105 protein-coding genes and 2 tRNA genes (1 of these 107 cut by a window edge) are annotated in these 112,864 nt (G+C 65.6%); 69 read left to right on the top strand and 38 right to left on the bottom strand.

Going from position 1 to position 112,864, the window contains the following annotated elements; genetic code table 11:
• Positions 1-293 carry the 3' portion of a hypothetical protein gene (locus tag V3B25_RS08510; RefSeq protein WP_329810489.1) on the top strand. It extends 187 nt beyond the left edge of the window, so 293 of the gene's 480 nt are visible here — the last part of the coding sequence; its start codon lies beyond the left edge, outside the window; it ends in the stop codon at positions 291-293.
• 126 nt (positions 294-419) lie between these two features.
• Here V3B25_RS08510 and V3B25_RS08505 read toward each other — a convergent pair whose 3' ends face one another.
• Positions 420-1,796 carry a hypothetical protein gene (locus V3B25_RS08505; RefSeq protein WP_329810488.1) on the bottom strand — a complete coding sequence of 459 codons (1,377 nt, stop codon included), beginning with the start codon at positions 1,794-1,796 and terminating at the stop codon, positions 420-422.
• A gap of 153 nt (positions 1,797-1,949) precedes the next feature.
• Between V3B25_RS08505 and V3B25_RS08500 the strand changes: the two genes are divergently transcribed.
• The gene (locus V3B25_RS08500; RefSeq protein WP_180847272.1) at positions 1,950-2,732 is read left to right on the top strand and encodes a 3-hydroxybutyrate dehydrogenase; all 783 of its coding nucleotides are present in this window, start codon (positions 1,950-1,952) and stop codon (positions 2,730-2,732) included.
• A 71-nt stretch (positions 2,733-2,803) separates the two neighbouring features.
• On the opposite strand, the gene V3B25_RS08495 is transcribed toward V3B25_RS08500, so the two are convergent.
• Genes V3B25_RS08495 through V3B25_RS08485 form a run of 3 tightly spaced genes read right to left on the bottom strand, consistent with a single transcriptional unit; the run spans position 2,804 to position 4,046 of the window.
• The gene (locus V3B25_RS08495; RefSeq protein WP_329810487.1) at positions 2,804-3,262 is read right to left on the bottom strand and encodes an SRPBCC family protein; all 459 of its coding nucleotides are present in this window, start codon (positions 3,260-3,262) and stop codon (positions 2,804-2,806) included.
• Between the two features lie 2 nt (positions 3,263-3,264).
• Positions 3,265-3,579 (bottom strand): metalloregulator ArsR/SmtB family transcription factor, encoded by a 315-nt coding sequence (locus V3B25_RS08490; protein WP_049421295.1) that lies wholly within the window; start codon positions 3,577-3,579, stop codon positions 3,265-3,267.
• Positions 3,580-3,590: 11 nt separating this feature from the next.
• A complete protein-coding gene (locus tag V3B25_RS08485) occupies positions 3,591-4,046 on the bottom strand; it encodes an SRPBCC domain-containing protein (protein WP_329810486.1) in 456 nt (151 codons plus the stop codon).
• A gap of 163 nt (positions 4,047-4,209) precedes the next feature.
• Here V3B25_RS08485 and V3B25_RS08480 point away from each other — a divergent pair, with 163 nt between their 5' ends.
• Positions 4,210-4,734 (top strand): GNAT family N-acetyltransferase, encoded by a 525-nt coding sequence (locus tag V3B25_RS08480; protein WP_329810485.1) that lies wholly within the window; start codon positions 4,210-4,212, stop codon positions 4,732-4,734.
• A 141-nt stretch (positions 4,735-4,875) separates the two neighbouring features.
• Complete coding sequence (locus V3B25_RS08475) at positions 4,876-6,645, top strand: oleate hydratase (RefSeq protein WP_329810484.1); 1,770 nt, start codon at positions 4,876-4,878, stop codon at positions 6,643-6,645.
• A gap of 43 nt (positions 6,646-6,688) precedes the next feature.
• On the opposite strand, the gene V3B25_RS08470 is transcribed toward V3B25_RS08475, so the two are convergent.
• Positions 6,689-7,960, bottom strand: coding sequence for a hypothetical protein (locus V3B25_RS08470; RefSeq protein ID WP_329810483.1), 1,272 nt, complete (start codon positions 7,958-7,960; stop codon positions 6,689-6,691).
• A 69-nt stretch (positions 7,961-8,029) separates the two neighbouring features.
• Positions 8,030-9,031, bottom strand: coding sequence for a transcriptional regulator FtrA (ftrA, locus tag V3B25_RS08465; RefSeq protein WP_329810482.1), 1,002 nt, complete (start codon positions 9,029-9,031; stop codon positions 8,030-8,032).
• A 312-nt stretch (positions 9,032-9,343) separates the two neighbouring features.
• Between ftrA and V3B25_RS08460 the strand changes: the two genes are divergently transcribed.
• The 9 genes from V3B25_RS08460 (at position 9,344) to V3B25_RS08420 (ending at position 19,969) form a co-directional block, all read left to right on the top strand.
• Complete coding sequence (locus V3B25_RS08460) at positions 9,344-11,920, top strand: TonB-dependent receptor (RefSeq protein WP_329810481.1); 2,577 nt, start codon at positions 9,344-9,346, stop codon at positions 11,918-11,920.
• Positions 11,921-12,002: 82 nt separating this feature from the next.
• Entirely contained in the window at positions 12,003-12,590 is a 588-nt protein-coding gene (msuE, locus tag V3B25_RS08455) for an FMN reductase (protein WP_329810480.1), read from the top strand.
• Between the two features lie 156 nt (positions 12,591-12,746).
• On the top strand, positions 12,747-13,109 hold the full coding sequence (locus tag V3B25_RS08450; RefSeq protein WP_032129754.1) for a DUF3088 family protein: 363 nt from the start codon (positions 12,747-12,749) through the stop codon (positions 13,107-13,109).
• 14 nt (positions 13,110-13,123) lie between these two features.
• Positions 13,124-14,101 (top strand): MsnO8 family LLM class oxidoreductase, encoded by a 978-nt coding sequence (locus tag V3B25_RS08445; protein ID WP_329810479.1) that lies wholly within the window; start codon positions 13,124-13,126, stop codon positions 14,099-14,101.
• An 18-nt stretch (positions 14,102-14,119) separates the two neighbouring features.
• Positions 14,120-15,463 (top strand): LLM class flavin-dependent oxidoreductase, encoded by a 1,344-nt coding sequence (locus V3B25_RS08440; RefSeq protein ID WP_329810478.1) that lies wholly within the window; start codon positions 14,120-14,122, stop codon positions 15,461-15,463.
• A gap of 4 nt (positions 15,464-15,467) precedes the next feature.
• Positions 15,468-16,688, top strand: coding sequence for a M20 aminoacylase family protein (locus V3B25_RS08435; RefSeq protein WP_329810477.1), 1,221 nt, complete (start codon positions 15,468-15,470; stop codon positions 16,686-16,688).
• Complete coding sequence (locus V3B25_RS08430) at positions 16,685-17,236, top strand: GNAT family N-acetyltransferase (RefSeq protein ID WP_279912632.1); 552 nt, start codon at positions 16,685-16,687, stop codon at positions 17,234-17,236. Before V3B25_RS08435 ends, V3B25_RS08430 begins: the two co-directional genes overlap by 4 nt.
• Complete coding sequence (locus V3B25_RS08425; protein WP_164079682.1) at positions 17,233-18,978, top strand: amino acid ABC transporter permease/ATP-binding protein; 1,746 nt, start codon at positions 17,233-17,235, stop codon at positions 18,976-18,978. Before V3B25_RS08430 ends, V3B25_RS08425 begins: the two co-directional genes overlap by 4 nt.
• Before the next feature lie 16 nt (positions 18,979-18,994).
• Positions 18,995-19,969 carry an ABC transporter substrate-binding protein gene (locus V3B25_RS08420; RefSeq protein WP_329810476.1) on the top strand — a complete coding sequence of 325 codons (975 nt, stop codon included), beginning with the start codon at positions 18,995-18,997 and terminating at the stop codon, positions 19,967-19,969.
• A gap of 175 nt (positions 19,970-20,144) precedes the next feature.
• On the opposite strand, the gene V3B25_RS08415 is transcribed toward V3B25_RS08420, so the two are convergent.
• A complete protein-coding gene (locus V3B25_RS08415; RefSeq protein ID WP_329810475.1) occupies positions 20,145-23,264 on the bottom strand; it encodes a discoidin domain-containing protein in 3,120 nt (1,039 codons plus the stop codon).
• 198 nt (positions 23,265-23,462) lie between these two features.
• Entirely contained in the window at positions 23,463-24,539 is a 1,077-nt protein-coding gene (locus V3B25_RS08410; protein ID WP_049462056.1) for an MBL fold metallo-hydrolase, read from the bottom strand.
• A gap of 104 nt (positions 24,540-24,643) precedes the next feature.
• Here V3B25_RS08410 and V3B25_RS08405 point away from each other — a divergent pair, with 104 nt between their 5' ends.
• On the top strand, positions 24,644-25,255 hold the full coding sequence (locus V3B25_RS08405; protein ID WP_049398557.1) for a TetR/AcrR family transcriptional regulator: 612 nt from the start codon (positions 24,644-24,646) through the stop codon (positions 25,253-25,255).
• Here V3B25_RS08405 and V3B25_RS08400 read toward each other — a convergent pair.
• Together V3B25_RS08400 and V3B25_RS08395 are read right to left on the bottom strand one after the other, a co-directional pair.
• Positions 25,252-27,198, bottom strand: a complete 1,947-nt coding sequence (locus V3B25_RS08400) for an EAL domain-containing protein (RefSeq protein ID WP_329810474.1) — start codon at positions 27,196-27,198, stop codon at positions 25,252-25,254. The two genes, V3B25_RS08405 and V3B25_RS08400, sit on opposite strands and share 4 nt — an antisense overlap.
• 63 nt (positions 27,199-27,261) lie before the next feature.
• Complete coding sequence (locus V3B25_RS08395; RefSeq protein ID WP_329810510.1) at positions 27,262-28,164, bottom strand: LysR substrate-binding domain-containing protein; 903 nt, start codon at positions 28,162-28,164, stop codon at positions 27,262-27,264.
• 120 nt (positions 28,165-28,284) lie between these two features.
• Between V3B25_RS08395 and V3B25_RS08390 the strand changes: the two genes are divergently transcribed.
• Positions 28,285-29,796 carry an MFS transporter gene (locus V3B25_RS08390; RefSeq protein WP_329810473.1) on the top strand — a complete coding sequence of 504 codons (1,512 nt, stop codon included), beginning with the start codon at positions 28,285-28,287 and terminating at the stop codon, positions 29,794-29,796.
• Here the strand turns inward: V3B25_RS08390 and V3B25_RS08385 are convergent.
• Genes V3B25_RS08385 through V3B25_RS08375 form a run of 3 tightly spaced genes read right to left on the bottom strand, consistent with a single transcriptional unit; the run spans position 29,790 to position 31,943 of the window.
• Positions 29,790-30,506, bottom strand: a complete 717-nt coding sequence (locus V3B25_RS08385; RefSeq protein WP_197655578.1) for an SDR family oxidoreductase — start codon at positions 30,504-30,506, stop codon at positions 29,790-29,792. The genes V3B25_RS08390 and V3B25_RS08385 overlap by 7 nt on opposite strands.
• Positions 30,507-30,534: 28 nt before the next feature.
• Positions 30,535-31,263, bottom strand: coding sequence for a GNAT family N-acetyltransferase (locus V3B25_RS08380; RefSeq protein ID WP_329810472.1), 729 nt, complete (start codon positions 31,261-31,263; stop codon positions 30,535-30,537).
• Between the two features lie 14 nt (positions 31,264-31,277).
• On the bottom strand, positions 31,278-31,943 hold the full coding sequence (locus V3B25_RS08375; RefSeq protein WP_329810471.1) for a metalloregulator ArsR/SmtB family transcription factor: 666 nt from the start codon (positions 31,941-31,943) through the stop codon (positions 31,278-31,280).
• Between the two features lie 55 nt (positions 31,944-31,998).
• On the opposite strand from V3B25_RS08375, the gene V3B25_RS08370 reads away from it, so the two are divergent.
• The gene (locus tag V3B25_RS08370) at positions 31,999-32,502 is read left to right on the top strand and encodes a DUF2938 domain-containing protein (RefSeq protein ID WP_329810470.1); all 504 of its coding nucleotides are present in this window, start codon (positions 31,999-32,001) and stop codon (positions 32,500-32,502) included.
• A 41-nt stretch (positions 32,503-32,543) separates the two neighbouring features.
• Positions 32,544-33,347, top strand: coding sequence for an APH(3')-II family aminoglycoside O-phosphotransferase (locus tag V3B25_RS08365; protein WP_049421316.1), 804 nt, complete (start codon positions 32,544-32,546; stop codon positions 33,345-33,347).
• Here the strand turns inward: V3B25_RS08365 and V3B25_RS08360 are convergent.
• A complete protein-coding gene (locus V3B25_RS08360) occupies positions 33,320-33,745 on the bottom strand; it encodes a DoxX family protein (protein ID WP_201118881.1) in 426 nt (141 codons plus the stop codon). The two genes, V3B25_RS08365 and V3B25_RS08360, sit on opposite strands and share 28 nt — an antisense overlap.
• 143 nt (positions 33,746-33,888) lie before the next feature.
• On the opposite strand from V3B25_RS08360, the gene V3B25_RS08355 reads away from it, so the two are divergent.
• The 3 genes from V3B25_RS08355 to V3B25_RS08345 all read left to right on the top strand — a co-directional run bounded on the left by V3B25_RS08355 (position 33,889) and on the right by V3B25_RS08345 (position 36,614).
• Complete coding sequence (locus V3B25_RS08355; RefSeq protein ID WP_049421318.1) at positions 33,889-34,479, top strand: TetR/AcrR family transcriptional regulator; 591 nt, start codon at positions 33,889-33,891, stop codon at positions 34,477-34,479.
• Entirely contained in the window at positions 34,476-35,510 is a 1,035-nt protein-coding gene (locus V3B25_RS08350) for a heparan-alpha-glucosaminide N-acetyltransferase domain-containing protein (protein WP_329810469.1), read from the top strand. The genes V3B25_RS08355 and V3B25_RS08350 overlap by 4 nt, the downstream gene beginning before the upstream one ends.
• A 99-nt stretch (positions 35,511-35,609) precedes the next feature.
• Positions 35,610-36,614, top strand: a complete 1,005-nt coding sequence (locus V3B25_RS08345; RefSeq protein ID WP_329810468.1) for an aminoglycoside phosphotransferase family protein — start codon at positions 35,610-35,612, stop codon at positions 36,612-36,614.
• Positions 36,615-36,753: 139 nt separating this feature from the next.
• Here the strand turns inward: V3B25_RS08345 and V3B25_RS08340 are convergent, their stop codons facing one another.
• From V3B25_RS08340 to V3B25_RS08310, 7 genes are all read right to left on the bottom strand, one after another.
• Positions 36,754-37,641, bottom strand: a complete 888-nt coding sequence (locus V3B25_RS08340) for a DMT family transporter (protein ID WP_049421321.1) — start codon at positions 37,639-37,641, stop codon at positions 36,754-36,756.
• A 32-nt stretch (positions 37,642-37,673) separates the two neighbouring features.
• Positions 37,674-38,735 carry a UDP-N-acetylmuramate dehydrogenase gene (murB, locus tag V3B25_RS08335; protein ID WP_107431775.1) on the bottom strand — a complete coding sequence of 354 codons (1,062 nt, stop codon included), beginning with the start codon at positions 38,733-38,735 and terminating at the stop codon, positions 37,674-37,676.
• Positions 38,736-38,743: 8 nt separating this feature from the next.
• Complete coding sequence (locus V3B25_RS08330; protein ID WP_329810467.1) at positions 38,744-39,799, bottom strand: quinone-dependent dihydroorotate dehydrogenase; 1,056 nt, start codon at positions 39,797-39,799, stop codon at positions 38,744-38,746.
• An 8-nt stretch (positions 39,800-39,807) separates the two neighbouring features.
• Positions 39,808-40,578, bottom strand: coding sequence for a class I SAM-dependent methyltransferase (locus V3B25_RS08325; protein ID WP_329810466.1), 771 nt, complete (start codon positions 40,576-40,578; stop codon positions 39,808-39,810).
• Between the two features lie 5 nt (positions 40,579-40,583).
• Positions 40,584-40,868, bottom strand: coding sequence for a DUF4190 domain-containing protein (locus V3B25_RS08320; protein ID WP_010484694.1), 285 nt, complete (start codon positions 40,866-40,868; stop codon positions 40,584-40,586).
• Between the two features lie 178 nt (positions 40,869-41,046).
• Positions 41,047-41,856, bottom strand: coding sequence for an SDR family oxidoreductase (locus V3B25_RS08315; protein ID WP_329810465.1), 810 nt, complete (start codon positions 41,854-41,856; stop codon positions 41,047-41,049).
• Positions 41,857-41,896: 40 nt separating this feature from the next.
• Complete coding sequence (locus tag V3B25_RS08310; RefSeq protein WP_329810464.1) at positions 41,897-43,429, bottom strand: aldehyde dehydrogenase family protein; 1,533 nt, start codon at positions 43,427-43,429, stop codon at positions 41,897-41,899.
• 420 nt (positions 43,430-43,849) lie between these two features.
• Here V3B25_RS08310 and V3B25_RS08305 point away from each other — a divergent pair, with 420 nt between their 5' ends.
• The 12 genes from V3B25_RS08305 (at position 43,850) to V3B25_RS08250 (ending at position 57,334) form a co-directional block, all read left to right on the top strand.
• Complete coding sequence (locus V3B25_RS08305) at positions 43,850-45,307, top strand: undecaprenyl-phosphate glucose phosphotransferase (protein ID WP_329810463.1); 1,458 nt, start codon at positions 43,850-43,852, stop codon at positions 45,305-45,307.
• A gap of 153 nt (positions 45,308-45,460) precedes the next feature.
• Positions 45,461-45,895: a low molecular weight protein-tyrosine-phosphatase gene (locus tag V3B25_RS08300; RefSeq protein WP_329810462.1), complete on the top strand. Its 435-nt coding sequence runs from the start codon at positions 45,461-45,463 to the stop codon at positions 45,893-45,895.
• 58 nt (positions 45,896-45,953) lie between these two features.
• Positions 45,954-48,164, top strand: coding sequence for a polysaccharide biosynthesis tyrosine autokinase (locus tag V3B25_RS08295; RefSeq protein WP_329810461.1), 2,211 nt, complete (start codon positions 45,954-45,956; stop codon positions 48,162-48,164).
• 106 nt (positions 48,165-48,270) lie between these two features.
• Positions 48,271-49,404, top strand: coding sequence for an NAD-dependent epimerase/dehydratase family protein (locus V3B25_RS08290; RefSeq protein WP_329810460.1), 1,134 nt, complete (start codon positions 48,271-48,273; stop codon positions 49,402-49,404).
• Positions 49,405-49,433: 29 nt separating this feature from the next.
• Complete coding sequence (locus tag V3B25_RS08285; RefSeq protein WP_329810459.1) at positions 49,434-50,435, top strand: hypothetical protein; 1,002 nt, start codon at positions 49,434-49,436, stop codon at positions 50,433-50,435.
• Between the two features lie 69 nt (positions 50,436-50,504).
• Positions 50,505-51,842, top strand: coding sequence for a hypothetical protein (locus V3B25_RS08280; RefSeq protein ID WP_329810458.1), 1,338 nt, complete (start codon positions 50,505-50,507; stop codon positions 51,840-51,842).
• On the top strand, positions 51,839-53,248 hold the full coding sequence (locus V3B25_RS08275; protein ID WP_329810457.1) for an oligosaccharide flippase family protein: 1,410 nt from the start codon (positions 51,839-51,841) through the stop codon (positions 53,246-53,248). Before V3B25_RS08280 ends, V3B25_RS08275 begins: the two co-directional genes overlap by 4 nt.
• 79 nt (positions 53,249-53,327) lie before the next feature.
• Positions 53,328-54,248: an EpsG family protein gene (locus V3B25_RS08270; RefSeq protein WP_329810456.1), complete on the top strand. Its 921-nt coding sequence runs from the start codon at positions 53,328-53,330 to the stop codon at positions 54,246-54,248.
• Between the two features lie 85 nt (positions 54,249-54,333).
• A complete protein-coding gene (locus V3B25_RS08265; RefSeq protein ID WP_180864587.1) occupies positions 54,334-54,918 on the top strand; it encodes an acyltransferase in 585 nt (194 codons plus the stop codon).
• Positions 54,915-55,760 (top strand): 3-deoxy-8-phosphooctulonate synthase, encoded by an 846-nt coding sequence (kdsA, locus tag V3B25_RS08260; RefSeq protein WP_329810455.1) that lies wholly within the window; start codon positions 54,915-54,917, stop codon positions 55,758-55,760. Before V3B25_RS08265 ends, kdsA begins: the two co-directional genes overlap by 4 nt.
• A 1-nt stretch (position 55,761) precedes the next feature.
• Positions 55,762-56,313: an HAD family hydrolase gene (locus tag V3B25_RS08255; RefSeq protein WP_329810454.1), complete on the top strand. Its 552-nt coding sequence runs from the start codon at positions 55,762-55,764 to the stop codon at positions 56,311-56,313.
• A gap of 73 nt (positions 56,314-56,386) precedes the next feature.
• A complete protein-coding gene (locus V3B25_RS08250; RefSeq protein WP_329810453.1) occupies positions 56,387-57,334 on the top strand; it encodes a KpsF/GutQ family sugar-phosphate isomerase in 948 nt (315 codons plus the stop codon).
• A 45-nt stretch (positions 57,335-57,379) separates the two neighbouring features.
• On the opposite strand, the gene V3B25_RS08245 is transcribed toward V3B25_RS08250, so the two are convergent.
• From V3B25_RS08245 to V3B25_RS08220, 6 genes are all read right to left on the bottom strand, one after another.
• Entirely contained in the window at positions 57,380-59,476 is a 2,097-nt protein-coding gene (locus V3B25_RS08245) for a YjbH domain-containing protein (protein ID WP_329810452.1), read from the bottom strand.
• 44 nt (positions 59,477-59,520) lie between these two features.
• On the bottom strand, positions 59,521-60,294 hold the full coding sequence (locus tag V3B25_RS08240; RefSeq protein ID WP_329810451.1) for a capsule biosynthesis GfcC family protein: 774 nt from the start codon (positions 60,292-60,294) through the stop codon (positions 59,521-59,523).
• The gene (locus V3B25_RS08235; RefSeq protein ID WP_329810450.1) at positions 60,291-60,980 is read right to left on the bottom strand and encodes a YjbF family lipoprotein; all 690 of its coding nucleotides are present in this window, start codon (positions 60,978-60,980) and stop codon (positions 60,291-60,293) included. Before V3B25_RS08235 ends, V3B25_RS08240 begins: the two co-directional genes overlap by 4 nt.
• Before the next feature lie 11 nt (positions 60,981-60,991).
• Positions 60,992-62,098 carry a polysaccharide biosynthesis/export family protein gene (locus V3B25_RS08230; protein ID WP_329810449.1) on the bottom strand — a complete coding sequence of 369 codons (1,107 nt, stop codon included), beginning with the start codon at positions 62,096-62,098 and terminating at the stop codon, positions 60,992-60,994.
• Between the two features lie 89 nt (positions 62,099-62,187).
• Positions 62,188-62,484, bottom strand: a complete 297-nt coding sequence (locus V3B25_RS08225; protein ID WP_329810448.1) for a hypothetical protein — start codon at positions 62,482-62,484, stop codon at positions 62,188-62,190.
• A 110-nt stretch (positions 62,485-62,594) separates the two neighbouring features.
• A complete protein-coding gene (locus V3B25_RS08220) occupies positions 62,595-63,185 on the bottom strand; it encodes a phosphatase PAP2 family protein (protein WP_329810447.1) in 591 nt (196 codons plus the stop codon).
• Positions 63,186-63,296: 111 nt separating this feature from the next.
• Between V3B25_RS08220 and V3B25_RS08215 the strand changes: the two genes are divergently transcribed.
• Positions 63,297-63,373: transfer RNA gene (locus tag V3B25_RS08215), tRNA-Arg, on the top strand.
• A 737-nt stretch (positions 63,374-64,110) separates the two neighbouring features.
• A tRNA-OTHER gene (locus V3B25_RS08210) sits at positions 64,111-64,204 on the top strand.
• A gap of 35 nt (positions 64,205-64,239) precedes the next feature.
• Here V3B25_RS08210 and V3B25_RS08205 read toward each other — a convergent pair.
• Positions 64,240-65,130 carry a dihydrodipicolinate synthase family protein gene (locus tag V3B25_RS08205; protein WP_329810446.1) on the bottom strand — a complete coding sequence of 297 codons (891 nt, stop codon included), beginning with the start codon at positions 65,128-65,130 and terminating at the stop codon, positions 64,240-64,242.
• 117 nt (positions 65,131-65,247) lie between these two features.
• Here V3B25_RS08205 and V3B25_RS08200 point away from each other — a divergent pair, with 117 nt between their 5' ends.
• Positions 65,248-65,712 carry a GNAT family N-acetyltransferase gene (locus V3B25_RS08200; RefSeq protein WP_204303171.1) on the top strand — a complete coding sequence of 155 codons (465 nt, stop codon included), beginning with the start codon at positions 65,248-65,250 and terminating at the stop codon, positions 65,710-65,712.
• A gap of 7 nt (positions 65,713-65,719) precedes the next feature.
• Here the strand turns inward: V3B25_RS08200 and V3B25_RS08195 are convergent, their stop codons facing one another.
• Entirely contained in the window at positions 65,720-66,277 is a 558-nt protein-coding gene (locus tag V3B25_RS08195) for a GNAT family N-acetyltransferase (protein WP_329810445.1), read from the bottom strand.
• 144 nt (positions 66,278-66,421) lie between these two features.
• On the opposite strand from V3B25_RS08195, the gene V3B25_RS08190 reads away from it, so the two are divergent.
• Complete coding sequence (locus V3B25_RS08190) at positions 66,422-67,315, top strand: helix-turn-helix domain-containing protein (protein WP_329810444.1); 894 nt, start codon at positions 66,422-66,424, stop codon at positions 67,313-67,315.
• Here V3B25_RS08190 and V3B25_RS08185 read toward each other — a convergent pair.
• Positions 67,263-68,093: a universal stress protein gene (locus tag V3B25_RS08185; protein ID WP_329810443.1), complete on the bottom strand. Its 831-nt coding sequence runs from the start codon at positions 68,091-68,093 to the stop codon at positions 67,263-67,265. The two genes, V3B25_RS08190 and V3B25_RS08185, sit on opposite strands and share 53 nt — an antisense overlap.
• A gap of 171 nt (positions 68,094-68,264) precedes the next feature.
• Between V3B25_RS08185 and V3B25_RS08180 the strand changes: the two genes are divergently transcribed.
• Positions 68,265-68,831, top strand: a complete 567-nt coding sequence (locus tag V3B25_RS08180; RefSeq protein ID WP_071228897.1) for a transcriptional regulator — start codon at positions 68,265-68,267, stop codon at positions 68,829-68,831.
• A 31-nt stretch (positions 68,832-68,862) separates the two neighbouring features.
• On the opposite strand, the gene V3B25_RS08175 is transcribed toward V3B25_RS08180, so the two are convergent.
• Both V3B25_RS08175 and V3B25_RS08170 read right to left on the bottom strand, forming a co-directional pair.
• Entirely contained in the window at positions 68,863-69,222 is a 360-nt protein-coding gene (locus tag V3B25_RS08175) for a response regulator (RefSeq protein WP_010482617.1), read from the bottom strand.
• A complete protein-coding gene (locus V3B25_RS08170) occupies positions 69,212-70,375 on the bottom strand; it encodes a PAS domain S-box protein (RefSeq protein WP_049421339.1) in 1,164 nt (387 codons plus the stop codon). Before V3B25_RS08170 ends, V3B25_RS08175 begins: the two co-directional genes overlap by 11 nt.
• A gap of 151 nt (positions 70,376-70,526) precedes the next feature.
• On the opposite strand from V3B25_RS08170, the gene V3B25_RS08165 reads away from it, so the two are divergent.
• The 5 genes from V3B25_RS08165 to V3B25_RS08145 all read left to right on the top strand — a co-directional run bounded on the left by V3B25_RS08165 (position 70,527) and on the right by V3B25_RS08145 (position 76,666).
• Positions 70,527-73,628: a response regulator gene (locus V3B25_RS08165; protein WP_329810442.1), complete on the top strand. Its 3,102-nt coding sequence runs from the start codon at positions 70,527-70,529 to the stop codon at positions 73,626-73,628.
• Positions 73,625-74,449 carry a CheR family methyltransferase gene (locus V3B25_RS08160; RefSeq protein WP_032127427.1) on the top strand — a complete coding sequence of 275 codons (825 nt, stop codon included), beginning with the start codon at positions 73,625-73,627 and terminating at the stop codon, positions 74,447-74,449. Before V3B25_RS08165 ends, V3B25_RS08160 begins: the two co-directional genes overlap by 4 nt.
• A complete protein-coding gene (locus tag V3B25_RS08155; protein WP_049421341.1) occupies positions 74,449-75,024 on the top strand; it encodes a chemotaxis protein CheB in 576 nt (191 codons plus the stop codon). The genes V3B25_RS08160 and V3B25_RS08155 overlap by 1 nt, the downstream gene beginning before the upstream one ends.
• The gene (locus V3B25_RS08150; protein WP_032127426.1) at positions 75,021-76,154 is read left to right on the top strand and encodes a hybrid sensor histidine kinase/response regulator; all 1,134 of its coding nucleotides are present in this window, start codon (positions 75,021-75,023) and stop codon (positions 76,152-76,154) included. Before V3B25_RS08155 ends, V3B25_RS08150 begins: the two co-directional genes overlap by 4 nt.
• Before the next feature lie 83 nt (positions 76,155-76,237).
• On the top strand, positions 76,238-76,666 hold the full coding sequence (locus tag V3B25_RS08145; protein WP_032127425.1) for a BLUF domain-containing protein: 429 nt from the start codon (positions 76,238-76,240) through the stop codon (positions 76,664-76,666).
• Positions 76,667-76,669: 3 nt separating this feature from the next.
• On the opposite strand, the gene V3B25_RS08140 is transcribed toward V3B25_RS08145, so the two are convergent.
• Positions 76,670-76,990, bottom strand: coding sequence for a metalloregulator ArsR/SmtB family transcription factor (locus tag V3B25_RS08140; RefSeq protein WP_049421343.1), 321 nt, complete (start codon positions 76,988-76,990; stop codon positions 76,670-76,672).
• An 86-nt stretch (positions 76,991-77,076) separates the two neighbouring features.
• Here V3B25_RS08140 and V3B25_RS08135 point away from each other — a divergent pair, with 86 nt between their 5' ends.
• The 3 genes from V3B25_RS08135 to V3B25_RS08125 all read left to right on the top strand — a co-directional run bounded on the left by V3B25_RS08135 (position 77,077) and on the right by V3B25_RS08125 (position 79,044).
• Positions 77,077-77,514: a YeeE/YedE thiosulfate transporter family protein gene (locus tag V3B25_RS08135; protein WP_329810441.1), complete on the top strand. Its 438-nt coding sequence runs from the start codon at positions 77,077-77,079 to the stop codon at positions 77,512-77,514.
• A complete protein-coding gene (locus V3B25_RS08130) occupies positions 77,511-77,924 on the top strand; it encodes a DUF6691 family protein (protein ID WP_329810440.1) in 414 nt (137 codons plus the stop codon). Before V3B25_RS08135 ends, V3B25_RS08130 begins: the two co-directional genes overlap by 4 nt.
• Before the next feature lie 67 nt (positions 77,925-77,991).
• On the top strand, positions 77,992-79,044 hold the full coding sequence (locus tag V3B25_RS08125) for a linear amide C-N hydrolase (protein ID WP_197615333.1): 1,053 nt from the start codon (positions 77,992-77,994) through the stop codon (positions 79,042-79,044).
• Here V3B25_RS08125 and V3B25_RS08120 read toward each other — a convergent pair.
• Positions 79,041-79,820 carry a DUF6491 family protein gene (locus V3B25_RS08120; RefSeq protein WP_329810439.1) on the bottom strand — a complete coding sequence of 260 codons (780 nt, stop codon included), beginning with the start codon at positions 79,818-79,820 and terminating at the stop codon, positions 79,041-79,043. The genes V3B25_RS08125 and V3B25_RS08120 overlap by 4 nt on opposite strands.
• Before the next feature lie 81 nt (positions 79,821-79,901).
• On the opposite strand from V3B25_RS08120, the gene V3B25_RS08115 reads away from it, so the two are divergent.
• Both V3B25_RS08115 and V3B25_RS08110 read left to right on the top strand, forming a co-directional pair.
• Complete coding sequence (locus tag V3B25_RS08115) at positions 79,902-80,600, top strand: AraC family transcriptional regulator (protein ID WP_180836979.1); 699 nt, start codon at positions 79,902-79,904, stop codon at positions 80,598-80,600.
• 160 nt (positions 80,601-80,760) lie between these two features.
• Positions 80,761-81,711, top strand: coding sequence for a DMT family transporter (locus V3B25_RS08110; protein WP_180836981.1), 951 nt, complete (start codon positions 80,761-80,763; stop codon positions 81,709-81,711).
• Between the two features lie 9 nt (positions 81,712-81,720).
• Here the strand turns inward: V3B25_RS08110 and V3B25_RS08105 are convergent, their stop codons facing one another.
• On the bottom strand, positions 81,721-82,044 hold the full coding sequence (locus V3B25_RS08105) for a hypothetical protein (protein WP_329810438.1): 324 nt from the start codon (positions 82,042-82,044) through the stop codon (positions 81,721-81,723).
• A 27-nt stretch (positions 82,045-82,071) separates the two neighbouring features.
• On the opposite strand from V3B25_RS08105, the gene thrA reads away from it, so the two are divergent.
• From thrA to thrC, 3 genes are read left to right on the top strand one after another with little or no spacing between them, the layout of a single operon-like run.
• Positions 82,072-84,576 carry a bifunctional aspartate kinase/homoserine dehydrogenase I gene (gene thrA / locus V3B25_RS08100; protein WP_201118980.1) on the top strand — a complete coding sequence of 835 codons (2,505 nt, stop codon included), beginning with the start codon at positions 82,072-82,074 and terminating at the stop codon, positions 84,574-84,576.
• Positions 84,573-85,487, top strand: coding sequence for a homoserine kinase (locus tag V3B25_RS08095; RefSeq protein WP_201118982.1), 915 nt, complete (start codon positions 84,573-84,575; stop codon positions 85,485-85,487). Before thrA ends, V3B25_RS08095 begins: the two co-directional genes overlap by 4 nt.
• Positions 85,488-85,516: 29 nt before the next feature.
• Positions 85,517-86,803, top strand: coding sequence for a threonine synthase (thrC, locus tag V3B25_RS08090; RefSeq protein WP_329810437.1), 1,287 nt, complete (start codon positions 85,517-85,519; stop codon positions 86,801-86,803).
• A gap of 101 nt (positions 86,804-86,904) precedes the next feature.
• On the opposite strand, the gene V3B25_RS08085 is transcribed toward thrC, so the two are convergent.
• Complete coding sequence (locus V3B25_RS08085) at positions 86,905-87,657, bottom strand: helix-turn-helix domain-containing protein (RefSeq protein ID WP_049424744.1); 753 nt, start codon at positions 87,655-87,657, stop codon at positions 86,905-86,907.
• Positions 87,658-87,784: 127 nt separating this feature from the next.
• On the opposite strand from V3B25_RS08085, the gene hisS reads away from it, so the two are divergent.
• The 19 genes from hisS (at position 87,785) to cueR (ending at position 108,702) form a co-directional block, all read left to right on the top strand.
• Positions 87,785-89,182, top strand: a complete 1,398-nt coding sequence (hisS, locus tag V3B25_RS08080; RefSeq protein ID WP_014037003.1) for a histidine--tRNA ligase — start codon at positions 87,785-87,787, stop codon at positions 89,180-89,182.
• A gap of 26 nt (positions 89,183-89,208) precedes the next feature.
• On the top strand, positions 89,209-89,478 hold the full coding sequence (locus V3B25_RS08075; RefSeq protein WP_329810436.1) for a hypothetical protein: 270 nt from the start codon (positions 89,209-89,211) through the stop codon (positions 89,476-89,478).
• A gap of 409 nt (positions 89,479-89,887) precedes the next feature.
• A complete protein-coding gene (locus V3B25_RS08070) occupies positions 89,888-90,196 on the top strand; it encodes a YerC/YecD family TrpR-related protein (protein WP_088025802.1) in 309 nt (102 codons plus the stop codon).
• A gap of 34 nt (positions 90,197-90,230) precedes the next feature.
• Positions 90,231-91,142: an ATP phosphoribosyltransferase gene (hisG, locus tag V3B25_RS08065; RefSeq protein WP_329810435.1), complete on the top strand. Its 912-nt coding sequence runs from the start codon at positions 90,231-90,233 to the stop codon at positions 91,140-91,142.
• Positions 91,139-92,434: a histidinol dehydrogenase gene (hisD, locus tag V3B25_RS08060; RefSeq protein ID WP_329810434.1), complete on the top strand. Its 1,296-nt coding sequence runs from the start codon at positions 91,139-91,141 to the stop codon at positions 92,432-92,434. The genes hisG and hisD overlap by 4 nt, the downstream gene beginning before the upstream one ends.
• A complete protein-coding gene (gene hisC, locus V3B25_RS08055) occupies positions 92,431-93,525 on the top strand; it encodes a histidinol-phosphate transaminase (RefSeq protein ID WP_329810433.1) in 1,095 nt (364 codons plus the stop codon). The genes hisD and hisC overlap by 4 nt, the downstream gene beginning before the upstream one ends.
• On the top strand, positions 93,522-94,595 hold the full coding sequence (hisB, locus tag V3B25_RS08050; RefSeq protein WP_329810432.1) for a bifunctional histidinol-phosphatase/imidazoleglycerol-phosphate dehydratase HisB: 1,074 nt from the start codon (positions 93,522-93,524) through the stop codon (positions 94,593-94,595). Before hisC ends, hisB begins: the two co-directional genes overlap by 4 nt.
• The gene (hisH, locus tag V3B25_RS08045; protein WP_008268504.1) at positions 94,592-95,194 is read left to right on the top strand and encodes an imidazole glycerol phosphate synthase subunit HisH; all 603 of its coding nucleotides are present in this window, start codon (positions 94,592-94,594) and stop codon (positions 95,192-95,194) included. The genes hisB and hisH overlap by 4 nt, the downstream gene beginning before the upstream one ends.
• Complete coding sequence (gene hisA, locus V3B25_RS08040) at positions 95,191-95,925, top strand: 1-(5-phosphoribosyl)-5-[(5-phosphoribosylamino)methylideneamino]imidazole-4-carboxamide isomerase (protein WP_329810431.1); 735 nt, start codon at positions 95,191-95,193, stop codon at positions 95,923-95,925. Before hisH ends, hisA begins: the two co-directional genes overlap by 4 nt.
• Positions 95,919-96,695, top strand: a complete 777-nt coding sequence (gene hisF / locus V3B25_RS08035) for an imidazole glycerol phosphate synthase subunit HisF (RefSeq protein ID WP_005409431.1) — start codon at positions 95,919-95,921, stop codon at positions 96,693-96,695. The genes hisA and hisF overlap by 7 nt, the downstream gene beginning before the upstream one ends.
• On the top strand, positions 96,685-97,305 hold the full coding sequence (gene hisIE, locus V3B25_RS08030) for a bifunctional phosphoribosyl-AMP cyclohydrolase/phosphoribosyl-ATP diphosphatase HisIE (protein ID WP_032129950.1): 621 nt from the start codon (positions 96,685-96,687) through the stop codon (positions 97,303-97,305). The genes hisF and hisIE overlap by 11 nt, the downstream gene beginning before the upstream one ends.
• Positions 97,306-97,403: 98 nt before the next feature.
• Entirely contained in the window at positions 97,404-98,993 is a 1,590-nt protein-coding gene (locus tag V3B25_RS08025) for a calcineurin-like phosphoesterase family protein (RefSeq protein WP_329810430.1), read from the top strand.
• A 37-nt stretch (positions 98,994-99,030) separates the two neighbouring features.
• Positions 99,031-99,315, top strand: coding sequence for a hypothetical protein (locus tag V3B25_RS08020; protein WP_005409434.1), 285 nt, complete (start codon positions 99,031-99,033; stop codon positions 99,313-99,315).
• 84 nt (positions 99,316-99,399) lie between these two features.
• Entirely contained in the window at positions 99,400-100,422 is a 1,023-nt protein-coding gene (locus V3B25_RS08015) for a glucokinase family protein (RefSeq protein WP_329810429.1), read from the top strand.
• Between the two features lie 51 nt (positions 100,423-100,473).
• A complete protein-coding gene (locus V3B25_RS08010; RefSeq protein ID WP_329810428.1) occupies positions 100,474-101,472 on the top strand; it encodes a N(4)-(beta-N-acetylglucosaminyl)-L-asparaginase in 999 nt (332 codons plus the stop codon).
• Entirely contained in the window at positions 101,469-102,200 is a 732-nt protein-coding gene (locus tag V3B25_RS08005; RefSeq protein WP_032129954.1) for a copper homeostasis protein CutC, read from the top strand. Before V3B25_RS08010 ends, V3B25_RS08005 begins: the two co-directional genes overlap by 4 nt.
• 403 nt (positions 102,201-102,603) lie before the next feature.
• Positions 102,604-105,561, top strand: a complete 2,958-nt coding sequence (locus V3B25_RS08000) for a TonB-dependent receptor (protein WP_329810427.1) — start codon at positions 102,604-102,606, stop codon at positions 105,559-105,561.
• A 172-nt stretch (positions 105,562-105,733) separates the two neighbouring features.
• The gene (locus V3B25_RS07995) at positions 105,734-108,235 is read left to right on the top strand and encodes a heavy metal translocating P-type ATPase (RefSeq protein ID WP_329810426.1); all 2,502 of its coding nucleotides are present in this window, start codon (positions 105,734-105,736) and stop codon (positions 108,233-108,235) included.
• Positions 108,236-108,246: 11 nt separating this feature from the next.
• The gene (gene cueR, locus V3B25_RS07990) at positions 108,247-108,702 is read left to right on the top strand and encodes a Cu(I)-responsive transcriptional regulator (RefSeq protein WP_032129957.1); all 456 of its coding nucleotides are present in this window, start codon (positions 108,247-108,249) and stop codon (positions 108,700-108,702) included.
• A 78-nt stretch (positions 108,703-108,780) separates the two neighbouring features.
• Here the strand turns inward: cueR and V3B25_RS07985 are convergent, their stop codons facing one another.
• Positions 108,781-108,975, bottom strand: a complete 195-nt coding sequence (locus V3B25_RS07985; protein ID WP_021204511.1) for a heavy-metal-associated domain-containing protein — start codon at positions 108,973-108,975, stop codon at positions 108,781-108,783.
• 200 nt (positions 108,976-109,175) lie between these two features.
• Entirely contained in the window at positions 109,176-112,253 is a 3,078-nt protein-coding gene (locus V3B25_RS07980; protein ID WP_329810425.1) for a TonB-dependent receptor, read from the bottom strand.
• Between the last annotated feature and the right edge of the window lie 611 nt (positions 112,254-112,864).

Raw genomic sequence — 112,864 nt, 5'->3', positions numbered from 1 at the left:
ATGGCAAAGAGGATCGCGAGCACTATTTCTTTGATACAGAATCCTTCTACCTGCGACGTGGGCCGGTGCCCACGGCGGTTCCGCTTTCGCAGATCACCTCAGTCACACGAACGTCCGACAGGATCTACGGGCGCTATGTCTGGAAGGTGTGCTTCAGCAGAGCATCGGGCAGAAAGGGTGTGACGTTCACCAACAACCTGACGCTGTTCAATCGGGATTTCCTGCTCTTCCTGGAGGCGGTGCGGAAGGCCAATCCACTGGCGACTGTGGATCAGGCGGGTCTGTTCTTCTGATTGCGCGGGGACATCAGCGGCGCTGATTGGCAAATGGAGGGGCCAGGGGGCGGGTTGCCTTGGACACGGAGCTGGGCGATTCAGTTGTGCGGGCGTTGAGGGAGTGAATCCACGCGTGGCGTGGATCTACCGGCACCTCGGTGTGCCACCTGCCACACAGCTGGCCCGCCAACGCTCCCAGGCCTTGGCGTCGATGCCGGCCTTCAGTGCGATTGCCTGCAGCTCCGCCCAGTTCCTCGGCGAAGGCGCGGCCAGCAGCCCACGCATGAAGGTCTGCATCTTCACTTCGCCCACCTGCTTCTCCAGCGAGAGCAACAGCAAGGGCGCATAGACGTAGCGATACATCTCGCCCAGATCCGAGGTGCCATCGATGGCATCGAACGCCGGCAGCGGGGGGGCCTGCTTATCGATGGCTGACTGCAATCGCGCGATATAGCGATCAGCCGCGGCATCGCCACTGATCTCGCGCAGCGCCTTGATCGACAGGAATTCCGCGCTGGATTCCAGCAGCACCCAGAAGTAGGGGCCCTGCGGGCGGTTCAGTGTGCCGAAGTAGTAATGGCCCATTTCGTGCGCGATGTACTGCACGCGTCGCTCGGCGTTCTCGCCCCCGGTCAGCAGTGAATCGGCCACGTTGCCGATGCTGCCGCTCATGGCGATGGTCGGCCAGGTGGCAAAGCCCCATTCGCTGCCCTCACGGTCGCGCTCGATCTGGTTGAGGGTGACCATGCGCAGGAAGGTGGGGCGGTCGGCCAGCGGCACGCCCATATAGCGGCTGTGCACGTCGGCTACCTTCTGCACGGTGCCGGAAAGAGCATCGACCTTGGCCGCGGGCAGCGTCTCGTTGAGGATCGTGACCTGCGCGGTGCGGGTGATCGGGCCGCTGCCGCCGAACAGCAGGATCGGTCGTGCGTTGTCGCTGCGGAAGCGGCCCTGCGCGCCTTCGATGGCCTGGCTGCCGTTGAGATACAGGAAGCGGCAGCCACGGCAGTCCACCTGCAGGTCGTAGCGGCTTTCGCTGCTGCGCACGCGGGCCTTGGGATCGAACGCCTGCGGCAGCCATGCGGACTGTTCGGTGAAGCGGGCGCTGTCGCCGTTGAAGGCGATCAGGCCCTTGAAGTCGGTCGGGGCATCGTGCCGGGCGTAGACCGGGAAGGCGCCCACGTACTGCACGCAGAGCGTGGCGGGTGGCTTGGCCACGGTGTACACGCGTGCTTCGCCATCCACGCCGGGGTCGTACCAGCCTTCGAAGTCCAGCGGCGCGCCATTGCCATCGGTGACCCGTGCGACATTCAGGCCGGCGTTGAGCACGAACGAGCCCATCGATTCGGCAGGTCGGCTGGATACGCAGACGTTGCCTTCCACGCGGCCGGTCGCTATATCCACCCGCACGCTGCCGGTGGTGAGCGGTGTGGCGTCTTGAGCAGGCGGCGCGGCCTGGCTGATGGCAGGGGCGAGCAGTGCGACAACAACGGCGGGCAGCAGGGCCTTGCAGGGGTTCATCGGGCCATCCATGGGTGGATTGGGGTGACTATAGGGGCAATGTGAATTTCTGCCGAGAGGGGAGCATCCACGCTTGGCGTGGATCTACTGATCCAAGCGTGCGGTGGATCCAGAGGGCTATACTGCCTACCTACGCCCCTTGGAAGCTCACCCATGTTCTCTGGAAAGGTTGCGGTGGTTACCGGCTCCACCAGCGGTATCGGACTTGGTATCGCCACGGCGCTGGCGCGACAAGGCGCGGACATCGTGCTGAATGGCTTCGGCGATGCAGCGGAGATTGAACGCATCCGTACCAACCTGGAAACCGAGTTCGGTGTTCGCGTGGCGCATGACGGTGCCGACCTGTCCCGTGGCGAGGCGGTGCGCGGACTGATCGATCGCGCCGTCGCGACGATGGGCCGCATCGACATCCTGGTGAACAATGCCGGCATCCAGCACACCGCGTCGATCGAGGAGTTTCCGGTCGAGAAGTGGGATGCGATCCTGGCGCTGAATCTCTCGGCGGTGTTTCATGCCACGGCGGCGGCCTTGCCCCACATGAAGCAGCAGGGCGCCGGCCGCATCATCAACATCGCATCCGTGCACGGGTTGGTGGGCTCGGTGAACAAGTCGGCCTACGTGGCGGCCAAGCACGGCGTGGTGGGATTCACCAAGGTGACCGCGCTGGAGAATGCGGGCACTGGCATTACCGCCAACGCGATCTGCCCAGGTTGGGTGCGAACCGCACTGGTTGAGCAACAGATCACTGCGTTGGCGGAGCGCGAAGGCACGGATCAAGAGTCCGCCGCGCGCGCGCTGTTGGCCGAGAAGCAGCCTTCGTTGCAGTTCGTGACGCCCGAGCAGCTGGGCGAGGTGGTGGTGTTCCTGGCCTCGGACGCTGCGGCGCAGATCACTGGCACGGCGTTGCCGGTGGATGGGGGTTGGACGGCCCGCTAGCGGACCCGCATCGGCCGCATTGCCGACGCCGCAGCAGCCAAGGCCCTGCGGCGTCGTCCCGACGCAGCCGTCTACTGCGGCTTCGCAAACACATCCAGCCCCTTGCCGGTTTCCAGCAGCGACTTCAGGCTCGACAGCACGATCGGCCAGCCCTGGCGGATGCCGGTATCCATGCCGCTGCCGGGTTCCAGTTCGTCGTGGGTGACGGTCAGCCGCACCATGTCCTGGTAGGGCACGATGTCGAAGGTCACCCGGCTGTAGGCAGCGGGGTTGTCGGCCTGCGAGGCGGCGGCCCAGGTGATGACCAGCCGTGAGGGCGGGGTGCTTTCCACCACTTCGCCGACCAGTTCGACCGAGCGCGTTTCGTTGGCACGTACATGCTGCCAGCGCGAGCCGGGTTTCCAGTCCGAGACGTTCTCGTGGCCCCAGTAGCGGCTGGCGATCTCGGGGCGGGTGATGGCCTCGAACACCTTCTGCGGCGTGGAGGCGATGTAGATCACGTGGATGAAGCGGGTGGACTCTGCGGACATCGTCATTCTCCTTCCAGTTCTCGTTTCAGGTCATGCAGCAGGCCCAGGCGCTGCTGCTCGAACTTGCGTACCCAGCGCTCGTAGACTTCGTGCAGGGGCACCGGGTTGATGAAGTGCAGCTTCTCGCGGCCGCGGCGCACGGTGCTGATCAGGTTGGCGTCTTCCAGCAGGCCCAGGTGCTGGGTGACCGATTGCCGGGCCATGTCCAGGTGCTCGCACAGCTGGCCGAGCGTCTGCCCGTTGTCTTCGCAGAGCAGATCCAGCAGCGTTCTGCGCGTGGGATCGGCCAATGCCTTGAACACCTTGTCTGCATTCATGCGGGGCGTCTTCAATTCCAGTTGTCGATCCTGATGTCGTGTGGGTTGGGCTGGCCCTTGCCGGATTCCACCAGCGCTTTGAGGCTGAGCAGGAACACCGCCCACTTGGTGCTGCAGTGGAAGGTGAACTCGACGCGTTCCTTCCAGCCTTCATGGGTGAACAGCACGATGCAGTAGTCGCCCTCCTGCTTCAGCACGAAGCGCGCGTGGGTGCCGATCCATTCGGCAGGGCCGGCGACGAACTGCCAGAGCACGAGCTCGCCTGGAACAAGCTGCTCAAGTTTCATTTCCATGGCACCAATTTCCTGGCCATTGGCGGTGAAGCACACCTTGACCGAGCCGCCGGCTTCGCGGTCGCCATGGGTGTCTTCAGCCCACCAGGCGGCGACGCCTTCGGGGGTTGCCAGAGCCTGGTACACCTGGCTTGCAGGGGCCTTGATGCCGACCCTGTGTGCGATATCGACCATTGCAGGTTCCTCGCTTGGGCGGACAGGCGCCGTCCTTGGGTGGACTATAGGCAGGTAAATGCCTGCATGTCAAATCCGGCTCACGGACTTCCAGCCCTGGTAGTGCCGGCCGCTGGCCGGCATCCTCGTCGCAATTGATTGAAGCATTGAAAGGAATGCGCACATGACTGAAGCAGGAAAGGAAATCTTGAACATCCGCCGCGCCAACGTAGACGATGCCCCTGCGGTGCTGACGCTCTTCGACGAAGTCATCGAATGGTTCGTATCGATCGGCAACCTGCAGCAATGGGGCAGTGAGCCATGGTCCACGATGCCGCGCCGGATCACCCAGGTGACTGATGCCTGCGCACTGCCCGGTGCATGGGTGGCGCAGAACGAGCAGGGTGACGTGCGCGCGTTCCTGGCGCTGGGCGAGTCGATGCCCTATGTGCCTGCGCCCACCGGCCCGGAACTGTATGTACGGGTACTGTTGGCATCGCGTGATGCGCCCGTGCGTGGCATCGGCCGGCGCCTGATGGCCTTTGCCGATGAGCAGGCGCGCGCTGCCGGGCTCGACCATCTGCGTGTGGACTGCTATGGCGGCGGCAACGGTGATCTGGTGCGCTTCTATGAGACCTGCGGCTACACGCGCATCGCGCCGTTCAGTGTGGATGGCTGGCCGGGCATGCTGCTGGGGCGACGGCTCTGACGTGGCTGCGTCTTTCGGTCGCAGCCTGCGTGCAGGAATTGGTACATCGGTTCGGCGCTAGAGTAGGGGCATGACCTGCATGGAATGGCTGTGTCATTCCACTGTGGGTTCCTGATGACCCCCTCCAGGAAGGAGCAACGCATGTACTACAGCAGTGGCAACTACGAAGCCTTTGCGCGCCCGCGCAAGCCCGCCGGTGTCGACGGCAAGCGCGCATGGTTCGTCGGTTCGGGCCTGGCCTCGCTGGCCGGCGCCGCGTTCCTGGTGCGCGACGGCCGCATGGCCGGTGAGCGCATCACCATTCTCGAGCAGCAGCAGATTCCCGGCGGCGCGCTGGATGGCCTGAAGGTGCCGGAGAAGGGCTTCGTGATCCGCGGCGGCCGCGAGATGGAAGACCACTTCGAGTGCCTGTGGGATCTGTTCCGCTCGATTCCGTCGCTGGAGATTGAAGATGCCAGTGTGCTGGACGAGTTCTACTGGTTGAACAAGGACGACCCGAACTACTCGCTACAGCGTGCCACGATCAATCGCGGTGAAGATGCGCACACCGACGGCCTGTTCACGCTGAGCGAGCAGGCGCAGAAGGACATCATCGCGCTGTTCCTGGCCACCCGGCAGGAGATGGAGAACAAGCGCATCGACGAGGTGCTGGGCCGCGATTTCCTGGACAGCAACTTCTGGCTGTACTGGCGCACCATGTTCGCCTTCGAGGAATGGCATTCGGCGCTGGAGATGAAGCTGTACCTGCACCGCTTCATCCACCACATTGGCGGCCTGCCGGATTTCTCGGCGCTGAAGTTCACCAAGTACAACCAGTACGAATCGCTGGTGCTGCCGCTGGTGAAGTGGCTGCAGGACCACGGCGTGGTGTTCCAGTACGGCACCGAGGTGACCGACGTCGACTTCGATCTGGCGGCCGGCCGCAAGCAGGCCACGCGCATCCACTGGACGCGCGAGGGCGTGGCCGGTGGCGTGGATCTGAGCGCGGATGACCTTGTGTTCATGACGATCGGTTCGTTGACCGAGAACTCGGACAATGGCGATCACCACACGGCTGCGCGATTGAACGAGGGGCCGGCGCCTGCCTGGGACCTGTGGCGACGCATTGCCGCCAGGGATCCAGCGTTCGGCCGCCCGGATGTATTCGGCGCGCACATTCCGCAGACCAAATGGGAGTCGGCGACGGTGACCACGCTGGATGCACGCGTTCCAGCCTACATCCAGAAGATTGCCAAGCGTGACCCGTTCAGTGGCAAGGTGGTGACCGGCGGCATCGTCAGCGTGCGCGATTCGCGCTGGCTGATGAGCTGGACGGTGAACCGCCAGCCGCATTTCAAGAACCAGCCCAAGGATCAGATCGTGGTCTGGGTGTATTCGCTGTTCGTGGATACGCCTGGCGACTACGTGAAGAAGCCGATGCAGGATTGCACCGGTGAGGAGATCACCCGCGAGTGGCTGTATCACCTGGGCGTGCCGGTGGAGGAGATCGACGAACTGGCTGCCACGGGCGCAAAGACGGTGCCGGTGATGATGCCGTACATCACCGCGTTCTTCATGCCGCGTCAGGCCGGTGATCGCCCGGACGTGGTGCCGGAGGGTGCGGTGAACTTCGCCTTCATCGGTCAGTTTGCCGAATCGAAGCAGCGCGACTGCATCTTCACCACCGAGTATTCGGTGCGCACACCGATGGAAGCGGTGTATACCCTGCTGGGCATCGAGCGCGGCGTGCCGGAGGTGTTCAATTCCACCTATGACGTGCGCTCGTTGCTGGCGGCGACCGGTCGCCTGCGCGATGGCAAGGCGCTGGATATTCCCGGGCCTGCGTTCCTGCGCAACCTGCTGATGAACAAGCTGGACAAGACCCAGATTGGTGGCCTGCTGCGCGAGTTCAAGCTGGTGCAGGAGGACTGAGCGTGCGTCAGCGTGGAGGGGAACGCGCCGGCAACACCGCGGATCAGTCTGCCAGCACGGTACCCGCTCGTTCGCCATAGGTCGCCCTCGCGCTGCCACACACCGCGTAGGTGGCAGCGCTGGCTGGCAGGCCAGTGGCCTTGATGCCGCGCTGCGAATCGCCGTCAAACACCTCGGCGTAGCGCTCTGCGGCCAGCGCATCATCGGGCAGCATATACAGCAGGACGCGCTGCAACGTGGATTGTCCCTGCAGTGGCTGCGGCTGCCGGAATGCCGGCACCTGCACGCGCGCGCTGTGCCACCGCGTCGGCGCGTCTGCAGTCTGCCAGCGCACTTGCAGGGGCAGGTTGAGTGGCAACAGCGCGGCGCTGACAGGGTAGCCGTAGGCCGTGCAATCCTGGGGCGCTTCCGGGATGTTCGCGATGGCCCCGTTGCCGATGTCCAGTGTGAGGCCATTGATTTCCATCCGCAGGATGGGCGCATTGCCGTAGTTGTGGATCTTGAACAGCGCCAGGCCTTCGAAGCGGCTGCGCTCCAGATCATCGGTGGTGAAGCCACTGAGGCGTGCGAGTGCGGGCGCGACCTCTACGTGATCGCTGTAGTGGTAGTAGATATGCACGAGCTCGGGTGTACCCGCGCGTCGCCAGGCCGCGTTGAATGGCGCAAGGTCGGGATACGGCCGACGGGCCAGTGGCACATCGGTGACGGCGCGATCTCCGGACGGAGTGGCGTAGCGGTAGTGGTCGACGGAGCGCTTCAGGCGCGCATCTTCATACGGGAACCCCCTGTCTGCATCGGACTGTGCGTTGGGGTAGCGGTGGAAGGCCAGGAAGCGCTCGGGGGTGTCGCCCTGCATGGGCAGATCCGGGCCAGCGCCAGAGCCGGTGGATGCATGCGGTGAGGTGTCCAGCCACAGGGGTTGCCCGCTGAGGTTGACGTGCAGCTCGGCGATGGATGCACGTGAGCCGCCGGCCAGGCTGTCCACACTGCCTTGCAGGGCGTGCCACAGTGGGATGATGAGCATGGAGGCGGCGGTTGGCACGAACATCAGCACGTGTATGCGGCCCGGCACCTGCCCGCGCTGGCGCACCATGTAGCGCAGCCAGGCCAGCAGGAGCACCAGCAGCAACGGGACGCCGACCCAGATCGCAATGGTGGCCAGCGCCACGACGCCCCAACCCAGATTGGGGGTAGCCACCGCGATCAGCGAGAGCGTGGCGATCAGCGCAGCCAACACCAGCGATACGCCGATTCCAACGCGGTAGGTCCTGTAGGGGCTGTCGGTCATCACCGTTCCGTCGGCAGTGCGGGGCATGCCCCTATCTTGCAGCGCAGGTGCCTGCGTGGAAAGGCCGGGAGCGGGGGACAGGGGGGGGGGCGGAAGTCAGCAGCCGATCAGGCGGTCCGCACCGATGCCGCTGCGGTGCTGGCTGCGGTACTCGTTGGGGCTGGCATCGACCTGGCCACGGAAGTGGCGGCGGAACGATTCCTGCGAACCAAAGCCCGCCTGCTCGGCGATCCATTGCAGCGGCCGGTCGGTGGTTTCCAGCAGCTCACGGGCGAGGGCTACGCGCTCGCGGATCAGCCAGTCGATCGGTGACAGGCCCGTTGCTTCCAGGAACTGTCGCTGCAGGGTGCGCTGGCTGAGTGCGGCCTGCTCGGCGAGGCTGCCTAGCGAATGCGGCTCGCGCAGGTTGCGGCGCATCCATTCCATCAGTTTCGCCAACCGCGTGGGCTCGCCGTTGGGGATGGCCCGGCTGACGCGCTGGCTGCGCCCGGCATCACGCCAAGGTGCCAGCACCAATCGCTCGGCCACCAGATTAGCCACGCGCGCGCCGTAATCCTTGCGCACCATGTGCAGCATCATGTCCATGCCGGTGGCCGAGCCGGCCGAGGTGATGATGCTGCCGGTGTCCACGTACAGCACATCCTCGCGCACATCGATGCGTGGGAACTCGCGTGCCAGCGCTTCGGTGAGGCGCCAGTGGGTGGTGGCCTCGCGGCCATCGAGCAGCCCGGCCCAGGCCAGCACGAACGCACCGGAGCAGATCGACGCGATGCGTGCGCCGCGTGCATGGGCGCGGATCAGTGCATCGAGCAGTGCCTGCGGCGGACGCTCGCTGGGCTCGCGCCAGCCGGGGATGACGATGATGTCGGCGTCATCGACGCTGCTGAGATCGTAGGGCAGCTGCACCTGGGTGCTGCCGAGCATGCGCAGTGCGCCGGGTTCGCCGGCGCACAGCTGGGTGCGGTACCAGGCCACGCCCAGTTCAGGCCGTATCGGTGCGAACAGGCCGACCGCACAGCCGAACTCGAACAGCCCCTGGCCGTGGCAGGCGACGATGGCGACGAGTGGTGCGGTGGGATCGGCGGAAGGGCTGTGCATGGCCTGATGCTACGGGTGGTGGTGCGTGGCGCAGAGTGGTTCGCGGGCATGAGGTGATGCCGGTGGAGCATGTAGAGCCGAGCCATGCTCGGCTGCTCTTTGTGGCTCAATTGAATGGGCTTCGTCTGGCATTGAGCCAAGCATGGGCTTGGCTCTACAGAGAGCAGCGCACCGGCGCTGCTGCCTAACGTCATTACCAGCGGTCATGTGGGTGGCCGGATGTTACGGCTGGGTGACGCGATCCCGCCTGTCGCGGTGGGTGAACAGGCCCTTGAATGGAAGCGTGTTTCCGGCCCACCCCCACGAGCCCCCATGCCTGCCGCCTACGCCCCAGTCCTGAGCACTCTTGCCGTCCTGATCGCGGTCGCCCTCGCCGCATCGCCCAGCCACGCAGCGGAAGCCGATGCGGACCCTGCCACCACTGCAGCCACCGCCAATGTGGCGGCCTCCACGCTGGATGCGGTGGTGGTCACCGGTTCACGTACCAGCACGCGCACGGTGAAGAACAGCTCCACACCCATCGATGTGATTTCCGCCGAAGACCTCGCCGCGACCGGCCAGGGCAACCTGCTGGAAGCGCTGCAGCGCAGCCTGCCGTCGCTGAGCCAGATCGGCGGCTACCAGAGCGACCAGGAAAGCCTGATCCGCGGCTACCAGCTGCGCAATCTGTCGCCGGGCTACACGCTGGTGCTGGTCAACGGCAAGCGCCGCAATGCCAGTGCCTATGTGAGCGGTGCCAATGGGGGCGGCTTCCCCGGACATGCGTGGGCGGACCTGGCGTTGATTCCGGTCTCGGCCATCGACCATGTGGAAGTGCTGCGTGATGGTGCCTCCGCCATCTACGGCTCGGACGCGATCACCGGCGTGGTCAACGTGATCCTGAAGTCGCAGGCGCACGGTGGTGATGTGTCGGTGGAGAGCGGGCAGAGCACCGATGGTGATGGTTCGCGAACCAGCGTGCGCGCCAACGTCGGCCTGCCTTGGGGCCAGGATGGCTTCATCAACCTGTCCGGCGAGACCACCCGCCAGCATCATGCGATCCGTACCCGTCGCTACATCGACGGCTACCTGAGCTACCCCGCCGTGGATGGCAGCGGCAATCTGGTGGCGCTGCGGCCGAACAATCGTTTGCCAGCGGGTGCTGCGCCGAACCCGGTCGAGGCCAACCGCGATGCCGAGGCCAACACCATCCTCAGCTCGCCGTCGTATGCGTTGAAGGCCTTCGCGGTGAACGTGGGCCATGGCCTGGGTGAGAGCGCGCAGTTTTATGCCAATGCTACGGCCAGTGACCGCACCGCACAGGCGATCCAGAATTTCCGTCTGCCGGCGACCATCTTCACCACTTACAGGGCTCCCGGCGTGCTGAGCGTGTTTCCTGACGGCTTCCTGCCGGTGCTGGAAACCAAGGAAAAGCAGTACACCGGTACGGCCGGGGTAAAAGGCCAGATCGCGGGTTGGGACTATGACGCCAGCCTGACCGGCAACCGCAGCACCGTGCGCACCTATACGCGCAACTCGGTGAACTACTCGCTGCCATATCCCGGTTCACCCACCGACTTCTATGACGGCAAGCTGGACTACCAGCAGGGCATCGCCAACCTGGACCTGCGTCGTGGCTTCGAGGTGGCGGCATTCGCTTCGCCGCTGGAAGTCAGCGCCGGCGCCGAGTACCAGCACGAGCAGTACGAGCGCGGGGCAGGACAGTGGGAGTCCTACACCGGCTTCGGTGCGGCGGCCTTCGTCGGCTATTCCACTGCGGACGCGGTGAAGGCGACCCGCAACAGCAAGGCGGTGTACGCGGGTGCAGCCACCAACATCACCTCGCGCTGGTATCTGGATGCAGCCGCGCGTTGGGAAGATCACTCCGACTTCGGCAGTGTCTCCACCGGCCGCCTGACCACGCGCTTCGACTTCACCGACGCGCTGGGTGTGCGGGCAACGGTGAGCAACGGTTTCCATGCGCCCAGCCTGGGCGCGCAGTTCTACCAGGCCACCGGCAGCTGCCCGTGCGGGACCACGCTGGTGGCGCAGGTGTCTTCGCCGGCGGCGATTGCGTTGGGTGCCACACCGCTGAAGCCGGAAAAGGCCACCAACTACAGCCTGGGCCTGACCTGGGACCCGAGCCCGGCCTTCCACCTGGCAGTGGATGCCTATCAGATCGACATCCGCGGCCAGCTGGGGCAGTCCAGCCAGATCGGCTACAACGCGCAGGATCCGGCGCGCGTCACCGACAACAGCGGCACGGTGCTGAGTGCGGCGCAGAAGAACACCATCGATGCACTGCTGGGTTCGGCCGGCATCAGCATCCTGCCGGGTGATGCGTTCTACGCCAGCTACTTCACCAACGTGGGTAATACCCGTACACGCGGTGTGGAGCTGACCCTGGAAGCGAACCAGGAAACGGCGTGGGGCAAGCTGCGCTGGAGCTACGCGGCCAACGTCGGCCGCACCACCATCCAGAAGGTCAGCGACATTCCGGCGGCGCTGCAGGGCCTGCCGAACATCAACCTGCTGACCAGATCCAGCGAGTATGCGCTGCGCTTCCGCACGCCCAGCTATACGCAGGTGGCGGGGCTGGGCTGGCAGAACGGGCGCTGGCGCTCGAATCTGGACTTCACCTACTACGGCCCCATCAAGCGCCTGAACAACGGCGTGGAGTACAAGCAGCCGCCGGTGCTGGTGACCAATCTTTCCGGTGGCGTGGAGCTGGGCGCGGGCTGGAGTGCGGCGCTGGGCATCAACAACGTGTTCGACAAGCGCACCCGCAAGGTGCCGGAGTACGCGCGTAGTGCCACCGATGTGGCGAGTATCGAGACCACGTGGGATAGCGGCGATGTGCTGAGCAATGTGGGTGCGTACTGGTACGGGCGGGTCAGTTACCGGTTCTGAGGTGGGAAGCAGTCGAGCATGGCTCGACTCTACAAAAGCGAAGGGCAGCCGAGCATGGCTCGGCTCTACACGGGAGCAGTTCATGTCTTCTGCATTGAGGGTGGTTGCATTGGTGGGGTCGCCGACCAGCTCGGCGACGTCGCGCACGTTGTTGCTGGTACGGCATCTGCTGGACTCGCTGCAGCAGCGGGTGCACGCCAGCGTGGAGCTGGTGGAGCTGGCGCCGATCGCGCGTTCGCTGGGCCAGTCGCTGTCGCGCGGCGAGGCGGAGCCGGCGGTGGAACGGGCACTGCAGACCATCGAAGCGGCGGAGCTGCTGGTGGTGGCCGCGCCGGTGTATCGCGGCTCGTATCCCGGCTTGTTCAAGCACCTGGTCGACTTCATCGAGCTGGAGGCGCTGGTGGATACGCCGGTACTGCTGGCAGCCACCGGCGGCAGCGAGCGACATGCGCTGGTGATCGATCACCAGCTGCGGCCGTTGTTCAGTTTCCTGCAGGCGCACACGCTGCCGATCGGGGTATATGCCACCCCGGCCGACTTCGAAGGCGAGCACATCAGCAGCGCGGCCCTGCAGGCGCGCATCGAACTGGCGACCGAGCGTGCGGCCGGGCACTTGGCCACGCAGGCGCAGGCGCTGACGGTAGCGGCGCCGCTGCGACGTATTGCCTGACGCCATAACCGGCGGCGCTTTGCTTATGGCTACGCCGCATCTGCGTGGCCGGATCTGACCGCCGATTGTCGCCAGCCGTCGCTGCTGCGGCTGCTGGCATATCTAGCATCGATATCGAAGCGGCATCGCATTGCCGGCCCTGATGAGGACACTCCCGTGGCGTTGGACGAAGCAAGCAAACCCATCCTGTTCCTGCTCGACCGTGAATTCGAGGACGGCCAGATTCCCGGCCAGCGCTTTTTCTGCCGGCACAGCCTGTTGCTGGAGGGCGCGCTGTCGAGCATCGATGGCCTGGACGCGCAGCTGGACGTGCGCCGCATCGGTTTCGCGCGGCCGCGCCGCGAGGTGATTGCCGAGATCGGTGAGCAGGACCAGTCACTACCCAAGCTGGTGTTGCCGCAGGGCGTGCGCAGCGAACTGGCCAGTGGCGCGCACCAGGACCGCCAGTACATCTCCGGTGCAGAGCCGATCCTGGCCGCGTTGAACGGCTTGCTCGGCATTCCCGTGGCCCACCCCTGAGCGAGGACGTGACCATGAGCTATCAGATCAGCGTGCTGGACAAGAGCCCGGTTGCCGAAGGTGCCTCGCCGGAGCAGGCGCTGCGCAACAGCCTGCAGCTGGCGCAGCGCGCCGAGCAGCTGGGCTACCACCGCTACTGGTTTGCCGAACACCACGCTGCACCAACGCTGGCCAGCCCTGCACCGGAAGTGCTGGCTGCGTGGGTGCTGGCGCAGACCCGGCGTATCCGCATCGGCAGTGGCGGGGTGATGCTGCGCCACTACGCGCCGTACAAGGTGGCGGAGAACTTCAACCTGCTGTCGGCGCTGGCGCCGGGGCGTGTCGATCTGGGCGTGGGTAAGGCCCCCGGTGGCCTGCCGGCCTCGACCGCGGCGCTGGCAGCCGGGCGTCCGGCGTTCGCCGACTTCGACCAGCAACTGCGCGACCTGGAAGGTTATCTGTCCGGCGCCGAAACCGAGGCACAGGCTCGGCCGGTTCCGCAGCAGGCACCGGAGCGCTTCCTGCTCGGGGCCAGCCCGCAGAGCGCGCAGCAGGCGGCCGAGCTGGGCTGGCGCTTCGTCTACGCCGCGCACTTCGATGGTGACCCGAAGCATATCGAGGCCGCGTTCGATGCCTACCGCACCGTTTCTACGCAGCCGCCACTGCTGGCCACGGTGGCGTTCGCCGCACCAACTGCCGAAGCCGCAGCACGTCATATCGGTGCGCTGCGCGTCTACAAGCTGCACCTCGGCCCCGGCCAGACGGTGAATCTGCCCAGTCCCGATGCGGCTGCCGAGTACGCGCGCCAGGTGGGCGTGGCCGATTTCCGCATCGAGGAGACACGCCCCAGCGTGTTGTCCGGTGATGCGCAGCACGTGCGTGACGAACTGGATGCGCTGCACCGGCGCTTCGGCGTGGGCGAGTTCATCCTCGATGCGCCGGTGGCCGACCTTGATGCACGCCTGACATCCCTTGAACTGCTGTCGCCCGCGCCGCGCGCGGCGGTGGCCTGACCTGCAGGAGCGATTCCCATGAGCACGACCCCGCGCCACATTCCGTTCGGCATCATGCTGCAGGGTCCTGGCAGCCACATGCATGCCTGGAAGCATCCCTCCAATCCGGCCGATGCCAGCGTCAACCTGCAGTTCTACATCGACATCGCGCGTACCGCCGAGGAAAACGGCATCGCCTTCGGCTTCGTAGCCGACGGCCTGTACATCAACGAGAAGTCGATCCCGCACTTCCTTAACCGCTTCGAGCCGATCTCGCTGCTGTCGGCGCTGGCCACGGCGACGAAGAAGATCGGCCTGGCGGGCACGCTGTCGACCTCCTACAGCGACCCGTTTACCGTGGCCCGGCAGTTCGCTTCGCTGGACCTGCTCAGCGGCGGTCGTGCGGGGTGGAACGTGGTGACGTCGCCGCTGGAGGGTTCGGGGCGCAACTACGGTCGCCCGCACCCGGAGCACGCGCTGCGCTACCAGATCGCCGACGAGTACCTGGATGTAGTGCAAGGGCTGTGGGATTCCTGGGACGACGATGCCTTCGTGCGTGAGCGCGACAGCGGCACGTTCTTCGCGCCGGACAAGTTCCGCCGCCTCGACCACAAGGGCCGCTTTTTCCAGGTGGAAGGGCCGCTCAACATCCAGCGTTCGCCACAGGGGCAGCCGGTGATCTTCCAGGCCGGGTCGTCCGACGATGGCATCGCGCTGGCCGGCAAGTACGCCGATGCGGTGTTCACCCATTCGCCATCGCTGGAGGAGACCCGCGCGTTCACCCAGAAAGTGAAGAACTCGGCGATCGCCCACGGCCGCAGCGGCAATGACGTGAAGATCTTCCCGGGCATCGGCCCCATCGTCGGTCGCACCGCGGAGGAGGCTGAAGCCAAGTACCAGGCGATCGCCGCACTGGCCACGCTGGAGGATGCACTGGCGTACCTGGGGCGCTTCTTCGACCACCACGATTTCAGCCAGTACGATCCGGACGCGCCGTTCCCGGAGCTGGGTGACATCGGCAGCAACTCGTTCCGTTCCACCACCGACCGCATCAAGCAGGACGCGCGCGAGAAGGGCCTGAGCCTGCGCCAGGTGGCACTGGAGGCGGTCAGCCCACGACCGAACTTCATCGGCACGCCGGAGCATGTGGCCGATGAGCTGATCCGCTGGTTCGATGCCGGCGCCAGCGATGGCTTCATCCTTGGTTTCGCTGCACAGCGCGAAGGCCTGGACGATTTCGTGACCCAGGTGCTGCCAATCCTGCAGGCGCGCGGCTACCACCAGCGTGAGCTGGAAGGGCAGACGCTGCGCGCGCATCTGGGCTTGCCGTACAAGGCCAGCCGCCATGCGACCGATGCCGAGCCGGCGCGGAAGGCAGGGTAAGGCGATGAGCGGAGAATACGCGGCAGCGCCGGGCCATGCCCGGCGGAATTCCCCAACGACTGGCGTGCTGCCGGAAATCGCGGCACGCGCCGAGGCGGCCATCGCGATCCGCCATGACCTGCATCGGCACCCGGAGCTGGCCTTCGAGGAACACCGCACCAGCGCACGCGTGGCCGAGCTGCTGCAGCAGTGGGGCTATGAGGTCACCACCGGCCTCGGCGGCACCGGCGTGGTCGGTACGCTGCAGCGCGGGCAGGGCAGCCGTCGACTTGGGCTGCGTGCCGACATCGATGCACTGCCGATCCACGAGGACTCCGGGCTGGCGTACGCCAGCCAGAACGAAGGGTTGATGCATGCCTGCGGCCACGATGGGCATACCGCCATCCTGCTGTCTGCGGCGCACTACCTGGCCCATCACGGCCGCATCGACGGCACCCTGCAGCTGGTGTTCCAGCCGGCCGAGGAAACCGGTTCGGGGGCCTCGAAGATGATCGCCGACGGCCTGTTCGAACGCTTCCCGGTGGATGCGATCTATGGCCTGCACAACTGGCCGGGTGTGCCGGTGGGGCACTTCGGCTTCGTCGACGGTCCGGCGATGGCATCGGTGGACTGGGCGCGGCTGAAGGTGATCGGCAAGGGCGGTCACGGTGCCGAGCCTCAGGGTAGCGTCGACCCGATCCTGGCGGCAGCGCATATCGTCACGGCGCTGCAAAGCGTTGTCTCGCGCAATGTGGATCCACGGCAGATGGGCGTGGTCACCGTCGGTTCGATCCACGGCGGGCAGGCCGCCAATGTGATCCCGGACGTAGTGGAGCTGAAGCTGACCGTGCGCGCCTACCTGCCCGAGGTACGTGACACCCTGCGGCGCCGTGTTACCGAGGTCGCCGAGCAGACCTCCGCCGCGTTCGGCGCGCGCGCGGAGATCGAGTTCCCGCGCGGCTTCCCGAGCGTGATCAACCATCCTCAGCAGACTGCCTATATCCGCGACGTAGCCGTGCAGGGCTTCGGCAGCGAACACGTGGTGCCCGAATTCGCGCCACGCACGGCCAGCGAGGATTTCGCCTTCCTGCTGCAGGCGCGGCCGGGCAGTTTCGTGTTCGTCGGCAACGGCGACAGCGCACCGCTGCACAGCCCGCGCTATGTGTTCAACGACGCCGCCATCGCGCCCGCTGCCAGCCTGTGGGCGCGGCTGGCCGAGGACTATCTGGTGAAGGACGTGGCATGAGCAGCAACGAACGCTTCCTCTACACCTCGGTGGACGATCCACTGGCCCGTCCACTGTTCGATGGACTGGAACAGGAGTACGACAGCCGCTATGCCGACGTGCGCCGCCGTATCGGTGGCAGCGCCCGCGAGGAGCTGCAGCGCTACCCGGCACAGGCGTTCGCGGCACCGGTTGGTGCGTTCGTGCTGCTGCTGCGCGATGGTGTGGCGATCTCCGGCGGTGCCTTCATGCCGCACCGCGATCCGGACACCGCCGAGTTCAAGCGCATCTGGACGCTGCCCGGCCTGCGCCGCCAGGGCATCGCGCGGCGTGTACTGCAGGAACTGGAGGACCAGGCGGCGCGCCAGGGTTACCGACGGGTGTTCCTGACCACCGGCTTCCGCCAGCCTGAAGCCGTCGGCCTGTACCTCAGCCACGGCTACACCGCGCTGTTCGATCTGGAGGCCGATCCGGAATCCATCGCCCACTTGCCGTTCGAGAAGCACCTGGGCGTATCGGCGCCAGCCGCCGTGCCATCACAGGCCGTGCTGCACGGAGCCCACGCATGAGCACGCCTTCGACCGCGCTGGATGGCATTGCCACACGCCCGGCGCCAACCCCGGCGTTGAAGATCGTGCCGGCCCGGCATCCGCTGCAGGTGGTCGGAACCCTCCTCGCGTTGGCGCTGATCCTGATCGGGCTGCAATCAGTGTTGGGCAATCCGCGCTGGGGCTGGGGCACCTTCGCTGAGTGGTTCTTTGCACGCCCGGTGCTGGAAGGCCTGGGCCGCACGCTGCTGCTGACCGCGCTCGGTACCGGCCTCGGTTTCGCGCTGGGCACCCTGCTGGCGTTGGCCCGCGTGTCCGGCTCGCCGCTGCTGTCGGCGGTGTCGTGGGGCTATGTGTGGCTGTTCCGTTCGATCCCGCTGCTGGTCCTGTTGCTGCTGCTGAACAACCTGGGCTACCTATACAGCACCATCGAGCTGGGCGTGCCGTTTACCGGCATCAGCCTGTTCTCGTACCCGACCACGCAGCTGATCGGTGTGTTCACCGCCGCAGTGCTGGGTCTCACCTTGAACCAGGCCGCGTTCTCGGCCGAGGTGATCCGTGGCGGCATTCTGTCGGTCGACCACGGCCAGTACGAGGCTGCGGCCGCGCTTGGCCTGCCGCGTGGTCGCCAGGTGCGCCGCATCATCCTGCCGCAGGCGATGCGTTCGATCCTGCCGGCCGCGTTCAACGATGTGATCGGCCTGGCAAAGAGCACCTCGGTGGTCTACGTGCTGGCGCTGCCGGAGCTGTTCTACACCGTGCAGGTGATTTACCGGCGCAACCTGGAAGTAGTGCCGCTGCTGATGGTGGCCACCGTCTGGTACCTGGTGATCCTGACCGTGTTGTCGCTGCTGCAGCGGCGCGTGGAGCAGCGCTTTGCGCGCGGCCAACTGCAGCGCGAGCGTTCGGTATCGCGTGTCTCGTCACCGACGCGCGCCACAGGTGAGGCTGCACCGCGCGTGGTCAATCGCCCGCGCATCGCCGCGCAGGTTGAAGCGGGCGAGGGGGCATCGGTGTCGCTGCATGGCGTAGGCAAGGTGTTCGGTGACCAGCCGGTGCTGGAAGACGTGAACCTGGACCTGCGCGCTGGCAGCGTGACCGTGCTGATCGGCCCGTCCGGCGCTGGCAAGTCCACGTTGCTGCGGCTGATCAACCACCTGGAACGTGCCGACAGCGGTTACGTGACCGTCGGCGGGCAGCTGATCGGCTACCGCCGCGATGGCGACACCCTGTACGAGCTGCCCGAACGCGAGATCCGCCGCCGTCGTGCGGAAGTGGGCATGGTGTTCCAGGGCTTCAACCTGTTCCCGCACCTGACCGCACTGGAGAACATCATCGAGGCGCCGATCGCGGTGCGCGGCGTGCCGCGTGCGCAGGCCGAGCAGCAGGCGCGCACGCTGCTGGAACGGGTCGGCCTGGCCGACAAGGCCGATGCCTTCCCGCGCCAGCTGTCCGGCGGCCAGCAGCAGCGCATCGCGATTGCTCGTGCGCTGGCCCTGCAACCGAAGGTGCTGCTGTTCGACGAACCGACCTCGGCACTGGACCCGGAGCTGGTGGCCGAAGTGCTCAGCGTGATCGAGGAGCTGGCAAGCTCCGGCACCACGCTGGTGATTGTCACCCACGAACTGAGCTTCGCCCGCCGCGTGGCTGACCACGTGGTGATGATGGACCAGGGCCGGGTGATCGAGCAGGGCACGCCCGAGGCCCTGTTCGAGCGTCCGCGCCAGCAACGCACCGCCGATTTCCTGGCCAAGACCCTGTAACCCCGGAAGGAAGACCATGAGCCCTGCAGCACCGCGTCGCCCCTCACGCAGCACCCTGTTGGTCGTGGGTGTGCTGGTCATCGGCATCGCCGGCATCGTCTACTCGCGCGTGCGTCAGGCGCCGGATACCGGCACCGTGGCCGCAACCAGCCTGGCGGGTGCGAACACCGCCATCCTGAAGGGCACGCTTGATCCGAAGGCGCAGGCGTTGATCCCGGCCGACTATCGCTTTGTCACGCCTGGTACGTTCACCGTGGCCACCCATCCGGGGCAGCTGCCGCTGGCCGACTACGGCGCCGACAGCAAGGACGTCGTGGGCATCGAGCCGGACATCGCACGGCTGATTGCCGATGGGCTGGGCCTGAAGCTGGTGATCGTGCCGGTGGCGTGGGCCGACTGGCCGCTGGGTCTGGAATCAGGCAAGTACGATGCGGTGCTGTCGAACGTGACGGTGACCGAAGAGCGCAAGAAGAAGTTCGATTTCTCCAGCTACCGTTACGATCTGCTGGGAATTTACACGCGCACTGATGGGCCGATCCAGAAGATCGAAAAGCCGGCCGACGTTGCCGGGCTGAAGGTGGTGGTCGGTGCCAGCACCAACCAGGACCAGATCCTGCGGCAGTGGGACCAGCAGAACATCGCCGCTGGCTTGAAGCCGGTGGAGTACCAGTACTTCGATGACGCCGTGGTTGGGCGGCTGGCAGTGATCACCGGGCGCGCCGATGTCTCGTTCGAGCCCAACGCCACCGGCGCCTATTCGGCGCGCGATGGCAAGGTGCGGCGTGTGGGCCTGTTCCCGGGGGGCTGGCCGAACGCCGCAGCGATTTCGGTCACCACACGCAAGGGCAGCGGCCTGGCTGATGCGGTGACGCAGGCGCTGAACACCCAGATCGGCAGCGGCACCTACGCGCAGGCGCTGAAGCGATGGAATGTGGCTGAGGAGGCCGTGCCGCAGTCGCAGACCAACCCGCCGGGATTGCCGACGCTCTGACGCCGGGCATGGCCCGGCAGCTACCGCTGCTTTTGTAGAGCCGAGCCATGCTCGGCTGCAGTTCGCGTGGTGTGCGATGCGTCGAGCATGGCTCGACTCTACAAGAGCATCCACGCATGGCGTGGATCTACTCGCAGAGTCTGATTTCTGTAGAGCCGAGCCATGCTCGGCTGCATTACCAGACCGCTTCCAACGTCCGGAACGGTTTCGCGAGGCGCACGCCCTCGGCATCGAAGTCGGAAACGCTGCGTCCATCCACGCGCACAGACTTCGGCGCGGTCCGGTTCGGCCACCACATGCGCACGGCGGTGTCCTTGCGCAGCCCCTCGCCAATCACCACCGTCAGCAGCCCGTCGCGCTGCCGCGCCTGCATCTGCAGCGTGCCATACGCGGTCGGCAGGCGTTCCACCGCCAACCCATCCCCGGCCACCCAAGACGGCGGCGTGCCCGGCAGCAATGACAACGCGTCATCGTCCTCGCGCATCAACATGCCGAACAGCGTGCGGCCGTATTCGGCACCGATCCAGGTATGCGGCATGTCGCCGAGGTAGCGCGGGAAGCGCAACCGCGAATGCACCACTTCGGCCAGCACCTGCCACTCAAGCGGGCGCCGATCATGCAGCAGCCCCTGTAGCAGCTCGTCGGCCGCCTGCGGCTGGCCCAGGTGCACATAGCTCAGCACGTTGCGGATCTCGTACGGGGTGTAGGCATACAGCGCCCCGGGCTGGCTGCGCTTGCGAACGTCCTCCAGATAGCGGGCGAAGGTGGTCCGCAATGCATCTGCCGGCAGCACGCTCTGCGCACCGGTGGGGTCCAATGCAATCGAAACGCCGGTGGGATCACCATCGCCCAGATCCGCCGAGGACGGAATGAAGTCGATGCCCTTCCACGCCATCGTCGCCCGGATCGAGGCATGCAGTGCGTCGTACAGCAGCTTGTACTGTTCGCGCGCCCAACGGGCGGTTTCATGGTCGCCAAGTGCCTCTGCCAGCCACGCGCCGTCGTGCCAGCCCTTCAGTCCCCAGTAGTCATCCCAATAGCTGTGGGTGGGCGAAGGGTAGCCCTCGTGGCTGATCGACGGCGCAAGAATGCCCGCGAAGCGCTCCGGCGCTGGCTGGTCAGCCTTGTAGCCGGGCACCAGCGTGCGCTCGCGCAGTTCCTGCAGGAAGCGCAGTGCGGCCTTCACTTTCGGCAGGTAGTCACGCACCGACTCGGGCCCGCCATCGAGGCGGGCGACATCGGCCACCAGCGCCACGTACTGGCCCTGGCTGTCGTACTCGATGTCCGAACCGAAGCCGGTGTTGACGCTGCCATCGTCGTTGAGGATCGGCGAAACCAGGCCATTGGCATGCACGCCGTGCGCGCTGTACCAGGCCAGATAGTCACGCGCGACGCGGGCTTCACCCATGCGCAGCAGCACCGCCGAGGTGGCCATGCCATCGCGGATGAAGGAGCGGTTGTAGTTGCGCGGGCCGGGCTGCATGGCCGGGCCGGTCTGGTTGATCAGCATGTAGGCAGCCTGCGCGCGCAGCATGTCGACCAGCGAGGGATCGGGCAGGCGCAGGCCGACCTGGCCCAGCCGCGCCTGCCAATCTGCGGACGCCTGCGTGGCCAGCGTCTCGAACGCCGCATTGGCATCACGGGGCAGCGTGGACAGGTCAAGCGCAGGCGCCTCGGGCAGCACGCCATTGGCATCGGCAGCGGCGGTACCGAGTGGGAACGCCACGACCACCGCATCGCTGGCACCGGGCGCGAGGCGGATCCGGTAGCTCAATGCGGCTGCGGCCAGTCCTTGCTCGTCACGTGCCTGCTGCGAGGAAGGCAGTTCGCCGGCAGCGATGTCCGCGGTGATCTCCGTTGTGCCGTCCTTTCCGAACGGCGCAACGCCGGACGCAGCCACCGGCGTGAGCGAGCGCAGCAGCGTGCGGCCGTTCACGCGCACCGTGTTGGCTTCGACGGCGACCTCGCGGATCGGCGACAGCCCACCGTTCTGCCATGGCGGGTTCATCTGCATCGGTCGTACCGCCAGGGTCAGCGTGCCGTCGATCGCGGTGCTGCCGGTGTTGTGCAGTCGATGGCGGAGGAAGGTCACCGGCTGGCCATCGCGCTCGATGGCGAACACCTCACTGCGCAGCTCCAGCCCAGGCTGCGGCGACCAGGTGGCCGAAGGCATAGGCTTCCAGCCATCGCGCAGGGCGTGCTGTACGGGCTGACCGGCGGCACCTGCAGCACGCCCGTCGGCGCTTCGCCAGAGCGGCTGCACCAGCGGCGCACCCTTGAACGCTTCCAGGTTGCCGTATTCGTCGAAGATCGATTTCTGCCGGCCCGCGTGCACACCCATGGCGGTCCAGTAGGTCTGCTGCATCTGCAGCGAGGCGGGGAACAAGGCACGTTGCGCACCGCTGGCGGCAATCTGGTAGCGCTTCATCGGCGTCATCACGGCTTTCGGGCCAAGCAGGCGCAGGCGCGCGATCTGCGGGGCAGCGCCGTCCACGGCCAGGCGGAATGCACGTAGAGGGTGTGCCGTGTCAGCAGCCAGCCAACTCTGCCGATGGCTGGCCGCCTGTGCATCGTGCGCGAGGTCCTGCCATCGGCCCTGTGCGTCCTGCGCCTGCAAGCGGGCGGCGCCGCGCCCGCCATCGGCCCAGTCGACCGCGAGACCGGCCGTGGACTGGGCGCGAGGCAGCATGATCTCGAGCGTATGGGGTCCACCTTTTCCGGCTGGAACCGCGACGGTGCCACCGCCTTGCCAGAGCGCCGCCGCCTGCGTTGCATCGACACCGCTGATGCGTGCGCTGAGCGTGCTGTCCAGCGGCTCCATCTCGAAAATCGACACGCCCCAATCGGAGGTGCGCTGCGGGCTGGCCAACCGCAGGTAGCGCGCCTGGCGTGGCGCGAAGTACAGCGTTTCCACGTCGCCCAGCGAATCGGCCATGGTGTACGCGGTCTGCCACTGCGTGCCGTCCAGCGAGGTCTGCAGTGAATAGCCCTCTGGATTGGAGACATCCCAGGTAAGCCGTGCGCCGGCCAGCATCGTCGGTGCGCCCAGATCGATCTGGAACCAGTGGCCCGGACTGAAGGCACCGCCGGTGACGGTCTTGGGGTCGCCGTCGATCAGGTGGCTGATCGCCATCGCCGGTACCTGCTGCGAGGAGGCGCTGGCCTGCCATTGGCTGCGTGGTGGCAATGTCTGTGCCTGCGCGGAGGATGCCAGGACGGCGAGCATCAGAGTGGCGGCGGGTCGCCATGGGGCAGGTGGGCGGGAGACCTTGGAGCGTTCGGCGCGCAACGTCATTACGGACAGCCTCGCAGGTTCGACCGGAATCGGGCGAGCGCTACGCTAGCAAGGGATGTAATCGGTTACATGACGCACCGCAGCGGCGCAGGCCGTTTCTGCGTAGAGCCGAGCCTACGCTCGGCTGCCGTTCGGGTAGGCGCAGCCGAGCATGGCTCGGCTCTACATGGCTTCCGGCAGGTCAAGCGGCATTCCCCGTTACAGCTCCACCGTCTCCCACCAGCGTGTACCCGCCTGCGGCGCCTGCATGTCCAGTGCTTCGCCCATCATCGGCGTGGCCACCGGCACGTTCTTTGCGCCAGCCAATGCAGTGATGCGCTCGAACGGTTGCTGCCAGGCGTGCAGCGCCAGATCGAAGGTGCCGTTGTGGATCGGCAGCAGCCACTTGCCGCGCAGGTCCAGGTGCGCCTGCAGGGTCTGCTCGGGCTGCATGTGCACGAAGGCCCAGCGCGGGTCGTAGGCACCGGTTTCGATCATGGTCAGGTCGAACGGGCCGTACTTCTCACCGATGGCCTTGAAGCCGTCGAAGTAGCCGGTGTCGCCGCTGAAGAAGATGCGGAAGTCGCCGTCCTGGATCACCCATGACGCCCACAGGCTGCGATCGCTGTCGCCCAGACCGCGGCCGGAGAAATGCTGGCCCGGGGTGGCGGTCAGGCGCAGGCCACTGGCCTCGGTCGATTGCCACCAGTCCAGCTGTTCGACCTTGCTGGCGTCCACGCCCCACGCAATCAGCTGGTCGCCCACACCCAGCGGTGCGATGAAGCGCGCGGTCTTGCCGGCCAGCTGCATCACTGCGGCATGGTCCAGGTGGTCGTAATGGTTGTGCGAGAGGATCACGCCGGCGATCGGCGGCAGTTCGTCGATGCTGATCGGCGGTGCGTGGAAGCGCGCCGGGCCCAGCCACTGTACCGGCGAAGCGCGCTCGGAGAACACCGGATCGGTCAGCCAGTATTGGCCACGCAGCTTCAGCAGGATCGTGGAATGCCCGAGCCGGAACAGGCTGCGATCAGGCGCGGCGTCCAGGGTGGCGCGGTCCAGCGGCAGCACCGGAATGGGGTGGGCGGGCACGGTGCCCTTGGGCTTGTTGAACAGGAACGTCCACCAGATCTCCGCGCCATCGCGCAGGCCCATCGCCGGACGCGGCAGGGCATTGCGGAACTTGCCGTCGCGGTACTGCGGCGAATCGGGGAAGTCGGGGAGGGACCAGGATTTGCAGAAGGTGTAGGCGGTCACGGCGAGGATTCCAAGCAAAAGGACAAGGAGCAGGCGCTTCATGGGTGACGTCCGCTGGGTACACTGCACAGTGTAGTTTCGTATTTTTCAGAAGTACACTGCCGGGTGTAAAATGGTGACATCCGTTCAGTTATCTGGTTCCTGCCATGTCCCGTGCCCCGCAACGCCTGACCGACCGCAAACGCGAAGCCATCGTGCGTGCGGCGGTGGAGGAGTTCCGCGCGTCGGGCTACGAGGCGACCAGCATGGACCGCATCGCCGAGGTGGCCGGGGTCTCCAAGCGCACCGTCTACAACCACTTCCCGAGCAAGGAAGCGTTGTTCTCGATGATCCTGGAGGAGCTGTGGGAGCGCAGCGTGGCCAGCGACGCACTGCCGTACCGCGCCGATCAGCCGCTGCAGGCGCAGCTGATGCAGCTGCTGGGGCAGAAGCTGGAACTGCTCAGCGATGCCAACTTCATCGACCTGGCGCGGGTGGCGATGGCCGAGATCATCCATTCGCCGGAACGTGCGCAGGCCATCGTCTGCCGCATGGGCGAGAAGGAAAGCGGTGAGAGTGCGTGGATCCGTGCGGCAATCGCCGATGGCCGGCTGCGCCAGGTCGATCCGGAGTTCGCCGGCCACCAGCTGCACGGGCTGGTGAAGAGCTTTGCATTCTGGCCACAGGTGACGATGGGACAGGCGCCGTTGAACGAACAGGAGCGCGCACGCGTGGCCGAATCGGCGGTGGCGATGTTCCTGGGTTACTACGCGGTCTAGCTGGCGGCGAAGCGGCGGAACTCGTCGGCCGGCAGCGCCGCCGAGTACAGATAGCCCTGGCCGACATCCACACCCAGTGCGCGCAGTTGCTGTTCCTGCGCGAGGGTTTCGGTACCCTCGGCCACCACGATCGCGCCGCAGCGGTGCGCGACTTCGACGATGAAGCGAACGATCGACTGCGACTTGGCGTCGGACAGGGTGGCAATCAACGCCTGCTCGATCTTGACCTCGGCGATGGCCAGCTGCGAGAGCAGGATCAGGGTTGAATAGCCGGCACCGAAATCATCCAGTGACAGCGTGACCTCCGCCGCCAGCAACTGCGCGATGTTGGCGTCGACCACGTCGCGCTCGACGATCTCGGTCCATTCGACGATCTCCAGGCGCAGCATCACGCCGGGCACATCGTGCAGTGCCAGCAATTCCTGCAGGCGCAGGCCGAAGTCGGGCAGGCGCAGTGACTCGGCCGAAACGTTCACGGCGATCTTCAGCTGCGAGCCATCGCGTCGGCACTGCTGCAGGAAATGGATGGCCGACTGCAGCGTGGCCCATTCCAGTTCAGCCAACCGCCCCTGCCGGCGCAGCAGCGAGATCACCCGCATCGGCGCGATCAGCCGGCCCTCGCCGTCGCGCATGCGCAGCAGCGCTTCGGCGCCGACCAGCTGGCGATCCTGAAGGCGATGCTTGGGCTGGTAGCACAGGGGGGCATCTCCCTGCTGCAACCAGCGTTCGAGGGCGACTTCGATCAGGGCGTCGATCTCGCTGTCGCGCTGGATCGGATCGTCGAAGAACACAACGCCGGATTCGATCGCACTCAGCGCCACGGTGATCGCGCGGAACGGAAGATGTCCTCCGTCGGCATCGGAGGGGGGCTTCAGTTCGACCACCGCACAGCGGAACAGCGGCCGGAAGCCTGGCCAATCGCGGCCGACCCGATCGGCCAGGTTGCTGGCCAGCTCGGTGATCTGCGGCTGCGTGCGCAGTTCGAACAAGGTCAGGTCGCGCACCAGGATCGCCAGCGCGGCATCGCCGAACTGGTAGATCTCCAGCTGCCCGGCTGGCAGCGAGGGCAGCAGCCGATGCACCTCGTCGGTGCTGTCGCGCTGCCACAGGCCGTTGTCCTGCAGCGGACCATAGCGCAGGCGCAGATCGCGCAGGTTGCCCATCTCGGCCACGATCAGGCAGGCCTTGCCGATGCCGTCGTTGTTGCGCCAGTAATGCTGCAGGCGTTCGCCAAGTGCACGCATGTTGGGCAGGCCACTGATCGGATCGATGCGCAGCCAGGCCTGTTCGCGCTGACGCTGTGCATCGATCTGCGCATCGTTGTAGACCAGCGCGAACACCGCGCCGAGCATCAGCAGCGATAGTGGCAGTGCCAGCAGCCGCTGGATTGCCAACTCCTCCACGGGCAGCTGATTGGCGCCGATGATTGCGACGCCCAGTGCCAGGCCCAACGCAGTGACGGCGATACGCACGCCCCAGGCCTGCAGGATCACGCGCAGCGAGAGCTCATTGAGCATGCGCGGGTGCAGGCGCCTGCGCAGCCAGACGCCGGCCAGCATCTGCAGCGTGGCCTCGAGGCCGGCCGGCAGGAAATACTGGGTGCCGGCAAACTGGTAGCGCGCCAGCAGGCTGGCGGCCAGGCAGGTCAGGCCACCGCGCCAACCACCCAGCAGGCCACTGACCAGCAGGATGTCGAAGCCGAGGTGCAGCTTGACCACACCCTGGGTGTAACGGGCCACGAACCAGGAATTGAACAGGTAGATCAGGCCCAGCGCCACGCCGACATACAGGCGACGGCCTTCAATGGCGTGCCCGGCGCGGCGGGTGGCGATCAGCAGCACGCCGATCATGCCGATCACCGCCGTGGCCTGCAGCAGGTACAGCGGCAGGCTGGGCAGGGCGCTGTCCAGGACCTGGGCCGAGACCCGTGAAAGCGCATCCATAGCAGGTTCCCGCCTGTGACCGACGGCCAGTGACGAGCAGCGTAGTCGCAGCAGGGCGCAGGTTCAATTGCACTGGTTGGGTTCGGGCAGGAGGTGGTCGGCCATGAAATCGACAAACGCGCGTACACGTGGCTGCTGATGGCGATGGCTTGGCCAGAGGGCCCAGAAGGTGCTGCGCTCGGTGCTCCATGGGTCCAGGACGCTGACGAGTTCACCGCGGTCCAGCGCATCACGCGTGGCGAAGTCGGGCAGGCACGCAATGCCATGGCCATCAATGGCCATGTGCAGGATCGTCTCAAGATGATTGGCGGTCATTGCGGCAGTCAGCCGTGGCTCAGTGCCTCCCTCATGCGTGGGCAGCGGCCAACGTTCGATCAGGCCGGTGCCGGGAAAGCGATGGAGGAGGCACGCGTGGCCGCTCAGATCCTCCGGGTGCTGTGGCGTGCCGCGCTTGGCGAAGTACGCAGGGGCGCCCACACAGAGCAGGCGGGCACTGCCGAGGTTGCGGCCGTGCAGCCTGGAGTCGGCGGGGTTGCCCGTGCGGACAACGGCGTCGAAGCCCTCCTCGATGACATCGACAAGACGGTCGCTGAAGTGCAGGTCGAGTTCGATGGCGGGAAAGCGGTGCGCAAAGGCCGATAGCACCGGCAGCATCAGTCCGCTGGCGAGTGGAAGACTGACCTTCAGGCGACCGCTGGGCGCGGCCTGGGCGTCGGTCAGCTCGCGCTCCGCTGCGGCGACCTCGGTCATGATGCGACGGCAGCGTTCAAGGAACTGCTCGCCTTCGGCAGTCAGGCTGACGCTGCGGGTATTGCGATTCAGCAGGCGGGCGCCCAGGCGCTCTTCCAGCCGGGCAATGGTCTTGCTTGCCGCCGAAGGGGTGATGCCACGCTGTCGTGCTGCGGCCGCGAAGCTGCGTGCCTCGGCGACCAGAACGAAGAGGCTGAGACCGGCGAAGCTGTCCATGACATGGCCATTGATGACGTTCATGTCATTAAAGCACGGACACAACGGTGGATTTTTACGCGACAGCGTCGTCGATAGCATCAATGCGGTGGCGCCTGGCCACGCTGGAGTTTCATCGACATGTCAGTTGCTTCTGCTGAGACGGCCGGATCATCACGCTTTGGAGTGGTGCTGGCGGGCTGCCTGACGGCGCTCACCATTCCGTTGAGCATTGCCAGCCCCGCCGTTGGCATTCCCGCCATCCGGGACGCGCTGGGCGGTTCGCCTGCGGCGTTGTCCTGGATCATCAACGCTTATCTGTTGACCTACGGCTGCACCACGCTGGTGGCCGGTGGGCTGGCCGATCTGCATGGCAGGCGCCGGATCTGGCTTCTGGGCGGCGCGTCGTTTGCGCTGGTCACCGGCCTGATCCCCTTGATGCCCGATGTGGCGTGGATCAATGCACTGCGACTGCTTCAGGGGATGGCGGCGTCGGCTGCGTTCGCCGGTGCGATGGCGTCGCTGGCGCAGGTGTTCGACGGCCAGGCGCGGGCCAGGGTGTTCAGCCTGATCGGCACCACCTTTGGTGCAGGAGCTGCAGGCGGTCCGCTGCTGGCAGGCGGATTGATCGATGCGCTGGGCTGGGAATGGGTGTTCTTCCTGCCTGCGTTGCTGGCCACCCTGACCGTACCGTTGGTCGCCCTGTCATCCGTCGAATCGAAGAGCACCGGTTCGCCACGCCTGGATTGGCTGGGCGCCGTCACCTTCATGCTGGCGCTGGGGTCACTCACCTACGCCATGATCGTGCTGCCGGAACGCGGCCTGTTTCATCCGCAGACGCTGGTACTGCTGGCGCTCTCGATGGTGTTGCTGGCCGCGTTCATTGCCGTCGAGCGCTCCCATCGAACACCCCTGCTGGATCTCGGCCTGTTCCGCAACCGGCGCTTTGTCGGCGTGCAGATTCTCGCCGCTGCGCCTGCGTTCTCGTACGTCGTCCTTCTGGTGGTGCTGCCGGCGGGGTTCATCGGTGTTGAAGGGCTGCGGCCCACCGAAGCCGGACTGGCGATGGCGGCACTGTCTGCGCCATTGCTGGTTGTGCCCCTGGTTGCCGGTTATCTGCTGCGCTGGATTCCGGCGCGGGCGCTGTGTTGTGCGGGCCTGTTGATCGGCGCGCTTGGGCTGGCATGGCTGGCGCAGGTGTTCCAGCTACCTTCGGTGCGCTGGATGCCGATGCTGGTCATCGGGATCGGCATCGGCCTTCCCTGGGGGATCATGGATGGACTGGCGGTCAGTGTGGTCGGCAAAGAGCAGGCGGGCATGGCCGCTGGCATTTTCAATGCGATGCGACTGGCAGGTGATTCCATTGCCCTCGCGCTTGTCGGCATCATGCTTTCTGCCCGGATTGGCGGGAGCGTAGCGCTGGAAGCCGGCGTCGTGGCCCGTGCAGCCGTGCACCGGCTGTCCATGGGCGACCTTGGCGGAGCGGTGGAGGCATTGCCCGGCGTTTCGAGAACGGCGCTGGCCCAGGCATACATGGAGTCCGTCCGTGGCCAGCTGTTTGTCCTGGCGATGGCGACCGTGCTGACCGCCATCGTGCTCGGGTACCTGTTGCGCGAAGAGGTCGAGCCTGGCCTGTGCAGGCGCGGTCAGTAGCGCGGGTCGGCGATGGCCGGCAGCACCAGTTCGCGCACGAAGCCGGACGGTGACAGCCGCAGCAACGCGCGCACCATCGCAACGACGTCGTGCACCGGCACCAGCTCGCCGTCGCCGCGCGCTGCGGCCTCTGCCACCGGCACTGAAAGTGCATCGTCGGTGTTGAGGTAGCCCAGCTGCAGGCTGGTCACCGCCAGGCGGCGATCGCGGAAGCCCTCGCGCAGTGCATCGGCGATGCCGTTGAGCGCGAACTTGGATGCGCCGAACGCCACTTCCGGGCGGCCGCTGCGTGGCAGTGCCGAGGTCGAGCCGGTCAGCACCAGCTGCGGGCGTGGCGCGCCCAGCACCCGCGGCAGCAGGCGCTGCAGCAGCACCAGGGTGGCGGTGATGTTGACGTCGACCAGTTGGGTGAGCGCGGCATCGGTTTCGTCGAGGAAGGCGTACTCGTCGCTGAAGGCGGTCTGTTCCCAGATGCCCAGGTTGTGGATCAGCACATCCAGATCGGCAGGTGCCTGTGCTGCGATGTGGTCGGCAGCCACGGTCGGCTGGGACAGATCGGCTTCGATCCACTGCAGGGTGACGCCCTCGGGGCATTCAATATCGCGCGGTCGGTTGCGTGAAACGCCGATGACGGTGTCGCCTGCACTGCACAGGCCTTCCACGAACGCCCGACCGAGGCCCCTGCTGGCGCCGATGACCATCAATTTCATGTTGCTTCCTTGTTGTACTGCGGCGGCCTCAGTCGACCGCCAGAACGGTGTCCCAATCGGCGAACGCACGCAGGCCGCTGCGTTCGGCGGTAATGATCGAGGCGGTGTTGTCGAGCTGGCAACGGTACTGCGGCTGCAGCCCGGCCGTCTGTGCGGACACGGCCATGGCGCGTATCAGCTGGCGCGCGTGCCCGCGACCGCGGGCCTCGGGCAGGGTCAGCACGCCCATGTCGGCCAAGGCCGGATCCAGGCTCCACGGGTACATGCTTCCCGCGGCAACCAGCCGCTCGCCATCGAAGGCGCCGAACACCTGCCAGTGGTCCAGCTCGACCCAGGCGGCATCCAGATCCTCCTCGCTCGCGCTGGCCTGGAACCCGTTGAACGCGACTGCGTCGGCCGGGTCGAGACGGCGGATATATGGCGGTGCAGGGCGCTCGGCCAGGGCCGCAAGTTCTGCGGCGGGGAAGTAGAAGACGCGATCCGCGCCATGCGTGCGCTGGCCGAGCTGCTGCAGGCGCAGTTGCAGCTGCGGGAGCGTACAGTGCGGTTGCGCGTGCAGTTGCAGGCGAGCGGCCAGGGCCGGGCGCAGCAGTGCGCGCGCGGGGCCCACGACCGGCTGCAGCAGCATGCCGTCCTCGCCCTCATCGAAATCATCGCTGCACGCCAACTGCAGCAGTGGATCATCCTGCAGCATGCGCTGCCCGGAGAACACGCTGCGCCAGGTCGCATCGATCAACGGGGCAAACACATCATCCATGACCGGTGTCTCGCTCAGTGCCGGGGCAGGTCCACCTGCAGGCCGGCGGCCTTCCATTCGGGGTAACCGGCGGCGAGCCGCTGCGCGGTCAGTCCGGCCTCGCGCAGCATCGCCACCGCATCGTTGGACAGCACGCAGTAGGGACCGCGGCAGTACGCGACAATGTGGACGGCACGCGGCAGTTCGTCCATCCGTGCACGCAGTTCCGTAACGGGAATGTTCAGCGCGCCGGGCAGGTGGCCCAGATCGAATTCCTCACGCGGCCGCACATCCAGCAGCACCACGCTGCCGCGTTGTTCCAGCAACTGCTCGACAGTCAGACCTTCCAGAGCATCGCGGCGCTGCAGGCTATCGTGGATCACACCGTGCATCTCGCTGCGCTGGTGGTCGGCATAGTCGCGCAGCGCGGCCAGCAGGTTGCCCAGCGGACCCTCACCACTGCGGTAGAGGATGCGCTTGCCATCGCGTCGGGTCTGAACCAGGCCGGCACGGCGCAGCTGCTGCAGATGCTGGGAGGTATTGGCCACCGACAGTCCGGTCAGTTCGGCCAGGCGTTCCACGGCGCGCTCGCCCTGGGCGATGTGCTCCAGCAGGGCCAGGCGATGGGCATGGCCGAGCGTGCGGGCGATTTCGGCCAAGGCTTCCAGCGGTGAGAGCGGTGGCTCTGTTGCAGCGTTCATGCGGCGCACGCTAGCATCGCTCTATCATTCAAGCAAATAATTGAAGGTGCGCGATATGGCTGGCCTGGCGACATTCGTGATGGATTCGGTGGTAGTCGGCGTGGGAGCGACCGCAGTGATGGACCTGTGGGCGCTGGTGCAGAGGCGGCTGCTCGGCATTCCCTCGCTGGATTTCGCGATGGTGGGCCGCTGGCTGGGGCATCTGCCGCGCGGGCGCTTCCGCCACGATGGCATCGGCCGCTCGGCAGCGGTCAGTGGCGAGCGCGCGCTGGGCTGGACCGCGCATTACGTGATCGGTGTGGTCTTCGCCGCGTTGCTGCTGGCCGTGGTGGGGAACGGTTGGGTGCAGGCGCCGACACTGGGGCCGGCGCTGGCCTTCGGCATCCTCAGCGTCGCCGCACCGTTCCTCATCCTGCAGCCGGGCATGGGCGCGGGCATTGCCGCTTCAAAGACCCCGGCGCCGGGCAAGGCGCGCCTGCGCAGCCTGGTGGCGCACAGTGTGTTCGGCCTGGGCATGTACCTTTCCGCGTTGTTGTTGGCTGCGGTCCATGCAGGATGAGCGAGAATCCGTGGGGTCACCGGCAACAGGAACACCTCGGCATGGAAGCACCCAAATCCATCACTGATGACATGCCGCTGCCGTGGGCGTGGCAGGAGGCATTGGCCGATGCACGCATCGAGCGGCAATCGATCGGTGTGTCGCGTGCGGATGTTGCCCGCGTGCATCGGCCGGGCCAGGCCGATGCCTTCCTGAAGTCGGAAGTGATCGACGCCTTCAGTGAGCTGGGCGATGAGATCGCGCGCCTGCGTTGGCTGCAGGCACAGGGGCAACCGGCGCCAACGGTGATTGCCACTGCCGAAGAGGCGGGCCGGCGCTGGTTGCTGATGAGCGCGCTGCCTGGCCGCGACCTGGCCTCGTCGCCGGAGCTCGCGCCGCAGCAGCTGGTGGAACTGCTGGCCGACGCGCTACGCGGGCTGCATGCGTTGCCGGTGGCAGCCTGTCCGTTCGACCAGCGACTGGCCTCGCGCGTACAGGTCGCGCAGGCCCGCATTGAAGCGGGCCTGGTGGATGCCGATGATTTCGATGACGAACGCCTGGGCCAGAGTCCGCAGCAGGTCTTCGCCGAACTGTGCAGCACCCAGCCCGACCATGAAGACCTGGTAGTCAGCCACGGAGACGCCTGTCTGCCGAACCTGATGGCGGTCGAGGGCCGCTTCAGTGGTTTCATCGACTGTGGCCGGCTGGGTGTGGCCGACCGCTACCAGGACCTGGCGCTGGCCGCGCGCAGCCTTGTCTACAATTTCGACAACACGCGTTGGGTGGCGCCGCTGTTCAAGCGCTACGGCATGGTTGCCGACGAACGACGGTTGGCGTTCTACCGGTTGCTCGACGAGTTCTTCTGAGCCCGCGCATGGCTGGCGATGGCCGCGCAGATCAGGCCACCGACCACGCTCAGGTGCTCCAACGCGAAGAACAGGGCCAGTTGCTGTTCGGCACCGTGCTTGTTCCAGAAGGTATGCACGATGACGATGGTCAGCAGCATGAACACCGCCAGCGCGCCGCTGCCCAGCCAGAGCAGGCGATCGAGCAGCAGGCACAGTGCGCCGCCCAGCAGCACCACGGCGCTGGCGATGTTGAACAGCACAGGTGGTTGCAATCCGGCGGCCTGCATTTCGGCCACGCTGTTGTCCCACGCCAGCAGCTTGGCCAGGCCCGAGGACAGGAACACCACGGCCAGCAACAGCCGCGCGAGGAACCACAGCACGCGGCTGTCGAGCAGGGGGGTGATCATCCGTGGCATGCAGGAACTCCGGGTTGAGCGTGGGACAGGCCACGCAGCATCGGGCCTCAACCGCAGTTGAGGTCAAGGCTGGCTGAACGGAGCCCGACGTCGGCCGGATGGTCAGCTTCTAATTGGACGAACGTTCGTTCACTATTTGCGCCATGAACCGAGCCGACCGCAACGAGCAACGCATCGCACAGATCCTGCAGGCCGCCTTGCAGTGCTTCCTCGTGAAGGGATTCCACCAGACCAGCATGCGTGACATCGCGCAGGCGGCCGGCGTCAGCCTGGGCAATCTCTACAACCACTTCCCGGGCAAGGAAGCGATCATCCTTGCGGTGGCGGTGGCCGAGAGCGAAGAACTGGCACCGTTGCTGCAGCGACTGGCCGCGTCCGATGGCGAACGCACACAGGTGATGGCCTTCCTGCAGGACTTCCATGCGCTGTGCCGGCAGCCGGAATGGGCAACACTTGCGGTGGAGGTGCTGGCCGAGAGCGCACGCAATCCGGCCGTGGCCGAGGCCTTCGCGGCCAATCGCAGGCAATTGCAGGCGACGCTGGCCGAAGCCCTGCAGCAGATGGCACAGCGCGAACGTCGGCGTCCCGTACTGGCGCCGGCACTGCAGGCGCAGGTGCTGCTGGATGCCATCGAAAGCGATGCGCTGCGTCGGGGGCTGGGCGAAGCCGAGGGCGCCGATGAAGCATCGCTGGATCTTGGCCTGCTCGCGCTGCTGCTGGGCGCACGCGCATGAATGCTGCTGACCGGCGGTTGCACGGGCTGGACCTGGCGCGTTACCTGGCACTGGCCGGCATGGTGCTGGTGAATTTCCGTCTGGCGATGGCCGTGTCGGCAGAGGGTGAGGGTTGGCTGGCAGGGTTCTTCCATCTGCTGGAAGGCAAGGCTTCGGCGACATTCGTTACGCTGGCCGGCTTGGGCCTGGTGCTGGCCACGCAGCGGCAGGCTTGGTGGCCGGCCAGCGTGCAGACCTGGAGGCGCGCGCTGTTCCTGATGGTGCTGGGCCTGCTCAACCTGACCCTGTTCCCGGCCGATATCCTGCACTACTACGCGGTGTATTTCGCGTTGGCAGTGCTGTGGCTGCGTGCCTCGCCGCGGGTGTTGCTGGCCAGCATCGTGGGCCTGGCGGCCTGTTCGTTCTGGGCGTTGCTGCATTGGGATTACAGCCAGGGATGGAACTGGCAGACGCTGGAATACGCCGGTCTGTGGCAATGGCCGGGCGCGGCCCGCAACCTGCTGTTCAATGGCTTCCACCCGTTGATGCCGTGGCTGTGCTTCTTCCTGCTGGGCATGCTGCTGGCGCGCCTTCAGTTGTCGCAGCCTCGGGTGCAGCATGCATTGCTGGTGCTGGGCCTGTTGCTGATCGCGGCTGGACATGGCGTGCAGCAGCTCGCACAGGGAACGCTCTGGCAGGCGTGGCTGGGAACGCAGCCGATGCCGCCGGGACCCGCCTACGTGCTTACTGGTGCGGGCGCGGCCTGCAGTGTCATCGCCGCCTGCCTGTGGCTGACGCGTGTACGCCCGGGTGACTGGCTGGAGCCGTTCACCGCGGCCGGGCGCATGACCCTGACCCTGTATGTGGGTCACATCCTGCTGGGCATGGGCACGCTGGAAAGCCTGGGCCTGCTCGATGGCCGTGCATCGCTGGCGTCGGTGCTGTTGTGGGCGCTGCTGTTCCTGATGCTGGCGACCGCTGCGGCGTGGCTGTGGTCATGGCAGTTCGCGCGCGGTCCGCTGGAGGCGGTGATGCGCCGTATTGCAGGCTAGTTCTCTGGTCGTGCCGAGGTGATGTTGTGACGGACATGTCTGTGTCGTGGCGAGCGCATCTGCGATAGTGGTGGCAGGTAACACTTTCCGCTTGCATCCATGTCATTCGCTTCGGCGCAGCATCTCGGCGAAGTCCTGCAACAATCCTATGGCATCACCCCCACCGCCGTGGTGCCACGCCCGGTGGGCGCCGACGCCAATGCCAGCGTGTATCGCGTCGATGCGCGGCACGGGCAGTGGTGGTTGAAATGCCGCACCTACCAGGTCGACCCATCGGTGTGGGACAGCCTGCACTGGATGCGCGGCACGTTGGGTCTCGATGAGATCGTCGCGCCGTGGCCGGCACTGACCGGTGGTGCGTCGGTACAGCGCTGGGGATTGCAGTTCACCCTGTTCCCTTACGTGGAAGGCCAGTCCGGGTTCGAGGCGGCGTTGAGCCGCACGCAGTGGAAACGGCTGGGTGAGGTGCTGCGGCGCCTGCACGGCGCGCAGCTGCCAGCGGAACTACACCAGGCGCTGCCGATCGTCCGGCTGGAAACCGCGGCGCTGGAGACCGTCGGGCAGTGGTTGGCCGGCGAGGGCCTGGCGGCCGCGAAGGACGGGCTGGGCCGCGCATTCGTTTCGGTATGGGACCAGCAGCATGCGCGCATCGCGGCGCTGCATGCGCAGGCACGGGAACTGCTCGCGGCCTTGCAGGACGTGCCGGTAGACCTGCATCTGTGCCACACCGATCTGCATGCCGGCAACCTGCTGATGGGCAATGACGGTGGGCTGCACCTGATCGATTGGGATGGCCTGTCGCTGGCACCGCGCGAGCGCGACCTGATGTTCATCGGTGCGGCGGTTGGCGGGCGCTGGGGGCGCGAGAATCCGCTGGGCTTCGAGGACGGCTACGGCAGCGACCGCGGCGATCCGCGCTGGATCGCCTGGTACCGGCACTGGCGCATCCTGCAGGATCTGATCGAGTTCCAGCAGGTGCTGCTGGGCAGCGATGGTGAGGAGCGTTCGCCGCAACTGCGCCGGCAGTCGCTGCATTACCTGGGCGAGCAGTTCGCGCCGGGTAATGTGTTCGATGCGGCGGAGCGGGTGTATCGCGCGCTGTAGATGCTCGTCACCTGCCATCGATGAAGCGTCGCGCTGCACGCGATGAGTCGAGCATGGCTCGACTCTACAGTTACGCTCGGCGGCTCTTCGGGCCGCCATCGTTGATCAGGTGCAGGAATCATCCACGCGTGGCGTGGCTCTACTCGGCGGGCTTGGCCGCTGCAGAGGCGGCTGCGCTTGCGGCGCGGCGCGACAGCACGGCCTCGCGATGGGCGATGTAGGCGTTGGCGGCGAGGATGATGCCGGCACCGATGATGGTCCAGCGGTCCACCGTTTCGTTGAACAGCAGCCAGCCGAACAGCGTCACCAGTGGCAGTTGCAGGAAGCTGATCGGGGTCAGTGCCGAGACTTCACCCAGGCGCAGCGCACGCGTCCACAGCAGCTGGCCGATGGTGCCGAGCACGCCAGTGGCCAGCAGCCACAGCCACGCCATGCCGGTGGGCCAGACCCACACGAACACGGCCGGCACCAACGACAATGGCACCCAGAACACGTAGGTGTAGAGCACCACGGTATCGGCGCTGTCGATGCGGGTCAGCTGCTTGATCTGGATCGCCACCAGCGAACTGAGCACGGCCGCACCCACCGCCACCAGGCTGCCAGCGGTGAAACCGGCGGTGCCGGGACGCACGATCACCAGCACGCCGATGAAGCCGACAACCACCGCCGCCCAGCGGCGCACGCGCACGGTCTCGCCCAGCCACAGCACGGCGGCGATGGTGACGAACAGGGGCGTGGAGTAGGAGAGCGACACCGCCTGCGCTAGTGGCAGGTGGCCCAGTGCCCAGAATGCGCACAGCATCGAACCCAGGCCGATCGCACTGCGCACGAAGTAGCGCGGCAGCTGTTGGGTCTTCAGCGGCGCGTGGCCTGGCCGCAGCAGCATCGGCAGCAGCGCCAGCAGGCCAAAGGCATTGCGGAAGAACGCCACTTCCTGGGTAGGCACGTAACGGGTGGCATAGCGGATCGCCACGGCCATCAGGCCGAATGCCATCGTGCTGCCGAGCATCAGCAGCGCCGCCCGCATCGGGGTGGCGCTGGGGGAGAGGGTGGGAGTGTTCACCACTGTGCGCCGAGCAGGCGGGGCTCCGGTTCGATCGGCACGCCGAACTTCTCCAGCACGGAAGCAGAGATGCGTCGCGCCAGCGCCAGCAGTTCAGCGCCGGTGGCGTTGCCGTGGTTGACCAGCACCAGTGCGTGGCTCGGCGCCACGCCAGCATCGCCTTCGCGGAAGCCCTTCCAGCCGCAGGACTCGATCATCCAGGCCGCCGAGACCTTGCGCTTGCCGTCCTGGTCGGACGGGAACACCGGCAGCTCGGGGAAGTGCTGCAGCAGCACGTCGACCTGTTCCAGCGGCAGCACCGGGTTCTTGAAAAAGCTGCCGGCGTTGCCCAGTACATCCGGGTCGGGCAGCTTGCGGCGGCGGATCGCGATCACCGCATTGGCCACGTCCACCGCACTGGGCAGCTCCACACCCTGTGCCTGTAGTTCCTCGCGGATGCCGGCGTAGTCCATGCGCAGGTCATGCAGCAGTGGCAGCTTCAGTTCGATGGCGGTGATCAGGTAGCGGTCCATCTGCTGCTTGAACACGCTGTCGCGGTAGGCGAAGCCACACTGTTCGTTGTCCAGCCGCACCCAGGCCTGTTCCTGGCAGTCCCAGGCTTCGACGGCCTGGATGAACTCGCCGACCTGCGCGCCGTAGGCGCCGATGTTCTGGATCGGCGCGGCACCGGCGGTGCCGGGAATCAGGGCCAGGTTTTCCAGTCCGGACAAGCCTTCCTGCAGCGACCACATCACCAGGCCGTGCCAGGGTACGCCGGCACCGGCGCGGATCACCGCATGGTCGGCGCGATGCTCGAGGAAGCTGATGTCACGGTTACCGAACACCAGCACGGTGCCCGGCAGGTCCTCGGCGATCAGCACATTGCTGCCGGCACCCAGCACCAGCAGCGGGCCGCTGGCCACTTCGGGCAATGCCAGCACTTCCGGCAGCAGCGTGGGATCGTGCAGTTCCAGCAGCTGAGCGGCGCTGGCCTGCACATGGAAGGTGTTCAGGGCCTGCAGCGGCGCATTGCGGGTGAGCGTCCAGCGCAGCGGGGCGTTGCCGTCGACGGTATCCATGGGTGTGCTCACAGTGGGGCCACCGCGCCGCGGCTCGGCGCTTCGCGGCGGCGACGGATCGCCTCCACGCATTCGGAGACGAGGGCCGGGCCGCGGAAGATCAGGCCGCTGTAGCACTGCACCAGGGCCGCACCAGCAGCCATCTTGGCCACCGCGTCGGCACCGGACAGGATGCCGCCGACCCCGATCAGTGGCACCGACTCGGGCAGGCGCGAACGCAGGCGGCGCAGTACCAGCGTGGACTGCTCCAGCACCGGCGCGCCGGACAGGCCGCCGGCCTCGTTGGCCAGCGGGTCGCCGGCCACCTTGCTGTGGTCCATGGTGGTGTTGGTGGCGATCACGCCGTCCACCTGCAGTTCGCCCAGCACGCGGGCAGCAGCATCGATGTCGCGCTCGCTCAGGTCGGGCGCCACCTTGACCAGCATCGGCACGCGGCGGCCGTGGCGGGCCGCGAGATCTTCCTGGCGGTCGCGCAACTGGCTGACCAGCTGGCGCAGCGCGGTTTCTTCCTGCAGTTCACGCAGGCCGGCGGTGTTGGGCGAGGAAATGTTGACAGTGATGTAGTCTGCCAGCGGGTACACCTTGTCCAGGCAGGCGATGTAATCGTCCACGGCCTGTTCGTTCGGGGTGTCCTTGTTCTTGCCGATGTTGATGCCGAGCAGGCCGCGGCGGTTGCGCGCGCGCTCGACGTTGCGCACCAGCGCGTCCACGCCCGCATTGTTGAAGCCCATGCGGTTGATGATCGCGTTGTGTTCCGGCAGGCGGAACAGGCGCGGCTGCGGATTGCCGGCCTGTGGGCGCGGGGTGATGGTGCCGATTTCGACGAAGCCGAAACCCAGCGCGAACAGCGCATCGATGTGCTCGCCATTCTTGTCCAGGCCGGCGGCCAGGCCGACCGGATTGGGGAAGGTCAGCCCGAACACCGTGCTGGGCATCGGCGCGATGCGTGCGGCCAGCAGCGGCGTGGTGCCGGTGCGATAGGCCAGGTCCAGTGCGGACAGGCCGAGGCCGTGGGCGCGCTCGGCGTCGAGCGAGAACAGGAAGGGGCGGGCAAGCGAATACATGCGTCGGTTCAGTCCAGCGTGCCGAGGAAGGCTCGGGTTCGATATTCAAAAGCAACCTGGCCGCCGACCGCGTGGGCGGCGAACAGGTCCTGCAGAGCGTCGATCATCGGCGCGTGGCGCGGATGACCGGCTTGCGGGGCATAGGAGGAGGACAGCAGGCGCCCGCGCAGGGCATCGAAGTCCAGATGCTGTACGTTCGGCAGCTCTACCAAGCCGCGCAGGCCGGGGCCGAACCAGGCCTGCATGGTGGCATCGTCCTGGTAGCGCTCGGCCACGGCGGAGTAGTCGGTGCCGTAATCCAGCAGCAGCTGTTCGTAGCCGACCAGGAACGGACTGGCATCGAGCAGGCGCGAATTCCAGTAGATCAGGGCCAGGCCACCCGGGCGCAGGATGCGCTGCCACTCGGCGCGCACCGCCACGGTGTCGAACCAGTGGAAGGCCTGCGCGGCACTGACCAGATCGATGCTGGCGTCGTCCAGGCCGGTGGCCTCGGCGCGGCCGTCCACCGCACGGAACTGCGGGTACTGCGGTGCCAGCCATTCCTCGGCCGCGCCCCGCATGGCGGCGTTGGGTTCAACCGCGACTACCGGATGGCCGCTGGCCAGGAACAGGCGACTGGAAATACCGGTCCCGGCGCCGATGTCGGCGACCAGCGCCTCGCGGCTGACGCCCATCGGGCCGTGCAGCCATTCCAGCAGCGCGGGTGGGTAATCGGGCCGGTAGCGGACGTAATCGGCGACGCGGCTGCTGAAGCGTTCAGTGCTGTCGGAGGCGGTCATGGCAGTCAGTTCGACATCGCAGCGAGCCAGGCCAGGCCGCCGAAGAACAGGATGAAGACCAGGATGGCGGCGATCACGGCGCCGACCATCACCCAGCCCAGTACCAGACCGGTGACGGCCAGGCCATCGCCTTCCAGTTCATGCGGGCGGCGGCGGATCTCGGCGCGGGCCATGTGGCCGGTGATGATGGCCACGATGCTGGCCACGAAGGGCAGGACGGTCCAGCTGGCGATGCCCATGACCAGGCTGACCACGGCCAGGGCGCTTGTCTGTCGGGGTGCCACGCTCATCGGGGTCCTCCTTGGCAGTGTGCACATGATAGTGCCTCTGCCCGGGCAATCCCATGCCCGGCGGATGCGATGGCAGGCGTCGACCTTGGTAGACGAACGGCATTTCAGCCAGGTAGGCGTCGACCTTGGTCGACGAAAGGCATGCCAACCAAGGTTGGCAGCTACCGGAGTGCCGGTGTCAGCCCATCAACACCTGGCCGCCATCCACGTTGAGCACATGGCAGGTGATCCAGCGCGCCAGCGGCGAGCACAGGAACAGGGCGGCATCGGCAATCTCGCGCGGGTGGCCGAAGCGGCCGAACGGAATCTTCGCCAGCGTGCCGTGGTACAGCGCCGGGTCTTCGGTGCGGCGGCGGTCCCAGAGGCCGTCATCGAACTCGATCGAGCCCGGTGCGATGGCATTGACCCGGATCCGGTCCTTGGCCAGCGCGAGGGCCTGCGAGGTGGTGTAGTGCGACAGCGCGGCCTTGGCGGCGGCGTAGGGCGCACCACCGGGACGCGGCTGCTGCGCGGCGATCGAAGACAGATTGAGGATGCAGGCGTCGCTGGATTTGCGCAGCCAGGGCAGGGCCAGGCGAGAGGCCCGAACCGCCGCCATCAGATCGATCTGCAGGCTGGCGGCCCAGCCATCCTCGTCGTCGGCCATGCCGTAGCCAGTGGCGTTGTTGACCAGCACATCGATGCCACCGAGTGCATCGGCGGCGGCCTGCAGCCAAGCCTGGATCTGGCCGGGATCGGCCAGATCGGCGGAGAATGTGTGCAGTTCGAAGCCCTGCACCCGTGCATCGGCACGCAGGGCATCCAGACCGGCCTGGCCGCGCGCGCAGACCGAGACCTGCGCACCGGCGCCGGCAAACGCCAGCGCCATTTCACGGCCAATGCCCTTGCTGCCGCCGGCGATCAGCACGCGGCGGCCGGTGAAATCAATCACCGGTTTGCCAGCCTGTAGAGCCGAGCCATGCTCGGCTGCACTTCCTGCAGTGTTCATGGCCCGTCCTGCCGAGCATGGCTCGGCACTACAGATAGCGTTACAGATCGAACTTGATGCCCTGGGCCAGCGGCAGCGAATCCGAATAGTTGATGGTGTTGGTCTGGCGACGCATGTAGACCTTCCACGCATCCGAGCCGGACTCGCGGCCACCGCCGGTGTCCTTCTCGCCACCGAAGGCACCGCCGATCTCCGCACCGGACGTGCCGATGTTGATGTTGGCGATGCCGCAGTCGCTGCCGGCCGCCGACAGGAACTTCTCGGCGGTCTTCAGGTTCTGGGTGAAGATCGAGGACGACAGGCCCTGCGGCACGCCGTTCTGCATGTCGATGGCTTCGTCGATGGTGTCGTACGGCATCACGTACAGGATCGGCGCGAAGGTCTCATGCTGGACCACGGCGTCGCTGTTCTTCAGGCCCGAGACGATCGCCGGCAGCACGAAGTTGCCAGCGCGGTCGATGCGGGTGCCGCCGGTTTCGATGGTGCCGCCGGCCGCCTTGGCCTGGGCGATGGCATCGAGGAACTGCTGCACGGCGCCATCGCTGTTCAGCGGGCCCATCAGGTTGGCGGCATCGGTCGGGTCGCCGATCTTGCCTTCCACCTGCTTGTAGGCCTTGACCAGCGTGGCCAGCACGTCGGCATAGATCGAGCGGTGCACGATCAGGCGGCGGGTGGTGGTGCAGCGCTGGCCGGCGGTACCGACCGCGCCGAACACGATGCCCGGCACGGCCAGCTTCAGGTCGGCGGTTTCGTCCAGGATGATGGCGTTGTTGCCACCCAGCTCCAGCAGGCAGCGGCCCAGGCGGCGGGCGACCTTCTCATTGACGGTGCGGCCAACCTGGGTCGAGCCGGTGAAGCTGATCAGCGGCACACGGCGGTCATCGACCATCTTCTCCGACAGCGCGGTGCCGGCATCGTTGATCAGGAAGAAGATGTCCGGGAAGCCGGCTTCGCGCAGGGCGTCGTTGCAGATCTTCAGCGAGGCGATGGCGGTCAGCGGCGTCTTGTTGGACGGCTTCCAGATGCACACGTCGCCGCAGATGGCGGCCAGGAACGAATTCCAGCTCCACACCGCGACCGGGAAGTTGAAGGCCGAGATGATGCCGACCAGGCCCAGCGGGTGGTACTGCTCATACATGCGGTGGCCGGGGCGCTCGGAATGCATGGTGTAGCCGTACAGCATGCGGCTCTGGCCGACGGCGAAATCGGCGATGTCGATCATCTCCTGCACTTCGCCATCGCCTTCCGGCTTGCTCTTGCCCATTTCCAGCGCAACCAGCGAGCCCAGGGCGTCCTTGTGCTTGCGCAGCGCTTCACCGCACAGGCGCACGGCTTCACCGCGGCGCGGGGCCGGCGTGGTGCGCCAGACCTTGAAGGCTTCCTGGGCGCGGGCGACGACGGTCTCGTACTCGGCCTCGGTGGTCGCGCGGACCTGTGCGATCGGCTCACCAGTGGTCGGGTTGACCGGGGTGATCAGCTCACCAGCGGTCGCGCTCGACCACTCCCCGTTGCCCAGGTACGTGCCAGCGTTGATCGCGTCCAGGCCAAGGGACTTGAGCAGCTCGGAAGACATGCAGACTCCTGTGTTTCGTTACGTTGTTTGGCGCCATCGCGGGCAGGTGGGGGGGCGATGAACAGAACCGCCGATGGTAGCAGAGGGAGGTGGTTGGGCTTTGGTGCGGTGCGGGGGGAATGGGACGTCAAAGAACCGACGTTGAGCCCGTTGGGAAGGTTCAGGTTTGACGTGAAATGACCCATTTTGATGCAGATTGACACATTTAAAATTCGTAATAGTTGCAATGACTTACACCTCGAAAAGGTCGTATGGTCAGGTGCCTGCCTTGTCGAAATTCCTATCTTTTGGCCCAGAAATCATCCACAATTCAGACACGCCTGATTGACAAACCTTTGACAATCGCGCGCTGGCTGGGGAGTCCATGCGCGTGAAGACGAACAATTCAGCGTTCGGTCGAGTCGTGAATGGAGAAGTGCTTTGCTACATGGATCAGTAGAAGACCTTCGCGCGGAGCGGGCCCGAACAGGTCGCCGCCGCGTCGAGGCCCGGGCCGCCCTCGAACTGGGGCTGCGTCTGGGCGATCTGCTGCTCTTGCCGGGCATGGCCGTGCTCTCCCACATGCTGCTGAACGGAGCAGGTGCGCCGGATTCCTCCCAGCGCATCGTGTTCGGCGCGGTGATTCTCAGCGCCATCGTCTGCTTCTCTGTAGCGCCGGTGTACCGCAACTGGCGGATCCGGGGTCTTCTGGCGGACCTCTGGCTGTTGCTGCTGGCCTGGTCCGGCACCTTCGCGCTGTTTTCCCTCTATGTCGTCCTGGTTGGCCTTGCTGACGCGGTGCCCTCCGCCTGGCTTGTTGGCTGGTATGTCCTCGGGCTGGGCGCTATGTCGGCCCTGCGCGTGCTGTTGAGGGTGCAGTTGCATCGCCTGCGCTCGCGGGGCATGGATCATGAACGCATCCTGCTGGTCGGGCTGCGGGCACCTGCCTTGAGATTGCATCGTCTGCTGCGTGGGAAACCAGAGCTTGGCAAAGACGTCATCGGATACTTCGCCAGTGCGGGCGATATCGCTACCCGTCGCGGTGGGGATGCGCCGTGCAGGCTGGGGCGACTGGAAGACGTTCCGCAGTACATGGATCAGCACCGCGGAGAATTTGACCAGGTCTGGGTATCGATGCCGATGGGGCACGCGGCCGCGATCAAGGATATGCTCAAGCAGATCGAGCGATTTCCGGTGCCGGTGCGCCTGATTCCGGACACCACGGGGCTGGGTGCGTTGAATCCCGGCGTGCACCAGGTGGGTGACGTGCCGATGATTGGCGTGCGCCAGGGCCTGGTGGATCATCGCTTCCGTCTGTTCAAGCGGGTTGAGGACATCGTTGTGGCAGGCATTGCGGTGATCCTTCTGGCGCCGCTGTTTGCCCTGCTGGCGATTGGCGTGAAGCTGAGTTCGCCGGGCCCTGTGCTGTTCCGCCAGAAGCGCCATGGGCTGGGCGGCAAGGAATTCTGGATGCTGAAGTTCCGTTCCATGCGCGTGCATGCCGAGGGCACCGGGCAGATTACCCAGGCGACGCGTGGTGATCCACGGGTGACCCGGTTCGGCGCCTTCCTGCGTCGCAGCAGCCTGGATGAGTTGCCGCAGTTCTTCAATGTGCTGGGCGGTAACATGTCCGTGGTTGGGCCGCGGCCGCACGCGATCCAGCACAACGACCACTATGAACGGGTAATCGAGCGCTACATGCACCGGCACTACGTCAAGCCTGGCATCACCGGCTGGGCGCAGGTTCATGGGTTGCGTGGCGAGACGCCGGAGCTGCGCTCAATGAAGAAGCGCGTTCAGTACGACATCGACTACATCCGGCGCTGGAGCCCGACGCTGGATGTGCGGATCATCGTGCTGACCGCGCTGAAAGTGCTGGGGCAGAAGTCGGCCTATTAAGGCAGCTTGATCCTGGAACTGCGACGTAATCCCATGAATCTGTTGGCGATTTCATCGCCTGTAATGCGTGTGTAAGGTATGCTGTGCGGCTGCTGCCGTTCCAGGTTGTTTCTGGTTGCGTGCGCCGCAAGGAATGCCACAGGATCCGGATCAGTGTTCAAGAACGTTCTTTTTGTATGTGTGGGCAACATCTGCCGCAGCCCTTCAGCGGAGGTCATGCTGAGAGAGGCTGTCTCTGGCAAGGGCATCCAGGTGTCTTCGGCTGGCCTCGGTGCGCTGGTTGGTCACGGTATTGATGCCACCGCGCAGGAGCTGCTGGTGGAGCAGGGGCTGGATGGCCTGGCCCACCGTGCCCGCCAGATCGATGACGCCATCCTCGGCGCAGCCGATCTGGTGCTGGCCATGGAGCGAAAGCACGTTCGCCGCATTGCCGAGATCGCCCCACAGGCTTCCGGCAAGACCTTCCTGCTGGGCAAGTGGCAGCAGGATCGGGAGATCCCCGATCCCTACCGCCAGCAGCGCCCGGCGTTCGAGCATGTTTACAAGTTAATGGCCGAGGGCGTGGAGAGTTGGGCGCGGCACTTCTAGTGCGAATCGCATCACTCTTTTCCGCTGCTCGTACCCTTGATTCGAAGAGTTCTTATAGATGACCACCGACACCCGTAGTCCAGTACAGGACGATAGCGATGAGATCGACCTGCGGCAGCTGCTTGGAACGCTGATTGACCATAAGTGGTGGATCGCGGGGATCACCGGGGCCTTCCTGGTTGCCGCGGCAGCATATGCGCTGCTGGCAACGCCGGTCTATCGGGCCGATGCGATCGTGCAGGTGGAATCCAAGGTGCCCAGCCTTCCGGGCTTGTCGGATCTCAGCCAATCGCTGGGGATCGGAACAGGGTCGGCTGAGGCGACCACAGAGATCGCGCTGATCACGTCCAGAGCCGTTGTGGGAAGTGCGGTCAACGCGATGAGGCTCGATATCGAGGTTGAGCCAAACCGTTTCCCGGTTCTCGGTGGCTATTTCGCGCGCAAGGCCGAGCGTGCTGCGCCGGATGCGCTGGCGGACGTGCGCTTCGGCATGAGCCGGTTCGGCTGGGGTGGCGAGAAGCTGGATGTGTTCCAGCTGGATGTGCCGCGGAGCCTGATCGCGCAGCCGCTGACCCTGATTGTCGGTGACAACAGCAGTTACGAGCTGTTTGATGAAGACGAGAACCTGCTGGTGAAGGGGAGTGTGGGCAAGGCTGCCTCCGGAAAGGGGGTCACCATGCAGGTCGCCGAGATTCGCGCCCACCCGGGAATGCGCTTCCAGATCGTGCGTCAGCGCCACCTTTCTGTTGTCAACGAACTGCAGAAGAAGGTCTCGGTCAGTGAGTCCGGCAAGGACTCTGGTATCCTGACGCTGGCTTACGAGAACTCGGATCCGGATGTCGCGCAGAATTTTCTGCAGCAGGTCGCCCAAGCCTACGTCCGGCAGAATGTTGAGCGGAACTCTGCCGAAGCCTCTGCCCAGTTGACCTTCGTCAAAGAGCAGCTTCCGAACGTGCGCAATCAGGTCGACGCTGCGCAGAAGGCGCTGAGCGCCTATCAGACCCGTGCCAATTCGGTGGATCTGACCCTGCAGACCAAGGGACTGCTGGACCAGGAAGTTGCGGTTGAAACCAGCATCCAGCAGCTGCGGTTGCAGCAGGCTGAGATGGATCGCAAGTTCACTCGCGATCACCCGGCATATCAGGCGCTGATGCGCCAGATCGGGGATCTTGAGGCGCGCAAGAATGGGTTCCAGGGGCAGGTGAAGCAACTGCCGGAAGCTCAACAGGAACTTCTGCGCCTGAGCCGCGACCTGCAGGTCAGCAACGAGATGTACACCGCAATGCTGAATCAGGCACAGCAGCTGGATGTCGCGCGTGCCGGCACGGTTGGCAATGTGCGGATCGTGGATGCTGCCGAAGTAGATGCGACTAATCCGGTGAAGCCGCGCAAGGGCTTGATCGTGCTGGTGGGCACGTTGCTTGGTGCGTTCCTGTCGATTGGTCTGGTGCTGCTGCGACAGCTGCTGAATCGCGGTGTTGAGGATCCGTCGCAGATCGAAGAAATCGGCCTGCCGGTTTACGCATCGATTCCGGTCAGTCCGGGTCAGCAGTCTGATTCGGTGCGCGGTAAGTTCCGTGCCGACGGCAAACTGCATCTGCTGGCGGTGAAGGATCCGGCAGACCTCGCGATCGAGGCAGTACGCAGCCTGCGGACCAGCCTGCACTTTGCGCGTCTGGAGGCGAAGAACAGTATCGTTCTGATTTCCGGTTCCAGCCCGAACGCGGGCAAGACATTCGTCTCGTCCAATCTGGCAGCTGTGATCGCGCAGGCGGGTCAGCGCGTACTGATCATCGACGCCGACATGCGCAAGGGTACGCTGCACAAGGCCCTGGGCGCGTCCCAGACGCCGGGCCTGTCTGACGTGCTGGTTGGCAAGGCGACGCTGGATGCCGCCATCCGTACCGTACCGGGTCTCGAAAGCCTCAGCTACATCTCGCGTGGTGATGTGCCGCCGAATCCTTCGGAGTTGCTGATGCACCGCAACTTCACCGAGCTGCTGGAAACGGTGGAGAAGCAATTCGATCTCGTCATCATCGATACACCGCCGATCCTGGCGGTTACCGATGCGGCGATCATCGCGCATCACGCCGGCACCTGTCTGTTGGTTGCGCGCTTCGGCCTGAATCAGCCCAAGGAGCTGGCGCTTGCACGTAAACGCTTCGAGCAGAACAACGTCCAGCTGAAGGGTGCGATCTTCAATGCCGTCGAGCGCCGTGCGACCGGCTATTACAGCTACGGCTATTACGAATACAAGTCGACCCGGTGACGGGAAAACGTGGCAGAGCACCATCGGGTGCTTTGCCTGACACGGAAGTCACGGCTGCTGCAGAACGCGGGACCGCGACGCACTTCAAGAAACTGCGGAGATATGCATGAAAGTACTGATTACGGGTGGTGCGGGGTTCATTGGTAGTGCGCTGGCACGCGCGCTGGTCGCTCGTGGCGACCAGGTGACGGTTCTGGACAACCTTTCGCCCCAGATCCATGGTGACAGCCCGGAAGGTTCGGCGCTGCTGGCTTCGCTGCCGCCCGAGGCCGTGGTGGTCAAGGGCGACGTGCGCCTGCGCGAGGATTGGCTGAAAGTGCTTCCCGGCCAGGACGTTGTCGTCCACCTGGCAGCTGAAACGGGAACCGGCCAGTCCATGTACGAAATTGACCGCTATGTTGATGTCAACGTGCGCGGTACTTCGTTGTTCCTCGACCTGATCGGCAACAAGGTGCAGGGCTGCGAGTCGGTCAAGCGGGTCGTTGTCGCGTCTTCGCGCTCGATCTACGGCGAAGGTAAGTACAAGGGTGCCAGCGGCCCGGTCTATCCGGGGCCGCGCGTCGACGCGGACCTGCAGAAGGGCATCTTCGAATGCCGCGATCCGGCGACGGGCGATCTGGTGGAGCCGCTGCCCACCGACGAAGAATCCCGCATTCACCCGAGCTCGATCTATGGCATCACCAAGCAGGTGCAGGAGCAGCTGGTGCTGGTGGGGGCCGCCGCCATTGGCATCCAGGGTATCGCCCTGCGCTATCAGAACGTCTACGGCCCGGGTCAGTCACTGAAGAACCCCTACACCGGCATCCTGTCGATCTTCTCCACCCTGCTGTTGCAGGGCAAGGGCGTCAACATCTTCGAGGATGGCAAGGAGACCCGCGATTTCGTCTTCATTGACGACGTGGTGGCGGCAACTGTTTCGGCCATCGATGCGGATGTCAGTGGCCAGGCCTTCAATGTGGGCACCGGCGAAGCGACCGATGTCATCACCGTCGCAAGCGCATTGAAGGACGCGTATGGCAAGGGTGGCGAGATCAGCATCTCCGGCAACTACCGCATTGGTGACATCCGGCATAACTTCGCCGATCTCAGCCGCGCTGAGGCTGCTCTTGGCTATCGCCCGCGCGTCACCTTTGCCGAAGGCGTGAAGCGCTTTGCCGCCTGGGTACTGACCCAGCAGATTGAAGATTCCGGTTACCAGCGGTCGGTGGATGAGATGCGCGCGAAGGGCCTGCTCAAGTGAAGATTGATGGGCGATCGGACGGGCAGGTTGTGAGCGAATCCCTGAAGGGGAGGCGTGTGCTCTTCATCGCCCCGATGTTCTTCGGCTATGAGAAGCTGATCAAAGGCGAGCTTGAGGAGTTGGGGGCCGTTGTTGATTACTTCAGCGACAGGCCGGGCGCGGATTTCCTGACCAAGGCCCTTATCCGTGTGGACCGCCGCTTTCTCGCAAGAAAGATCGAGCGGTACTACGGCGACATCATCGAGCAGACCCGCGGCCGCGATTATGATCTTGTTCTGATCATCCGCGCAGAGGCCGTGTCCGGCAGCATCCTCGACCGGCTTCGCAGCATCCATTCGCGTGCGAAGTTTGTGTTGTACCTGTGGGATTCGATGCACTACAACCCGAACGCACGCAAGGTGCTGGGCAAGTTCGATGCGGTGCTGTCCTTTGACCGCGCAGATGTCGATGCCAATCCGCAGATGCAGTTCCTGCCGTTGTTCTATGGCAGGGAGTTCGAGCGTGCAGCCAACTGGACCGGTGGCTTCAAGTACGACGCATGCTTCATCGGCACCATCCATACAGACCGTTACAAGGTGCTTGAGCAGATCATCGAACAGCTCGAGAAGGATGGAATGAGGGTGTTCGTCTACTGCTATTACCCGTCCCGCATGCTCTTCAGGTTGCGTTCCCTGTTCGATACGGGCTTCCGCCGGTTCGCCAGGAAGTACATTGATTTCAAGGGTATGCCGCTTCCCGAAGTGGTTGATCGCATCGCCGAGAGCCGTGCTGTGATTGACGTGAACAGGCCCGGTCAGCTGGGCCTGACGATGCGGACGATTGAGGCAATCGGCGCCCAGCGCCTGCTGGTGACGACGAATGAGGATATCGTCAACTACGAGGTCTACTCCCAGAAGGGTATGTATCTGATCGACCGGCGTGAGCCGAAAGTGGCCAGGGAGTTCCTTCAGCACGAAGGCGTCCCCCACGACGAATCGGTTCGCGTCGGACTTTCTGCCAGGAACTGGGTGCTGCGCGTTCTTGGAAACTAACCGGGCCAGGCCAAAGGCCTGTCATGTCGGCCCTTCGTACGTAGGCTTTCCCAATACAAGCTATCGAGCATGAAGTACCTCACCGTCGTCTACTACGATACGTTCGCCCGCTTCTTCTCCGCCATTGAAGATGAAGTCAGATTGCGGGACGGTGAGGCTGAGTTCCTCCACCTTGCGTTGTTTCCAAGCGCCTACCTCTATCTGGCGCTTGAGCGGAAGTCGGTCCGTCTGCTTCCCTGGGAGGCGACAAAAGCCTCGTCGGCAGTCGCTTCGGTCGAAGCCGCCGAACTGGATCGCATCGGTGCGTATCACTCGTACATTCTTTCGGGGGCGGGCAAAGAGGCTGACCTGCGCGTGCGCGAACGCGCGGCGAAGTATGTCAACGCGGTATCGGAGATTCTTCGTGAATTCCGACCGGACCGCGTCATCATGTCAGGTGACACCCGGATTGCCTGCGAGGCGCTATCGTTCTGCCTGGCCCGTGACTGGCCCGATGTTCCGAAGTTCCACTTCGAGCAGGGGCCGGGTGGGACGACGATCCTCGATTCTGCTGGCGTGAACGCGAATTGCTCCTTCAGATATGAAGTCGCCAGTCTCACCGGAGAGGGGTACTCCGCGGAGATCCCGCCGAGGCGCAGGCGCTTCAAGCGAAATCCTGTATTCAGAGGGTGCGACTACCTCTTAAGTGGGATACTGAAAGCAGTCTCTCGTCTTCCTGCCGAGTGGGAGACCTTGCCAATGCCACGGTGCCCAGAGCAAAGATATGCTGCTTGTATGGAGGAGAAGCATGTTGGCGGAACTGCCGAAGGTCCCAGTGTATTGGTGGCGCTGCAGGTTCCCGACGATGCCAACAACATCCATCACAATCCGCTGGAGCTGGGTGACGCGCAATTCGTCGAAATGGTGATACTAGCCGTTAGGCAACTTGGCGGACGGGTTGTCGTCAGAGAGCATCCTTTGTATCGACGCAAGTACAGTGCCTCACTGTATGAGCTGATCTCGACCACGTCTGATGTTGTACTTTCAGGCGGGGAGCTGAAAGATGACCTCGCTTTGGCAGCCGTAGTGATTACAGTCAATTCGACCACCGGGTTTGATGCGTACATGGCCGGCGTCCCTTCGATCTTGTTGGGGCGTGCTTTCTACGATCACCTTCCGGGAATAGTCCGGGTGCAGACTGCTTCAGATCTCGAAGGGGCGATCAGGTCCATTCAGAAGAGGGATGCGGTCGATATGTTCTTTGGTTGCGAACCCGCAAGAATTGTTGCAGAGATGAGGGAACGCTTCTTAATTGATGGGCATTTGCTTGATGCCGAGCTCGTTGCTCCTTCGAGCATTGCGAGCATCATTCATGGTGGCAGCCGCACCCTTGATCGTCCACGTGGCGACAGGCCGGTGATCAAATGACGGCGAAGGGTATCTATTGGGGGGTCGCCTCGAATCTTCTGGGTAACGCGCTGATGCTCGGCGCGACACTTTGGTTAACTCGCCTCATCAGTCCTGCGGAGTTCGGCGAGTTTCGTGTCGGCGCGAATTTCTCGACATTGGTTGTGCCGTTCCTTGCGTTGGGCGGTGAGCGTTTAATCAGTCGTCTGATTCAGAAGGGCGACAATGTGGGTGTTGCTCGGGCCATTCGCATGGTAATGACGATCGCGCTGACGGGTAGTGCTGTTCTGCTTCTGAGCTACCCATTGCTTTCCAGACATGCTTTCGCGGGTGCCGTAGGATTTCCGGTCTTTGCTCTAGGTGTGCTGCTTGTTCCGCTGACCATCTGTTACAACTTGGCGAACACAATATGGCGGCATGTAGGTTCGGCTTCACGGGCGCAAATTCATCTTAATTTCTACCAGCGTCTGCTTCGCGCACCGTTGCTAATTGCTTTCGCATGGTTGCATCCGACAGCTGTCTCTGCGTCTGCCGCGATGTTCATCGCGCAGGGGGGCTCGACATTTCAGCTCTGGAGATATATCCGTGAGGCACTGAGAACCGAAGGAGCTCTCGGGAATTCGATTGTCCGAAGCAGATCATTTATTGGTGATATGTTAGTAATCGGCTTGCCGATAGCGCTACTTGCTGCAGTCGACAGGTTGGATGTACTGATCGTCAATGCCGTGATGGGAGTCGAGACTGCGGGCGAGTACGACCTGATCTATATGCTCGCATTGACTGCGATGTTTCCGGCAATGGCGATGTCCAAGACGTCCGAGCCGCTGTTGCTTTCGTTGCGCGACGATCCTGGCCGGCAACGGCGTGTCCGCTCGCTGCAGATCAGGACTTTGCTGTTGTCCTGCACTGCGCTGGTTGGAATTGCGGTGATCTCCCCGTTCATTCCAATGGTGCTTGGCGTGGCAGGTTCCGACTTCCCTTCCGCGGTTCTGGTTCTATCCGCAGGATTGGCCTTGTCCAGTGTGTGTGGGCCGGTTCTTGAATACATGCAGATCAACGGGCGGGCCAATGTTACGTTGCTGCTCGCCATGACCTTGATGGGATTCTTCATCTGGATGAAGTGGTTGGCAGCAAGCGCGGACAGCCTGGTGCTATTCGCATTTCTCGGCGGGCTGTTTTATCTCGTGCTACGTCTCGTTCTGGCGGCCTATGTCTTCTTCGTGGATCGCGTTCTGCTCACCAACCCGTATGCGCTTGCGATTGCGGTGCTCTTCTATGGGCTTCTGGCGACCTGGATCTTGAGTGGTGAGCACATGCACAAGGTGGCAATGTTAAAGCTCTCGTTGCGTGATATCGCGGCTGAGAGGGCGAGTTATTGCATAGATCCTGCTGATCGAAATAACCGAATTTTCTATTCTTCAGTTTAACTATTCTGGTGTCGGAGGTCCGGGAGTGCGATTCTCTTCTGGCATTGTTGAGGGTTCCAGTATTGGAAAGATTGGCGGTATGCGCCTCTTTCTGAGGGCCTGCTTGTTCTTGTTGTTGGTCGGCCTGTATGTGTTCAAGTATGATGGAAACGATTATTCCATGTATGAGAACTACTACAATTCGGGAATCAGCTTTGAGGTTGGTTACGAAATTATTGCTACTCTGGTGAAGGCCGGAGGGTATGATTTCAAGTATTTCTATGGCATATATAGTGCCCTCAATCTGTTCTTGTTCTGCATGCTATGTCGTTGGCGGACGGAGAGAATGCTTCTCGCGCTTATTCCGTTGATGCTCTTCCCAGGGCTTCCATTGAATACTGTCAGGCAGTTCACCGCAGGTCTGATCTGTGCGCTGGCATACGATAGGTTCTATCCTCAGCAGAACAGGAAATTTGCTCTTCTTGTGCTGTTGGCTAGCCAATTTCATATATCCGCAGTGCTGTTCCTAATTCCTCTCGCGTGGAAGAGGGTTGGTGTATTTGTCGCGATTTCGGTCGTCGCAGTCGTGGCACTTGCGTACTTCAGTACCTATACCAGCTACCTCGTGAGCAAGGTGATTTATTACACCGGGGGCGCAGCTCAGTCGGCATGGTATGAGCAAGGAGCCGGAAAGTCGCTTGCATTCGTCCTGTTTGGCTTGTTGTTGCTGGGGGGGGGGGTCCTATGGCGAGTCGGTGACTACAGGAAGTATATGCCAGTCCTTCTCTTGACAGCTCTTGCTATGTTTGCCTCAGCATACATGAGTATCTTTATGCGATTCATGTACCTCTTTTTGCCGGCGATATCGGTGTGGATGTACAGCTGCTCAAGGAGGACTAAGTTGTCGGTCTTCCTTCCTCTTTTTATTGTGGGTGTAGTTAATATTTATCTGGTTGTCGCGGTTTGGGGTGATGGATCGTATCAGCACAGGAATCATCTTCTGGAATATCTGCTTATGTAGCAGGGATGGCTATCGGGTTCTGCGGAGATTTTATGTGTGGGCTGGACTCCCTGTCGTCATCTGTTTGCGGCTTTGAGGGAAGATTATGCATCAGTTGTACAAGCTTGCATGGATATTAAGGGCTATTGCGTACAAATTGATATTCGGAAGCTTTGGTGTAATTAGCTACATCGGTCGGCCATTGTTCTTGATGGGCGCCCGTCGCATCCATGTTGGTAGGCGGGTGCGAATTTTTCCTGGGCTGCGCGCTGAATGTCATGGCGATGGTAGTGTCGTTATTGAGGATAATGTAGCAATTGGCCAAGGATTTCATGTGACTGCAATGGGGAGAATTAGTATTGGGTCGGGTAGTCTGATAACCGGGTACGTTTCCGTTACTGACATCGAGCATGAGTATTCTGCTGTGGATGTTCCAGTTCTTCAGCAGGGCGTGACTTGGAAGGAGACCCGCATCGGCAAGAACTGCTTTCTTGGAATGGGCGCAAGAATCCAAGCGGGAACTATCCTTGGTGATGGCTGTGTCGTAGGTGCTAACGCGGTTGTAAGGGGAGAATTTCCCCCGTACTCAGTCATTGTTGGGGCGCCTGGTCGCGCAGTGAAGCGATATTCCCCTGAAGACGGTACTTGGCAGCGGCTTGTTTCAAATCATTCAAACGAGATCAATTCATGAACGTTTCCATCAATGACGCTGTTGCCGTCGGCAACGACCTCCCCTTCGTCCTGTTCGGCGGCCTGAACGTCCTTGAGGATCTCGATTCCACGCTATTTGCGGCGGAGAAGTACGTCGAGGTCACCGGCAAGCTCGGTATTCCCTACGTCTTCAAGGCTTCGTTCGACAAGGCCAATCGCTCGTCGATCAAGTCCTTCCGTGGCGTTGGCCTGGAAGAAGGTATTCGCATCTTCCAGGAAGTGAAGCACCGCTTCGGCGTGCCGGTGATTACCGATGTCCATGAAGTGGAGCAGGCGGCTCCCGTGGCCGAAGTAGTCGACATACTGCAGATTCCTGCGTTCCTGGCGCGCCAGACCGATCTGGTCACTGCCATTGCGCGTACTGGCCGGGCGATCAACATCAAGAAGCCGCAGTTCCTCAGCCCGTCGCAGATGAAGAACATCGCCAGCAAGATCCGTGAGGCCGGCAATGAGCGGATCATCCTGTGCGAGCGTGGCGCGCAGTTCGGCTACGACAACCTGGTCGTGGACATGCTGGGCTTCCGCGAGATGATCGAGGCCACCGGCGGCCTGCCGGCCATCTTCGATGTGACCCACAGTCTGCAGCGCCGCGACTCGGGCAGTGAGGCCTCCGGTGGCCGCCGCCGCCAGGTAGTGGAACTTGCGCGCGCAGGTATGGCGGTTGGCCTGGCAGGGCTGTTCCTGGAGGCGCATCCGGATCCGGACAACGCGCGTTGCGATGGCCCGAGCGCATTGCCGCTGAGCGCCCTCGAGCCGTTCCTGGCACAGATCAAGGCGGTCGATGATCTGGTCAAGTCGTTCCCGAAGCTCGACATCGCCTGACATGGAATCGGCGAAGTACCAGGGGCCGATCAAGCTGGTCCTGTTCGACGTGGACGGCGTACTGACTGATGGTGGCCTACACATCGATGGCAAGGGCGAGCAGTTCAAGACGTTCAACGTCCGCGATGGCCTGGCCGTCGCTTTGCTGCGTGTGCATGGCATCCGGTGTGGCGTGCTGTCGGGCAAGGCGAGCCCATCCCTGGACTTCCGGATCCAACAACTGGGCATGGATGTGGCGGTGACCGGTCGCCTCGAAAAGCTCGATGCGTTGGCCGCCATCTGCAGGGATCTTGGAATCAATGAGGCCGAGATCGCCTATGTGGGGGACGACGTCGTGGACCTGCCATTGGCGGGACGGGTAGGGCGCTTTTATGCGCCTTCCGACGCGCATCCGCTGGTGTTGGCAGCCGCTGACGTGGTTGCAGACGCACAGGGCGGACGTGGCGTCGGACGCGAGGTGGCCGAGCGTGTTCTTGCCGACGGCGGGGTGGACCTGCCGGGAGCATACGCGCCCCTCATTGCAGGATGGAGCGCCGCTGGAGCGGTGCAGTAGCCGGCGCAGGGTTGCGCGGGTAAGCGCAGCGCACGCAGGTGCGCTGCGAATTATCATCAGAAGGAAACAAGGTATGTCCTCCGTCGTATCAGTCGCCGATCACATTGCATCGGCCAAGCGCGTCCTGCAGATCGAGGCATCGGCTGTCGCTGCGCTCGCCGGCAGGCTCGATGGGCAGTTCACCCAGGCCGTGGAACAGGTGCTGGGTTCGCAGGGCCGGGTCATCATCTGCGGCATGGGCAAGTCGGGAATCATCGGGCGCAAGATCGCTGCGACGTTGGCCAGCACGGGTACTCCCAGCTTTTTCATGCACCCGGGTGAAGCGTTCCATGGTGATCTGGGCATGGTCACCGCCACCGATGTATTCGTGGCGATCTCCTACTCCGGCGAAACCGAAGAGGTGGTGAAGCTGCTGCCCTTCCTGAAGGACAACGGCAATTTCCTCGTGGCGATCACCGGTCGTGCGACGTCCACGTTGGCCCATGCCGCGGATTGCCACTTGGATGCGGGTGTTTCGCAGGAAGCCTGCCCGCTTGCATTGGCACCCACTGCATCGACCACGGCAACGCTGGCGATGGGCGATGCGCTTGCCGTTGCACTGATGGAGGCTCGAGGCTTCCAGCCGGAAAATTTCGCGCGCTTCCACCCGGGTGGCTCGCTGGGCCGGCGTCTGCTGTCGCGCGTGGAGCACGAGATGGTTGCTGGCGATCTGCCGGTGGTGGACGCAGCCGCAACGATGATGGACGTATTGCAGGCCATTACCCGCTCCAGCCTCGGCCTGGCGATCGTACGGGCCGGCACCAGCTACGCGATCATCACCGATGGCGACGTTCGCCGCGCGCTCGAGCGTCATGGCCGCGAGGTGTTTGATAAGTCCGCGGCCGAGCTGATGACCGCCTCGCCTGCCCAGGTGAGCGTAGGGACGCGGGTTGAGGATGCGCTGGTGCTGATGGAGCGGCGGCGGATCTCGTCGTTGCTGGTGTTCGACGGCGACGTGCTGGCCGGTGTGTTCAAGAAGTAGAAAGAGGAAGGCGCCCTTGCAGGGCGCCTTCGTTCTGTGCCGGTATCACTTCGCAATGGCGTCGAAGTTTCGGTAGAAAAACTCCGAGTCGCGCTCGGATGTCAGCTGGTAAAGGCTGTGGGAGTGCGAGAGGCGCGCGCCACCGTCCCGGTACAACGGGTTCCACATGAAATCGGCGCGGGCACGGGTCGAGCGCGGCAGCATGAAGTCGAAAGGCACCGAGAAGTAGATGCCCTTGTCGAAGCTGCCTTCGCCGAAGTCCTTGGATGAAACGTCGGTCTTGGTGGCGTAGGCGCCCATGGTCACGCCATTGTCGAACATGCGTGCAACCGACACGGTCGCACCCCAGTCCTTGGCCAGGTATCGGCCCGCGCTGACCGCGCTGATCAGGCGCCGCTGGTCACCCCACAGGTAATAGAGCGTGGCATGGCCCGTGGTCACGCTGTAGTCGCGGAAGCTGAAGCGCTGGTCGAAATCGCGCTGCTTGACCCAGTTCAGCTCAGCGCCCAGCGCCCAGCGTTCGTCCATCGGGCGATAGAGGACTTCGCCGCCGACGCCGCCATACATGTACTCCAGCATGCCGGCATAGGCCATGCCGTACAGGTCACGGCCAAGCTGCTTCGTGCCGGTCAGCTGCAGGTTGGGCAGGGTGAAGTCGGAGGTGGTGAGATACTGGCGCACATAGGTACGCACGCGCGGAAGCCGGCTGGGGGCGTCGTACTTGAATTTGTCGTAGTTGTTATAGGCGTTGTAGCTGGCCGTGCCGCTCAGCCAGAGGTTTTCGTTGAAGCGGAAGGTCGCGCCGTACATCCCAGCTACCTGGAACAGGATGAATCCGTCGGGGCCGCCCACACTCTGCCGGTAGCCGACGTTGAACGCACCGTCGAAGCGCTTCAGCGGGGCTTCGTACAGCGTTTCCGAGCGCCTTGCATACGGGGCGTTCATTTCGACATGGCGGCTCACGGTCGCCAGGTCCGTGCGGTCGTCCAGGTACTGGTTGAACGTCTTGCGTTCGAGGCTGGTCTCGACAACCGGGAGGCCTAGGCGAACGTTGCGCAATGTCCACCAGCTGACATCAGGAGGCGTCTGCGGGTCAAGAATGCGCGCCGCACGACCAATGCCCTGTGCCGGGTAGATGAAGCGACGCTGCTCGGCACTGACGATCAGCTCCTGGCCGCTTCGATCAATGCGCTTCACCCGCAGGCCGGCGTTCTCCTCCAGCTCCCGGGCAATGGATGACCAGTCGGTGGCTGCTGTCGCCGAGATTGTAGCGACCGCCTGAGGCTCGCCCTGCGCTGCAGGGTTGCGGGCAATCGGGGGAGGGTCCATGAGCTTGGTCATGGGCTTGGCCTGGGCAAGGTTGGATCGCAGCGTGATGCCGACCATGGCGGTGTTCCCGCGCTCCCAGCCCAGGTGCAGCAACACGTTGTCGTTCACCGCAAAAACGGCACCCAGATTGATGGGCGAGGACTGCTTCTGGTTATTGCGCTGCGGCTCGTTGCGATAGTCGTTGCCGTCGTACTCAAGCTTCAGTTGCAGGCGGTCCCAGGGGGTCTGGTAGCTGACGCCGCCAAATACGCCCAGCCGGCCGCGGAACATCGCGCTGGTATTGAAGTCGCCAGGCGTGTTGACGCCGGGGCGCTCCTTGAAGCGGTCGTCGATCGCGCCCAGCGGATTGTCCAGGTCGCCACGGTTGCCGATATAGCCGGTGGCCAGGCCAAGGCTCGCGTCGAACGCGCCGAAGCGCTTGCTGGCAACGACGTACTCGCTTGAGAACAGGCCGGTACCGCCAAGATCGCGCGCGCCGACCGACACTTCCGGAAGCCAGCGACCTTCCTGCCACAGGCGCAGCTTGAGGTCGATCGACTTGTCCTTGTAGTTCTGGTCGCCGCTGAGCCACTGCGAGCCATAACGGCGATTGGCAACCGAAATGTAACGGAAGGAGCCTTCCACCCACGGCAGGGGCTGCATCACCACCGTGTATCGGCTGTACGGCGAGGTGTGGCTTGCGGTAAGGCTGAGCTCGCCTTCTTCGCTCATGCGCGCGGAGGGGGTCTGCAGCAGGCCGATGCCGCCCCAGTCGCTGGCGGTGGGGGCGGGAGCATCCTGGGCATACAGGGCTGCGCTGATGCTGAGGCTCAACAGGGCGGCGCCAGCGCGAGCCAGCGGCAATCGATTACGGCACATCAATCTGGAACTCCCGGCGCGTCCAGCACCTGGGTGGCGAGGAAGCGCGCGGCTTCATCGTTGATATCGGGGGTGAAGGACCGGACGGCAGATCCCGCGATGGGAACGTAGATCACCGCTCCGGGCGCCAGCGTTGTCCGTGCGCTACGGTTCCACAGCGCAATGCCGATCTTCGTGACCCGGCCATCGGGCTGGATCACATACAGGTCGTCCGGACTGGCTGCGGGCAGCAGCTCGCATTGGTTGCGGTAGCTGCGCGCATCCTGCATTGCAGCGTGCGGCAACGAGCACGAATGGTGGACGGTGCCCACGATGGTCACTGTCTCTGGCCGCGACGGGTAGATCAGTCGATCGCCTGCGCGGGCTGGCCGATCCTGCGGGCGATCGGCTTCCAGGGACCGCGGCTCGAGCAGTTGCGGTTCGCGCCCGGTAATGGGAAGTGCGCCGAACTCGCGGGCCATCCGGGACGCTGCGTCGGCGATCTCTGGCGCGTCCTCAAGAGCTGCCAGTATTTCCAGGTCGAACAGCAGCCCCGCTTTCAGGCGTGCCTGCGCTTCGACGCTGTTCGTGCGAAGCAGCGCGGCGCCCGCCATGTAGGCATGCTCGTCTGGTGCGGCGGCGAGGGCGGCAGCGCTGAGCCGGGCATCGCTTGCCAGGATATGCGGGCCCGGCGAGCGAACGTTTCCAAAGGCCTCTACCTGGATGGGAGAGGCCGCTTGGCCCGTACTGGCGAATACAACGCCAAGGGCCATAACGATCAGCTGCGGCTTCATCGGGGTTGCAGGTCCGGCGAATAGGGTTTGAGCTGGATGATTTCCAGATGGGTATCCGGCGCGATGGCCTGGCGGCTTTTCCAGATGAAGGCGTTGGACGGGTCCACCCAGTAGTGGTTGTCCTGCTTCCAGCCGTCACCCCGCAGCTCCTCGCGTACGTGCAGCAGTTCGCGCGTGCGGCCCAGGATCTCGACGCTCTCCGTGCCCAGCCGGTGCAGGGTGCCGGTCGCCTTCATGTCGAAGCGATAGTCCGGCATGAGGTCGTAACGTCGTTGCACGACGTCGCCATCCTTCACCTGGCGCAGGTCGAGCAGCGGGTTCGGCCCGATGATCCGCATCTGTTGCAGCTCGGGAGTGCCGCCGTGGGTCGCTTCGATCAGGCCGTTGCGCAGGAACACGATGCTGCGTTCGCTGCTGTACCAGGCCTGGCGGCCACCATCCACTGCGCCAAGCACCAGCACTGCGCCGCCAGCAGGTCCGTTGACCTTGATCTGGGGATAGCGGTTGCGTGCAACGTCCTCGGCGCTGGGCTGCACATCCGGCTTACCCTGCACGGCCAGTTGCACTGCCTTGACGCTGCTGCGACCGACAACACCGCAGCCGGCTGCAGAGACCGCGATGACGGTACCCAGCAGGCCCAGGCGGAAACTCCGGAGCACGAGGCGGGAGAGAGCGTTCCTGCTCATCTGAAGCCTCGTCAATTGTCCAGATCGTTGCGCGCGCTGGCTGCGTTGCTGATGATGGCGGTGAACGGCAGCAGCTGGTTCACGAAGCGGCTCCAGCGTGTCACGCCAGCTGCGCCCACGAACACGACGTCACCCGGCTGCAGGTTGAACTGGCTGGCAACGGCGAAAGCGGAGGGCGATTTGGCTTCCAGGTGGAACACCTGCGACGGCGTGTCCTGGAGGTCATTCGAGCCACGGATCACGTAGACCGCGTTGCCGTTCGAGGTGGTCTGCAGCAGACCGCGCGCGCGACCCAGCGCCTGGCTCAGTGAGATCCCGCCGGTCTTGAAGCTCATGGCGCCGGGCTGGTTCACTTCACCGACGACAAAGACTTCCTTGCGGTCGAGATACGGCACATACAGGTGATCGCCCGCTTTGAGGAAGACGTTCGTATCGCCGCCGCCATTGCGGCCCAGCTCGTCAAGATCAATGGTGAAGGTGGTGCCGTCGCGGGTGAGGCGGACGCCGGATAGGTCGGCCTGTGCCGGGTCGAGGCCTGCCTGGCTGATGGCATCACCGAGGGTGAGCGGAGTGACCGTCAGCGGCACCGTGGCCGGCTGGCGCGAGGCGCCGGTGACCCACACGCGCTGGCTGGCATAGGTCAGCATCGAGACATCCACCTGCGGCGCTTCGATGTAGCGGGCCAGTCGGGTAGTGATCTCTTCACGCAGCTCGGCCGGTGTCTTGCCGGCGGCAGTGACCTTGCCGATGTAGGGGTAGAACAGCGTGCCGTCGGACTGCACCAGGCGGCCGGCGGCACTGAGTTGCTGCTGCGGGCCTGCCGGGACGGTCAGTTCGGGGTGGTCCCAGACCGTGATGTAGAGGATGTCGCCGGCACCGATCTGATAGGGCCCGGGCTGGTACTGCATCAACGAAGTCGGAAGCCCGGGGGCGCTCTTTGCGCCGCGCTCCATGGCGATGAGCTTGGGCGTGATCGGAATCAACTCGATCTGATCGTTGCCAATCTGCTGGCTGCTACCCATCAGGGAATTCGAGCGCATGTGCTGGCCGGGGGCCCACATGCAGCCTGACATGGTGAGGGTGAACGCCATGGCGGCGACGAGACGCTTGCAGTCCATCGTTAATCATTCCTGGCCCGAACGGGCATGAAAAAGCCCTCGCCGAACTGCCGCCCGGCGAGGGCGTGGGTACTACAACGGCGTTTCGATCAGCGGGTGCCGGTCGTACCGGTTGAGCCGGTGGTGCCGCCCGGCGGATTGGTGGTGCCGCCGTTGTTGTTGCCGGCATCGTCGCTGCTGCTGTCTGCGGCGACGCTGTAGACCACGGCTGCGGCTGCAACGCCGAGGCCGATGGATGCAGCGGTGGTCAGGGTGCCAGAGGCAGCTGCGCCGGCAGTTTCGGCGCTTGCGACTTCAGCGCTGGTTTCGGCGGCTGCAGGTGCTTCCTGAGCGAACACCGGGGAGGACAGACCCAGCAGGGCCAGAGCGGCAATCATCTTCTTCATCTACGGGGTCTCCTACTCCGTGAGGGAAATTTTTCCACAGCTATGTTGGCTGCTACTCATTCGCTCTGTCAAGGTACGTGAAGGAAATGAGGGGTTCGCCTTCGCGGATCTCAGGAGTGCTGGAAAATCTCAGTCCTTCCGGAGATGAATTTTGCCAGTGCGATGACAAGTTGATGGGTCTGGATATCAGGTAGCGTGAGGGGCAGGAGCATTCCGGCGAGTACGGCGGCTGCGGCGGTCACGGGACTCGCGCGTCTGGAAGGTGCTGCGCCGCGCAGCGCCCATACGCAGCAGCCCAGACCGAGCCCCAGCCCGGCGATGACTTCAGAGAGGCTGTGCGCGTGCAGGGGGATGCGAGACCAGGCAATGGCCACCGCCAACAACACCCCGCTCATCAGGCCGGCCACCCGGGCGCGTCTTTCGGGTCCCGCCAGCAGCACCCCGACCATTGGATACACGGCGCTGGACATCGCCGCGTGCCCGGAGAAACCGGTGAAGTGCAGGCTCTTGATGCCGATACCCCAGCCCATGAAGGCCAGCTTGGATGCAAGCGTCACACAGGCGGCCACTGCGATGGCGCTGAGCCATCGCGCTTTCAGGCTCGTTTCGCTGCGGGGCAAGGTGAGCAGCAGCACCAGCGCCATTGGTAGAAGCCAACGGCTGTCACCGAGGGCGGAAAGGAACGACCAGACAATCTGCATCGATGGGGCGGGCGGGAGCTGGGAACGTCAGCTTAGGGGTGTTTGCCTGTCCACAGCCTTTCGATGGCTTGGTCCATTCAGCCAGACGCGGTATCCTTCCTCGCTGCCAATGGCCCCGTAGCTCAGCTGGATAGAGCGTCCCCCTCCTAAGGGGAAGGTCGCCCGTTCGAATCGGGCCGGGGTCACCATATATCAATGGCTTGTGGCATTTGACCGGCTTGCTGAATGTCTTGACGCGCCATTTGCTCGGCCGAGGCGGCAAGCCTCCATCGCGCGGCCCCGGTGGCAGGTGCGGCCGAATGGTGCCGGAGTTCTACTCCGTCGGCGTCATCCTCTCTGGGGAGGCTTGAGCTGCGGTCATTTGTCCCGCCTGTTCTCACGAAGGGCGAGGAATGCGGCAATTGCGCTTGCAGCGACGCCCAGCAAGAAGCCGAGGACCATTCCGTCGAACCAACCCAAGCTCGCCACGTTGCCCCCATGCAAAGATTGATGCGCGAATAGCGCTCTGCTGCTTGTGTTGTACTGCGAAGGGGAAAGGTATGGTCCCGGGCTTTCGCGGGCCTTACAGAGCGCAATTCGCGTCTTGGTGTCGCCAATCCCAAGCGATCTGCACCAGCAGATTCCAGCTGTTGTTCTGCGGCGCGGTCACCGCGCGGCTGAGGTGGCAGGCCTCCATCATGTAGCCAGAAGGCACCGCGGCGAGCGCGTAATCAGCGCCGCGTCGGCACCCGGTCAGGACGATTCAGGCATAGCGTTGTTGCGTTCGCATGATCTTCGACCGCCGGCCCGACCTGCCGCCGTCCCGTGAGCAGCAGCAACCGGTTCGGCAATTGGCCGGCGTCAGGGCCAGCATCCCGACAAAGGCTGTGACCTTCGCGAGGTTCAGGAGTCGGAGCTACTGTGAGCTGACGCCACATTGAGTGACGGCCTCGATGTAGTGAGCCTGTCGACGCTTCAGGAGCCTGGAAATTCCCGCCTTAATGGGAAGGTCGCCCGTTCGAATCGGGCCGGGGTCACCATCCGCCACTGCTGCAAGGCAGCCGCTGGCGGGGGGCTACAACAACCCCAACCCACCCAGCACCGCCGCCACTTCCTCGCGCTCGCCACCACGCAGCCCCTGCAACGGCAACGGCAGGCAGTCCTCGCCGCACAACCCCAGCAGGGCCGCCGCGCAGGCCATGACGCGAATCCCGCCAAAGCGGTCATACAGCGACCACAACGGCGCCAGTCGTACGGACTGGGCAATCGCACCCTTCTCATCGCCGTTTCCCACGGCCCGCACGATCTGCAGTGCAACCTCTGGGAACAGCCCTGCTGTCACCGAGTACCAGCCATCACATCCCGCCAGCAGACCACGCACCGCCGAGGCGTCGCCACTGACGCCCAGCGTCACATGCGAAGGGACGCTGGCGCGCAATGCCGCGACACGTGTGGCAGCCTCAACCGGATCATCAGCAAGGCGCGGAATCTTGATCGAAGCGATGTTGGGCAGCGCGGCAATCCGGCCATGCAGTGCATCGGTGAAGCGGAAGTGCGTGGTGCCCGGGTTGTCGTAGACGCAGATCGGCGTGCGCACCGCCGCACAAACCGTCTCAAACTGCGCCTGCACCTCATGGTCCTTCAGGGGCTGGTAGGACACGGGCGCGAGCAGCAGGCCCGCTACACCGGCATCTTCGGCATCCAGGGCCAGCTCCAGCACATCCCGGGTGCGTAATGCACCGATGCCGGCGATGACCGGTACGCCTCCGGCGTGTGCCAGGGCTTCGCGCAACACGCGCTTGCGTTCATGCGTCTGCAGATAGGCATAGCTGCCGGTGGAACCAAGGACGCCCATCGAATCAACACCGGAATCGACCAGGCGCTCGACCAGGCCGGTAAACGCGCGAAAGTCGATACCTGCTTCAGAGAGTGGGGTCAGTGGAAACGCGCTGAGGCCTTTGAACATGGAATCTCCCGAGAGGGGAATGGGCTGGACGCCTGGCATTGTTTATTGTCCTATGACAAAACTCAAGTGCCGTCCTGCAGCGTGTCTGCCCAGTGCAAATGGCGCACCATGAGCGTCATGGAACCGAACCTTTACGCTGTCCAGCCTTCGCACTACGCCAGCATCGCCGGCTGGCTTGATTCCGCCGCGGCCACCCAGCGCTGGGCGGGCCCCGGCGTGCCGTTTCCCTTGCCGCCGGAACGGTTCGCGCAGGTGCTCGAGCTCGAGGCGCGGCCGGGCTGGGCGCTGCTGGACGAGCAGGGCCAGTGCCTGGGCTTTGGCCAGTACTGGATGACCGACGCCGGCACCGCGCACCTGGGCCGCATCATTGTTTCCCCGCTGGCACGCGGGCGCGGCCTTGGCCGGCTGCTCATGCAGGCCTTGAGTGCACAGGCCATGCGCGAAGCCGGTGTGCAGCGCCTCACGTTGCGCGTCTATCGTGACAACGCAGCTGCCGTGGCCCTGTATCGCGACCTCGGTTTCCAGCAGGTTGATGCGTCCTCGACGCCGGAACTTCTGTTCATGCAGCGCACGTCGGCCTGAACTTCGCTCATGCTGGCAAGGTGGCCTGCAGGGCAAACCATTGCTCGCGGGTAATGCGGCTGATGTGCTCGGTGCGGTAGTCGCCGAGGAAGCTGTTGAACTTGTTGATTTCGGTGTGGTGATGCTGGAAGCCGCATTTGCTCTGCGCGGCCAGCGATTGCAGGTTGTCAGCGAAGTAGCCGCACCACAGTGCGTCCAGCTCCAGGTCCATGAAGGCGTGCCGCATCACTTCGCGGACCGCTTCGGGCACCAGTCCGCGGCCCCAGTACGGAACGCCGATCCAGTAGGCGATTTCGCCCTCTCGATCGCTGATCTCGAAGTTGCTGTCGGTGCCGATCAGGATGCCGACACAGCCGATCGCGTGGCCGTCCTCGCGGCTCTGCAGTGCGTAGACCTCTGGCCGGTTGAAGACAGTGCGGATGATTTCGGTACTTTCCTCGACGCTGGTGTGCACCGGCCAGCCAGCGATCGGCCCCACCCGCGGGTCGCGGGCGTACTCGTACAGATCAGCAGCGTCGGTGTCGCGCCAGGGGCGAAGAATCAAGCGTTCGGTGTACAGCTGCATGGCAGTTCCAGAAGCAGAAAGGACGTTCAGACTAGGCCCCGGAGCATCGCGGGCACAGGGCGGGACCTTGATGATTTCGGTACTTTTCGCAACATGGCGCGAAGGCCCGCTATGCTGTGTCCCGGAATCCAGCAGGAACGGCCCATGGACCGCATACCCCAGCTTCTGGATCAGGACGAATCCACGCGCCTGGAGGTCAGCACGCTGGCCGAAGGGCAGGGCATACCACTGTCATTCGGGCATGCCTACCTGGCGGTGCTGGTGTGCGTGTCCGGACGAGCGCGCTTCGCACTGAACTTCCGCGAGGTGGCGGTGCAACGGCACGATGTGCTGGTGCTGGCCGAGGACACGCTGGCGTTGCTGCGGCAACGCTCACGCGGCTTCGTGGTGATGGCCTGCCTGATGCCGAAGGCGCTGGCGTCGGAGGTGGCCTATGTGCTGCCCAATGCGCTGTTCCAGTTCCTGCACGAACAGCCGCACTGCCGGCCGTCACCGCTGGATGTGCCGTTGCTGCAGGGATGGCTGCAGCTGATGATGGACGCGCAGCACAACGGCGGACGGCATCGTCACGTGATGCTACGCAATCTGCTGCAGAGCTTCTTCCTGAAGATGGCCATGTTGCTGCCGAAGCAGAAGAGGGTGCCCACGCAGGTCAGCCGGCGCGAGCGCTTGGCCTGGAACTTCTGGGAACTGGTCGGTGAGCGCAGCACGCGCCAGCGCGACGTGCAGTCCTATGCCGACGCGCTGTGCATCACCCCGTTCTATCTTTCGCAGCTGACCCGCGAGTGCTTCGACGAAACGCCAAAGGCGTTGATTGATCGCCAGGTGGTGCTGGAAATCAAGGCGCTGCTGACCTACAGCGAATTGCCGATCGGTCGTATCGCCGAGCGCCTGTGCTTCGAGGATGCATCCTACCTGTGCCGCTACTTCCGGCGGCACACCGGGCAGTCGCTGACCGGCTATCGCCGGGCAGGGCAGGGCGGTACTAGTGCGACACGAACAAGGGCGCCGGTACTTCGGCCAGCAGATCCTCGGTGACCCCGCCGAGCACACGCTCGACCACCCGGCTGCGGCTGTAGGGGCCCAGCACCAGCAGGTCGGCGTCGGCATCGAGCACGTGCTGGCGGATGGTCGCGGCAACGCCGCCCTGGCTTGAGCTGATCGCCTGGATCTCTACTTCGACGCCGTGCCGCGCCAGGTGCTGGGCCATCTCGGCGCCAGGTGTGGCCTCGGCCTTGGGCGTGTCGACCATCAGCAGGTGCACCGCTTTTGCACGTGCGAGCAACGGCAGCGCATCGGCTACCGCACGGCGTGCCTGCTTGCTGGCATTCCAGGCCACCACGATGCGATGGCCGACCTGGTCGCCATGCCAATGCGGTGGCACCAGCAGCATCGGCACGCCGGTCTGGCGCAGCGTTCCTAGCGGGTGCCAGCCAGAAGGGGCGCCGGGAGTACGCGGATAGCCGGCGATGATCAGGTCGCAGTACAGCGACTGCAGGGCCAGGTCGGCGCCGCCCAGATAGTCCGAGACGATGCGCAGTTCGGTGCTGATCTGCAGCGGCTCGGACACGGCACGCAGGTTCTGCATCAGCAGCGCGGTGCAGGCGGCATCCGCGCGCGCCTCGTGGTCGAGTGCGGCGGCGATGCCGGCACCGCGCGCAAAGCCGTTGGCGATGTCGGTGGGATGCTGGGCGGTGGAGACCGCGACCAGATGGGCCTGCTGTGCCTGCGCCAGATGGGCGGCGATGTTGAGAACGCGGTCCCCGGTGTCGCTGGCGTCGAACAACACAGCGAGATCGCGTAGTGGATGCAGCATGGCGTTGTCTCCTTCGATGCCTGTGACGCGTTCCCTGCCGTGCACCGACCCGGGTGCACCGGACGCATCCCTGTTTTAGCGCATCGGTGATCCGAATGAATCATCTGTGATTCAGTTTATTAATTGGTGATTCATGCTAGCGTGAGGGCGAACCCACACCTCAGCGCTTTCATGCGACCTGCTGCAGCACGCACCCGCCGCGACCTGCCCCACGCGCTGGCGGCCACCCTGGTCAGCCATCCACGCTGCACCCTCAGCGAACTCGCGCGCGGGGCCGGTATCAGCCGCGCGACCCTGTACCGGTTTGCGCCCACCCGGGAGGCGATCGACGAGGCACTGTTCGCGGCCGGCTTCGAGCGCGTGGAAGCGGCGGCGGTCTGGTTCGATGAGGGCGGTGATGCGCGCCACGTGCTGGAGCAGGTCACCGCCACGCTGCTGGCGGACTGGGAGCTGGTAACGCTGCTGTTCGCGCGGATGATGGAAGAGCAGCAGCGCCAGGGTGACCTGCATCTGCTGCCGGAGCGCTGGGCGCCGATCGGCGAGCGCTTCGAGGCCTTCTTCCTGCGTGGTCAGGCGGCCGGAGAGTTCAACGTTGGTTTCACCGCAGTGTGGCTCGCGGACTTCTACTGGACCTGCTTCTACGGCATCACCTGGTCACTGGCGCGCGGTCGGCTGGCGCCGGCAGCGGCAGCCTCTACGCTGCTGGCTTCGTTCCAGCGGGGGGCGATGACGGGTTGACCGCAGGGCCCTGCTGCCGGGGCACCGTGCCTTACGCCTGCTTCAACAACTGCACCAACTGGCGCAGCCGATACGGCTTGGGCAGGAATTCCACCTGCTCCGGCAGGGGCGGCAGCTGCGAGCGCGCATAACCGGACGACAGGATCATCCGCGCCTGCGGCTGTTCGCGCGCCACATGCTCGCTCAGTTCGATGCCGGACATGCCGTTGGGCATGCTGACGTCACTGAACACCACGTCGAAACGCGCTTCGCCCTTCAGCAGGGCGGCGGCCTCATGCGCATCGGCGGTCGTGGCCACGTCGATGCCGAGGTCGCGCAGGGCCAGGCCGATCATTTCACGCAGATCGGTCTGGTCTTCCACCATCAACACGCGGATCGGGTCATCGGTCATCGGCAGGGTCCTCCATTGCGGGGAGCAGCAGGCTGACCGTGGTGCCGACACCGGGCGTGGTGGACACGTCGACGAAGCCGCCGCTCTGGGTAGTGAATCCGAACACCTGGCTCAGGCCCAGGCCGCTGCCTTTGCCGATGTCCTTGGTGGTGAAGAACGGCTCGGTCGCCCGTTCGGCGATGTCGGCCGCCATCCCGTGGCCCTCATCGCAGACGCTGAGGGTGACATAGCCACGTTGCAGCGTGGAGTCCGCATCCGGATCGAGGCGATGTTCCAGCGCAGTGCCGATCAGGATGCGGCCGCCTTCAAGGGTAGCATCCGCGGCATTGGCGACCAGATTGGCCAGCGCCGTCTGCAGCTGCAGCGCATCGGTGTTGATCGCAGGCAGGCCGGGCGCCAGCTGGGCATCCAGCACCACCGTGGGCGGGCAGGCGCGTTGCAGGTCCGGCAGCCACTGCCGTATCAGCGCATTGATATCCAGTGGTTCGCGGATCAGGGTCTGGCCGGTGCTGAAGGCCAGCAGCTGGCGGGTCAGCAGCGCACCACGATCGGTCGCAGTCTGCGCCGCATCAAGCAGCTCGGCGGCCCGTGCATCGTCACCGTTCACGCGTAGGGACAGCAGGTCCAGGGCGTTGCCGATGGTGGTCAACAGATTGTTGAACTCGTGCGACAGCCCGCGGCTGAGGCGGCCGACGGTCTCGAACTGTTGGGTATTGCGCAGCGCACGCTGGGCATCACGCAGCAGCCGCTGTGCCTGCCACTGCTCGGTGATGTCGCGGGTGATCTTGACGAAGCCGAGCAGCTCGCCTGCTTCGACGACCGGCTCGATGACCACGCTGGCACGGAAAGACGAGCCATCGCGGCGCACCCGCCAGCCTTCACTGGCGACGTGACCGTGCTGCGCTGCGAGGCGGAGCAGGCGTTGCGGTTCCCCTGCCTCGCGGTCGGCGGCCAGGTAGAAGCGACCAAAGTGGGTACCCACCACTTCATCGGCTGAGTAGCCCTTGATGCGCTCCGCACCCGGGTTCCAGCTGCAGACGATGCCATCAGGATCAAGCAGGTACAGCGCATGGTCGCGCACGCTGTCGATCAGCAGTCGCAGTTGGCGGGAAGGGTCCGTCAGTACGGACGTCGTAGAGGCGGCAGCGTCCACGTAAAAATAAGTGTTACCCCTGTGAGGGACGTGAAGCTAGGCATTCAAGTGTGAAGGAGGCGTGGAGGCGGGACACGTGCCATTTGTCCTGTGCGGCTGAATACGACACGGAGTACCATCACCCACCCTTTGTGTTCTGGAACCGACCTGCATGCGTCCTGGTGCGACTACGCGTGACCGCTGGATCTGGATGACCTCCGCCGTACTGCTGGCAGCGACCATTGCGTTGGAACTGGTGATTCCGCTGGGCTACGCCGTCTGGCTGGCGTACTTCCTCGCTGTCGGCGTCACGCTGTTCCAGCGCAGTGCACGCGCGCCGTTCATCGTGGCCGTCGTCGCCTGCATCCTGTTGATCATCGGCTACAACGTTGCCCCGGCCAGCTCCAACTCGGCGTTCTCGTTCGTCAACCGCAGCATTGGCGGGTGTGCGTTCCTGATGATCGCGCTGATCGTCTCCCGCGCCATCCAGGCGCGGCGCGAAGCGATGCGCGCGCTGTGGCTGCAGGAGGCCGAGAACGCGGTGGCGATGAGCCTGCGCGGTGACCTCGGTCCGGAGCAGATCGCCGAGGCGGCGGCAACCAGCCTGGGGGCCCAGCTGCAGGCCGACGTCGCCGCCGTCTACCGCCTGGAAGGCGGGCGACTGCAGCTGACGGGCGGCCTGGCGTTGCCGTCCGGTATGCCGGCGTCGCTGGCATTGCAGGAGGGCGTGGCCGGGCAGGTGGCGCGCGACGAACGCATCCGCCACCTGCATGGGGGAGATGATGCGGTGCTTGAGCTGCAGACCAGCCTGGGGCGGTTGCCGGTGCGCGAGCGCATCCTGGCGCCGATCAGCAGCGATGGTGCGGTGGTGGGCATCATTGAACTGGGACGCACCCGCGCCGGCGAACAGGATCGACTTGATGTCGAGCTGCTGGAGCGCTGTGCCGAGACCATCGGCATGGCGCTGCGTGCCTCGCTGTTGCGCGCGCAATTGGTGGTACTGCTGGAGGAATCCCAGCGTCAGGGCGAGGAACTGCAGGCCCAGCAGGAAGAGCTGCGCGTGGCCAATGAGGAACTGGAAGAGCAGAGCCGCAGCCTGCAGCACTCGCAGACCCATCTGGAAGAACAGCAGGCCGAGCTGGAACAGAGCAACGTCCAGCTGGAGGAGCGCACCCACGAGCTGGAAGCGCAGAAGCAGGCGCTGCTGGTCGCGCAGAGCCAGCTGGTGCGCAACAGCAACGAACTGGCCGCGACATCGCGCTACAAGTCCGAGTTCCTGGCCAACATGTCGCACGAGCTGCGCACGCCGCTGAACAGCTCGCTGATCCTGGCCAAGCTGCTGGCCGACAACAAGGACGGCACGCTCACCGAGGAACAGGTGAAGTATGCGCGTGCGATCCTGTCGTCCAACAACGATCTGCTGGCGCTGATCAACGACATCCTGGACCTGTCGCGCATCGAGGCCGGCCACGTCGAGCTGGCCGATGAAGTGGTGGTGACCGACAGCGTGCTGCAGCGCCTGCGCGAGACCTTCGAGCCGATGGCGCGGCAGAAGGGCCTGGCCCTGCAGATCGAGGCCGATGCGCTGGCGCCGAGCCAGCTGGTGGTCGACAGCCAGCGCCTGCAGCAGATCCTGAAGAACCTGCTGGCCAATGCGGTGAAGTTCACCGAGCATGGCAAGGTCAGCCTGCACGTGCGTGCGGGCGGTCAAGGACGCATCCGTTTCGAGGTCTGCGACAGCGGTATCGGCATTGCCCGCGAGCAGCTGCAGGTCATCTTCGAAGCCTTCCGCCAGGCCGATGGCAGCACCCGCCGCCGCTACGGTGGCACCGGCCTGGGCCTGTCGATCTCGCGCGATCTGGCCGAGCGCATGGGTGGCAGCATCCAGGTCGACAGTGAACCGGGTCGCGGCAGCTGCTTCATCCTGGAACTGCCGCTGCAGGGCGCGCCCGCGTCGAACGCCGCTGAGATTTCCGCCGCCCCCCTAGCGTCGCCAGTTGCGGCCGCTGCGCCGGCGATGCCGGTGCCTGCACCGGCTGCGGTGGCACCGACCACCACGGTGCCCAGCGTGGCCGATGACCGCGGCCGTCGCCAACGCGCCGGCCGCTTGATCCTGGCCGTCGAGGACGACGCCACCTTCGCCGAAGCGCTGGTGGCCCTGGCGCATGAACTGGACTTCGACTGCGTGGTGGCCGGGACCGCCGAAGAGGCACTGACCCTGGCCAGCGAACTGCGCCCCAACGGCATCCTGCTCGATATCGGCCTGCCGGACGTGTCCGGCCTGAGCGTGCTGGAGCGCCTGAAGCGCAACCCCGATACCCGGCATATCCCGGTGCACGTGGTTTCGGCGATGGACCGCAGCCAGGTGGCGCGCGAGCTGGGTGCGATTGGTTTCGCGATCAAGCCGACCACGCGCGAGCGGCTGGTGACGGCCATCGAACAGCTGGAACAGACCAGCCAGCGCGACGTGCGGCGCCTGCTGATCGTCGAGGACGACAGCGAGCTGCGCCACAACCTGGAACTGTTGCTGGGCCGTGATCAGCTCCAGATCGTTGCAGTGGGAACGCTGGCCGGCGCGCTGGAGCAACTCAGCACGGTCACCTTCGACTGCATGGTGATGGACCTGTCGCTGCCCGACGGCAGCGGCTACGACCTGCTCGAGCACATGGCCGGCAACGATGATGTCGGCTTCCCGCCGGTGATCGTCTATACCGGTCGCGCGCTCGGCCGCGAGGAAGAGCAGCGCCTGCGCCGCTATTCGAAGAGCATCATCATCAAGGGCGCGCGTTCGCCCGAACGCCTGCTGGATGAAGTCACCCTGTTCCTGCACAGCGTGGAAGCCAGCCTGCCCACCGACCAGCAGCGCCTGCTGCGCGAGGCCCGCCGTCGCGACACCGTGCTCGATGGCCGTACTGTTTTGCTGGCCGAGGATGACGTGCGCAACATCTTCGCGCTGTCCAGCGTGCTTGAGCCGCTGGGCGTGACGCTGGAGATCGCGCGTAACGGCCAGGAAGCGGTGGATCGCCTGGCTGAGCGCGAGGTCGACCTGGTGCTGATGGACATCATGATGCCGGAGAAGGACGGCCTGGCCGCGATGCGCGAGATCCGCGCGCAACGTCACCTGCAGGACCTGCCGATCATCGCGCTGACCGCCAAGGCCATGCCCGATGACCGCGAGCGGTGCCTGCAGGCCGGTGCCAACGACTACATCGCCAAGCCCATCGACGTCGACAAGCTGGTCTCGCTGTGCCGGGTCTGGTGCTCGCGGCAATGAACGAACAGGCGTTGTTCGACCTGGAACTGAAGGTCCTGCTGGAGGCGCTGTACCAGCGCTACCACTACGATTTCCGCAGCTATGCGGTGTCGTCGCTGCGCCGGCGCATGCGCCAGGCGATGCAGCGCTATGAGTGCGAACGGCTGGTCGACCTGCAGTACCGGCTGCTGCACGAGCCGGAGCTGTTTGCCCAGGCCATGCAGTTCTTCACCGTGCAGGTCTCGGAGATGTTCCGTGATCCCGCGTACTTCCGTGAACTGCGCGAGCAGGTGGTGCCGGTACTGCGCACCTATCCCTCGGTGAAGCTGTGGGTGGCCGGTTGCAGCACCGGTGAGGAGGTGTGGTCGCTGGCGATCCTGCTGCATGAGGAAGGCCTGCTTGATCGCAGCATCGTCTATGCCACCGACATCAATCCGGCCGCGTTGGCCACCGCCGAGGCGGGCGCCTATGGCATCGACCGGATGGCCCAGTTCAGCCGCAACTACCTGGCTGCCGGTGGCACGGCGTCGCTGTCCGACTATTACGCCACGGCCTACGACGGCGCAGTGTTCGACCGCCAGCTGCGCCGCAACGTGGTGTTCGCCGACCACAGCCTGGCCACCGATACCGTGTTCTCCGAAGTGCACCTGGTGTCGTGCCGCAACGTGCTGATCTATTTCAACCGCGACCTGCAGGACCGCGCGGTCGGCCTGTTCCGCGAAGCGCTGGTGCACCGGGGCTTCCTCGGTCTTGGCAGCAAGGAATCGCTGCAGTTCGGATGCCACCATGACGCCTTCGAGGTCTGTTCGCGCGAGCACCGCCTGTACCGGAAGGTGGCCTGATGGCGCTGCCGGCGCGTCCTGCCGTGCTGGTGATCGGCGCGTCTGCCGGTGGCGTGGCGGCCCTGCAGGCGGTACTCGGTGCGCTGCCGGCGACGCTGCAGGTGCCGGTACTGGCCGTGCTGCACCTGCCGCGTGACCGCACCAGCCGCATCGCCGAGGTGCTGGCGCCGTACTGCGCGCTGCCGGTGCGCGAAGCCGAAGACAAGCAGCCGCTGCGGCCGGGCACGGTGACGTTCGCGCCGCCGGATTACCACCTGCTGGTGGAGGACGAGGGGGCGGTGGCGTTGTCGGTGGATGCGCCGGTGCTGTTCTCCCGTCCGGCCATCGATCCGCTGTTCGACTCCGCTGCTGCGGTGTTCGGAGCGCAGGTATTGGCCCTGCTGCTGACCGGTGCCAGCAGTGATGGAAGCGAGGGTGTTGCCGCCGTGCGCCGTGCCGGTGGCCGTGCCTGGCTGCAATGCCCCGAGGAAGCCGAAGCGTCGATGATGCCGGCCTCCGCCCTGCAGTACGCCGGCGCCGATGCCGTGCTGCCCCTTGAACTGATGTGTCGTCGCCTGAAGGAGTTGTTTGCATGAACCTGCTGCCACCGGACCCTGCGCAGTCGCAGTCCCCGGTCAACCTGCTGATCGTCGATGACGTGCCGCAGAACCTGGTGGCCATGCAGGCGCTGCTGCAGCGCGAGGGCGTGAATCTGCTGCTGGCCGGTTCCGGCGCGCAGGCGCTTGAGCTGCTGCTCGAGCACGAGGTGGCACTGGCCCTGCTGGACGTGCACATGCCGGAGATCGATGGCTTCACCCTGGCCGAACTGATGCGCGGTTCGCATCGCAGCCGCGACGTGCCGATCATCTTCCTGACCGCCTCCCCGGATGATCCCCTGCGCGTGTTCAAGGGCTACGAGAGCGGTGCGGTCGATTTCCTGCACAAGCCGGTAGCGCCGCAGGTGATCCTGAGCAAGGTCAACGTCTTCATCGAGCTGTACCAGCAGCGGCAGCTGCTGAAGGCGCGCAACGAGGCGCTGGAACGCGCGCTCAAGCTCAACGAAACAATGGCGGCGGTGCTGACCCACGACCTGCGCACGCCGCTGTCGGCGATCCTGCTGTGCAGTGACAAGCTGGCGATGGAGATCCCGCAGGACAATGCGGGTGCGCAGCAGACCCTGCAGTACCTGGAGGCCAGCACCCTGCGCATGGCACGCATGGTCGAACAGCTGCTGGACTTCTCGCGGATCCGCAGCGGTGGCCTGCGCCTGCAGGCCAGTGCCTGCGATCTGGCCGACGTGACCCGCGCGGTGGTGGCCGAAGCCGGCAGCGCGCATGGCGCGGACCGGATCCATCTGGACATGCACGGCGATACGCGGCTGCAGGGCGATCTGGACCGTCTCGGCCAGGTTGCCGCCAATCTGGTCGGCAACGCGCTCACCCATGGCAGCGAGGCGAGGGTGGAGGTGGACGGGCGCGACCCGCGCAGCGTGCTGCTGCGGGTCAGCAATGCCGGCCGGATCGACGACGCGCTGCTGCCGCGGCTGTTCGAACCGTTCAAGGCCAGCTTCCACCAGAGCAAGGGCCTGGGGCTGGGCCTGTATATCGTCGATCAGTTCGTGCGCGCGCACGGAGGGCGCATCGCAGCGCGCAACGAGGCCGGGCAGGTGGTGTTCGAAGCCCTGCTGCCGAGACGCGCAGAAGGGCTGCCTGCAGCGGCAAACTGAATTCTTCAGGAAACATCCACGGGCACTGAGACGGACTCGTCCGCAACTGCTACCGTGGGTGTACATCTTGTCAAGGAAGCACCATGCCACTGCGTGCCATCGCCTATGTCAGCCAGGCGTTGCCGGATCTTTCCGCTGAACGGTTGCAGGCGCTGGTCGACGACGCCGCTCGCTTCAACAAGATGGCGGGCGTGACCGGTGTGCTGCTGCATGACGGCGGGCGATTCCTGCAGTACATCGAGGGGCCGCCGGACGGTATCGATTCGGTGTACGAGCGCATCCTGCAGGCCGGCAGCCATGTCGACATCATCGAGCTGGCGCGCGGCCGCCTGGGCCAGCGTCAGTTTCCGTACTGGTCGATGCGCGCGTTGCCGGTGGATGCAGCACTGCTGCGCCAGCTGTCGGCCAGCGACTGGTCGGGTTTCAGCCGGGCGCTGGAAGGTGATCGTTCGGCGCCGACCCCGGTGGATCTGCTCGACAACGTCGTGCAGCCCGCCCTGCACGCCGGCTGAGCGTCAACGCGAAGTGCCGCCGCAGTAGGCGGCATGCAGCGCCTGCAGCACGCCCAGTGCGGGCCCTTCAATCACGCGGTAGTGGATGGCCTGCGCTTCGCGACGCGTCGCGACGATATCCAGTTCGCGCAACACCGCCAGATGCTGTGACAGCGCCGATGCGCTGAGGCCGGTCAATGCCTGCAGTTCCGGCACTGGTGCCTCACCTTCGACCAGGCGGCACAGCACGCGCAGCCGCGCAGGATGGGCCAGGCTTTTGAGCAGGGCTGCAGCCTCGGCGGTGTGTTCGGCCATGGCGGCGCTGTCGAGCGGGGTGCGGGCCATGGTTGACCTTTTTGTTTAGAAGTGTCTAATTTAGAGAAATCTAAATCAAAGGGCAATCCCATGAGCGGCGTGAAAGAGGGCAGGGCATGAACCTGCCATGGACTGCGGTGGCTGGCGGAGCGCTGATCGGCGCCGCCGCGGTGTTGCTGCTCGCCACTGTCGGGCGCGTGGCGGGTATCAGCGGGATCGCTGCGGGCAGCCTGCGCGCAGCGGAAGGCGAGCGTGGCTGGCGCTGGGCATTCCTGCTGGGGCTGCTCGCAGCAGCGGGGCTGGTGCTGTGGTGGCAGGCGTTGCCCGAGGCCTCGCCACGCGTGCTGCTGAGCGATGCCTTGCCGGCCTGGCAGTTGATCGGCGCCGGCCTGCTGGTGGGCTTCGGCACGCGCCTGGGCAGTGGTTGTACCAGTGGTCATGGCGTCTGTGGCATGGCCCGCGGCTCGAAGCGCTCACTGCTGGCAGTACTGGTGTTCATGGCTTGCGCGATGCTGACCACGTTCCTGATCCGGCACGGCGGAGGCCTGGCATGAGTCGCGGGGTATGGGCCGCCGCTGTGTCGGGTGCGCTGTTTGGCGCTGGGCTGGCGCTTTCCGGGATGACCGACGCGCGTCGCGTGCTCGGCTTCCTCGATGTCGCCGGTGATTTTGATCCGACGTTGATGTGGGTGCTGGCCTCGGCGCTGCTGGTCAGTGCGGTCGGGCAGCGCTGGGTGCTGCGACGCGCGCAGCCGTGGTTCGCGCTGCGCTTCCAGCTACCCAATGCACGTGATGTCGATGCTCGCCTGCTGCTGGGCGCTGCACTGTTCGGTATCGGCTGGGGATGGGCTGGTTACTGCCCCGGACCGGCCATCGCCGGGCTGGCTGTCGCATCGCGTGAAGCACTGTGGTTCGTGCCTGCCATGGTGGTGGGCTTCTGGCTGCACGATCGCTTCGTGCGCTGAGGCTTCACCCCTGTGTCACCATGGATCGGGTCAGATCGACGAACCACGGGGAAAGGAGCGTAACGACATGGCACGGATGAAGTGGAAGGGAAAGGCAATGCTGGCCATGGCGCTGGCATCTGCGATCACGCCGGCACTGGCCTGCACGCGTGCGGTGTATCGGGGCGACAACGGCGATGTGATCACTGCGCGCTCGATGGACTGGAAGGTCGATGTGGCGACCAACCTCTACGTGTTGCCGCGTGGCATCGCACGCACCGGCCTGGCCGGTCCGAAATCGCTGGCCTGGACTGCGCGCTACGGCAGCGTGGTGGCCACCGGCTACGACGTGTCGACCACCGATGGCATGAACGAAAAGGGGCTGGTGGCCAACCTGCTGTGGCTGGTGGAATCGGAGTATCCGCAGCAGCGTGGCAACAAGCCGGGACTGGCGATCTCGCTGTGGGCGCAGTATGTGCTGGACAATTTCGCCACCGTGGACGAGGCGGTCGCGGCGCTCAAGCGTGAGCCGTACTCGATCGTCACCGACAAGGTGCCGGGCGAAGACCGCCAGGCGACGCTGCACCTGTCGCTGTCCGATGCCACCGGCGACAGCGCCATCGTCGAGTACATCGGCGGTCGCCAGGTGATTCACCATGACCGCCGCTATCAGGTGATGACCAACTCGCCGATCTTCGAGCAGCAGCTGGCCCTCAACAGTTACTGGCAGCAGATCGGCGGCACGGTGATGCTGCCGGGCACCAATCGCTCGTCCGACCGCTTCGCGCGTGCGTCGTTCTACATTAACGCCATTCCCAAGGCCGAAGACCCGGTGGAGGCGCTGGCCAGTGTGTTCAGCGTGATCCGCAACGCGTCGGTGCCGTATGGCATCACCACGCCGGGTGAGCCGAACATCTCATCCACGCGCTGGCGCACGGTGGCTGATCACAAGCGGCGGCTGTACTTCTTCGAGTCGGCGTTGACCCCGAACACCTTCTGGGTCGATCTGAACAAGGTCGATTTCGGCGGCCAGGTGCTCAAGCTCGATCTTGGCAAGGACCAGCGCAATACCTTTGCCGGCGATGCACTGGGCCAGTTCGTGCCCAGCGCACCGTTCACCTTCCTTGGCGTCGACGGTTAGTTCGATGCCTGGCTGGAGGCCGGGTAGACCGCCTGGATCGCGCAGCTGCCGCGGGTGTACTGCGGCAGTGGGGCGATGCTTTCACCGCGCAGATCGTCTGTCTCGAACTCGGCAGTCATGATCCGATCGCCGGGATTGCCACAGATCAGGCCGTTCTGCAGACCCGAGTGGAAGCTCAGCTGCGGCGCACGGTCGAGCTGGCGGCAGTGGCTGCCGAGTTCGACCCGGTAGTAGCGGTGGCCGCCATTGCGGCGCGGATTGGTCTCCACCAGCATGCCCTGCGGGTCGGACGACCACGCGCGGACGTTGCGGGTGGCAAAGCAGTACGACGGTGAGCCGCCGAAGCTGCGGCGGATTTCCCTGCGCTCGCGGATGGTCACGGCGGGCAGGGTAGCCGTGCGCAGGCGGTCGCTGTCGCGGGCGACGCTGGCGTAGTCGCGATCCTGCAGCGGGGTGACCGCACTGACGGCGCAGCGGCGGCCGTCGACCACGACGCGTTCGCTGGGACGACCACAGGCCCAGCCGGCAGGTACTTCCAGCTTAAGCGAGGTGGCACCGCGGACGCCGGGGCAATCCTCGCTGAAGTCGATGCGATAGGCTTGTCCGGAGGCGGCGCGCAGTGCGATCGAGCGCGGTGATGCCTGCTCCACTTCCTGCACGCCGACCGCGTCCATGCAGTGCGGGGCCGGGGGCGTACGCTCCTGTGCGGACGCCGAAGCTGCGAGCGCCAGGCCGAGACTGCTGGCGAGCACCAGTGACACCTGCCGATGGGTCATGTCCTGCACTCCCTGCGTTGGATGACGGATCGACTATAGCAGCGGTTTGCACGGCCGTTGCTACACGCGCACACTGCGCGGATGGGCGCCATCTTCCATCTGCGGCACTACGGCCAGGCCACCGGCTTGGACCGCCATGACTACGCGCAGTGGGTGCTGCCGCTGCAGGGCGAACTGCACTTCGAGATGGAAGGCCGCGGTGGTCGCCTCGACCTGCTGCAGGGGGTTTTCGTTGCGGCCGGCGAAGCGCATGACCAGATGGCCGATGGCCCGAACGGTTTCGTGATCGTCGATTGTCCTCCCGGCGTGCTTGATGACGGCACGCAGGAGCATCTGTGCCGGCAGCGCTGGCTGCACCTGCCGCATGCGCTGCGACAACGCCTGGCGGGCGTGCAGGACGGGCAGCCGATGCCGGCCCTGCTACCGCAGCTGCTGCAGGTATTTGCACCGGCCGGCAGTGGCGCGCGCATGCAGGGACTGTGTGCGGCAGTGCAGGCCGATCCGGGCCAGGCGTGGCCGGTGGCGCGCATGGCCGCGTCTGTCGGGGTCAGCGAGAGCCGGTTGCACGCGCTGTTCCAGCGTGAGTTCGGGCTCAGCCCCCAGGCATGGCTCAGTGCATGCCGGTTGCGTTGGGCCAAGCACCAGCTGCGCTCCAGCACGGCGCCGATCAGTGATATCGCGCTGGCCGCAGGCTATTCCGAGCAGAGTGCACTGACCCGCGCGCTGCGCCGTGAGTGTGGGCAGACCCCGGCCGCGTGGCGCAGGAACGCCGGACTGTAGCGTCGAGCCATGCTCGACGGCTTCTGCACCGACCACCTCGCGAACGGCAGTCGAGCATGGCTCGACGCTACAAAGGCGGGAGGGCAGTAGCCTCGGTCAAGAGCGCCCAGCGGCCAGCGCTTACACTGCGCGGCCTGTTCTCTCCCCCCGAAGAACCCGAATGCGCAACAACCCGATGGCCTTGGGCATCGCCAATGGCGTTGCCGCTGGCGCGCTGTGGGGCGTGGTCTTCCTCGCGCCCGCCGTGCTGCAGTCGTTCAATGCCCTGCAACTGTCGGCCGGCCGCTATCTGGTCTACGGTCTGATCGCCGTAGCCCTGCTGCTGCCGCGCTGGAAGCGGCTGGCACCACGGCTGGGCCGCGCCGAGTGGATCGGCCTGTTGTGGCTGAGCCTGGCCGGGAACCTGGTGTACTTCCTGCTGCTGGCGACGGCGGTGCAGTGGGCCGGCGGTGCGGCGGCGTCCTTGATCGTCGGCCTGATTCCGGTGGTGGTGACCCTGGTCGGTGTGCGCGAGCAGGGCGCGGTGCCGCTGAAGCAGCTGCTGCCGGCACTGGGCCTGTGCGTGCTGGGCGTGGCACTGGTTGGCTGGGAGGCACTGATGTCTGAGCACCTCGCGACACCGTGGCGGCAGCGCCTGATCGGCCTGCTGTGCGCGTTCGGCGCGCTGTTCTCGTGGGCGTTGTACTCGATCGGCAACAGCCGCTGGCTGGCGCGCCGACCGGATCTGTCCAGCCACGACTGGTCGCTGCTGACCGGTGTCACCACCGGCGGCCTGGCTCTACTGCTGGTGCCGATGGCCTTCATCGGCCACACCGGCGGGCACACGGCGGCGCAGTGGGGTGGTTTCTGGGCGATCAGCGCAGGTGTGGCGGTGGTCGCCTCGATCCTTGGCAATGCGTTCTGGAACCGTGCCAGCCGCCTGCTGCCGCTGACCCTGACCGGCCAGATGATCGTGTTCGAGACCCTGTTCGCGTTGCTCTACGCATTCGCCTGGCAGCAGCGCTGGCCCTCCCTGCTCGAAGCGCTGGCGATCGTGTTCCTGGTGGCCGGCGTGATGCTGTGCGCGCATGCGCATCGCACGCCCCGCGCGATCGCCGAACATGCCGGCTGAATGCGGCCGTCAAGCATGCTGATGGCCGCTTTGTCTCAGATGCAACCAAATGCCGGCACGTTGGCCGATGATCGCGGCAACGACTTTTTGCACCGCAGCACTTGACAGCGGCCCGGCGCACGGTGTTTTCTGTGCGTCATGGTTCTTGATGCCGCCCACGCCAGCCTGATCGCCCCCGCTACTGCGGGCCGTTCGACTGCGCCGGTCGCCACCACCACCATTACCACCACCACCACCGTCACCACTGCCCTGGTGCGGCCCGTCGTCTTCGTGTAACTCCCGAAAACCACGGCCCCGCACCATACAGGTGGCGGGGAAACTCGACACCTGCATGCGACGGGGCCTCCTACCGAGGTCTGCATGTCTTCCCACGCCCCCGTTCATCCCGTTGCCCCGGCCGATCTGGCTGCACCGTCCATCGTCGTGCACAAGTTCGGCGGCACCTCGGTGGCCGATGCCGAACGCTACCGCCATGTTGCCGGCCTGCTGCTGGCCCGCCCCGAATCGCTGCAGGTCACTGTCGTCTCGGCGATGAAGGGCGTCACCGACGCACTGATCGATCTGGCCCAGCTGGCAGCCAAGGGGGACGACGGCTGGCGCGAGGCCTGGCATGCGCTGCGCGCGCGCCATCGTGGCGCCGCTGTGGCGCTGCTGGGCGAGCAGGTGGGCGAGACCGTCGAATGGATCGACGCCCGCTTCGATCAACTGGCCGACGTGCTGGCGGCGTTGGCGGTGATCGGCGAGCTGCCACGCGAAGTACTCGACCGCGTGCAGGGCCTGGGCGAAGTGTTTTCCGCGCAGCTGCTCGGCACGCACCTGCAGGCGCTGGGCGCAGACTGTGCAGTGCTGGATGCGCGCGACGTACTGGTGGTGGGGCATGGCGAACTGGGCGTGGATGTCGACTGGGAAGCCAGTGCCGACCGCCTCGCCAAGTGGCGCCTGCAGCATCCGCAGCCACGCCTGGTCGCCACCGGCTTCGTCGCCCGTGACCGTCATGACCGCATCACCACGCTCGGCCGCAACGGCAGCGATTACTCCGGCGCGATCTTCGCCGCGCTGTTCAACGCCGATGAACTGCACATCTGGACCGATGTCGACGGCGTGCTGTCGGCCGACCCGCGGCTGGTGCCCGAGGCGGTGCAGCTGGAGTCGCTGAGCTACGACGAGGCCTGCGAGCTGGCTTATTTCGGCGCCAAGGTGGTGCACCCGCAGACGATGTCGCCGGCGATCCGCCTCGGCCTGCCGATCTTCATCCGCAATACCTTCCAGCCGGCGCATCCGGGGACGCGCATCAGCGCCGAGCGCTCGCCGCGCGGGCCGGTGAAGGGCCTGACCCTGAGCCCCGGCTTGGCCCTGCTGAACCTGGAAGGCACCGGGCTGATCGGTGTCCCTGGTACCGCCGAGCGTGTGTTTGCCGCCCTGCGTCAGGCGCAGGTGTCGGTGGTGATGATCTCGCAGGGTTCGTCGGAACATTCGATCTGCTGCGTGGTGCGTGCTGCTGAAGCCGGCCGTGGCCGCGAGGCACTGCTGCACGCGTTCGCGCATGAGCTGTCGGTGGGCCAGGTGCAACGCGTGCAGGTCAGTGAGGGCGTCAGCGTGCTGGCCGCGGTCGGTGACGGCATGGCCGGCCAGCCCGGTGTGGCCGCACGTCTTTTCGAGGCGCTGGGCCGTGCGCAGGTGAACATCCTGGCGATCGCGCAGGGCTCGTCCGAGCGCAACATTTCGGTGGCGGTGGACAGTGCCGATGCCACCCGCGCCTTGCGCGCTGCACATGCCGGCTTCTGGCTGTCGCCGCAGACCTTTGCGGTCGGAGTGATCGGGCCGGGCAACGTCGGTGCCGCACTGCTGGACCAGTTGCTTGCCGCACGCCCGCAGCTGCTGGCCAAGGCCAATGTGGATCTGCGCCTGCGCGCGCTGGCCTCGCGTTCGCGCATGCGCCTGGAAGTGGATGGCCTGCACGCCGACTGGCGGGAGGCCTTGCGCGAAGCGGGCGAGTCCAGCGATCTGGATCGTTTCACCGAACACCTGCTGGCCGCCCACCTGCCGCATGCGGTGGTGATCGACTGCAGTGGCAGTGCCGAGGTGGCCGAGCGTTATGAGGGCTGGCTGGCGGCCGGCATCCATGTGGTCACCCCCAACAAACAGGCCGGTGCCGGGCCGCTGCCGCGTTACCAGCGCATCCGTGCTGCAGCGGCGGCCAGTGGCGCGCGCTTCCGCTACGAGGCCACGGTCGGCGCGGGCCTGCCGGTGATCACCACGCTGCGCGATCTGGTCGATACCGGTGACGAGGTGCTGGCGATTGAAGGCATCTTCTCCGGCACGCTGGCCTGGCTGTTCAACCGCTTCGATGGCAGCCAGCCGTTCTCGCAGCTGGTCGCGCAGGCGCGGTCGATGGGCTACACCGAGCCGGACCCGCGCGATGATCTTTCGGGTGTGGATGTGGCGCGCAAGCTGGTGATCCTCGCCCGCGAAGCCGGCCACGCGCTCAGCCTGGAACAGGTACAGGTGGAAAGCCTGGTGCCGGCGCTGCTGCGCGAGGGCAGCGTGGATGAGTTCATGGCGCGGCTGGGCGAGTCCGACGCCAGCCTGCTGCAGCGCCTGCAGGATGCGCGGGCGCGGGGGGCGGTGCTGCGCTATGTGGCACGGCTGGGTGCCGACGGCGCCTCGGTCGGCCTGCAGGAACTGCCGGCCGATCATGCCTTCGCCAACCTGCGGCTGACCGACAACGTGGTCCAGTTCCGCACCCGTCGTTACTGTGACAATCCGCTGGTGGTGCAGGGGCCGGGCGCCGGCCCGGAAGTCACCGCGGCGGGTGTGTTTGCCGACCTGCTGCGGGTCGCGGCCGGTGAAGGAGCGCGCCTGTGATCGCACGTGCGTTCGCGCCTGCCTCGGTGGCCAACGTGGCGGTGGGCTTCGATATTCTCGGCCATGCCATTGCCGGCATTGGCGATACCGTGAGCGTGCGCCGCATCGATGAGCCGCTGGTGCGCATCGAGGCGATCCGCGGCAGCGCCATTGAGTTGCCGCTGGATGCGGCTGGAAACACTGCGGGTGCAGCGTTGATGTCGCTGCGCGCAGGGCTGGGCCTGGACTTCGGTTTCGCGGTGGAGATCGACAAGGGCATTCCGTTCGGTTCCGGCATGGGCGGTTCGGCAGCGTCGAGTGTCGCGGCGCTGGTCGCCGCCAACGCGCTGCTGGATGTGCCGCTGTCGCGCGAGGCGCTGTATCCGTTTGCGCTGGATGGCGAGGCGGTGGCCAGTGGTGGTCGCCACGGTGACAACGTGGGGCCGCTGCTGCTGGGGGGTCTTGCGCTGTGCACGGCCGATCGGCTGCTGCCGATTCCAGTGCCGGCTACCTGGCACAGCCTGCTGGTGCATCCGCACGCGGTGCTGGAAACGCGCCGCGCACGCCAGGCCCTGCAGGGCAGCTATGCGCTGGGCGAGTTCGTGGCGCAGAGCGCGAACCTCGCACTGGTGCTCAGTGGTTGCCATCGCAGCGATGCCGCACTGGTGCGCGCGGGACTGCGCGACGTGCTGGTCGAACCGCGACGGGCCGGATTGATTGCCGGCTTCGAAGCCGCACGTGATGCGGCGCTGTCGGCCAATGCAATGGGCGCGGGCATTTCCGGTGCCGGTCCCAGCGTGTTCGCCTGGTTCGAGGATGCCGACCAGGCGCGTACCGCCGCCACACCGGTGCAGGCCGCATTTGCAGCCGCAGGTTTCGACAGTGACGCCTGGGTGTCGCCGCTGGATGCACCGGGAGCCCGCTTGTGCTGAATCCTTCCCCTTTACTGGATACCGAACCCATGCAATTTGTTTCGACCCGCGGCCAGTCTCCGGCCGTTGGCCTCAGCGCGGCGATCGCCGCCGGATTGGCGCCTGATGGTGGGCTGTACGTTCCGCAGATGCTGCCGGCGCCACGCGAGCTGCAGGCCGGGGCGACCCTGGCCGATACCGCCGCCGATCTGCTGGCGCCGTTCTTTGCTGGTGACGCACTTGAGGCTGCGCTTCCGGCGATCTGTCGAGAGGCGTTCGACTTCCCGGTGCCGCTGCGCGCGCTCGGCGACGGTGATCACGTGCTGGAGCTGTTCCATGGGCCGACGGCGGCGTTCAAGGATATTGGCGCGCGCTTCCTGGCCGGTACGCTGTCGCGGCTGCAGGCCGGCAAGGGCCGCGACCTGACGATCGTCGTCGCCACGTCCGGCGATACCGGTGCTGCAGTGGCGGCGGCCTTCCATCGCCAGCCGGGCGTGCGCGTGGTGGTGCTGTACCCGGATGGCCGCGTATCTCCGCGCCAGGCGCACCAGCTCGGTTGTTTCGGCGACAACATCCAGGCCCTGCGTGTGGCGGGTGCGTTCGACGATTGCCAGGCGATGGTCAAGCAGGCGCTGGCTGACCGCGAACTGCAGGCGCAGGTGCCGTTGAGCTCGGCCAACAGCATCAGCCTGGGCCGCCTGCTGCCGCAGATGAGCTACTACGCGCATGCAGCGTTGACCCACTACGCCACGCATCGTCGCCGGCTCAATCTGGTGGTGCCAACCGGCAACCTGGGCAATGCGATGGCGGCGGTGCTGGCGCGCGCGCTGGGCGTGCCGATCGGGCAGATCGTGCTGGCCACCAATGCCAATGCCGTGCTGCCGGCGTACTTCAATGGTGGCGACTACCAGCCGCAGGCCAGTGTGGCCACGGTGGCCAATGCAATGGACGTGGGGGCGCCAAGCAACTTCGAGCGACTGCGCTGGCTCTACCACGGCGACGACGCGGAACTGCGTGCTGCGTTCCGTGCGTTCGCGGTGGATGACGTGACCATCCGCGCGACGATTGCGGCAGCGCATGCCGGCCGCGGCGAGCTGTTCTGCCCGCACACGGCGACGGCGGTGAAGGTGCTGCAGGATCTGCGGGCGCGTGGTGCCAAGGGCGACTGGGCGGTGGTGGCTACGGCGCACCCCGCGAAGTTCGAGGCCGTGGTCGAGCCGCTGATTGGCGAAGCGGTGGCGGTGCCGCCTGCGCTGGATGCGTTGCTGCAGCGGCCGGCGCACGCCGAGCCATTGGCGGCCGATTACGTGGCGTTGCGTGAGGTACTGCTGCGCTGAGCGGAGAGGGACGCGGTTGCCGGCCAGCGGCCGGCACTACCCGTGCTGCGTTATCTGGTAGTGCCGGCCGCTGGCCGGCAACCCCATGAACCGCGATGCGGTCAGATCAACCCTTCACCGGCCAGCGTACGCAGCCCATCCTCGTCGAGGATCTCCACCACGTTCAGGTGGGGCAGGGCGATCAACCCCTGCTGGCGCAGCTTGGTGAAGGTGCGGCTGACCGTTTCCATGGTCAGGCCCAGATGGTCGGCAATATCGCCGCGGCCCATCGGCAGCGACACGCGCAGGCCGTCGCCGCCCAGCTTGGCCTCGCGCGCGGCCAGGCGCAGCAGGAAATCGGCCAGCTTCTCGGCCGGCTGCAGGCGTGCCAGGGCCAGTGCGGCGTCCTGCGCGGCATCCAGCTCCTGGCAGGCGCGCTGCAGCAGCTTGCGCTCCAGGTGCGGGAAGCGGCTGCGCAGTGCCTTCATCTGTGGCAGCGCGACGCGGCACACGCGGCTGTCGGCGATGGCCTCGATGTCGTAGCGGTGATGGTCGCTGCCGCTCAAGCCCAGGTAGTCGCCGGGCAGCACGAAACCGTTGATCTGGCGGCGGCCGTCAGCCAGGGTACGCACCAGGCGCAGTGCGCCGGCGGTCAATGTATAGACATGGTCGCGCTCTTCGCCGGTGCGGGCCAGCGTGCTGCCCATGCCGACCTGCTGCGAAACGGTGACCTGTTCCAGCGCCTGCACTTCATCGGGCGACAGCGCCGAGCACACCGCAAGGTGGCGAACCGAGCAGTGCATGCAGTCGAGCGTGGTGCAGGACGGCGAGGCGGGATCGTTGGTGGCGGGCGGAGCGCCGGAAGGCCGGGACATGTTGCGTGGGCGTATCGCGGGCGGGGGAGGGCCTTATGATACTTCAAGCGGCCGTTCGACCCTGCCCGAGGCGGGGGCGCTAGAATGTCGCCCCCTCCCACGTCCCGTTCCAGCAGGAGTTCCGCCCGTGATCAAGCCCCGTACCCCGCCCGGCACCCTTGAACTGCTGCCGCGCGAGCAGATTGCGTTCCAGCGCATGCTGGACGTCATCCGCCGCAACTACGAGCGCTTCGGGTTCCTGCCGGTGGAGACGCCGGTGTTCGAGCTGTCCGACGTGCTGCTGACCAAGTCCGGTGGCGAGACCGAGCGCCAGGTGTACTTTGTGCAGTCCACCGGTGCGCTGGCCAATGCCGCCGAATCGGGTGACCGTTCGCTGCCGGAAATGGCGCTGCGCTTCGACCTGACCGTGCCGCTGGCGCGCTACGTGGCCGAGCACGAACACGAGCTGACCTTCCCGTTCCGCCGTTACCAGATGCAGCGCGTCTACCGTGGCGAGCGTGCCCAGCGCGGCCGTTTCCGCGAGTTCTACCAGTGCGACATCGACGTGATCGGCAAGGACAGCCTGAGCGTGCGCTACGACGCCGAAGTGCTGGCGGTCATCCATGCGGTGTTCTCGGAACTGCGCATCGGTGACTTCAGCATCCAGCTGAACAACCGCAAGCTGATGCGCGGCTTCTTTGAAAGCCTGGGTGTGGCCGAGGGTGAGCGCCAGCTGGCGGTGCTGCGCGAAGTCGACAAGCTGGACAAGCGCGGCGCCGACTACGTGCGCGAGACGCTGGTGGGCGAGGGCTTCAACATCCCGGCAGAACAGGTCGAGAAGATCCTGGCCTTCGTCGCCGTGCGTTCGCAGGGCCATGCCGATGCGCTGGCGCAGCTGGCGACGCTGGAAGCCGACGCCGGTTCTTCGGAGATCCTGCGTACCGGCGTCGCCGAACTGCGCGAAGTGCTGCAGCTGGTGCAGGCGCTGGGCGTGCCGGAAACCGCGTATTGCCTGAACTTCTCCATCGCGCGCGGTCTGGATTACTACACCGGCACCGTCTATGAGACCACGCTGACCGACCACCCGCAGATCGGCTCGATCTGCTCGGGCGGCCGTTACGAAGACCTGGCCAGCCACTACAGCAAGTCCAAGCTGCCGGGTGTGGGTATCTCCATTGGCCTGTCGCGTCTGTTCTGGCAGCTGCGCGAGGCCGGCCTGATCGACGGCATCGAAGCCAGCAGCGTACAGGCGCTGGTGGCGCTGATGGACGAGCAGGGCATGCCGCAGTCGCTGGACATTGCCCGCCGCCTGCGTGCCGGTGGCATCAACACCGAAGTGCAGATGGAGCCGAAGAAGATCGGCAAGCAGTTCCAGTACGCGGCCAAGGCCGGCATCCGCTTCGTGGTGCTGGCGGGTGAGGATGAACTGGCGCGCGGCGTGGTGGCAGTGAAGGACCTGCTGCGCGAGCAGCAGTTCGAAGTCTCCCGCGACGAGCTGGCCAGCACCCTGCTGGTGGAGCTGGAGCAGTCCAAGGCGATGGTGTGAAGCCTGCCGCCGCAGGAGTGCTGAGCGTGCTTCTGCTGGCGGGCTGCCAGAGCGACCCGGCGCTGCACAGCACGCGGATCGGGCCGGCGCAGTACCGGCTGGCGGTTGATCGCTGCCATGCGATCGACCGCGCACAGCTGGAGGACGATCTGCAGGCCCTGGCCTCGCGGACGTGCCGGGCGGGAGGGGGGGGGGCGTTGGAGAACATCCAGTCCCTGCCGAGCCGGCAGGGCAGCTTGTTCGGCGAATGCCTGCGGCGCGGGGCGCTGCAGGCGGAGGTGCGCTGTCTGCCCTGAGTCGGGCCAGGTTGTTGATTTGAAAGCAGAACGCCCGCCCTTTGGTGGGCGTTTTGCGTTTGTGGATAACAGCAGTCGAGCATGGCTCGACTCTACAAAAGCCGTTCTCGATCACTTTCCCAGCGAGATCCAGCAGATCGCGGCCAACTGTCGAAGGCGGGGAGGGTCCGGTGGCAGGGGTGTGAGCGGCATGGATGCCGCGACCAAGCCCCCATGGATGGGTTAACGGCGTCCCCTGCCACCGGACCCTCCCCGCCAACGCTCAGCAAATCAGCATTTGCTTTTGCTCTGGCTCTTGGCGGGTGCAGGGCAGCAGCCCTGCCGCCCCCTCAATCCTCGATTTGACGCACTGCGCAAGAATGCGCTAATGTACTAACGCGCTATTACATTGATGCATGGAAACGACCCCGTGAAAGCCCGCCCCGAGATTGCCGCCAAAGACCCGAAGGCCGACCTGGAAGCCCTGGCCCAAGCCTTTGCCGCCCTGCGCGAGCCGGAACAGGTCGAAGCCTTCCTGCGTGATCTGTGCACCCCGGCCGAGCTGGAAGCCATGGCTGACCGCTGGAAAGTGGTGCCGCTGCTGCAGCAGGGCGTGCCGTACCGCGAGATTCACGAGCGCACCGGCGTCAGCGTGACCACCACCGGACGGGTGGCACGCACGCTCGAGCATGGCCATCGAGGCTATGCCGCCGCCATCGACCGCCTTGCTTCGCGCTGATCCGCGCCCCGTTCCGAACTTCGAGACATCCCCCATGAGTGCAACCCAGGCAGCGCCGGCACGAGACCGGCTGCGTATCGCCATCCAGAAGAGTGGCCGACTGGCCGAACCCGCGCGCAACCTGCTCAGCGCCTGCGGCCTGAGCTGGCGCGAGAGCCGCGACAAGTTGTTCTGCTACGGCGAATCGCTGCCGGTGGACCTGCTGCTGGTGCGCGACGACGACATCCCCGGCCTGATCGCCGACGGCGTCTGCGACCTCGGCATCGTCGGCCGCAACGAGCTGGACGAACAGGCCGCGGCACGCCGTCAGATCGGCCTGCCGGACGCCTACCAGGCGCTGCGCGGGCTGGGCTTCGGCCAGTGCCGGCTGATGCTGGCGGTGCCCGAGGAATGGCAGTGGCAGGGTCCGGCGCAGCTGGCCGGCACCCGCATCGCCACCAGCTACCCGGCCATCCTCAAGCAGTGGCTGGCCGAGCAGGGCGTGGACGCACAGGTGGTCGAGCTGTCCGGTTCGGTGGAAATCGCCCCGCGCCTCGGCACCGCCGACCTGATCTGCGATCTGGTCTCCAGCGGCGCCACCCTGCGCGCCAACCAGCTGACCCCGGTGCACAACCTGCTCGACAGCGAGGCGGTGCTGGCCGGCGCGGTGCGCGCGCCGGATGATGCACGTGCATCGCTGCGCGCGATGCTGCTGCGCCGCCTCGACGGCGTGGTGCAGCGCCAGGACCGCAAGCTGCTGATGTTCCGTGCCAGCGAGGACCGCGTCGACGCGCTGGCGCAGCTGCTGGCCGATGCCGAGCCGTTGGTGCGGTTGCCGGCCGATGGCGGCGCGCTGCGCCTGCAGACCATGTGCCCCGGGCCGTTGAGCTGGCAGCGCATGGAGGAACTCGAGCGCGCGGGTGCGCGGGGCCTGATGGTACTGAGCGTGGAGCGGTCGCTGGCATGAACCGTCTGATCTGGTCCCGACTTGATGAGGCCGCGCGCAGCGCGGCATTGACCCGCCCGGTGCAGACCGTGGCGCAGCAGACCCGCGATACCGTGGCCGCGCTGATCGCACAGGTGCGCACACAGGGCGACGACGCGCTGCGTGCGATCACCGCGCGCTTCGATGGTGTCGAGCTGGCTTCGTTTGAAGTTTCCGAAGCCGAATTTGCCGCTGCCGAAGCCGCCGTGCCCGCCGAACTGCGACAGGCGATGGTCGAAGCCGCCGAACGCATCGCGCGCTTCCACGCCGCGGGCATGGGCAAAGGCTATGCAATTGAAACCGCACCGGGCGTGGTCTGCGAACGCATGCTGCGTCCGATCGGCCGGGTGGGCCTGTACGTACCGGCCGGCAGTGCGCCGCTGCCGTCCACCGCGTTGATGCTGGGTGTTCCGGCGCAGCTGGCCGGCTGCCCGCAGGTGGTGCTGTGCACGCCGCCGCGCGCCGATGGCAGCGCCGATCCGGCGGTGCTGGTAGCCGCGCGCCTGACCGGCGTGCAGCGCGTGTTCAAGCTGGGTGGTGCGCAGGCGATCGCCGCGATGGCCTATGGCACGGCCAGCATTCCGGCTTGTGACAAGCTGTTTGGGCCCGGCAACAGCTTCGTCACCGAAGCCAAGCAGCAGGTCGCACAGGATGGCGCCGCCGCCATCGACATGCCGGCTGGTCCCTCCGAAGTACTGGTGATCGCCGATGCCGGCGCAAATCCGGCGTTCGTTGCCGCCGACCTGCTGTCGCAGGCCGAGCATGGTCCGGATTCGCAGGTACTGCTGTTGACCGATGATGCCGCGATGCTGGCGGCAGTCGAGGCTGAGGTGGAGCGCCAGGTGGCCCTGCTGCCGCGCCAGCAGATCGCACGCCAGGCGCTGTCGGCGTCGCGGCTGATCCAGGTCGATTCGCTGGACGAAGCCTTCGCGATCAGCAACCGCTATGCGCCCGAGCACCTGATCCTGGCCTTGCGTGATCCGCGCGCGTGGCTGGACAAGGTGCAGGCGGCCGGCTCGGTGTTCCTGGGCGATTACACCCCCGAAGCGCTGGGCGACTACTGCAGCGGCACCAATCACGTGCTGCCCACTGCGGGTGCCGCGCGTGCCTACAGCGGCGTCAGCGTGGCCAGCTTCCAGAACCTGATCAGCGTGCAGAGCGCCAGCGCTGCCGGCCTGGCGGCAATCGGCGGCTGCGCACGCGTCATCGCCAGCGCCGAAGGGCTGGATGCGCACGAGCGTGCAGTGGCCCTGCGCATGGAGGCCGCCGCATGAGCGCCGCCATTGATGAAGTGCTGGCGCTGGTGCGCCCGGATCTGCAGGCCTTCGCCGGCTACAGCTCGGCGCGCAGCGCGGCGGTGCAGGGCGAGGTCTGGTTGAACGCCAACGAGTCGGCCTGGGCCAATCCGGCTGATGCGGCGGGCAACAGCCGGCGCTATCCGGAACCGCAGCCGCTGGCGTTGCGTGAGGGCCTGGCGGCGCTGTACGGCGTGACGCCGCCGCAGCTGCTTATCGGCCGTGGCAGCGACGAAGCCATTGATCTGCTGGTGCGTGCCCTGTGCGTGCCGGGCCGCGATGGCGTGCTGGTCACGCCGCCGGTGTTTGGCATGTACGCGGTCTGCGCGCGCTTGCAGGGCGCCGCACTGATTGAAGTGCCCCTGGTGGATACCGAAGACGGCCTGCGTGCCGATCTGGATGCTGTGATCGATACGGCAAAGTCGCGCAACGCCAAGCTGGTGTTCCTGTGCTCACCGTCCAACCCGGCCGGCAGTGACATCGCCCTGGATGAGGTCGAACGCGTGGCGGTTGCATTGCGCGGGCAAGCGCTGGTGGTGGTGGACGAGGCCTATGTCGAGTACGCGCAGCGCCCGTCGGCGACCACGTTGTTGGCCACGCACGCCAATCTGGCAGTGCTGCGCACGTTGTCGAAGGCGCACGCACTTGCGGCCGCGCGCATCGGCACCCTGATCGCCGCGCCGGAACTGATTGCCGTACTGCGGCGCTGCCAGGCGCCGTACCCGGTGCCGACCCCGTGCGCCGAGCTGGCCGTGCAGGCGCTGCAGCCGGCCGCACTGGCACGTACCGCCGAGCGCGTGGCCACGGTCATCGCCGAGCGCGAACGCCTGTTCGCTGCGCTGCCGGGCCTGCCTGGCGTTCGTCGCGTGTACCGCTCGTCCGGCAACTACCTGCTGGTCCGCTGCGCTGATGCGCAGGCAGCGTTCGACACCTTGCTGGATGCCGGTGTGGTGGTGCGCGACCAGCGCGCCGCGCCGCAGCTGGGTGATGCACTGCGCATCAGTATCGGCAGCCCCGAAGAGAATGACCGCGTGCTTGCGGCCCTGTCGGCGCGGAGGGCCGCAGCATGACACCAATCCTGTTCATCGACCGCGACGGCACCCTCATCGAGGAGCCGTCCGATTTCCAGATCGACGCCTACGAGAAGCTGCGCTTCGTGCCGCAGGTGATCCCGGCGCTGCTGAAGCTGCGCGATGCCGGCTACCAGTTCGTGATCGTCACCAATCAGGATGGCCTCGGCAGCGACAGCTACCCGCGCGCCAGCTTCGATGGCCCCAATGACCTGATGCTGCAGATCTTCGAAAGCCAGGGCATCACCTTCCGTGACGTGCTGATCGACTGCAGCTGGCCGCAGGACAATGCGCCGACCCGCAAGCCGGGCATCGGCTTGATGACAGGCTACCTGCAGGACCGAAGCATCGACTGGGCGCGCTCGGGCATGGTCGGCGACCGCATCACCGACCTGCAGTTCGCCGACAACCTCAACATCCGTGGCTTCCAGCTGCGCACCGAACAGTTCGGTGGCGAGTGGGACTGGCCGGGCATCGCCCACGCACTGGCCGACGCGCCACGCACCGCGGTGGTCCAGCGCAACACCAAGGAGACGAAGATCCGCGTTGAACTGGATCTGGACCGTGCCGGTGATGCGCGCATCGCCACCGGACTGCCGTTCTTCGACCACATGCTGGAACAGATCGGCAAGCACGGCGGCTTCGCGCTGGACATCCAGGCCGAGGGCGACCTGCACATCGACGAGCACCACACCATCGAAGACACCGGTCTCGCATTGGGCCAGGCCCTGCGCGAGGCGCTGGGCGACAAGCGTGGCATCGGCCGCTACGGCTTCACCCTGCCGATGGACGAGACCCTGGCCAGCGCTGCGCTGGATTTCAGCGGCCGCCCCTATTTCGTGTTCGAGGGCGAGTTCAAGCGTGAGCGCGTGGGCGATATGCCGACCGAGCTGGTGCCGCACTTCTTCCGTTCGCTGTGCGACGCCAGCGGCCTGAACCTCAACCTGCAGGTGCGCGGCGACAACGACCACCACAAGGTCGAGGCCTGCTTCAAGGCACTGGCGCGCGCGCTGCGCCCGGCATTGGCCCGCCAGGGCAGGGCACTCCCGAGCACCAAGGGGGCGCTGTGAGCGACGTTGCGCTGATCGATGCCGGCGGTGCCAACCTGGGCTCGGTGCGCTACGCATTGGAGCGCCTGGGCGCGACGGTGCGGCTGGTGCGCGATGCGGACGGTCTGGTCGGTGCGCAGCGGGTGATCCTGCCCGGCGTCGGCGCCGCTGGTCCCGGAATGCAGCGCCTGCATGCGCAGGGCCTGGTGGAACCGCTGCAGCGACTGGAGGTGCCGCTGATGGGCATCTGCCTGGGCATGCAATTGCTGTTCGAGCGCTCCGAGGAGGCCGGCGTCGAGACACTGGGCTTGATTCCGGGCGTGGTGCGCAAGCTGGTACCGGCCTGTGGCATCCGTGTGCCGCACATGGGCTGGAACCGCCTGCTCCCGCTGCGCGAATCGCTGCTGCTGCAAGGCGTGCCGGAGCGCGCCAGCGCCTACTTCGTGCACAGCTATGCGGCGCCACTCAATACCCACACTGTTGCTGCCTGCGACCACGGTGGCCTGTTCACTGCCGTGGTGGAGCAGGGGCGCTACTACGGCGCACAGTTCCACCCCGAGCGCTCCGGCGAGACCGGTTCGCTGATGCTGCGCAACTTCCTCGAGGGCACTGCTGCATGAGTTTCATCGTCTACCCCGCGCTGGATATCCGCGACGGCCGCGTGGTGCGGTTGCGCCAGGGTGACTACGCGCAGGAAACCTCGTATGGCGACGATCCGCTGCCGCGTGCACAGGCCTTCGCTGCGCAGGGCGCGCAGTGGATGCATCTGGTCGACCTGGACGCTGCGCGTGCGGGTGGCTACACCCTTGCGGCACTGCTGGCGTCGATCCGTGCGCAGACGCCGCTGCAGGTGCAGACCGGCGGTGGCGTGCGCGGCCGCGACGACGTGGCGCGCATCCTCGATGCCGGCGCCGGCCGCGTGGTGGTGGGTTCGCTGGCAGTACGCCGCCCCGACGAAGTGGTCGGCTGGCTGGAAGAGTTCGGTGCCGAGCGCATCACCATCGCGCTGGATGCCCGCCAGGATGCCCAGGGCCAATGGCAGCTGCCGGTGCACGGCTGGACCGAGAACGCCGGCGTGACCCTGGATGACCTGGCCCAGCGTTATGCGCGTGCCGGCATGCGCCACCTGTTGTGCACCGACATCGCCCGCGACGGCATGCTGGCCGGGCCCAACATCAGCCTCTACCAGCACCTGTCGGCGCTGCTGCCGGGCGTGGCCGTGCAGGCCTCCGGCGGTATCCGTGACGTGGCCGATGTGACAGAAGCCCGTGCCGCAGGTTGCGGCGGTGCGATCCTCGGCAAGGCGCTGCTGGAGCAGCGCATGGACCTGGCGGAGGCGCTGGCATGTTGAGCCGCCGCATCATTCCGTGCCTGGACGTGCGTGATGGCCGCGTGGTCAAGGGTGTGCGCTTCCGCGACCACGTCGACATGGGCGACATCGCCGAGTTGGCGCAGCGCTATCGCGACCAGGGGGCGGACGAGCTGGTGTTCTATGACATCGGCGCCAGCCCCGAGGCGCGTTCAGTCGACGTCGCCTGGATCGAGCGCATCGCACGCCTGATCGATATTCCGTTCTGCGTGGCCGGTGGCATCGACAGCGTGGAAACCGCGCGCCGCGTGCTGTTCGCCGGTGCCGACAAGGTGTCGATCAACTCGCCGGCGCTGGGCCGCCCGGAGCTGATCACCGAGTTGGCAGACGAGTTTGGCGTGCAATGCGTGGTGGTCGGTGTCGATTCGGTTCGCGAGGCGGATGGCCAGTGGCGGGTGCGCCGCTTCAGTGGCGACCCGGACAAGACCCAGGCGGTGCCGCTGCGCACGCTGGACTGGATCGTCGAAGCACAACGACGTGGCGCTGGCGAGATCGTGCTGAACTGCATGGACAGCGATGGCGTACGCCGTGGCTACGATGTCGTGCAGCTGCAGCAGGCGCGGGCCCTGTGCCAGGTGCCGCTGATCGCCTCCGGCGGTGCCGGTGCGATGGAGCACTTCGCCGAGGCCTTCGACCAGGCCGATGTCGACGGCGCGTTGGCGGCCAGTGTGTTCCACAGCGGCGCCATCGCCATTCCAGAATTGAAGCGCTACCTGCGCGGACAGCAGATCGAGGTGCGGGATGTCTATTGAAGTGAGGCCGTCGCTGCATGCGCTGCAGGCGCTGGACTGGGGCAAGGGCGACGGCCTGCTGCCGGCGGTGGTGCAGGATGCCGACACCCTGCAGGTGCTGATGCTGGGCTATGTCAGTGCCGATTCGCTGGCGGCCACGCTGGCCATCGGTCACATGACCTTCTTCAGCCGCAGCAAGCAGCGGTTGTGGACCAAGGGCGAGCAGTCCGGCAACGTGCTGGTGGTGCAGTCGATCAGCGTCGACTGTGATGCCGATACGCTGCTGGTGATGGCACGCCCGGCGGGGCCAACCTGCCATACCGGTGCCGAGAGTTGTTTCGACCAGGCACCGAAGGACTTTCTGGGCGGGCTGGGCCAACTGGTGGCGATGCGCGAGGCCCAGCGCCCGCCGGGCAGCTACACCACCAGCCTGTTCGAGGGCGGCATTCGCCGCATCGCGCAGAAGGTGGGCGAGGAGGGTGTGGAGACCGCATTGGCGGCGGTGGCGCAGGACGACGAGGCGCTGCTGGGCGAGGCCTCGGACCTGCTCTACCACCTGCTGGTGCTGCTGCGTGCGCGCGGGTTGTCGCTGGATGATGCGCGGGCGGTGCTGGAAAAGCGCCACCGTTGAGGAAGGCGTGCGGACCAACGGTCCGCACCCACCTCTGCAATGCAGCCGAGCATGGCTCGGCTCTACAATAGGGGGTCTTCTTCTTTCCCGGACCGCCCATGAAACTGCCTGCCGCCTGGCTGTGCTGCCTGTTGCTGACCTCGCCGGCCTGGGCCGCGGATACCGTGGTCAGCGGCAAGGTCTACCTGGAGCGCGACGGCAAACCGGGGCGCGGTGCGACCGATCCGGGTCTGGCCGGGGTGCAGGTTTCCAACGGCGAGACCATCGTCAAGACCGCCGCCGACGGCAGCTACAGCCTGCCAGTGCGCGACGGCCAGACCGTATTTGTGATCAAGCCTGATGCGTACGCTTTCCCGAAGGCCACCGACGGCCTGCCTTCGTTCTGGCGCCACTACCGCCCGAACGGTTCACCGGCACTGAAGTACGGTGGCATCGCCGCGACCAGCGACGTCACCCGCAACTGGGATTTCGCCCTGCAGTCGGATCGCCATGACAGCCGCCGTGGTTTCCAGATGCTGGTGTTCACCGATTCGCAGACCGCCAGCCTGAAGGACATCGGCTACTACCAGCAGTCGATCGTGGCGCCGCTGGTTGGCCAGACCAGGGCGCGCATGGGCACCACCCTGGGTGACATCGTCAACGACGACCTGACCCTGTACCCGGCGATCAACAAGGTCACCACCGCGCTTGGCGTGCCGTGGTTCCACGTGCCGGGCAACCATGACCTCGACTTCGATGCGGCCAGCGACGAACACTCGCTGGACAGCTGGCGCAACATCTATGGCCCGGACACCTACGCGGTGGAAGAGGGCGGCGCCAGCTTCGTGTTCCTGGACGACGTGGTCTACGACCCCAAGGCGAAGCCGAAGTACATCGGCGGCCTGCGCGAAGACCAGTTCGCCTTCCTTGCCAGCTACCTGAAGGGCCTGCACAAGGATCGCCTGCTGGTGCTGGGCATGCACATCCCGCTGTTCGACGCCGCGCCGGGGCGCGAGACCTTCCGCCACGCCGATCGCCAGCGCCTGTTCGACCTGTTGAAGGACTTCCGCAACGTGCTGGTGCTCAGCGGCCACAGCCACACCCAGCAGCACGTCTACCACGGCAAGGCCGAGGGCTGGAACGGCGACAAGCCGCTGCACGAATACAACGTCGGTGCCAACTGCGGTGCGTTCTGGTCGGGCGTCAAGAATGCCGCCGGCGTGCCGGACAGCACCATGAGCGACGGCACGCCGAAGGGCTATGCATTGCTCGACGTGGCCGGCAACGGCAGCTATCGCCTGCAGTACCGCGTGGCCGGCCAGCCGGCCAGCGAGCAGATCGGCCTGCATGCACCCAAGGTGCTGCGCCAGGGCGCCTACCCGGCCTGGGGCATCTATGCCAACGTCTACATGGGTGAGGACGCCAGCGTGGTCGAGTACCGCGTCGATGGCGGTGCCTGGCAGCCGATGAAGCAGGTCAGCCAGCCCGATCCGCGCCTGATGGTGGAGAACGTGGCCGACGATCTTGCCAACAACCTGCGCGGTTACGACCGTTCGCCGGAGGCCACTGCATCGCCGCACCTGTGGCGCGGCGCGTTGCCGACCGATCTGGCCGTGGGCAGCCACAAGGTCGAGGTACGATCCACCCAGCCTGATGGTGCAGTGTTCACCGCCACCACCAGCTACAGCCTGCAGACTGCCCAGCCCTGATCCAAGGGCGTCGCTGCCCAACGCGAAAGGACCCCGCATGGATATCCGCTTCATGGCCGGCACTACGCCGGTGACCCTCAGCCGCCACTGGTTCACCGGCGCGATGCTGCTGCAGAGCGCTACCGAGAAGGTCTGGGTGCAACACCCGCTGCATCCGGGCACCCACTTCTCGTTCTCGCTGGTACAGTCGTGGCTGCGTCACATCGCCGGCCACGAAGTGCTGGTCGAGCGCACCCGGCCACTGCTGTTTGCCGGCTTCCGCCCGCAGCGCCTGCGCGTGCTGGTGGATGGTGTGCAGGTGGCCGAACAGGAAGGCATGTAGGCCAACCTGAACCATCGGCGTGCTAGGCAAAGCCGCCCCGATGCCTGAGAATCGGGGCGATTCAATCGATCCAAGCAGGCCAGCGTGACCATCGCAGCAGCGTCCCCGGTTTCCTCCGACTCCGCCCGCGGCGGTCTTCCGCGCCATCTGGTCGTTGCCGATGTCGGCGGCACCTTCGCCCGCCTGGCCTTGGCTGAGACCCAACCCGGCCACGCGCCGCGGCTGGGCAGCCATCGCACCTATGCCTGCGCCGAGCACCCCAGCCTGGCCGCGATCCTGGCCGATTTCACCGAAGGCCTTGGTCAGCCGGTGCAGACCGCGGTTGTGGCCATCGCCGGCCTGCTCGATGGCGATGTGCTGATCAACTCGAACCTGCCGTGGACGGTCTCGCTGTCGACCACGCGCGAACAGTCCGGCCTGCGCGAACTGCAGCTGATCAATGATTTCGAAGCGGTGGCGCTGGCTATCCCGTACCTGCAGCCGGAAACCCTGGTCCCACTGAATGGCGACGCCGATCCGGCGCAGGCCTTCCCGGCGCTGGTGCTGGGTGCCGGTACCGGCCTGGGTGCCGCGCTGCGTTTCGCCGATGGCGAGCGCCCGGTGCTGGCCAGCGAGATCGGCCATGCCGCGCTCGGCGCCGGCAACGCGCTGGAACTGCAGGTGCTGGGCAAACTGCTGCAGCGCTGGCCGCACGTGGACAACGAACGGGTGCTTTCCGGCAGCGGCCTGATGAACCTGTATCCGTGCCTGTGCGAACTGCGCGGCGTCACCCCGGTGTGGACCAGCACCGAGGCACTGATCGGCGCCGCGCGCAGTGGCGAGGACGCGCTTGCTGTGGAAACGTTGCAGGTGTTCTGTGCCTGGCTGGGCAGCCTGGCCGGCGACGCGGCGATCGCCGTCGGCGCGCGCTCGGTATACCTGGCCGGGGGCATTTCCGCGCATGTGCAGGATTTCCTGGCCGATGGCCGCTTCCGTGAGCGCTTCCTCAACAAGGGCGTGCTGACCGAGGTGCTGCGCCAGGTGCCGGTATGGCGGGTGGAGCACGGCCAGCTGGGCGTGCTCGGTGCAGCGGTCTGGCACGCAGCGCGGCAACCCACGCACGACTGATCGGCAGGGCCGGCATCGGGCCGGCCATGCATTGCAGACTGGGAGGGGAAGATGGTGGATCGCAGGCAGTTCCTGCAGGCCGGTGCACTGGCCGCAGGCATGGCGGCATTGCCGGGCGTGCATGCGCGCACGCAGGGGGGGGCCAGGGTGGTTTCGACCTGGGACTTCGGCGTGCCGGCCAACCAGGCCGCATGGAAGGTGCTGGCACAGGGTGGCAGCGCGCTGGATGCGGTGGAGGCGGGTGCACGCTGGGCCGAGAGCGAGCTGTGCAACCCCACCGTCGGCCATTGTGGCAACCCGGATCGCGACGGCGTGCTGAGCCTGGACGCGAGCATCATGGACGGCGATGGCCGCTGTGGTGCAGTGGCCGCGCTGGTCGACATCCTGCATCCGGTGTCGGTGGCCCGCAAAGTGATGGAGAACAGCCCGCACGTGCTGCTGGTGGGCGAGGGTGCGCAGCAGTTCGCGGTGCAGCAGGGTTTCGAGCGCAAGCACCTGCTGACGCCGCAGGCCGAAGCCGCCTGGCGCGAGTGGTTGAAGACCGAGAAGTACCAGCCACAGATCAATGCCGAGCGCCGTGGTATCCCCGGCAACAGCGACAACCACGACACCATCGGCATGCTGGCACTGGATGCCAAGGGCCATCTGGCCGGTGCCTGCACCACCAGCGGCATGGCGTGGAAACTGCACGGCCGCGTTGGCGACAGTCCGATCATCGGTGCTGGCCTGTACGTCGACAACGACGTGGGCGCGGCCACTGCTTCGGGCGTGGGTGAAGAGATGATCCGCAACGCCGCCTCGTTCCTGGTGGTCGAGCTGATGCGCCAGGGGCGCTCGCCGGCGCAGGCCTGCCGCGAAGCGATCGACCGCGTGGTGCGCAAGCGCCCCGAAGCGAGCAAGACACTGCAGGTGTGCTTCCTGGCCATGAACAAGCAGGGCGAGGTGGGCGCCTACGCGTTGCATCGCGGCTTCGTCTACGCGGTCTGCGATGCGCAGCGCCAGGATGACCTGCGTGATTCGCCATCGATCTACACGAGCACCCAGGCGTGAGCACGCGGCTCACCCTGGAGATCGCCAGCAACTCGCTGGCTTCGGCGCTGGCGGCACAGGCCGGCGGCGCCGACCGCATCGAGCTGTTCGACAACCTGGCCGAGGGCGGCACCACGCCGTCGTTCGCCAGCATCGCGATCGCCCGCGAACGCCTGTCGATTCCGCTGTTCGTGCTGGTGCGGCCACGCCCGGGCGACTTCCACTACGACGCACTGGAAACCGAACTGATGCTGCGTGACATCGCGCAGTGCCGTGCGCTGGGCTGCGATGGCGTGGTGATCGGCGCGCTGGATGTACAGGGCGGGATCGACGTGGCGCTGTGCCGCGAGCTGGTGCAGGCTGCCGGGCCGTTGCAGGTGACCTTCCATCGCGCCTTCGACGCTGCCCGCGATCTGCCGGCGGCGCTCGAGCAGGTGATCGGGCTGGGTTGCCAGCGCGTGCTGACCTCGGGTGGCCAGGTCAGCGCCGAGGCCGGTGCCGATGTGCTGGCAGGCCTCGTTACCCAGGCAGCGGGCCGCATTACGGTGATGGCTGGTGCCGGATTGGCACCGGGCAACATCGCTACCGTGGCAAGGCAGACCGGCTGCACCGAACTGCACGCCTCGGCCAAGGGCCTGCGCCGCTCGGCCATGCAGTTCCAGAACCCGGCGCTGCGCGGACTGGACCCGGACTGGAGCCAGACCGCCACCGCCACCGTAGCCGCGCTGCGGCAGGCGCTGGACGCCTGATCGCAAGCCCCGGGTCGGATCCCTTCGCAGAAGGGCTCTGACCCCATCTGGATGCAGTCGGGTCAGAGCCCCTCCGTGAGGGGATCCGACCCCGTACGCCGGCCCGCCACGGACAAAATAGTTCCGCGCACGATTGTCGCGATCGTGTCATTGACGTGTGCTCCGCATTCTCAGCGATGTTTCGCAACCCGTTGATTGTTTTGGATACCTGCAGCCGATAACGGCATTGCGCCAGGTGTTGCTGCGTCGCCGCATGCCCGGCGCGGTTCAGCTGTGCTTTAGTTTGGATCGATCCACAGGGGAGGGTGTCGGGACGGTCTTGAACCGATCCAGGTGCCCGGATCAGCCGTAGTGCCGCGCCACCACCCGTCCGTGCGTCCACACTTTCGAAGAGCAACCACCCATGGCTCAGATCGTCCGCAAGCGTCGTCACCTGCTGTCCCAGGCCTTGGTCCTGGCCCTGTTGCCCCTGGCGGCCAGCGCGCAGGAGGCCGTCAACTCGTCCACCAAGGATCTCGACGCGGTCACCGTCACCGGTTCGCGCATCAAGCGCGCCAGCGTTGAAGGCCCAGCGCCGGTCAACGTGATCACCGCCGCACAGATCCAGAAGGAAGGCTTCGTCAGCGTTTACGACGCGTTGAAGACGCTCACTGAAGCCACCGGCACCGTTGAAGCGGCCTCGCAGTGGGGATCGCACACGCCCAATGCCAGCGGCCTGAACCTGCGCGGGATGGGCCCGAACCGCTCGCTGCTGCTGGTCAACGGCCGCCGCGTGGCCGACTACCCGCTGCCCTACGGTGGCGAAACCAACTTCTCCAACTACGGCAACATTCCCGCTGCCGCGGTGGAGCGCATCGAAGTGCTGACCGGTGGCGCCTCGGCCATCTATGGCTCGGATGCGATCGCCGGCGTGGTCAACGTCATCCTGAAGACGAACTACGACGGCGACGAAGTGCGCGTGCGCGGCGGCACCTCCACCGAAGGCGGTCGCGATACCTGGGATCTGTCCTGGGCCGGCGGCAAGACCGGCGACAACTGGAGCGTGACCTACGCGCTGCAGTACACCAAGCGCGATCCGCTGTTCGGACGTGACCGTCCGCAGATGGACGATGCCGACGATGCGCCGTACCCGTCCTGGAACATGGAACAACGCAAGGTCGGCTTCCGTCCCACCGCCGGCCTGGCGCTGATCGATCCCACCACCGGCCAGCGCCTGGCGCCGCCCACCGGCACCTGCGAGAAGTTCGATGGCGAGTACTACACCGCCGATCGCCTGGTCTACAACTACGCCGCCAACACCATCACCAACACCGGCCGCCTGTGCGGCATGAGCGCCGACTACGCCAACTGGCTGCTCACCGGCGGTGCCGAGAACGTGTCCGGCAACCTGTATGCCACCTTCGATTTCAGCAATGACCTGCAGGCCTGGACCAACCTGGCGGTGTACCGCTCCGAAGCGATCTGGGGCACCAATCCGCCCGGCGTGTCGCTGATCGACGATGACAACGGCTACTACTGGGACGCCAACCGCAACCGCCCGATCCTCGGCGTGCGCCAGTTCACCCCGAACGAGGTGGGCGGCCTGGATACGCTGCGCAACACCAACCGCGAACTGTCCTGGGACTGGAGTGCGGGCCTGCGTGGTCGCCTGGCCGATCGCTTCGACTGGAGCGCCACGGTGGGCCGTTCCTACTACCGCGTCGAAGAGCGGCAGAACGTGGTCGACAAGCAGAAGTCGTACGACTATTTCCTAGGCCCGAAGCTGGGCACTACCGCCGACGGCGAGGCGATCTATGCGTTGAACGAATCGCGCTGGTGGAACCCGCTGACGCCGGACCAGTACTGGCAGATGGGCACGGTGGCGAACAACCGTGCGTCCTCATGGGTCAACCAGGCGTCGGCGGACATCACCGGCGAGCTGTTCCAGGGCTGGGCCGGCCCGATCTCGTTCGCGGCGGTGGCCGAAGTCGCGCAGCAGGGCTACCACCTCAGTCCGGATCCACGCGCCGGCATCGATTTCGACCTGCAGAACGTCGATCGCGGTGGCGGCGAGCGTACCCGCTATTCGGCCGGCGTCGAGTTCAAGATCCCGCTGCTGGAAAGCGTGACCGCCACTGCGGCCGCGCGCTATGACCGCTATGGCAGCTACAAGGCTGACAACAGCGGCGAAGCGCTGGACATCGGCAGCCAGAAGGAGACCACCTGGAATGTCGGCCTGGAATGGCGCCCGGTGGAGTCGCTGCTGGTGCGTGGCTCCTATGCCACCAGCTTCCATGCGCCGGACATGCACTACCTGCTGGGCCAGCCCAGCAGCTCCGAAGTGCAGACCTATGACCGCCTGCGCTGCATCCAGAGCGGCGCGTACCTGGTCAACAACTGTGGCGTGGGCAATACCGATGTCTGGTACACGTTCGACGTGAACCGGCGTGGCACGCCGCTGCTGCGCTCTGAGACCGGTGATTCGTGGACGGTCGGTTTCGTCTGGGACGTGATGCCCAATCTGTCGGTCAGTGCCGACTACTGGGCAATCAAGCTGGAAGACATGATCGTCGACGTTGGCGCCGACGAGGTGCTGGCCAGCGAAGCGGGCTGCCTGACCGGCAAGAACATGGACGGTACGCCGTGGGCCAATCCGGCCGGTGGCGAGTATTGCGCCGGCATCCTGGCCCGCGTGAACCGTGACAGCAACGGCCACCTGGTATCGATTGAACGTGGCCCGTTCAACCTGGCCAGCCGCGAAGTGCGCGGCATCGACCTGACCGCGCGCTATCGCCTGGAAACCGCGCAGTGGGGCAGCTTCCAGCTCGGCCTGAACTACACCAACCAGATCTCGACCAAGGAACAGCGTTACGCCAACGATCCGAACCCGGAGCGTCGTGACCGCGACCTGCGCAGCAAGCTGCGCGCGAGCCTGGCCTGGCAGCGTGGCAATTGGAATGCCAATGTCTATGCCGATCGCATCGGTTCGGTGCCGGGCGTGCGCTACCACTGGGGCACCGATCGCCTGGACAATCCTGGCGGCTGCCTGCCGTTCGCCGATGGTTACGTGCCCAGCGACAGCCCGTCGCTCAACTGCCTGGAGCCGGCCACGCGTCCGGACGGCTCGCCGAATCCGAATCCCAATGCCGGCCAGCAGACGGCGCGCTACTACGGGCGGGTCGGGCCGTTCATCACCTGGAACTTCAACGTGGGCTACCAGGTGACCGAGCACGCCAAGGTCAACGTCTACGTCAACAACGCGTTCAACTCCGCCAGCTGGAACCACAAGGACCCGTACAAGCTGGACTACGATTTCGCCCCGACCCGCCTGCTCGGCGCGGTTGGCCGCGAGTTCGCGCTGGAGTACGTGTTCACCTTCTGAGCAGACCTGCGGGGGCGCCGGGCTTGATCCGCCTGGCGCCTCCGTCCGCTCGGCAGATCCACGCCATGCGTGGATGAACCCCTTCATGAACCCCGGGGTGGCTGGATTTGACCTTCCCACGATGGCAAGGTTTAGCCTGTCCGCATCCAGAAGGAACCCCGGGAATCCGATCATGAGCACGCCCCGCGCCACTGCAGTCCCCGCAAGCCCGTCCACCATCAGCCTGCCCATCGAGGGTATGACCTGCGCCAGCTGCGTCGGTCGTGTCGAAGCGGCGCTGTCCAAGGTCGAGGGCGTCGGCAGTGTTTCGGTCAATCTGGCCACCGAACGTGCGGATATCCGCGCGTCCGGTCCGGTCGATCGCGCCGCGCTGATCCAGGCGGTGGAGCGGGTGGGTTATGACGTGCCGGCCGGCACCATCGAGCTGGCAGTGGAAGGCATGACCTGTGCCTCCTGCGTCGGCCGCGTCGAGCGCGCGCTGCTGGCGGTACCGGGCGTCAGCCAGGCCAGCGTCAACCTGGCCACGGAGCGTGCGACCGTGCGCGGCGTTGCGGGCGTAGACGCGCTGATAGCGGCCATCGACAAGGTCGGTTATGCCGCCCATGCCATCGAAGCGGGCGTTCAGTCCGATGACGAAGCTGCGGAGAAGAAGGATGCCGAGCGCGCCGAACTGAAACGCGACCTGATCGTGGCCACCGCACTTGCACTTCCGGTGTTCGTGCTGGAAATGGGTTCGCACCTGATTCCCGGCATGCACGAATGGGTGATGGCCACCCTCGGCATGCAGACCAGCTGGTACCTGCAGTTCGTACTGACCCTGCTGGTGCTGGCCATTCCCGGCCGCCGTTTCTACCAGAAGGGTTTCCCGGCACTGCTGCGGCTGGCGCCGGACATGAACTCGCTGGTGGCGGTGGGTACCGCCGCAGCGTTCGGTTACTCGGTAGTGGCGACCTTTGCACCGCGGTTGCTGCCGCCGGGCACGGTGAACGTCTACTACGAAGCAGCGGCGGTGATCGTCGCGCTGATCCTGCTCGGCCGCTTCCTTGAGGCGCGCGCGAAGGGCCGTACCTCGGAGGCGATCAAGCGCCTGGTCAACCTGCAGGCCAAGGTCGCGCATGTGATCCGTGACGGCCGCACGATCGAGATCCCGGTCAACGAGGTTCTGAGCGGCGATGTGGTGGAAGTGCGCCCGGGCGAGCGCGTGCCGGTCGATGGCGAGGTGATCGAGGGGCGCAGCTACATCGACGAGTCGATGATCAGTGGCGAACCGATTCCGGTCGAGAAGCAGCCGGGCAGCAGCGTGGTCGGCGGCACGGTCAACCAGAAAGGTGCACTGACCGTGCGTGCCACGGCGGTGGGCGCGCAGACCATGCTGGCGCAGATCATCCGCATGGTCGAACAGGCACAGGGCTCGAAGCTGCCGATCCAGGCGGTGGTCGACAAGGTCACCCTGTGGTTCGTGCCGGCGGTGATGCTGGCCGCACTGGCGACCTTCGCGGTCTGGTTGATCTTCGGCCCATCGCCGGCGCTGAGCTTCGCGCTGGTCAATGCGGTGGCGGTGCTGATCATCGCCTGCCCATGTGCAATGGGTCTGGCCACGCCGACGTCGATCATGGTCGGAACCGGTCGTGGCGCCGAGATGGGCGTGCTGTTCCGCAAGGGTGAAGCACTGCAGTTGCTGAAGGACGCGCAGGTGGTGGCGGTGGACAAGACCGGCACGCTGACCGAAGGCCGCCCGCGCCTGACCGACCTGGAGATCGCCGACGGCTTTGATCGCGCCACAGTGCTGGCCGCCGTCGCCACCGTGGAATCACGTTCGGAGCATCCGATCGCCCGCGCCATTGTCGATGCAGCCACCGAGCAGGGCATCGCATTGCCGTCGATGATTGATTTCGAGTCGGTCACCGGCATGGGTGTACGTGCCAGCGTGGAGGGTGCGCGTGTGGAGGTCGGTGCTGATCGCTTCATGCGCGACCTGGGCGTGGATATCACCGCATTTGCGGCGCTGGCGGCCGAACTCGGCGCGCAGGGCAAGTCGCCGTTGTACGCGGCCATCGATGGACGCCTGGCAGCGATCATCGCAGTATCCGATCCGATCAAGCCGAGCACGCCGGCCGCGATCGCGGCACTGCACCAGCTCGGCCTGAAGGTGGCGATGATCACCGGTGACAATGCCGGCACCGCGCAGGCGATCGCACGCCAGCTCGGTATCGATGAAGTCGTGGCCGAGGTGCTGCCGGAAGGCAAGGTCGAAGCGGTGCGCCGTTTGAAGGCCACCCATGGCCATGTCGCCTTCGTTGGTGACGGCATCAACGATGCGCCGGCACTGGCCGAAGCCGATGTCGGCCTGGCCATCGGCACCGGCACCGATATCGCGGTGGAGTCGGCCGATGTGGTGCTGATGTCGGGCAACCTGCAGGGCGTGCCGAATGCCATCGCGCTTTCGAAGGCAACGCTGGGCAACATCCGGCAGAACCTGTTCTGGGCCTTCGCCTACAACACCGCATTGATTCCGGTGGCGGCCGGCGTGCTGTACCCGGTATGGGGTGTGCTGCTCTCGCCGGTGTTCGCCGCCGGTGCGATGGCACTGTCCAGCGTGTTCGTGCTGGGCAACGCACTGCGCCTGCGCCGCTTCCAGCCGCCGATGGCGGATGCCCCCGCTGCGAGCCACTGAAGGAGAACCGCATGAACATCGGTGAAGCTGCCAAGGCCTCCAGCGTTTCGGCGAAGATGATCCGCTACTACGAACAGATCGGCCTGATTCCTGCGGCCGATCGCACCGAGTCCGGCTACCGGGCATATTCGCAGGCGGACATCCACCGCCTGCGCTTCATTCGCCGCGCGCGCGATCTTGGCTTCCAGGTGGCCGAGATCACCGATCTGCTCGGCCTGTGGAACGACACCTCGCGGCACAGTGCCGACGTCAAGCATCTTGCCGAACAGCACATCGCCGACCTGGAGCAGCGTATCGAAAGCATGCGGCAGATGGCCGACACGCTGAAGTCGTTGATCAGCTGCTGTGCGGGCGATGAGCGCCCGGAATGCCCGATCCTGCAGCGGCTGGGCGAGGACGAAGAGACCCTGGCACCGCCGGAGACCGCGAAGACCGGTGCAGTACGGCGCCGCACGCACAAGCACTGACCTGGCGTTGCATACATGAAAAACCCGCCCGGTGCAGCTGCACCGGGCGGGTTTTCGTTGCAGGCGCAGGCTAGGGGATCAGGCCGTGCGCGGCGGGAAGCCTGCATCGGTCAGCGCCGCCACGATCTGCGCTTCGCTGGCCGAGGTCTGTACCTGCACGCGACGGCTGGCGGGATCTGCCTGCACGCTGGCCTGCGGATCGACCAGCTCGATCGCCTTGGTCACGCTGCGTGCGCAGCCGCCGCAGGTCATGCCTTCCACGTGGAATTCCATCTGTAGCTCCTTCGGTGCTCTTGGGGTGGCGCCAGTGTGCACCTTCCAACATTGGCAGGGTCAAGCGCAGGACTGAACCGAAGACAAAGCACCAATGAAAACGGCAGCCACCTGTACCAGCGCGGCTGCCGTGGAGGAACGTCCCCGCCAGGGCGGGGCGTGGGTTGCACCGGAGCGCGCCCGGGCAACCCGGTGTTGCCTTAGAACTTCCAGGTAGCGCCGAAGTACAGCTGGCGGCCTGCGTAGGTATTGGAGATCAGGCGTGCCTTGGTGTCGCTGCCCAGGTGCACGCGCTGCTCGGACTTGGTGGCATTGATCACCGAGGCGGTCAGGGTCCAGTCCGGGGTCAGGTTGTAGGCCACGTTCAGGTCCAGCTGGTCATACGGCTCGGTGTAGACGGTGAGGCCATTGTTGAGCCCACCGACCACCTGGCCGCGACGGTTGAACGAGGCGCGCGCGAGGAACTTCTCGTTCTCGTAGAAGACCGTCACGTTGGCCTGGTTCTTGGCGCTGCCGACCAGCGGCGAGGAGCCGATTTCCTGCCCGTCCAGAACAATGGACGCCAGGTTGGTGTCGTTGTAGGTGTAGTTGGCCTGCACGCCGAAGCCGAAATCGAAGGTGTACTGGCCATACAGCTCGACGCCCTGCGACACACCATCGCGGCCATTGGCCTGGGTCTCGTAGCGCTGCACGTTCACCGCTTCACCGTTGATGACCATGGGCGTGTCGCGCACCACCGGCAGGGTGAAGTTGTCCACGTTCTTGCGGAACAGGCTGACGCCGGCGACCGCGCCCGGCTGGAAGTACCACTCCAGGCCCAGGTCGAACTGGGTGGCCTTGAACGGCTCCAGCTGCTTGTTGCTGCCCTGGCCGACCCAGCCTGCGGTCGATGCGCCACCGGCAACGCGGCGATCATTGACGTACTCCTCGCTGTAGTAGCTCAGTGCGCCCGGTGCTGCGATGTCGGTGTAGCCAGGGCGGGCGATCACCTTCGATGCGGCACCACGCAGCACCAGCGTGTCGGTGATGTCCCATGCAATGTTGAAACTCGGCAGCACGTCGGTGTAGGTGCGGTCCACGCCGATCAGGCTGTAGGTCTTGCTCTGCGCCAGGTCATGCGGCAGGCGCACGAAGCCGCTCTCGCAGCTGTAGGTCGGGTAGGCCGCAGCGGCGGGGTCGGTGCACGCCATCGGCGCGCCGGACGCGTTGTCCAGGAAGTAGTCGTTGAACTTCTCGATCGAGTCGGAGGACTGCGCGAACTGCTTGGTGCGCACCACGCGCACGCCGACATTGCCGCGCACGCGTTCGGTGCGGAAGTTGGCCTGGAAGTAGCCGGAGTAGATCTTCTCGTTGACGTTGTAGACGAAGTCTTCCTCGGTGCGGTTGTGAGAACCACCGTAGGTCTTGTTCAGGTAATCGATGTAGGCCGGGTAGTTGATGCCCGGGAACACGTTGGCATTGAAGCCGCCCGCGATGTTGCTGATCGGATTGGACAGGAAGAAGCCCGGCTGCGCGTCGCCCGCAGTCGGATCGCAGCCACTCTGGTAGCGGCTGTTGTCATAGTCGGCCGGGTCGCGGCCCGGGCACACCCAGTAGGTGTTGCCGGTATTGCGATGGACCTTGCCGTCACGGTACTTGGCGCCGAACTGGATCGAGTCCAGCCAGCCGGACTCGAACAGCTTGGTGACGTCGGCCTGGAAGTAGTTCTGCTTGACCTCGGTGCGCTTCCACGACGAATCGGTCGAGCCGGTGTCGACTTCGGCGATGCCGTTCATCAGCTGCTGCTGCAGGTCGGGCGAGAAGGTGGCCGACGGCGTACCGGTCAGGTCCCAGGCGCTGTACAGGTTGCCCGACAGGTAATCGTTGCCGACCTTGCGGCGCGGCTTGGCCGACATCCGGAAGTTCATCGACGGACCACCTTCGGACCAGGTGCGGCCACCGGTGAACGAGGCCTTCCACAGCGGGCTGATGTCCCAGTCGATGGTCAGGTCAGCGGTCTGCGAGAGTGCCTTTTCCTTGCTGTAGCCACCGGTCAGCTGCGGCGTCGGAACCGTGCAGTCGTCCGGGCCCCAGCCGCCGGGCTTGAGGCCAGCGGCCTTGGCCTGGTCTTCGCTGCAGTAGTAGGTCTTTCCGGCCAGCTTTTCGAACTGGGCGCCGGTGACGGTGTTGCCGCTGGGATCGAAATCCAGGCCGTTGAGCAGGCGGCCGCCGGCCCAGTTTCCATCGCCGTTGAAGCGGGCCATGCTCCATTCCGGAATCTTCAGCATGTTCTGGGTGTAGTCACCCTGCAGCTCGAAGCGGAAGTAGTTTGCCGTCATCGTAACGTTGTCGACCGGCTTGAACTGGAAGGTCAGCTGGCCGCCCTTGCGTTCGCGCTTCTCTTCCTTCACCGCGAAGTTGACCGACGTCGGCATGAAGAAGTCGCTGTAGTTGCCGCCGGTCTGGTTGTTGAAGCCTGACTTGCCCCACCAGTAGTGGATGCCATCCTGCGCCTGCACGTTGCCATAGGCATCGCGCGCCTTGCCGGCGCCGTACCACTGGTAGTCCTCGGTGCTGGCTTCCATGGTGCGGGTGGTGCGCTTCTGCTGCGTCACGCCGATCAGCACGCCGAAACGCTCGTCCTTGCTGTGCCACGAATACAGGGCCGACGCCTGCGGGTCGATATCGTGGTGGGTATCGGAGGAGGTGCCCTCGAGCGTGACGAAGCCCGAGTTGGACTCCATGTCCAGCGGACGGCGGGTGTGCAGGATGACCGTGCCGCCGATGCCGCCTTCATCGATGCGGGCTTCCGGTGATTTGAACAGCTCGGCACTGGACAGCATGTTCGACGGCAGCAGGGTGTAGTTGAACGAACGGGTGGCTTCGTCGTTGGTTTCCGACGTGGCCACGTAGTTGCCGTTCAACTGGGTCAGGGTCAGGTCGGGTGCCAGGCCACGCACGCTGACGCTCTTGCCTTCGCCGCCACTGCGGGTGATGACCACGCCGGGCACGCGCTGCAGAGCGTCGGCCACGTTCTTGTCGGGGAACTTGCCGACGTCTTCGGCGGTGATCACTTCGACCACGGCGTTGGCGTCGCGCTTCTGCTCAAGACTCTTTTCAATGGCGTAGCGGTAGCCGGTGACCTGGACGCTGTCCAGGTTGGTGGCTTCCTGCGAGCCGGTGGAAGCGGCCTGCTGCGCGGCGGCGCCAGCCGGAATGACGGCGGCGACCAGGGCCAGCGCGATGGCCAGTGACAAGGCGTCCTGGCCGTGCGTACGTGTTGAATGCTTCATTCCCATCTCTCCCTCTCTCCTGGATTGATCCGGTGACGTGGCACGGACAACTTGAATCGATCTAATTTGAAGTGACATTGTCGCTATTGCCATGCAGTGGCAGTAGCACCGTGCGCGTGGCCTGGTACGTCCTGTTGCTGCTCCCCCAACTCCCGGCCATCGCAGTGTCGCTCTTGGATCGATCTAAGCGATGGGCGGGCGTTTTTTAGCATGGGTCGCCCGCGGGCGCATGCTGCTCCGCAATATGGTACTGGCGTGGCGAAGGCGTGACGGTTTGCTGAAAGCAGTGAAATCGTTTTCGTGCGCAGGGGAGGGTGGGGCGGCAGGGCTGCGCCCTGCACCTGCTGTAGTGCCGGCCGCTGGCCGGCAACGGCCAAAGCCAAAGCCAAAGCCAAAGCCAAAGCCAAAGCCAAAGCCAAAGCCAAAGCGGCTCTGGGTTTCTGCTGGTTTGGCGGGGGGGGGGGGGGGGGGGGGGGGGGGGGGGGGGGGGGGGGGGGCCCCCCCCCCCCCCCCCCCCCCGGGGGGGGGGGGGCGGGGCCCCCCCCCCCCCCCCCCCCCCCCCCCCCCCCCCCCCCCCGCCCCGCCTTTGACAGTTTCCCGGTGACGGTTGGATAGGT

The organism is Stenotrophomonas sp. SMYL8, from assembly GCF_036320065.1.
Lineage (GTDB): Bacteria > Pseudomonadota > Gammaproteobacteria > Xanthomonadales > Xanthomonadaceae > Stenotrophomonas > Stenotrophomonas maltophilia_A.
The sequence above is the reverse complement of the archived record's forward strand: the minus strand, read 5'-3'. Positions and strand labels throughout refer to the sequence as shown.

Coding starts and splice junctions, on each gene's coding strand:
- V3B25_RS08505 (WP_329810488.1), bottom strand. CDS start 1,796: ATGAACCCCTGCAAGGCCCTGCTGCCCGCCGTTGTTGTCGCACTGCTC.
- V3B25_RS08500 (WP_180847272.1), top strand. CDS start 1,950: ATGTTCTCTGGAAAGGTTGCGGTGGTTACCGGCTCCACCAGCGGTATC.
- V3B25_RS08495 (WP_329810487.1), bottom strand. CDS start 3,262: ATGTCCGCAGAGTCCACCCGCTTCATCCACGTGATCTACATCGCCTCC.
- V3B25_RS08490 (WP_049421295.1), bottom strand. CDS start 3,579: ATGAATGCAGACAAGGTGTTCAAGGCATTGGCCGATCCCACGCGCAGA.
- V3B25_RS08485 (WP_329810486.1), bottom strand. CDS start 4,046: ATGGTCGATATCGCACACAGGGTCGGCATCAAGGCCCCTGCAAGCCAG.
- V3B25_RS08480 (WP_329810485.1), top strand. CDS start 4,210: ATGACTGAAGCAGGAAAGGAAATCTTGAACATCCGCCGCGCCAACGTA.
- V3B25_RS08475 (WP_329810484.1), top strand. CDS start 4,876: ATGTACTACAGCAGTGGCAACTACGAAGCCTTTGCGCGCCCGCGCAAG.
- V3B25_RS08470 (WP_329810483.1), bottom strand. CDS start 7,960: ATGCCCCGCACTGCCGACGGAACGGTGATGACCGACAGCCCCTACAGG.
- ftrA (WP_329810482.1), bottom strand. CDS start 9,031: ATGCACAGCCCTTCCGCCGATCCCACCGCACCACTCGTCGCCATCGTC.
- V3B25_RS08460 (WP_329810481.1), top strand. CDS start 9,344: ATGCCTGCCGCCTACGCCCCAGTCCTGAGCACTCTTGCCGTCCTGATC.
- msuE (WP_329810480.1), top strand. CDS start 12,003: ATGTCTTCTGCATTGAGGGTGGTTGCATTGGTGGGGTCGCCGACCAGC.
- V3B25_RS08445 (WP_329810479.1), top strand. CDS start 13,124: ATGAGCTATCAGATCAGCGTGCTGGACAAGAGCCCGGTTGCCGAAGGT.
- V3B25_RS08440 (WP_329810478.1), top strand. CDS start 14,120: ATGAGCACGACCCCGCGCCACATTCCGTTCGGCATCATGCTGCAGGGT.
- V3B25_RS08435 (WP_329810477.1), top strand. CDS start 15,468: ATGAGCGGAGAATACGCGGCAGCGCCGGGCCATGCCCGGCGGAATTCC.
- V3B25_RS08430 (WP_279912632.1), top strand. CDS start 16,685: ATGAGCAGCAACGAACGCTTCCTCTACACCTCGGTGGACGATCCACTG.
- V3B25_RS08425 (WP_164079682.1), top strand. CDS start 17,233: ATGAGCACGCCTTCGACCGCGCTGGATGGCATTGCCACACGCCCGGCG.
- V3B25_RS08420 (WP_329810476.1), top strand. CDS start 18,995: ATGAGCCCTGCAGCACCGCGTCGCCCCTCACGCAGCACCCTGTTGGTC.
- V3B25_RS08415 (WP_329810475.1), bottom strand. CDS start 23,264: ATGACGTTGCGCGCCGAACGCTCCAAGGTCTCCCGCCCACCTGCCCCA.
- V3B25_RS08410 (WP_049462056.1), bottom strand. CDS start 24,539: ATGAAGCGCCTGCTCCTTGTCCTTTTGCTTGGAATCCTCGCCGTGACC.
- V3B25_RS08405 (WP_049398557.1), top strand. CDS start 24,644: ATGTCCCGTGCCCCGCAACGCCTGACCGACCGCAAACGCGAAGCCATC.
- V3B25_RS08400 (WP_329810474.1), bottom strand. CDS start 27,198: ATGGATGCGCTTTCACGGGTCTCGGCCCAGGTCCTGGACAGCGCCCTG.
- V3B25_RS08395 (WP_329810510.1), bottom strand. CDS start 28,164: ATGGACAGCTTCGCCGGTCTCAGCCTCTTCGTTCTGGTCGCCGAGGCA.
- V3B25_RS08390 (WP_329810473.1), top strand. CDS start 28,285: ATGTCAGTTGCTTCTGCTGAGACGGCCGGATCATCACGCTTTGGAGTG.
- V3B25_RS08385 (WP_197655578.1), bottom strand. CDS start 30,506: ATGAAATTGATGGTCATCGGCGCCAGCAGGGGCCTCGGTCGGGCGTTC.
- V3B25_RS08380 (WP_329810472.1), bottom strand. CDS start 31,263: ATGGATGATGTGTTTGCCCCGTTGATCGATGCGACCTGGCGCAGCGTG.
- V3B25_RS08375 (WP_329810471.1), bottom strand. CDS start 31,943: ATGAACGCTGCAACAGAGCCACCGCTCTCACCGCTGGAAGCCTTGGCC.
- V3B25_RS08370 (WP_329810470.1), top strand. CDS start 31,999: ATGGCTGGCCTGGCGACATTCGTGATGGATTCGGTGGTAGTCGGCGTG.
- V3B25_RS08365 (WP_049421316.1), top strand. CDS start 32,544: ATGGAAGCACCCAAATCCATCACTGATGACATGCCGCTGCCGTGGGCG.
- V3B25_RS08360 (WP_201118881.1), bottom strand. CDS start 33,745: ATGCCACGGATGATCACCCCCCTGCTCGACAGCCGCGTGCTGTGGTTC.
- V3B25_RS08355 (WP_049421318.1), top strand. CDS start 33,889: ATGAACCGAGCCGACCGCAACGAGCAACGCATCGCACAGATCCTGCAG.
- V3B25_RS08350 (WP_329810469.1), top strand. CDS start 34,476: ATGAATGCTGCTGACCGGCGGTTGCACGGGCTGGACCTGGCGCGTTAC.
- V3B25_RS08345 (WP_329810468.1), top strand. CDS start 35,610: ATGTCATTCGCTTCGGCGCAGCATCTCGGCGAAGTCCTGCAACAATCC.
- V3B25_RS08340 (WP_049421321.1), bottom strand. CDS start 37,641: ATGCGGGCGGCGCTGCTGATGCTCGGCAGCACGATGGCATTCGGCCTG.
- murB (WP_107431775.1), bottom strand. CDS start 38,735: ATGGATACCGTCGACGGCAACGCCCCGCTGCGCTGGACGCTCACCCGC.
- V3B25_RS08330 (WP_329810467.1), bottom strand. CDS start 39,799: ATGTATTCGCTTGCCCGCCCCTTCCTGTTCTCGCTCGACGCCGAGCGC.
- V3B25_RS08325 (WP_329810466.1), bottom strand. CDS start 40,578: ATGACCGCCTCCGACAGCACTGAACGCTTCAGCAGCCGCGTCGCCGAT.
- V3B25_RS08320 (WP_010484694.1), bottom strand. CDS start 40,868: ATGAGCGTGGCACCCCGACAGACAAGCGCCCTGGCCGTGGTCAGCCTG.
- V3B25_RS08315 (WP_329810465.1), bottom strand. CDS start 41,856: ATGAACACTGCAGGAAGTGCAGCCGAGCATGGCTCGGCTCTACAGGCT.
- V3B25_RS08310 (WP_329810464.1), bottom strand. CDS start 43,429: ATGTCTTCCGAGCTGCTCAAGTCCCTTGGCCTGGACGCGATCAACGCT.
- V3B25_RS08295 (WP_329810461.1), top strand. CDS start 45,954: ATGACCACCGACACCCGTAGTCCAGTACAGGACGATAGCGATGAGATC.
- V3B25_RS08290 (WP_329810460.1), top strand. CDS start 48,271: ATGAAAGTACTGATTACGGGTGGTGCGGGGTTCATTGGTAGTGCGCTG.
- V3B25_RS08280 (WP_329810458.1), top strand. CDS start 50,505: ATGAAGTACCTCACCGTCGTCTACTACGATACGTTCGCCCGCTTCTTC.
- V3B25_RS08275 (WP_329810457.1), top strand. CDS start 51,839: ATGACGGCGAAGGGTATCTATTGGGGGGTCGCCTCGAATCTTCTGGGT.
- V3B25_RS08270 (WP_329810456.1), top strand. CDS start 53,328: ATGCGCCTCTTTCTGAGGGCCTGCTTGTTCTTGTTGTTGGTCGGCCTG.
- V3B25_RS08265 (WP_180864587.1), top strand. CDS start 54,334: ATGCATCAGTTGTACAAGCTTGCATGGATATTAAGGGCTATTGCGTAC.
- kdsA (WP_329810455.1), top strand. CDS start 54,915: ATGAACGTTTCCATCAATGACGCTGTTGCCGTCGGCAACGACCTCCCC.
- V3B25_RS08255 (WP_329810454.1), top strand. CDS start 55,762: ATGGAATCGGCGAAGTACCAGGGGCCGATCAAGCTGGTCCTGTTCGAC.
- V3B25_RS08250 (WP_329810453.1), top strand. CDS start 56,387: ATGTCCTCCGTCGTATCAGTCGCCGATCACATTGCATCGGCCAAGCGC.
- V3B25_RS08240 (WP_329810451.1), bottom strand. CDS start 60,294: ATGAAGCCGCAGCTGATCGTTATGGCCCTTGGCGTTGTATTCGCCAGT.
- V3B25_RS08235 (WP_329810450.1), bottom strand. CDS start 60,980: ATGAGCAGGAACGCTCTCTCCCGCCTCGTGCTCCGGAGTTTCCGCCTG.
- V3B25_RS08230 (WP_329810449.1), bottom strand. CDS start 62,098: ATGGACTGCAAGCGTCTCGTCGCCGCCATGGCGTTCACCCTCACCATG.
- V3B25_RS08225 (WP_329810448.1), bottom strand. CDS start 62,484: ATGAAGAAGATGATTGCCGCTCTGGCCCTGCTGGGTCTGTCCTCCCCG.
- V3B25_RS08220 (WP_329810447.1), bottom strand. CDS start 63,185: ATGCAGATTGTCTGGTCGTTCCTTTCCGCCCTCGGTGACAGCCGTTGG.
- V3B25_RS08205 (WP_329810446.1), bottom strand. CDS start 65,130: ATGTTCAAAGGCCTCAGCGCGTTTCCACTGACCCCACTCTCTGAAGCA.
- V3B25_RS08200 (WP_204303171.1), top strand. CDS start 65,248: ATGGAACCGAACCTTTACGCTGTCCAGCCTTCGCACTACGCCAGCATC.
- V3B25_RS08195 (WP_329810445.1), bottom strand. CDS start 66,277: ATGCAGCTGTACACCGAACGCTTGATTCTTCGCCCCTGGCGCGACACC.
- V3B25_RS08190 (WP_329810444.1), top strand. CDS start 66,422: ATGGACCGCATACCCCAGCTTCTGGATCAGGACGAATCCACGCGCCTG.
- V3B25_RS08185 (WP_329810443.1), bottom strand. CDS start 68,093: ATGCTGCATCCACTACGCGATCTCGCTGTGTTGTTCGACGCCAGCGAC.
- V3B25_RS08180 (WP_071228897.1), top strand. CDS start 68,265: ATGCGACCTGCTGCAGCACGCACCCGCCGCGACCTGCCCCACGCGCTG.
- V3B25_RS08175 (WP_010482617.1), bottom strand. CDS start 69,222: ATGACCGATGACCCGATCCGCGTGTTGATGGTGGAAGACCAGACCGAT.
- V3B25_RS08165 (WP_329810442.1), top strand. CDS start 70,527: ATGCGTCCTGGTGCGACTACGCGTGACCGCTGGATCTGGATGACCTCC.
- V3B25_RS08160 (WP_032127427.1), top strand. CDS start 73,625: ATGAACGAACAGGCGTTGTTCGACCTGGAACTGAAGGTCCTGCTGGAG.
- V3B25_RS08155 (WP_049421341.1), top strand. CDS start 74,449: ATGGCGCTGCCGGCGCGTCCTGCCGTGCTGGTGATCGGCGCGTCTGCC.
- V3B25_RS08150 (WP_032127426.1), top strand. CDS start 75,021: ATGAACCTGCTGCCACCGGACCCTGCGCAGTCGCAGTCCCCGGTCAAC.
- V3B25_RS08145 (WP_032127425.1), top strand. CDS start 76,238: ATGCCACTGCGTGCCATCGCCTATGTCAGCCAGGCGTTGCCGGATCTT.
- V3B25_RS08140 (WP_049421343.1), bottom strand. CDS start 76,990: ATGGCCCGCACCCCGCTCGACAGCGCCGCCATGGCCGAACACACCGCC.
- V3B25_RS08135 (WP_329810441.1), top strand. CDS start 77,077: ATGAACCTGCCATGGACTGCGGTGGCTGGCGGAGCGCTGATCGGCGCC.
- V3B25_RS08130 (WP_329810440.1), top strand. CDS start 77,511: ATGAGTCGCGGGGTATGGGCCGCCGCTGTGTCGGGTGCGCTGTTTGGC.
- V3B25_RS08125 (WP_197615333.1), top strand. CDS start 77,992: ATGGCACGGATGAAGTGGAAGGGAAAGGCAATGCTGGCCATGGCGCTG.
- V3B25_RS08120 (WP_329810439.1), bottom strand. CDS start 79,820: ATGACCCATCGGCAGGTGTCACTGGTGCTCGCCAGCAGTCTCGGCCTG.
- V3B25_RS08115 (WP_180836979.1), top strand. CDS start 79,902: ATGGGCGCCATCTTCCATCTGCGGCACTACGGCCAGGCCACCGGCTTG.
- V3B25_RS08110 (WP_180836981.1), top strand. CDS start 80,761: ATGCGCAACAACCCGATGGCCTTGGGCATCGCCAATGGCGTTGCCGCT.
- V3B25_RS08105 (WP_329810438.1), bottom strand. CDS start 82,044: ATGCAGGTGTCGAGTTTCCCCGCCACCTGTATGGTGCGGGGCCGTGGT.
- thrA (WP_201118980.1), top strand. CDS start 82,072: ATGTCTTCCCACGCCCCCGTTCATCCCGTTGCCCCGGCCGATCTGGCT.
- thrC (WP_329810437.1), top strand. CDS start 85,517: ATGCAATTTGTTTCGACCCGCGGCCAGTCTCCGGCCGTTGGCCTCAGC.
- V3B25_RS08085 (WP_049424744.1), bottom strand. CDS start 87,657: ATGTCCCGGCCTTCCGGCGCTCCGCCCGCCACCAACGATCCCGCCTCG.
- hisG (WP_329810435.1), top strand. CDS start 90,231: ATGAGTGCAACCCAGGCAGCGCCGGCACGAGACCGGCTGCGTATCGCC.
- hisD (WP_329810434.1), top strand. CDS start 91,139: ATGAACCGTCTGATCTGGTCCCGACTTGATGAGGCCGCGCGCAGCGCG.
- hisC (WP_329810433.1), top strand. CDS start 92,431: ATGAGCGCCGCCATTGATGAAGTGCTGGCGCTGGTGCGCCCGGATCTG.
- hisB (WP_329810432.1), top strand. CDS start 93,522: ATGACACCAATCCTGTTCATCGACCGCGACGGCACCCTCATCGAGGAG.
- hisA (WP_329810431.1), top strand. CDS start 95,191: ATGAGTTTCATCGTCTACCCCGCGCTGGATATCCGCGACGGCCGCGTG.
- hisF (WP_005409431.1), top strand. CDS start 95,919: ATGTTGAGCCGCCGCATCATTCCGTGCCTGGACGTGCGTGATGGCCGC.
- hisIE (WP_032129950.1), top strand. CDS start 96,685: ATGTCTATTGAAGTGAGGCCGTCGCTGCATGCGCTGCAGGCGCTGGAC.
- V3B25_RS08025 (WP_329810430.1), top strand. CDS start 97,404: ATGAAACTGCCTGCCGCCTGGCTGTGCTGCCTGTTGCTGACCTCGCCG.
- V3B25_RS08020 (WP_005409434.1), top strand. CDS start 99,031: ATGGATATCCGCTTCATGGCCGGCACTACGCCGGTGACCCTCAGCCGC.
- V3B25_RS08010 (WP_329810428.1), top strand. CDS start 100,474: ATGGTGGATCGCAGGCAGTTCCTGCAGGCCGGTGCACTGGCCGCAGGC.
- V3B25_RS08000 (WP_329810427.1), top strand. CDS start 102,604: ATGGCTCAGATCGTCCGCAAGCGTCGTCACCTGCTGTCCCAGGCCTTG.
- V3B25_RS07995 (WP_329810426.1), top strand. CDS start 105,734: ATGAGCACGCCCCGCGCCACTGCAGTCCCCGCAAGCCCGTCCACCATC.
- cueR (WP_032129957.1), top strand. CDS start 108,247: ATGAACATCGGTGAAGCTGCCAAGGCCTCCAGCGTTTCGGCGAAGATG.
- V3B25_RS07985 (WP_021204511.1), bottom strand. CDS start 108,975: ATGGAATTCCACGTGGAAGGCATGACCTGCGGCGGCTGCGCACGCAGC.
- V3B25_RS07980 (WP_329810425.1), bottom strand. CDS start 112,253: ATGGGAATGAAGCATTCAACACGTACGCACGGCCAGGACGCCTTGTCA.